This window comes from Novosphingobium sp. BW1, from assembly GCF_008107685.1.
Lineage (GTDB): Bacteria > Pseudomonadota > Alphaproteobacteria > Sphingomonadales > Sphingomonadaceae > Novosphingobium.
The window spans coordinates 1-115343 of sequence record NZ_VIRF01000058.1 but is presented as its reverse complement, the minus strand read 5'-3'; the positions used below and the strand labels follow the sequence as shown (position 1 = coordinate 115343).

Below are 115343 nucleotides of genomic sequence, written 5' to 3'. Positions count from 1 at the left end.
GTAGATGGTCCACGCGCTGCGGGCGTTGAACAGGCTCATGCACCCTCTCCCGTGTCGGACTGGTTTTCGAGGAGGTTCACGAAAATCTCCTCCAGATTGGATTCGCGGATGTCGATGGCAGTGTAATCGACCTTGTGGGCAATCAGCGCCTTGGTGAGCGCGGCAACCTCGGATTTGCCCTGGCCGGTGCCATCGCCGCCACGGTAGACAAGCGCGCCGCCATCCTCGGCGAGGCTCAGCGAATGGCCGGAAAGCCCCTCGGGGATGGCGCTGATCGGCGCTGCCAGCGTGAACACCGCTTCAGTGCGGCCGAGCCGGGCCATCATCGCGCGGGTCTCCTCGACCATGCGGATACGGCCCTTCTGGATGATGCCCACACGGTCGGCCATTTCCTCGGCCTCCTCTATGTAGTGGGTGGTGAGGATGATCGTGGTGCCCTGCTCGCGCAGCGCCGCAATGTGCGTCCACATGTCGCGGCGCAGTTCCACGTCCACGCCCGCGGTCGGCTCATCGAGGAACAGCAATTCAGGATCGTGGGCGAGCGCCTTGGCGATAAGGACGCGGCGCTTCATGCCGCCTGAAAGAGCGCTGAGTGATTCTTCGCGCTTGTCCCACAGGCTGAGCGTGCGCAAGATTTGCTCCACCCGCGCCGCATCCGGCGCAAGGCCGAACAGGCCCCGCGAATAGTTCACGGTGTGGAGCACCGTCTCGAACATATCGGTGGCCAGTTCCTGGGGGACGAGCCCGATGCGGCGGCGCAGGGTGCGCCAGTGGCGCCCCATGTCCTCACCAAAGGCCCGGATCGTGCCCGAGCTTGGCTGGACTAGGCCGCAGACCGCGCCAATCAGCGTGGTCTTGCCCGCCCCGTTGGGTCCCAGGAGCGCGAAGATCTCGCCCTTGCGAATGGTCAGGTCGACACCGTTCAGCGCGGTGAAGCCCCCGTCATAGGTCTTTGTCAGACCCTCGATTTCGAGAATGTCCTGCATGGCCGGGAACATGGGTGGAAGCCCCCGCGCTTCCAAGCCCCCAGGCCCCAATTGCCGGACAAAAAAGAGATCAGGCCTGCGCGCCCGGAATCAGGAGGCTGGAATCGCCGTAGCTGTAGAAGCGGTAGCCGTGCTCGATAGCGTGGGCATACACCGCCTGCATCTTCTCCAGCCCCATCAGCGCCGAAACCAGCATGAACAGCGTGGACTTGGGCAGGTGGAAGTTGGTCATCAGCCCGTCAATCGCCTTGAAGCGATAGCCCGGTGTAATGAAGATCGCGGTGTCACCCTCGAAGGGACGGATCACGCCATCCTCGCCGGTCGCGCTTTCCAGAAGCCGCAGGCTAGTCGTGCCAACAGCGATGATGCGCCCGCCCGCTGCGCGCGCGGCGTTGAGGCGATCGGCCGTCTCGGCATCGATCCGGCCCCATTCGGAATGCATCTGATGCTCGGCAGTGTCGTCTGCCTTGACCGGAAGAAAGGTGCCCGCCCCGACATGAAGCGTGAGCGTCTCACGCCCGATGCCCACGGCATCGAGTTTCGCGACCAATTCGGGCGTGAAGTGGAGCGCGGCCGTGGGTGCAGCGACAGCCCCCTTCTCGCGCGCGAACATGGTCTGGTAGTCGTTTTTGTCCGCCTCGTCGGTGTCGCGCTTACCCGCGATGTAGGGAGGAAGCGGCATGCGTCCCGCGCGCTCGAGCAGGATCTCGACCGGATCTTCGCCCTGGAAGGCGAGCGTCCAGCTACCATCGTCCCAACGCTCTTCGGCAACAGCCTCGACCTCGGAGGGAAATTCGATGCGGTCGCCCGCCTTCAGCCGCTTGCCGTTGCGCACGAAGGCCTGCCACCGGCGCAGGTCGAGCCGTTTGTGCAGGGTCGCGCCGATGCGGGCCTCACCGCGGCGGCCTTCAAGTTGGGCGGGAATGACGCGGGTATCATTGAAAACCAGGATATCGCCCGGGGCGAGGACCTCAGGAAGCTCGCGCACGATACGGTCGGCGAGCGGTGCATCGCCATCAGCCACGAGAAAACGCGCCGCGTCGCGGGGCTTGGATGGGCGCAGCGCGATATTCTCCGTCGGGAGGTCGAAATCGAAAAGGTCTACTCGCATGACGGGCAGCCGCTAGACGCGAAACGCGCCTGCGGCAAGATGCAAGCTCCCTGCCCCTCCTACTGCGAGGTTGAGTTGTTGAGGTCGTCGAGCGTGACGGGCGTATCCTCGGTCACCGCCGGAGCGGGCGCCGCAGGCTTGGGCTTGTGCTCGGAGAAAAGCGAGGCCTGGACGATCTTCGTGGGATCCTCTGGCGGCTCGCCGCGGTGGATCGCATCAACGTAATTCATCCCCGCGATGACGCGGCCGAACACGGTGTACTTGTGATCGAGCGCGAAGCGCGGATAGAACACGATGAAGAACTGGCTGTTCGCGCTGTTGGGATCGTTGGTGCGCGCCATCGCAACCGAGCCGCGCACGTGCGGCATCGCATTGAATTCGGCTTCCAGGTCGGGAAGGTCAGAGCCGCCCTGCCCAGTGCCCGTCGGATCTCCGGTCTGCGCCATGAAGCCATCGATCACGCGGTGAAAGATCAAACCGTCGTAGAAGCCTTCACGGGCCAGCTTGCTCACGCGCTCAACATGGTGGGGCGCCCATTCCGGCACGAGACGGATGAGCACGCGCCCCCCGTTGCTGAGATCGAGGACGAGTACGTTCTGCGGATCGTGGCTCGGGTCCAGGTCGATCTTGGTGGGCAGCTTCGCCGGAGCCTCGGTGGCAGCGACGTCCTTGTCCTTGGCAAGCGCGGGCGGGCTGGCAAGCACGGTGGCACCCAGCATCAGCGCGGCAACGGTATGGCGAAATTTCATGGATTACTCACAAGCTCGAAAACCGATCCTTGGCTGGGGCGATAGAACCCTCTCGCTGTCGGAACAATGAATGATTTAGCGGGAAGCCCCGCGCTCAGTAGTCGCCGAGGCGCCCTCGCGCGTCGATCCGGGCGATCACGTCCTCGCGGACAGCCGGGCTCACGAACTTGGTGATGTCGCCTCCGAACAGCGCGATTTCCTTGACCAGCTTGGAGGCGATCGGCTGCAGGCTGACATCAGCCATCAGGAACACGGTCTCGATGTCGGGATCGAGCTGCTGGTTCATGCCGGCCATTTGGTACTCGTACTCAAAGTCCGCGACGGCGCGCAGGCCTCTGAGGATGATCGTAGCGTTCTGCTTGCGCGCGAACTTCATCAGAAGCGCATTGAAGGCGACCACCGTGACGTTCTCGACGCCCAGATGCTTTACCTCGCGTTCGACCATCGCCATGCGCTCTTCAGGCGTGAACATCGGGTTCTTCGACGGATTGGTCGTCACCCCGATGATCAAGCGATCCACGAGTTTCGCGCCGCGCCGGATGATGTCGGCATGGCCCAGCGTGATCGGATCGAACGTGCCGGGATAGACGCCCACGCGCTCCGCAGTCCGGGTCTCAGTCATTTCGGCTTCCTCCATGCGGCTCGCGGGCCGCGGCTTCCTGCCTTGATGCGCGCTGCGTTGCGCGAGAAAATCAGTGGTCGCGCTCGACGATATAGCGCGCAACGCAGCGCAGAAGATCGGCTTCCTCGCCATGCCCCGAAAGGTGCCCGACGGCCTGTTCCACCAGCATGCGCGCCTGTTCGCGCGCGCGGTCCGCACCCATCAGCGAGACGAACGTGGCCTTGCCGGCATCGGCATCCTTGCCCACGGCCTTGCCCGCCACTTCGGCATCACCCTCGTGATCGATGAGGTCGTCCGCAATCTGGAAGGCCAGCCCGATGTCGCGGGCATAGCTGCGCAGGTGCGTACGTCCCTCGGGCGGAACATGTCCCAGGATCGCCCCCATCTCCACCGCCGCGCCAAGCAGGGCTCCGGTCTTGAGTTGCTGCAGGCGCGTGATCGTGTGCAGGTCGAATTCGGAAGTTTCGGCCACCAGATCCATCATCTGACCGCCCGCCATGCCTTCTGCACCGCTGGAGGTCGCCAGCACGCGCACCAGTTCGATGCGGGTGAAGGGATCGGCGCTCGTAGCCGGATCGGACAGCACCTCGAAGGCAAAGTCGTGCAGGGAATCGCCGGCCAGCACAGCAGCCGATTCGTCGAAGGCCAGGTGCAGGGTCGGCTTGCCGTGGCGCAGGGCATCATCGTCCATGCACGGCAGATCATCATGGATCAGCGAGTAGACGTGGATCGATTCGAGCGCGATGGCTGCACGGATCGCCGCCTCACGCTGAACACCGTACATGCCCGCGACCGCCGTCAGCAGCAGCGGACGCAGTCGCTTGCCCCCGCCTATCGCGGCATAGCGCATCGCCTCGTAGAGACGCGCACGCGCGTCGTCGGAAACTGGCAGCAGCGCATCGAAGGCGCCGTCCACTTCGCCCGCAATCGCGACCAGCGCCTCTTTCAGCAGCGAATCGCCCAAAGCCCCATCTCCCACGTCTCAGCGCTCCGGCGTGTCGAAAGGCTGGGTCGAGGCGGGCGCACCGTCGGCCCCGGTCACGATCTTCTCGATCCGGGCCTGGGCGGCATCGAGCCGCTTCTGGCAGTGCTGACGCAGCTTCTCACCCTTTTCATAGAGCGAGATCGAATCCTCCAGCGGCACTTCACCGCTTTCCAGCTGGCGCACAATGGTTTCCAGTTCGCGCAGCGCGTCTTCGAAGCTGAGCGTGTCGAGTTCGGGTGTCTGGGCATCCATGCGCCAAGCAATGGCGCTGCCCGGCACGAGGGTCAAGGTCACACAGCCCTCTTCCGACAGGCAACTCGTGCATCAAAGGGCGGCTGCGCGATATTGGAGACTAGCAAGCGCGTACCGACATGGCTAAGGGCCGTGCGCATGAGCGAAATCACCCCTGACGTCGTCGAGGCGCATGGCCTCAGCCCCGAAGAGTACGAGCGTGTCGTGAACGCGATGGGCCGCGTGCCCAATCTCCTTGAACTCGGCATCTTCTCGGTCATGTGGTCCGAGCACTGCTCGTACAAGTCGAGCCGCTTCCATTTAAAGCAACTCCCGACCGAGGCTCCCTGGGTCATCTGCGGCCCGGGCGAGAACGCGGGCGTGATCGACATCGGCGATGGGCAGGCCGCCATCTTCAAGATGGAAAGCCACAACCACCCCTCGTACATCGAACCCTACCAGGGCGCGGCGACGGGCGTCGGCGGCATCCTGCGCGACGTCTTCACAATGGGCGCACGCCCGGTCGCGAACATGAACGCGCTGCGCTTCGGCCGCCCCGAACACCCCAAGATGAAGCACCTCGTGCAGGGCGTGGTCTCGGGCATCGGTGGCTACGGCAACTGCGTAGGCGTCCCGACAGTTGGCGGCGAGACCAACTTCCACAAGGCCTACGACGGCAACATCCTCGTCAACGCGATGACCGTGGGCGTCGCAGACACCGACAAGATTTTCTACTGCGCCGCGACCGGCCTTGGTAACCCCATCGTCTATGTCGGCTCGAAGACCGGCCGCGACGGTATCCACGGTGCGACCATGGCCTCAGCCGACTTCGACGAGAAGTCCGAGGAAAAGCGCCCCACCGTGCAGGTTGGCGACCCTTTCACCGAGAAGCTGCTGATCGAGGCCTGCCTCGAGCTCATGGCGACCGACGCCATTGTCGCGATCCAGGACATGGGCGCGGCGGGCCTCACCTCGTCCTCGGTCGAGATGGCCAGCAAGGGCGGCGCAGGCATCCGCCTCGACATGAACATGGTGCCCTGCCGTGAAGAGGCGATGACGCCCTACGAGATGATGCTCAGCGAGAGCCAGGAGCGTATGCTCATGGTGCTCAAGCCCGGCAAGGAAGCCATGGCCGAAGCTATCTTCAAGAAATGGGAACTCGACTTCGCGGTCATCGGCGAAGTCACCGACACCGGCCACATGGTCCTCGAATTCGACGGCGACGTTGTCTGCGACATTCCGCTTGGGCCCCTGGCCGACGACGCGCCGGAATACCAGCGCCCCTATGCCTCGGCTGAGGACTACAAGACCTGGGCGGCGGTTCCCGCAATGGGCGACGTGCCCGCGACGACCGATCTGGGCGCAGACCTCACCACGCTCATCGGCTCGGCCGACCTCGCCTCGCGCGCGTGGATTTGGCAGCAATACGACAGCCAAGTCGGGGCCGACACGATCCAGAAGTCGGGCGGCGACGCTGCGGTCGTGCGCGTGCACGGCACGAAGAAGGCGCTCGCGATCAGCACCGACTGCAGCCCGCGCTACTGCTACGCCGACCCTTATGAAGGCGGCAAGCAAGCCGTTGCCGAGACCTACCGCAACATCTCGGCCGTAGGCGGCCTGCCGCTGGCGATCACCAATTGCCTCAACTTCGCGAACCCGCAGCGCCCGGAAATCATGGCGCAGATCGTGGGCTGCCTGAACGGCATGGGCGATGCCTGTCGCGCGCTCGACTACCCTATCGTGTCGGGCAACGTGTCGCTCTACAACGAATCGAAGGCCACCGGCGGCGGCTCGGCGATCCTGCCCACGCCCGCGATCGGCGGCGTCGGCCTCCTTTCCGACCACGACGCGATGGCCACCATTTCGTTCAAGAGCGAAGGCGATGCAATCTGGCTCGTCGGCGGCAAGGGCTCGCACCTTGGTCAGTCGCTCTGGCTCAAGACCATCGCGGGTAAGGAAGCGGGCGACGCACCCAGGGTCGACCTCAAGCTCGAGGCCGCGAATGGCGGCACCGTGCGCGGCCTGATCGCAGCAGGTACGGTCAACGCCGTCCACGACATCTCGGATGGCGGCCTTCTCGTCGCGCTGGCCGAAATGGCGCTGGCAAGCGGCCTTGGCTGCACAATCGAAGGGGAACTGACCACCGCAGAAGCCTTTGGTGAGGACCAGTCGCGCTATGTCGTGACAGCCCCCGCCGGCACCGAAATCCCGGGTGCCGAGAAAATCGGCAGCGTTGGCGGCTCCACCGTCGCGGGCGTCGAAGTCACCGAACTGCGCCGCGTCAACGAGGCCTTCTTCAAGAACTGGATGGAAGCCTGATCGGTTTTCCTTCAGGAAACATAGTTTACGGCCGCCCCCGCACCGCAAGGTTCGGGGGCGGTCTGCGTTTTGGCACTGCCAGAAGTTCAGAGCCCAGAAGTTCAGAGCATTGCTGGTCTCAGGCTTCTAGCAAAAACGGCCAGTAGATCCGGATCGAAGTTGCCACGTGTGCGGCACATCTCGTCCAGAGCCATGGCGCTTGACCAGACCGGTTTGTAGCTGCGGCTTGAGATCAGAGCGTCGTAAACATCGCAGATCGGGGCGGCCCGAACCGGTTCGGCAATGTGCTTCGTGACCAGCCCCACCGGATATCCGCTGCCATCCAGCTTTTCGTAGTGATGGCGACTGGCCGCAACCACCATCGAACTCGCAAGGCCCCAGCGCTCCAGAAGCTGATCGCCACTTTCGGCATGGCCACGCATGATCTGCGCCTGAACCGCATCAAGACGCCCTGGCTTGTCGAGAATTTCCGCCGGGATCGTCAGCTTACCGATGTTGTGGAGGAGACCCGCAAGCCCCATTTCCAAGACGTAATCGCGCGTGTGTCCGGCGTGATGTGCGAAATTCATCATCAAGCATGCCACCGCGAGCGCATACGAACGCACGCCCTGCCAACCGCAATGGTCGTGCACAGAGACCAGGATGTCCTGGCGGTTTTCGCGCAGCCAGCGCTCGATCTGCTCGACAACATGACGCGCTTCAGCAAGGCCGGAGGGCTGGGCGTTCAGGATATCCCGGGCGATCACGCCGACGCGCTTGCGCACGTCGACACGGATCTCCATTTCGGTCTCGGGCCGCCAGGATATGGAATCTAGCCAGTCCTTTCGTGGCCCATGTCCGCTTTCTGCAATCCAACCGCCACCAAAGGGCATAAATTCCGCGCGTCCCGTGCCTTGACCGTCAAGGTGCGGTCCAACCACCATAGCTGCGTTTGCAAGCGATTAATCCCCCGCAGGCGCAGGAAAAACGTCACATCTGCGCGACATGTGCAGGCACGGGCCCGGCGGACGTCCTCCTTCGGGGGCGCCTTGAAAACTCAGCCGTGGACCCAGTCCTGCTCGTCAATGCCCAGAAGGCGCAGGACATCGGTGAGGTCGCCGCGGTCGATCCAACCGTTGGCCGCTAGGCGCGCCTTGGGCTTGGCGTGGTAGGCGATACCATAGGTGGAGGCTTCAAGCATCGGAATGTCATTGGCGCCATCGCCCGTCGCGAGGCTGGGCACGAAGTCGCCGCCTTCGCCCGCAACAGCCGCGAGTTCAGCCAGCAAAGTAGCCTTCTTGACCGAACTGTCGACCACGGGCCCGTCCAGTTCGCCGGTCAGCTTGCCATCGGCAACCGCGAGACGGTTACCCACCACATGCTCGAACCCCAGCATCGCCGCAATGGGATCGGCGAAGTGGTGGAAGCCACCGGTGACGAGCACGGTGCGACAGCCAAACTTCTTGAGTGTCTCGACCAGCGTCTTGGCGCCCGGCATCGGACGAATGCGCTCGGCAAGGCAATCGTCGACCGCATTCTCGCGCAGACCCGCAAGAAGGCCCACGCGCTCGCGCAGCGCCGATTCGAAATCAAGCTCACCCTGCATGGCGCGCTCGGTGATGTCCGCAATCCGCTCCTTGAGACCGGCGAAGTCGCCCAGCTCGTCGATGCATTCCTGGCCGATCATCGTCGAATCCATATCCGAGATGAAGACCTTGGGCAGGAGCGGCTCGTGGTCGGTTACCAAGCCATCGCTCGCGCCGAAATGCGCATCGAGCGCACCGCGCAGGACATCCGCACCATCGTCGGGCGAGGCAATCTGGAGCGTCTTGTCACAGAAGTCGAGCATCGCCGCCGAGGCAAGGCGCACCCCGCCCTTCTCTATCTCGGCACGCACGGTGTCGATTTTTGCCGATAGATTTTCTGCGTCTGCTATCAGCCGGGCGATGAGCACTGCCAAATTCCTTGATGCGAAATATGATTCCAAGGCCGGGGACCGGCCGCCGCTGGCGCTCATTGCAGGGCCGACGGCCAGCGGCAAGAGCGATTGTGCGGTGGCACTGGCCCGGGAGCTGGAGAAACGCGGCCGCACAGCCGTTGTCCTCAACGCCGATGCCTCGCAAGTCTACGCCGATATCCCGATCCTGAGTGCCTGTCCGACCGAGGAAGAGCGCGGCGGGATCACGCACCGCCTGTTTGGCACCTGGGACGCGGCCACGGCCTGCTCCGCCGCCGACTGGGCCAAGGCCGCCCGCACGGAAATTACCGAGGCCCATGAACGCGGTGCCGTCCCGATCCTCGTCGGCGGCACCGGCCTTTATATACGCACCCTGCTTGACGGCATCGCCCCCATCCCGGCCATCGCCCCCGCCGTGCGCGAGGCGGTGCGCGCCCTCCACGTCGCCGAAGCGCACACCGCGCTTTCGCGCGAAGACCCGGAGCGCGCCGCGCAACTCGCCCCGGCAGACACCACCCGCGTAGCGCGCTCCCTCGAAGTCGTGCGCTCGACCGGCCGGCCCCTTGCCCATTGGCAGGAACGCAAGGAAGGCGGGATCGCCGATCAGATTACTCTCTTCCCGGCCATCCTCATGCCCGAACGACCATGGCTCTACGAACGCTGCGATCTGCGCTTCGAGCGTATGGTAGAGGCGGGCGCCCTCGCCGAGGTCGAAGCTCTCCTGGCACGCGAGCTTGATCCTGACCTGCCCGCAATGCGCGCAATCGGCGTCCCCGATCTGGCTACCCACCTGCGCGGCGAAATCACGCGCAAGGAGGCTATCGCGCGCGGCGCACAGGCAACCCGCCGCTACGCCAAGCGCCAGTTCACCTGGCTACGCCACCAGCCTCCGGAAGACTGGCCGCGGATTGAATCTGAAAATTACACCCTAAAGTCCATTTGCGATATTTTATTTCGACGTTTTGGGTTGACGTGATATTTCGCAATGCCTAAAGGCTGCCTCGTCAAGCCCTCGGAAGTTGGGCTCGGAGGAGAGGATGACCCGGCGCGGCAATTGCCGTGCCGGGTCCGCTTCTTTGGAGGAAAACCCTCCTGACTTATCCATCTCGCGGCCCCCGGATTTTTGGGGCCCTGAGGCAAAAAGGAACGTGTTGTGAGTGACGAGCGCAGCGGCGCGAACATCCTGGTCGAAAGCCTGGTCCGGCAGGGCGTCGAATTCGTATTCGGCTATCCCGGCGGTGCGGTTCTACCGATCTACGATGCCCTATTCGGCGATGAACGCCTGCGTCATATCCTTGTGCGGCACGAAGCCGGCGCGGCCCACGCAGCCGAAGGCTATGCCCGTTCGACCGGCAAGCCCGGCGTTGTGCTGGTTACCTCGGGCCCCGGCGCGACGAACGCCATCACCGGCATTGCCGACGCGTACATGGATTCGATCCCGCTTGTCGTCATCTCGGGCCAGGTCGCGACCAACCTGATCGGCTCGGACGGCTTCCAGGAAGCCGACACGGTCGGCATCTCGCGCCACTGCACCAAGCACAACTACCTCGTGAAGGACCCGGCCGATCTTGCCGCGGTCATCGACGAGGCGTTCCAGATCGCGACGACCGGCCGCCCCGGCCCGGTCCTCATCGACATTCCCAAGAACGTTCAGGTTGCCACCGCCACCTGGAGCGACGCGCCCGTCCAGCGCCGCGATCGTTACGTGCCCCGCCTACGCGCGGACACCAACGAGATCGCCGAAGCGATCGAGATGATCGCCTCAGCCCGCGCGCCCGTGCTCTACACCGGCGGCGGCGTCATCAACTCGGGCCCGCACGCCACTGCGCTGCTGCGCGAGTTGCAGGCCAAGACCGGCGCGCCCGTCACCTCTACCCTGATGGGCCTGGGCGCATTCCCGGCCGGCCACGCAGACTGGCTCGGCATGCTGGGCATGCACGGCACCTACGAGGCCAACCTGGCAATGAACCAGGCCGACCTCATTGTCTGTGTCGGCGCGCGCTTCGATGACCGCGTGACCGGGCGTCTCGACGCCTTCGCGCCCAACTCGAAGAAAATCCACATCGACATCGACCGTGCGTCGATCAACAAGATCGTGCCCGTCGACTTGCCGCTCGTCGGCGACTGCGGCGAGATCCTGAGCCAACTTCTCGAGGCCTGGGGAACCCGCACGCCGCAGGACCTTTCGGGCTGGAAGGCCCGGATCGACACCTGGCGCGAACGCAACAGTCTGGCCTATCCCGGCAACACCGCCGCGATCATGCCCCAGCACGCGGTCGAGCGCCTGTTCGAGCTGACCAAGGCGAAGGACCCGATCATTGCCACGGAAGTCGGCCAGCACCAGATGTGGGCGGCGCAGTACTTTCACTTCTTCGGCCCCAACAAGTGGCTGACCTCGGGAGGCCTTGGCACCATGGGCTACGGCCTGCCGGCCGCCATCGGCGCGCAGCTCGGCAACCCGGACAGCCTTGTCATCGACATCGCGGGCGACGCCTCTATCCAGATGAACATCCAGGAAATGGGCACGGCCAGCCAGTACCGCTTGCCGGTCAAGGTGTTCATTCTCAACAACGAATGGATGGGCATGGTGCGTCAGTGGCAAGAGCTCACGTATGAGAGCCGCTACTCGAATTCCTATTCGAGCAGCCTGCCCGACTTCGTGACGCTGGCCGAAGCCTACGGCTGGAAGGGTATCCGCATCGAGAACGAAAGCCAGCTCGACGCTGGCATCGAGGAAATGATCGCCTATCAGGGCCCGGTCATCGTCGATTGCCGCGTGGCCAAGGAATCGAACTGCTTCCCGATGATACCCTCGGGCGCGGCGCATACCGAGATGATCCTTTACGGCGACGCCGTTGCCGGCACCCTTGACGATGCCGCCAAGGCGCTCGTCTGAGCCGGCCGCGAACCCAGGAATACGGACAATGATGCAGATTAAGCAAGAGGCTGAGGAGCGGCACGTCCTGACCGTCATGGTCGACAACGAAGCCGGTATCCTTGCCAAGATCGCGGGCCTGTTCACGGCGCGCGGCTACAACATCGACAGCCTGACCGTGGCCGACATCACCGAGAACCACTCGGTCAGCCGGATCACCATCGTCACCCACGGCCCGCCAAGCCAGATCGACCAGATCCACGCGCAGCTCGAACGCCTCGTGCCCGTGCACAAGGTGGTCGACCTCACCGAAGCGGGTCCGCATGTCCAGCGCGAACTCGCGCTCATCAAGGTGGCGGGCGTGGGCGAGAAGCGCGTCGAGGCGCTGCGCGTCGCCGACGTGTTCCGCGCCAAGGCGGTGGACACCACCACCTCCAGCTTCGTCTTCGAGCTGACCGGCAGCCCGGAGAAAATCGACAGCTTCATCGCCATCATGCGCGAACTGGGCCTTGTCGAAGTGGGCCGCACCGGCATCGTCGCGATGATGCGCGGCGCCGAGGAAGCCTGACCACTTAATCCCAACTTCGCGTCGCACCGCACTTGATTGCGGGCAGGCGGTCGATAAACCGCGACGCAGGATCGAAAAGCGAGCTGGCCGTCCCATCCGCACAGGACGCGCCCGAGCACCAGAAGGAAAGCCAGATGAAAGTCTATTACGACGCCGATTGCGACATTAACCTGATCACCTCCAAGAAGGTCGCGATCCTGGGTTACGGCAGCCAGGGCCACGCCCACGCGCAGAACCTGCGCGACAGCGGCGTCAAGGACGTGGCCATCGCGCTGCGCCCGGGTTCGGCTTCGGCCGCCAAGGCCGAAGGCGCCGGCTTCAAGGTCATGGCCAACGCCGAAGCGGCCGCCTGGGCCGACGTGCTCATGATCCTCGCACCCGACGAGCACCAGGCCGCCATCTATGCAGATGACCTGCACGCCAACCTGAAGCCGGGCGCCGCGCTCGCCTTCGCCCACGGCCTCAACGTCCACTTCGGCCTGATCGAGCCGCGCAAGGACATTGACGTCATCATGATCGCGCCCAAGGGCCCGGGCCACACTGTGCGCGGTGAATACCAGCGTGGCGGCGGCGTGCCCTGCCTCGTCGCCGTCGACCAGGACGTCTCGGGCAACGCCCACGACATCGCGCTGGCCTATGCTTCGGGTGTCGGTGGCGGCCGTTCGGGGATCATCGAGACCAATTTCCGCGAAGAGTGCGAAACCGACCTCTTCGGTGAGCAGGCCGTGCTCTGCGGCGGCACCACCGCCCTCGTCCAGGCCGGTTTCGAAACCCTGGTCGAAGCTGGCTACGCGCCGGAAATGGCCTACTTCGAGTGCCTTCACGAGCTCAAGCTGATCGTCGACCTGATGTATGAGGGCGGCATCGCCAACATGCGCTACTCGATCTCGAACACCGCCGAATACGGCGATATCAAGACCGGCCCGCGTCTCATCACCGAAGAGACCAAGAAGGAAATGAAGCGCGTGCTGGAAGACATCCAGTCGGGCCGCTTCGTGAAGGACTTCGTCCTCGACAACCGCGCCGGCCAGCCCGAGCTGAAGGCTTCGCGCAAGACCGCGCAGCGCCACCAGATCGAGGAAACCGGTGCCAAGCTGCGCGCCATGATGCCCTGGATCGGCGCCAACGCCCTGGTCGACAAGACCAAGAACTGATCGCGCTGCGTCCCACCGGACGCCGCATCGCGACACTTGCAGACCCGATCCTGTTCGCGCAGGGTCGGGTTTGTGCTTTCTCGGGTTCTGCAGAGACGCAGCCAGCGTCCGTTCAGCAGCCCCTTGCGAAGGAACGCGAATGACACGCAACACCCGCCGCCTCCCCGCCCTAGTGGCCGCTCTTGCCATTCCCCTGATGGCCCTTCCCGCCTGCTCGGCCTCGTCGCAAAGAGGCCCCGACATGTCGGCACCCCCCACCGATCCGACACCGGCTGCATCCCGCGACCCCTCACCCATCGGCCCCGAGCCGGAAGCGCTGTGCGGTGTCGAGCTGTTCGAACGTCACGTCGGCGAAGACGCCACCGAAGCGCTTCTCGCCTCGATTCGGGAAGCGCGCGGCAAGAAGCCCATGCGCGTTCTTCCGCCGGGCTCAGTCATGACCATGGACTTTCGCCAGGACCGCCTCAATGTTCTGACCGACGAGGACAATATCATCACCACCATGCGCTGCGGCTGATCTTCACGCGCGCGCTTCTGCTGCCACGCGAACGGATGCAAGGCACGCTGCACGGCGTGCGAATTTGGCGCAAGCAGACCCTTTACATTGCGCGCAGCAGTGCCCATAGGCTTTGGCATGACTCGTCGTCTTGGCCTTCTCCTGCGACTTACGCGCCCTTGGGCGTGAGCTTGCGTGCTGCCCTAACAGCGCGCACGGCGCTCAAGGGGACCTGAAGAAGACGCGCGCAGGACGCCAGATCCGCGCTGCGTGAGGCCAGCAAGACAAATTCCGAACGAGACACACCCATGACAATGCTGAACGACCCTTCGGTCAAGTATCGCCCCTTCCCGCAGATCGACCTGCCCAACCGCCAGTGGCCGTCGCGGACGATCACCAAGGCGCCGCGCTGGCTTTCCACGGACCTGCGCGATGGCAACCAGGCCCTCATCGATCCGATGGGCGCGGAGAAGAAGACCCGCTTCTTCGACCTGCTCGTCAAGGTCGGCCTGAAGGAGATCGAGGTTGGCTTCCCCAGCGCGGGTGCGACCGAGTTCAATTTCATCCGCGGTCTCGTCGATTCGGGCCGTATCCCCGAGGACGTGCTCGTTCAGGTCCTGACTCAGTCGCGCCAGGACCTGATCGAGAAGTCTTTCGAGAGCCTTGCAGGCGTCCACGAGGCGATCGTCCACGTCTACAACGCGGTTTCGCCACTGTGGCGCAACGTGGTCTTCAACATGGACCGCAAGGACGTGCGCGGCATTGCCGTCAACGGCGCGCAGATCATCCGCGACCAGATCGCCAAGTACCCTGAGACCAAGTGGAACGTGGAGTACAGCCCCGAGACCTTCTCGTCCGCTGAACTCGATTTCTCGATCGAGTGCTGCGAAGCGGTGATGGAAGTCCTCCGGCCCACGCCCGAGAACCCCATTATCCTCAACCTGCCGGCAACGGTCGAGGCGGCAACGCCCAACATCTACGCCGACCAGATCGAATACTTCTGCCGTAACCTGCCCAACCGTGAAAGCGCGGTCATCTCGCTGCACACCCACAACGACCGTGGCACCGGCGTTGCCGCGGCGGAACTGGGCCTAATGGCGGGTGCGGACCGTGTTGAGGGCTGTCTGTTCGGCAACGGCGAGCGCACGGGCAACTGCTGCCTGGTGACGGTTGCGATGAACATGTACACGCAAGGCGTCAGCCCCGAACTGGACTTCTCGGACATCGACGAGGTGATCCGGACGGTTGAGTACTGCAACCAGCTCAAGGTCCCCGAGCGTCACCCCTACGGCGGCGAACTGGTCTTTACCGCGTTCTCGGGCTCCCACCAGGACGCGATCAAAAAGGGCTTTGCAGCCAAGGAATCGCGCAACGACGAAGTCTGGGCGGTGCCTTACCTGCCGATCGATCCGGCGGACTTGGGCCGCGACTACGAGGCGGTCATCCGCGTCAACTCGCAGTCGGGCAAGGGGGGCTTTGCCTGGGTGATCGAGCAGGACCAGGGCCTCAAGCTGCCCAAGCGAATGCAGGCGCACTTCTCCAAGCACGTGCAGAACCTGGCCGACGAACTCGGCCGTGAACTGCAGGCGGGCGACATCTGGGACGTGTTCCGCCAGGCCTATCGCCTCGATGCACCCCAGCGCTTCCAGCTCATCGACTGGGACGAGGCGCGCGGAAGCGACGGCACCCGCGTCTTTGCCGGCAAGATCGGCGTCGATGGCCAGGAACAGTCGGTCTCGGGCCGTGGCAAGGGCCTGATTTCCTCGATCGTGGCCACGCTTGATGAGGGCTTCGGCGTCAAGCTCGACGTGCGCGACTACGCCGAGCATTCGATGGGCAAGGATTCCAACGCCCGCGCCGCCGCTTACGTGGAATGCGTAACGCCCGAGGGCCAGGTCATCTGGGGCGTGGGCATCGACGAGGACGTCGCCACCGCCAGCGTACGCGCGGTGCTGAGCGCAGCCAACGCGGTCGACGCCTGATCCTCCCCACAGACACACTGCAGAAGGGCTGAAAGAGCGTTTGCTTTTCTGGCCCTTCTTGTATGTCGCGCCGACAATTTTACTTTCCCTTTACGTAAAGCAATCTCGACAGTCCGCTCCCGCCCGACTATCCTCTCGGACAAAGCATACGTTCTGGAAGAGAGATTGCCCGTGACTGGACCTGACAGTGGCGCCACCGCGCGCCTTCGCGCCAAGCTGCGCCTGCCCGTAATTGCTGCTCCGATGTTCCTGGTTTCCGGCCCGGAGCTCGTGATCGCGCAGATTCGTGCTGGCGTTGTCGGCAGCTTCCCCTCGCTCAACGCGCGGCCCGTCAGCCAGCTCGACGAGTGGCTTCATCAGATTACCGAGGAAACTGCGGGCTGCGAGGCTCCCTTCGCGGTGAACATGATCGTCCACAAGTCGAACGCACGACTGGATGAAGACCTTGCCGTGCTTGAAAAGTGGAAGGTGCCACTCGTCATCACCTCGCTCGGCGCCAATGCCGAGCTGAACCAGGCGGTTCACGACTGGGGTGGGATGGTCCTCCATGACGTGATCGACGACCGTTTCGCCCGCAAGGCCGTCGACAAGGGCGCGGATGGCCTCATTGCGGTCGCGGCAGGGGCCGGTGGACATGCCGGGCGACTCTCCCCCTTTGCACTGGTCCAGGAGATTCGCAGCTGGTTCAACGGCCCACTTGCCCTTTCCGGCTCGATTGCCAATGGTCCCGCGATCCTCGCCGCCCAGGCCCTTGGCGCCGATTTCGCCTATATCGGCACCCCCTGGATTGCGACCGAAGAAGCCCGGGCCGTGCAGGGCTACAAGGACGCCATCGTGGCGGGTTCTGCTTCCGACATCGTCTATTCCAGCCTGTTCACCGGCGTTCATGGTAACTATCTGCGCCCCTCCATCGTGGCGGCCGGGCTCGATCCCGACAACCTGCCAGAAGGTGACACAAGCCAGATGAACTTCGGCTCGGGAGGAAATACCGCCGCCAAGGCCTGGAAGGACATATGGGGCGCCGGGCAAGGGATCGGTGCCGTCCAGGCCGTGGAAAGCGTCGCCGCGCGCACCGAGCGCCTCGAGCACGAATATCAGGATGCCCTGGCCCGCCTGCGCGGGCGCACCGGCATGGCCTGAACCGCCGTTACCGTTGACATTGCTGGCACAGGCGTTGCCGCCCAGAGGGCTTCTGCCACTTCATCGAGCTCGGAGAAGTCGCGCGTGGCCGGATCATAGCGGTTCAGCAGCGGACGCTGGACCCGCGTGTCCAGCAGGAAGCGTCGCAAGGCTCGCTGTAGAAGCACCAGGCGCATCTGCGCCTGGCGTGCCGCGTGGGCGGGATCGCGGCTCCGCTGCCGCGCCCAGTCCGCCTCGATCTGCCCCACCCGCAACGTGACGAGTTCGCTATAACGCCGATGCGGCCCTCGATGGAGCGGCAGCCCAAGCCGCAGCGCCGCCACCTCGCGGCAAGGCAGGAGAAGGCCGTTTTCCCTAAAGTCCTCGAAACGAGCATGACCATCGCCGATTTCGCGAAACATGCGGTCAAAGCTGGTGCGAGCAAGCAATTGGCGCGGCAGAAGATGGTGGCGCTGAAGAGCGGGATCGTATCCCGGCGCGTTCTGCCGGTTGACCGATCGGAACGCGAGGAAGTTACGTCGACCACCCTCGCGCGGGGTCATTCAGCGCGCCACGCCCAGATCTTGCGCCCCTGCCCGGCCGGTTCGAGGACTAGCTGCTCGGCGCCGATAGAGATCTCCAGCTCGCCTGGAGGCACTCCGTTTGCAACAAGGTAATCGACCAATCGCACCGCCAGCTTGATGTCCGCCACAGGATCGCCGCTGGCCCCGCTTTCGAGCTGCATTTCCGCGCCGGTAAAAAAAGCAAGCCCCTGACTCGCCACGCTGCCATCGGGTGCGCGTGCCAGTGAAGTCAGCCCCAACGCGGGAAAAACCCCGCCCGAGAGCCAGTTAAGAACAAGACGCGCAAAATAGGCCGGTTCCATCGCGCTGCGGGCCGGAGGCCAGAGGACTTCGCGGAGTGGCAGATGCAGCGCCAGGTTTGCGGCCAGTCCGGCCATGGTGCGAATGACCGGCGCCAGTCCCGCTCCAGCGGCGATGTGGCCCGCGGGCACCAGGATCACGGCTTCGTCCGATGCTGTCGGGGCTTCCTCACCCGCCAGGGCAAAGCCATATCTCTGGGAAGACGCCGGTAGCGGTTCGGCCTCGGCGGGAGCAAGCCCGCGCAAGTCAAACGTCAGGCCACTTGCCAGGATTTCCACCCAGCCTTCCTCGGCCGGGGGCTCATGGCTCAGCCGCGCGACAAGGCCGTCGTTGCCGCCCTCCTCGACAATGCGGCGTATGGCGGCAAGATCCGGGCGCGTACCGGACGCAAAAACGAGCACGAAGGCCTCGTCCGCGACGGGCCAGGCCCTGGTTGAAACGCTCGCTTCCACCGCTCTTGCCGTCCTCCCGGGCACCTGAACCGGATTGGCACGCAGCCACCCCACACGGCCCAATAGGCCACAACTGGCCCCCGTTCGTCGAGTCTCTTGCGTACCTTCGTTTCAGGACGGGTCAGAAGACGCCCATGGCGAGCCCGGTGGTGAGCGCTTCGCCCATCTCCCGGGCTGCCGCAAGCGAGGCCTGCGGCACCGTCTTTAGCGCCAGGATTTCCTCGGACGTCTGGGCCCCCAGGTTGACGATCATTCTCTCTGCCACACGCTTCAGCCTCCAGCCCGTGGCGATCCGCTCGATCTGGGCCTGCGCCCCATGACCATCCGAGCCGGCCGCGATCACTGTCGCATAGCCCCGCCCCTCAATGCGGCCCAGCACCGGATAGTAGGCCTGGTCAAACATCTCCTTCATCTCGCCCGTCATGCCGGCAAGGTTCTCCGGGCACACGAAGACATAGGCCCCCGCCTCCAGGATATCTTCCGCCGTCACGTCCCGCGCCCGGATACGGCGCACACCGCCCTCCTCACCGGCACGCAGCGCGCCCTCTTCCAGCGCCTCCGACAGCGCGCGCGCGGCCCCTGTACGGCTGTGCCAGATGATCGCCAGATGGCTCATTTCAGGGTGTACTCCTCATGCTAGGGTATTGGCGGCGTGAACGCTCTTTACCGTTGCCACGCGGTACGTGTAACCGCAGCGCCATGGCTTCGCGACCTTCAACCGTTTTCGGCATCGAGCGCTCCCTCACCGGCAAGTCCTGGCTCTGGCGGGGGGGAAACATGGACATCTCACAAGGCTTCGGAAGCCCCGGCGGGCTGGAGGACGACATCGTTACCCAGCTCCTTCTTTCACGCGGTGTCGATCGCAGCGATCTTGACCGCCACCGCAATCCCTCGCTGCGCGCCTTCCTGCCCGACCCTTCCGAGTTCCAGGACATGGACGTGGCCGCCGCGCGCCTGGCCGATGCCGTCGAAAAGCGCGAGGCGATCACCGTCTACGGCGACTACGACGTCGATGGCGCAACCAGCGCGGCGCTGCTGATCCTGCTGCTGCGCCGCTTGGGAATCGAGGCGCGGTACTACATCCCCGACCGCCTGCTCGAAGGCTACGGCCCTTCGGGCGAGGCGCTGGTGCGTCTGGGCAAGGAAGGCTCCGATCTCGTCGTCACGGTCGACTGCGGGGCCATGGCGCACGAGGCGCTGGCGATGGCGAAGGAGGCCGGGCTCGATGTCGTCGTGGTCGACCACCACAAGTGCTCGCCCGAGCTTCCCAGAACGGTGGCTCTGGTCAATCCCAACCGGCTGGACGAAAGCGACCTTGCCGCATCGCACGGCAATCTGGCTGCGGTGGGCGTCGCCTTCCTCCTGGCCATCGCAACCGTGCGCACGCTGCGCGCACGCGGCTATTTCAAGGAGAGGCGCGAACCCGATCTCTTCGCCCTGCTCGATCTCGTCGCCCTGGGGACCGTGGCGGACGTTGCCTCGCTCCACGGCCTCAACCGCGCGCTCGTCGCCCAAGGGCTCAAGGTCATGGCCAAGCGCGAGCACGTCGGCATGTCCGCGCTGATCGACGCCAGCCGCCTCAGCCGCGCGCCCACCTGCTCGGACCTCGGCTTTGCGTTGGGGCCGCGCATCAACGCCGGGGGACGCGTGGGCGAATCGACGCTGGGCGTGCGCCTTCTCACCACCACCGACCCGCACGAGGCCGAGCAGATCGCGGCCCAGCTCTCGCACCTCAACGACGAGCGCCGCGCGATCGAGCAGGCCGTGCAGGAGGCTGCCGAGGAGCAGTTGGCCCGCCAGGACAACCGCTCGGTCCTCGTCCTGGCCGGCGCAGGCTGGCACCCAGGTGTCATCGGCATCGTCGCTGGACGCATCAAGGAGAAGACCGGCAAGCCTGCCCTTGTCATCGCTCTCGAGGCCGACGAAGCGGGCAATGGCAAGGGGTCGGGCCGCTCGATCGCGGGCGTGGACCTGGGCGCTGCGATCATTGCGGCGCGGGAGGCGGGCCTATTGGTGGCGGGCGGCGGCCACGCGATGGCCTGCGGTCTCACCATTGCGCCTGACAAGCTGGATGCCCTGTCCGACTGGCTCGACGACAGGCTGGCCGGCGATGTCGCGCGCGCCGGCGCCAGCCAGGCGATTCGCCTCGACCTGGCGCTTTCGCCGGGCGGGCTTACGCCCGACCTGGTCGAAACACTTGACGGCGCAGGCCCTTACGGGATGGGTTGGCCGGGTCCGCGCGTGGCCGTGGGGCCGGTGCGCGTGTTCAAGGCCGACATTGTTGGCAAGGACCACGTGCGCCTGATCGTGGGCGGCCAGGATGGTGGGCGTTTCAAGGCCATGGCCTTCCGCGCCGCCGAGACCGACATGGGCCAAGCCCTCCTCCACGGCAGCGAGGGACGCCGCCTGTGGCTCGCCGGACGGACCAAGATCGACGACTGGGGCCCCCGCCCCCAGGCCGAACTGCACATCGAAGACGCCGCCTTTGCCGACTGAGTTTCAAGAATTTTTGCAGGAATTTCATTTTTCGCCAACGATAGGGGTTGACCGTTCATGGGACCCCCGCTAGAGGCGCGGTCCTGCCACCGGCGCAGCACGGTTTGGCCCCTTCGTCTAGCGGTCTAGGACGCGGCCCTTTCACGGCTGAAACACGGGTTCGAGTCCCGTAGGGGTCACCATTTCGGTGCTGGGCCAGGCAGGTTTCAAAATGGCTTAACGGCCCCTTCGTCTAGCGGTCTAGGACGCGGCCCTCTCACGGCTGAAACACGGGTTCGAGTCCCGTAGGGGTCACCAAGCTTTTTGAAACGCCTTACATGGCCTTCGTGGCCCCTTCGTCTAGCGGTCTAGGACGCGGCCCTTTCACGGCTGAAACACGGGTTCGAGTCCCGTAGGGGTCACCACTTCTTCCGGCCAGAGAGCCGGTCCGGGTGCGCAAGAGCACCCTCCCCACCACATCGCAGGCACCGCCTCCTAACGGCAGGCCGTGTACCCCATCGTGCGCGGCGCCTGGTCGAGATGCAGGTGATTGGCGTGCGCGGCGTTGTAGTCGGGTGACAGCACGGTCGAGAAAGGCCCGCAGGCGGCATCGCGCACGGCGTGGAGGAAAGCGCCCTTGCCAGCATCCCCGTTCCAGTCGTTAAGCACGCTGACGCGCGTACCGTCCTCCAGCACGAAGCCCGCGATGTCGATGGCATTTCCGGTGGCGTGCTCGCTCCAGTTCCCCTCCTCGCCGCCGCCGATCCTGCGGCAGTTGTACGTGCCCAGGTGCTCGATCCGGGCAACACCCTGCCCCAGGTGCGTGCGCGCCGCCGGCTCGATGCCATGGCGCAGCCAGCGCGCAAAGGCCGCATCCACCGCGCAGGTCGTCTGCGCTGTGGAGGGGCTCAGGCCAAAGCCTAAAGCAGACGCCGAGGCGAGTTGCTGACGATCCTCGCGCCGACACGCGCCATCGCCGGTTGCAGGCAAGATTTCAGGACTGATGGCGCTGCGCTCCAGAAAGACGGCACATGTCTTGGGGTCGTCACGCAGCGCCGCGAGCTTGAGTCCGGTGGCCCAACCCTCGGGCTGGTCAAGCGTCAGCGGCGAGCGTGGATCGTGTTCGGGGTGATCGGCAAGCCAGGTCAGCCCGGCCGCCACAAGGCACACCAGCGCCAGGAGAACTAGGGCAATCCGGTCAAGAGGCAGGCGGCCAAGAAATGAGAGCATGGCCCTTACAAGCCTTGTCGCGCCGCTTTGCTCCCACCCACGGCCCCGTTGGGCGGCTCTCTCAGTCGGTCAGCATGGCGACTAGGAACCAGCACAAGCCGGTCGCCACGAAGAACAGCGGCCAGGACCAGAAGAAGACATGGCCGTCGATCAACGCGCGCTCGAGCAGGAGCACGCCGCCGCGCATGCCCTGCGAGCCCCGGATACCGGCCACGCCCCAGGTCAGCAGTGAGGCCGGAAAGAACGCCTTGATCAGCGCCACGTCGCAATCTCCTCCTTCAGTTTCCTGGCTAGACATGCGACCAAGTGGTCAACGTCAGCAAATACATAGAGAATGATAGAGAAATTCAATGAAAGTCGCGTGACTTGGGAATCACGCGAACATCGCGCGGGTGGCTGCGATGGTAGCCGCAATCGCGATTGCCCGGCCCCGGTGCCCGCCAGGGTTCGACCGGCGCGAAGGCCTCCCCCTCCTCGCCGCCCCGAGCTCCGGCATCGCTCATCTGCTCGGCGCGGCTCGGCAGCGGGTTGGTCACGTGATCGGCGCGCGCCGGAGAGGCCGGCAGAAGGTCCTCGGACAATCGGTGCAGGTCCTGCGTGGCGTCGGTGAGATGCGCGCCAATCACGTGGATCACCTCATCGTCGTATTCCACCCGCCCGCGCACTTCCATGACGCGCGCGCCCATGATCACGCGGCGCTGCTTCTCCATGAGGTCAGGCCAGACCACGATATTGGCCACGCCCGTCTCGTCCTCGAGTGTGATGAAGCACACGCCCTTGGCGCTTCCCGGACGCTGGCGGATGAGGACCACGCCCGCGACCTTGACCATCGCGCGGAACTTACGCGCGCGCAGGTCTGCGCAGCGCACGAAACCGCGTTCGGCCAGGGAAGCCCTCAGGAAAGCCATGGGATGCGCTTTCAAGCTCAGGCGCTGGGTCTGGTAGTCGGCGACCACTTCCTCGCTGAGAGGCATGCCCGGGAGGCGTGTGGGCGATGTCTCGGCCCCCTCGTCACGGGCATCCGCCGCCGCGAAGAGCGGAAGGTCAGGCGCTGCGATCAGGCTGCGCGCCTCCCACAAGGCCTGGCGGCGCGGCAGGGACAGCGAGGAAAAGGCATCCGCCGAGGCCAGCTTTTCGACCAGGGCTGGCCCGAGATGCGCCCGCTCGCGCAGAGCTGCAACGTCGGCGAAGGCCCCGCCCGCCGAGCGCGCGGCCACCAGCTTGGCTGCGGCGTGTTCGGGAAAACCATCGATCTGCCGCAACCCCAGCCGCAGCGCGACACGTCCACCGTCCCTCGGAGAGCCCTCCAGCGTGCAGTCCCAGTGCGAGTGGTTCACATCGACGGTACGCACCTCCACCCCGTGCTCACGCGCATCGCGCACGATCTGCGCGGGCGCGTAGAAGCCCATGGGCTGCGAATTAAGGAGCGCGGCAGCAAAGGCGGCCGGGAAATGGCACTTGAGCCAACTCGACACATAGACAAGGTGCGCAAAGCTCGCCGCATGGCTTTCGGGAAAACCATATTCGCCAAAGCCCTTGATCTGGTTGAAGCAGCGCTCGGCGAAGTCGGGATCGTAGCCGCGCGCGATCATCCGCCCGACCATCATGTCCTGCAATTCATCGACCATCCCGCGCGAGCGGAAGGTCGCCATCGCCTTGCGCAAGCGGTTCGCCTCGGCGCTGGAAAACTTTGCGGCATCAAGCGCGATCTTCATGGCCTGCTCCTGGAAGATCGGCACGCCGAGCGTACGCGCAAGAATACTGGTCAACTCGTCCGGGGGGCCATGCTCCGGCGCGGGCGCGGGGATCGCCACCGCCTCCTCGCCGCGTCGCCGCTTGAGGTAGGGGTGAACCATGTCGCCCTGGATGGGGCCGGGGCGTACGATGGCCACCTGGATGACAAGATCGTAGAATTCGCGCGGGCGCAGGCGCGGGAGCATATTCATCTGCGCGCGGCTCTCTACCTGGAACACGCCCAGCGAATCTCCCTTGCGCAGCATCGCATAGGTCTCCGGGTCCTCGCGCGGGACCGTGGCCAGCGTCAGGTTACGGCCATGGTGCGCCCCCAGCAGATCGAGGCACTTGCGGATGCAGGTCAGCATACCGAGCGCCAGGACATCCACCTTGAGAATGCCCAGCGCGTCGATGTCGTCCTTGTCCCACTCGATGAAGGAACGGTCCGCCATGGCCCCGTTGCCGATCGGCACGGTTTCGCTCAGCGCCCCCTGGGTGAGAATGAACCCGCCGACATGCTGAGACAAATGCCTTGGTATACCAATCATTTGCTCCGTCAACTTGATAACACGACGCAAGTGTGGATCGGTGAGGTCCATGCCCGTCTCATTAACGTGTTTTTCGCCTATCTCCTTGCCGTAGCCACCCCAAACAGTGCGCGCGAGCGCGCTTGTCACGTCCTCGGTGAGGCCCATCGCCTTGCCCACCTCGCGGATCGCCATGCGCGGGCGGTAGTGGATGACCGTGGCGCACAGCCCCGCGCGATGGCGGCCGTAGCGTTTGTAGATGTACTGGATCACCTCCTCGCGCCGCTCGTGCTCGAAGTCGACGTCGATGTCGGGCGGCTCCTTGCGCTCCTCGGAGATGAAACGGTCAAAGAGCAGCGCGTGCTTGGCCGGATCGACCGCGGTGATCTCGAGACAATAGCAGACCGCCGAATTGGCCGCCGAGCCACGCCCCTGGCATAGGATCGGCGGGACCTGCCCGCGTGCGAAGTCGACGATGTCCTTGATCGTCAGGAAATAGCGCGCCAGCCCCATCTTGCCGATCAACGCAAGCTCGCGGTGCAACGTGGCCTCGACCGCCTCGGGCGTGCCTTCGGGGTAGCGCCGCGCCGCGCCTTCCCAGGTCAGAAGCTCAAGCTGCGCCTGCGGATCGCGCCCGCCAGGGCAGATCTCTTCGGGATACTCGTACTGCAGTTCCTCCAGGCTGAAGGTGCAGGCATCGGCCAGTTCGCGCGCGGCATGGATCGCGTGGGGCCAGCGCGCGAAGAGCCGCTCCATCTCGGCCGGAGACTTCAGGTGCCGCTCGCCATTGGGCTCCAGCGCTAATCCGGCGCGCGCCACGGTGGTCCTGTGGCGGATCGCCGTCATCACGTCGTGGAGCGGACGGCGGTCCGGCGCATGGTAGAGCACGTCGTTGGTGGCGAGCAGCGAAAGCCCAGCCCCTCGCGCCATCGCATCAAGCTGCGTAATCCGTGCCACATCATCGCCGACATGGAGATAGCACGCGGCGATATGGCCTAGCCCGGGAAGACGGGCGGCAAGGTCGGGCAGCAGCTGGGAAAGCGTGCCTGTCCGTTCGTGGACGACAGGTGCCGCCTCGCCCTCCCCCGCGAAGGCAACCACGTTACTCTCCACGGTGATTGTGAAGCGCTCGTCCAGATCGCGCGGCGGGACCAGCACGAGGTGGACACCCTCCCCCCGTGCAGCCAGCATCGCCAGCGAAATCTCGCACACGTCCTTGTCCTGCCATTCCCCATCCAGCGTCCCCATGCGCCCTGCCGAAATCAGCGCGCAGAGCTGTCCGTAGGCCACGCGGTCCTGCGGATAGGCGAGGAAAGTCAGCCCCTCGACGGTCTCGATCCGGCACCCGATGACGGGGCGCAGCTTGAGCACGTACGCCTCGGCGTGGATGCGCACCACGCCCGCCATCGAGTTCACGTCGGCGATGCCGATGGCATCGTAGCCCAGCTCATACGCCGTCTCGACCAGGCTCACCGCATCCGAAGCCCCGCGCAGGAACGAGAAGCAGCTCACCAGCCCCAGCTCCACAAAGGAACTGCGCGCAGGCGGCTCCACGCTATCAGGGTCGACAGTCACACGGCGGCGATCAGGCGTCAGCGAAGCTTCGGGCATGGCGAACAAAGGGAATCACGAAAGGAACAAATGTTCCTTATATGTTCTCTTTTACCCGCGCGCCAGCCCTGAGCCTAGGAATAGGTTGCAATCGTCGCGGCCATGTCATCGAAACGCACCCAGGCGGCCACCACCACCGCCGCTGTAAGCAGGCAGGTCACGCAAATGGCCAGAGTTCCGCGCGAAAGCGGCTGCGGACGTAAAGGAAGCAAGGTCATCACCGCCACCCCCAGCGGCAGTGCCACCGTGCCGGGCATATCCGGCCCCACGCCCTGCATCAGCAGGAAGCCCAGCGTCAGGCCGTATCCCAGGCTCACGGCCGCCACCACGCCGTCCACCACCAGCCCAAGGCCAGCAGGGACGAAACGCCGCAGGCCGGCCGCGAGCCCCGTCAGCATGAGCGGGATCGTCAGGGGATAGGCCGCCACCGGCACGAGCACCTGTGCCACGCATCCCAGCAGCAGGATCGGCATCATTGCACCGATCTCCCCGCTCACGCCTCGGGGCTTGCGACCAAATGTCGCCACGGCCAGCGCCACGGCGGCCAAGCCGACCATGGCCTGAAGGCGGGAAATCGCGGCCAGTCTGTCATAATAGTTCGCCCCCTCGCCCGAAACCGAGAGCATGTTGAGGCCGGTGAAAACCAGCGCCGATCCGACTAACAGCACCAGCATCCGCACCAGACCGCTCAGCGCCGCGCGCCCCTCGACCCGCCCCGCAAGCGCCAGCCCGCCGCCTGCCACAGCAAGGGCCAGCATGACCCAGCCCCACACTGGCGCATAGTCGAGCACGAAGAGGCCAAAGACATCGAAGAAAACCCGGCCGGGTGCAGCCCTGGGCAAAGCTTCCGGCCCCAGCAGCGCCCGCGTCAGGCCCAGCGTCTGGTCGCCCATCTGCTGGAGCGCGCCCCGGTCCAGATTGGCCGGTGTGGCCTGGGGCGAATGGTAGAGCTCAGGCCGCCCGATGAAGGCGAAGTTCCAGGCCGCGTAGTCGCGCTCGAGAGCAAGCGTAAGATCGGTGTCGTTGGGCAAGAAGGCATAGATGAATGTGGACAGGGAATCTCCGCCCGGGTGCCTTGCACTCTGCCCCCAGAGACGCGCCACTTCGCCGTTGTCCCGCGAGGTCTGGAACATGCGGGTAACGCCCCCGCCTCCGCGCGCCTCAAGGTTGATGATCGCACCGATCCGCTCGGCCTCGGGCGCGGCTTCAAAGAACATCCTGGCTCCGCGAAGCCCGGCCTCTTCACCATCGGTGAGAAGAACGTAAAGGGCACGCGCTGGAACAGGCCCTGCCTTCAGAGCTCGCACGGTTTCAAGGATCGTGGCCACCCCGGCCCCGTCATCCGCCGCGCCGGGCGAGCCTTCAACGCTGTCGTAATGCGCCATCAATGCCACCCCCGGCAGCGAGGGATCGCGCCCGGGAAGCTGCGCGATGACATTGACGAGCGGGATTTCTGCTCTCTCCAGTCCCCCCCTCGCGTTGAGATGTTTGCGCCCCAGATCGTCAAACGCGCCTGCCTGTTTACGCACGGCTAGCCCCTGAGCGCGCAGCTGCGCGCTCAGCCAGCCACGCACCTGCGCGATTTCGGCGGAACCGCTGGGGTGCGGCCTGCGGGCGATCCGATCGACATGCGCCATGGCCCTCTCGGCCGAGAAAGCTTCGGCGGGCGTATCCCGTCCGCGCGGTGATGGAGGCGTAGTCCCCATGATCGCCAGGATCAGGGCGCACAGGACTGCGCTGCATAACACCAGAACATGCTTCAACGGCGCACTCCCCTCAGGTACGCAGCTTGTCCCGCTTCGGGGGCAAGACTGTCAAGAGCATGCCCCCCATTGCCAGGCGCCCTCAGGGAATGAGGCGATCCGCGCGCAGCTTGGTAAAGAGATCGAAGAACGCCTCGTCGGTCGCCTGATAACCGGCAAAGCCCAGCTTGCGGCTCTTGCCCATGTCGGTGACGACCTCGATGGGCCGCCCCAAGTCGGCATCGGTGTGCCAGGGGGACGCGAGGCGCGTAAGATCGCTTTCGGCAAGGCCATGGCGCGCTGCGATCTCGGTCCAGATGGCTGCATCGTCCTTCATCTGTTCCTCCAGCGGGCGCACGGTGCCATCGAACGGCGCGGCCTCGATGCCGAACCACTGCGCGATCCGCTGCCACATCCAGCTCCAACGGAAGACATCGCCGTTGACGATGTTGAAGGCCTCGTTCGCCGCCTCGGGTGTGGTTGCGGCCCAGACCAGCTGGCGGGCCAGCTGGCGCGAGTCGGTCATGTCGGTGAGGCCGTTCCACTGCATGGCCGACCCAGGGAAAATGAAGGGACGCCCCGTCTCGCGGCAGATCGTGGCGTAGACAGCGAGTGTGGCGCCCATATTCATGGCGTTACCCACGGCCTTGCCGATCACCGTGTGCGGGCGGTGCACCGACCAGGTGAAGCCATCCCGCTTGGCCCCGGCGAAGAGTTCGTCTTCTTGCGCGTAGTAAAAATTTTCAACGTCCAGCCGCCCCTGATCCTCGCGGAAGGGGGTCTTGGGCAGGTTGCCCTTGCCATAGGCCTCGAAGGGCCCAAGGTAGTGCTTGAGCCCGGTCACGAGCGCCACGTGCCGCGGGCCGCGGGCAGGAGGCAGCGCACCCAGCAGGTTGCGCACCATCGCGCCGTTCACGCGAATGTTCTCCGCCTCGCTATCCTTGCGCAGCCAGGTGGTGAGGAATACGGCGTCGGGATGGATGCCCGACAGGGCCGCCTTCGTCGCTTGCGGATCGAGCAGATCAGCCGAAACGGGCGCCACGCCGTCCTGATCCTGCGGGCGGCGGGCAAGGCCATAGACCTGCCAGCCTTCGGTCACGAGCTGGCGCGCCACGACGCTGCCGGTAATGCCAGTTACGCCCACCACGAGTGCAGTGCGGGTCATGAAATTCTCCGTGTCTCAACTTCGAGGGTTTACCTTGGTGCTCGATATAGGCAGGAACGCGCGAACCTTCCAGAAGGCACCATTTCGGGACATAGGCACCAGGAGGTAACCACCCATGCAGCCGGGTACGTCCGAGGACCAGTGGCGCGAGGACTGCGCGCCACGACGGGTTCTCGAACTCTTCGCGACCAAGTGGACCAGCATGGTCCTACACACGCTCCACGTCCGCCACGAAGGGGCGGCGCGCACCGGAGTGCTCTTGCGCAGCCTTCCTGGAATTTCCAAAAAGATGCTTACGCAAACCCTTAGAGAAATGGAATATTCCGGCCTCATATCGCGTCACGTCCAGGGTACGATCCCGCCCGCCGTCGAGTATCGCCTGACACCGCTTGGCATGCGCTTCGTGGAGCCTGTCGAACTGCTCTACGGCTGGGGGCGCGACAACGCCGACGCCCTTGATGAATTGAAACAAAGGCCGACCTCGCGCCGTTGAGCGCAGGTCCGCTGCCACCTACGAAAGACCTCCCCATGCGCCAGGTTCTCCGCCAGCACCCCGCGCTTCGCGACGATATCGGCGACCTCACCACGCGCCGTCCGCTGCCGAGCCGCGATCTGCCCCAGCTCGATCCGTTCCTGTTCCTCAACCACCATGGCCCGCAGGTCTACGCCCCCGGCAACCATGGCCTTCCCTTCGGCCCGCACCCCCACCGCGGTTTCGAGACGGTCAGCTTCATCCTCAGGGGCGAGATGGCGCATCTCGACAGCGGCGGGCACGAAAGCGTGATCGGGGCAGGCGGGGTCCAGTGGATGACGGCGGGCTCGGGGCTCGTCCACGCCGAGATCAGCCCGGAAAGCTTCAAACAGAGCGGCGGCCCGCTCGAGATCCTGCAATTGTGGGTAAACCTGCCCGCCCGCCTCAAGATGACGCAGCCCTCCTATACCGGCCTGCAGCGTGCGGACATTCCGGCTATCGCGGTGCCGGGCGGAACGGTGAACCTGATCTCCGGCGACTTCGAGGGGCAGTCTGGCCCCTATGTCTCGCTCAACGGCGTCGCTATGATGACGGTGGAACTGGAGGCCCGGGCCAGGCTGACCCTGCCAGCCCCTTCAGCGCGCACGGTGTTCCTCTATGTCGTTGCGGGCGAGCCGTTCGTTGGCGGGACCTCGTGCCGCGAAGCGCATCTCATCGAACTCGATCAGGGCGGTGACGAGGTGGAGATCACCACGCAAGCTCCCGTAACTCTGCTCTACGGGCACGCAGTTCCCATTGGCGAACCCGTTGTCGCACACGGCCCCTTCGTCATGAACACCCGCGAGGAAATCCACGCCGCGATCGAGGACTATCAGGCGGGCAAGTTCGGGGCGATTGCCGGGTAATTTACCGGCGTACTTTCAGCGCAGATGCCGCCTGTCGAGCGCGATCCCGGCGAGGTTCTGCCCTCGCCGGACCCAGCGCACGCGCAGCGAGGGGCCTTTTGCGACGAGTTCGCGCAAGCGCGTGGCGTAAGGCTCCCGCCCCGAACCACCGACCAGCACGGCCTGCGCCTCGTTCACCACGGCCAGCGCATCGCCGAGCAGGACCACGTCCTCAAGACCGATCCGACAGGCAAGTTCGAGCGCCTCCAGCAGCGCCATCCACTCGGCATCGAAGCTGCCGCCCTCTCCCATGCCATCGAATAGATGCGCCTCGCCGCGCACGACGACCGCCGCTTCCATGCGGCCCGGGTTGGGACGACAACCGCCGTCGAAATAGATCTTGGTCCTGCTACCTGCCATGGCGCTCTCTACCGCGCTGATAGCGCGCATGCGAGCCCCTCTTTCAAGGGCGCCGAAATGCAGATCGGGGCGGGTGGGAAGCCCGAGGGCGATGGCTCTCGGAAAATTACTTAGTGACTTGAATTACAAAATTCAAATTTCTGAAAAATAGAGGTTTATACCCTAACCAAAAACCCCCTGAAGAAACCACGCCGGGACGCCCCCGCGCCCGTCTCCGACAACCCCGCAGCGGTAGATCCAGTAGCGACGCCCTGTGGCGTCCTCGATCCGGTAATAGTCGCGCAGGCGCACGGCGCCACGTTCGCGCCACCATTCCGGAGCAATGCGTTCGGGCCCTTCGGAGCGAAGCACATCGTGCGTTGCACCCCGCCAGCGAAAGCGCCGAGGCAGGCCATCAGGGGTCTCGTAGATCACCGATATCGGTTCTGGCTTGTCCAGCATTTTCAAAGGTCTGATTTTAAAATCAGATGTGACTTGCGAAGTTTTGAGAGGGGCTAGCGGCTCCTGCCAGCGCTGCGCGCGCTCGGGCATGTGGCTGGCAAAGGGAACCGGGCGACGCACCGCCTCGGCCCCAAGGCGCACGGTCAGCCGATCAACACAGGCGGCAAGGCTGGTTCCGCGCGCCTCACCCTCCTCGCCTGCATGTTCGAGATCGCCCTGGGCCAGATCGAGTGGCTCGCACCATGGCGCACGTAGGCGCACCATTTCGATCCCGAAGCCAGCATCGACATCCTCGATCCGCCGCGCGAAGAGCCCGGCCAGATGCGCGGCCGCGCGCGAGGGCGCCGCCATCTCGACCTTGCGTACGACGAGTTCGCCATCGACTTTCCAGAGCCCCAGTTCGAGCCGCCGTGCCCCTTCCCCACGACCTTCAAGCACGCGCTCCATGTCCGCCGAGAGATCCCGCACCACCTGCTCCAAGAGGGCCAGATGGCGGATCGGTTCAAGCAGGCGGCGCTGGACAAGTGGAGCGTGGGCGACAAGGACAGGCAGGAGCGGCTCAGGCACACGGCCCAGAAGCTGGTCCATGCGCATGAGCGGGTTGCCGCTGGCCGAACGGCGGTTGCGAAAGCGCCGCACCAGCGCGTCGCGCGCCACGGCGTCGAGATCCCCCAGCCGCTTGAGCCCCAGCCGCCGCAGCACGGTCAGAACATCTCCATCGAGCCGGAGCGCGGCCACAGGAAGGCTGGAAAGGCGTTGGACCGGATCGTCCCCTTCACGCAGGATCGCCCCGTCCGGGCCATGATGCGCAAGCGCCCAGGCCGCCCCGGCGGTGGGCGCGATTGCCATGCGGTTCGCCAGCCGGCGGCGTGCAAAGGCCCTGCGCGCATCGGCCAGCAGCGCCGCCTCCCCCCCGAACAGGTGCGCAACACCGGTCACATCGACCAGCAGGCCATCGGGGGGGTCGAGCGCCGACCAGGGACCCCAGCGTAGTGCCCAGCCCGCAAGCTTTTCCAGAAACGCCAAGTCTCCTGCCGGGTCGGACGGGACCACGGTGAGGTCAGGACAGAGCGTGCGCGCATCGGCCAGCATCATGCCCTCCTGCGCGCCCGCAGTGAGCCCCGCTGCGTTGGCTGCGGCAATGCGCGGGCCGTGCGCGGTCTCGGCGATCAGCGCGAGCGGGTGGGCATCGGCCCCCTCCCCTTCGGCGAGGCCTTCGCCCAACCGCCAGCGGTCGAGCGCCAGAACGCGCAGCCAGATGCCGAGGATACGGCGGGAGGAGGCTCCTTCCAGCATGGCGCGTCAGGCCCCGCCGCCTTCCTTGGCATGCGCCAGGGTGTTCTGCAGTTCGGGAGCCGCACCGCCGGTTTCGGCCACCAGCCGTCCATCCCCGCGCAAAAGCCACTGGCCCGGAGGATGGCGCCGCGCGCGAAAGAGCTGCGCCTGCCAACTGGGCGCGCCGGGCGCCTGCACATTCCAACGCGGCGCAAGAGAGGGTGCGGAGGCGACTTCCCAGCGCATCCGCGCCGAGGAAAGATCGCGCCGGGCATCGAGCCGTACGAGCCAGAACGGCACGCCGTGGCGCTCCGCGGCAAGACCAAGACGGCGCGAGGCGGTCATGTCGAGCGCACGCGGGTTGCCCGAAATCTCGCCGATAACGAAGGCAAGGTCGCGGCAGCGCAGCCCTTCCTCAAGCGCGAAGAGCGCATCCTCCGGGCTCTTCACCGCAACGTGGATCAGACGGTCGCGCAAGCTCTCGGGAAGCCCGGCACGGTAAGGGCGTCCGCTGCGGGCCAGGGCCTTGCGGTCCTGCACCCAGAGCCACATGCGCATATCGGGCGTGTCGGCCAGCGGATCGGGCGCACGGGCCTGCTGGCGATCAAGCGCAAGGGCAAGGGCCAGCGCGGCGCCCGCGCCCTCATCGCCCGAGGCGAATATCTCACCGTGCGCGGTAGTTTCCCCTGCCTGTCCCGGCGCCCATCGCGCGCCCTGCTGCTCGCCAAGACGGGTGGCGCCAAGCTCGGCGGCGGTCGGCAGGGAAAGGGACGGATGCGAAGTCATGGCAGAACACCGTTACAAGAACAATGTTCTTATTATGTTCTCACCGAGGTGCGTTTGCAATCGCCTTGCTGTGCGCAAGGATGTGGAGATTTATGTGGACAACCTGTGCGCGCACTGAGGATATCGTCACCGCGATTTCCGTCCCCGCACGAAAAAAGGGGGCCCCGAGACGCCCCCCTTTCCTGTTTCGAAGCCTGATGCGCAGGCTCAGTCGATCGGCGGAACCGGCTGCGGCGGCGCGTCGGCGTCGCTCTCATGCACCTCGACGAGGCCGCGTCCGACGTGGCTCTTGCGGTAGCCGTAGGCGAAGTAGACGATGAGCCCGATGCCGCCCCAGACCGGCAGAACCATCTTCGATTCAAACGGCAGGTTGAGAAACAGGCCGAAGCAGCCAGCGGCCGCCAGCGGGGCGACCACCCACACCAGCGGTGTGCGGAACGGACGCGGACGGTCGGGCTGGGTGCGGCGCAGGATCAGCACGGCCAGCGCCACCATGAAGAAGGCGAACAGCGTGCCCGAGTTCGAGATGTCGGCCAACTGGCCCACCGGCAGGAACGCGGCAAAGAACGAGACCGCAACGCCGGTGATCATAGTCACGATGTGCGGGGTCTTCCACTTGGGGTGGATCGAGGCCAGCTTCTCGGGGAGAAGGCCGTCGCGCGCCATCACGAAGAAGATGCGGGTCTGGCCAAAGAGCATGATCAGGATGACCGAGGGCAGCGCCAAGAAGGCGGCCACGCCGATGAGGTCGCCCACGCGCTCCCAACCCACCGCGCGCAGCACGTGCGCCAGCGCCTCGCGCGAGCAGACGAGCGGCTCGGTGCCGGCGGCGACAAGGCTCTTGCACTGGTCGGCCAGCATCGAGGTGCCGGGCGCCAGAATCTCTCCGTTGGGCCCCGAAACCGGCTGCGCACCGATCGCGCCGATTGCGCCTGCGGCAACCAGCAGGTAGAAAACGGTACAGATCGCCAGGCTGCCGATCAGGCCGATGGGCACGTTTTTCTGGGGGTTCTTGGTCTCCTCGGCGGCGGTTGAGACCGCATCGAAGCCAACATAGGCGAAGAAAATCGAGGCCGCCGCGCCCACCGCGCCGAGGCCCGCGCCCTGGCCGTTGCCGAACCAGCCGTTGGGCATGAAGGGTTCGAAGTTCTCACCCTTGATGACGGGCAGCGTGAGGACGATGAAGACGGTAAGCGCGGTCACCTTGATCGCCACGAGCACGGCGTTGACGCGCGCGCTCTCGGTGGTGCCGACCATCAGCAGTGCCGTCACCAGCAGCGCGATCAGGAGCGCGGGCAGGTTCACGATACCGCCCGCATAGGGCCCGACCGAGATCGCATGAGGCAACGTGATGCCCCAACTGTTGAGCAGGCCCACGAAGTAACCCGACCAGCCGACCGAAACGGCGCTGGCGGCAACCGCATATTCAAGGATGAGCGCCCAGCCCACCATCCAGGCCAGCAGTTCGCCCATGACCGCGTAGGTATAGGTGTAGGCCGAGCCCGAAACCGGCACCATCGAGGCGATCTCGGAGTAGCACAGGGCCGCCACGCCGCAAACGACAGCGGCGATAACGAAGGCCCACATCATGCCCGGCCCCGCCTTCTGCGCGGCCTCGGACGTGAGAACGAAGATACCGGTGCCAATGATCGCGCCGACGCCCAGAAGCGTCAGTTGGATGGCCCCGAGCGACCGATGTAGTGATTTCTTTTCCGCCGTCGCCAAAATGGCGTCGAGCGGCTTGACGCGTCCAAACATGCGTGGATCCCTGAATTCGCTGATGGGCGCAAGCTAGTCCAAGGCGCGCGCAAGGCAATAGCTGCAAACGGCATATGGACCGCCTTTAAACAGGAATCCGCGCAAAACATGCCATTTGCCCCAAGTTTCACCTCCCGCTAGGAGGCGCAGCACATAACGGGCACACCAAAGGAGAGGCCATGTCCACGACGTTCCAACTCGACACGGCGACCAGCCGTGCCCATCCCACGCCCGCGCCGATGAAGCGGCTGACGATCCCGGCCATCCGCGCCCGCAAGGATGATGGCGTCACGACAGAGCCCATCGTCATGCTCACCGCGTACACCGCACGCCAGGCGCAGCTTCTCGATGCTCACTGCGACCTCCTGCTCGTGGGCGACAGCCTAGGCCAGGTGATCTACGGCTTGTCCTCCAGTGTGCCCGTCACGCTGGAGATGATGATCAACCATGGCGCCGCCGTCGTGCGCGGCAGCTACCACGCCGCGGTTGTCGTCGACATGCCCTTTGGCACCTACGAGCAGTCGCCCGAGCAGGCCTTTGCCAACGCGGCCCGCCTGCTGAAGGAGACCGGTTGCGCCGCGGTCAAGCTGGAGGGCGGTGAGGCCATGGCCGAAACCGTCGCCTTCCTGACGCAGCGCGGCATCCCGGTTATGGGCCACGTCGGCCTCACCCCCCAGGCGGTGAACGTGCTGGGGGGCTACAATGCGCGCGGGCGCTCGGACGCCGAGGCACAGAAGATCGTGGCAGATGCCAGGGCGCTCGACGCGGCCGGGGCCTTCGCGGTCGTGATCGAGGGCGTGGTCGAGCCCATCGCGATTGCCGCCACCAAGGCGATTGCCTGTCCGACCATCGGCATCGGCGGCTCGGCGCAGTGCGACGGGCAGGTGCTCGTCACCGAGGACATGTGTGGCCTGTTCGAGCGCGTGCCCCGCTTCGTGAAGCGCTATGCCAACCTTGCCCAGGAGATCGAGACCGCTGCGGCAACTTACGCGGGCGAAGTGCGCGCGCGCAGTTTTCCCGGACCCGAGCAGACCTACCAGCCCCGGAAGGACTGAACGCCCCTCACCCGGCATTCGGCGCGTCGTCCAGCAGCGCTTCGCCTTCGGCGATGAGCGGGGTCTCTCCGATCATGCTACGCGCCTTGGCGAGAAGCGCGCGGGCGGTGCCGGGTGCCTCCTCCGAGGTGGCCAGCGCAAAGCCGAGCGCCTGCGCGGCGTCCGGGCTGGAGCGCTGGAGGCGGTAGGCCGCCTGTGCAGCCTCGCGCGCCTCCTGCATGTTGCCCAGCCCCGTCTCGACGAGGGCCAGGTCGCAGAGCAGGCGCACATCACGCGCACTGCCGTTGTCGCGCAGCCAGGTCAGGATCGAGTGCGCGCGCAGATAGTCCCCGCTGGCCATCGCCAGCCCGGCCGCTGCGCGCAGGGCAACGCGGCTCTGCGGATTCTGATCGAGATAGCCCTGCACCAGGCCTTGCGCGCCCTTGAGATCGCCTGCGAGAAGAAAAGCCTCCACGCGGCGGCGGAACAGGCCGGGGGGCATGCGCACCCTTGTCGCAAGGGTATAGCGCTCCTGCGCGGCAGCGGGATTGCCGAGTGCCAGCTGGACATCGCCGGCGAGCGCCTGACTGTCGAAGAACCCGGGTCTCTCGCGGCGCATCGCCTCGGCGGCCTGTTCGGCCGCACGCCCCTGCCCTTCGGCCAGCAGCCGACCGATTGGCCCGCCCCGCCCGACGACACGCAGCTGCGCCTGTGCCGGGCGCGCGGCGCGATCCAGCAGTTCGCCAGCCTTCTGGCGATTTCCCAGAACCTCGTAAGCCCGGGCGACCTGGATAAGCAGGTAGGGCGAAGCCTCGTCGCGGGCAATATCCGGCCCGAAACGCATCGTTGCAAAACGGACCTGCCCGGCCTCATAGATCGCGCGGGCCAGCAGCTCCTTGGTGCGGCGACTGTCGGGCCGCTGGCGCAGCACCGCCTCGAAGGCCTCGATCGCGGTCTGCGGATTGCCGAGCGCGAGTTCGGCCATGCCGCGAAGCTGTTGGACACCGGGCACCGCATCGAGCTGGCCTTCCGTCTCCGCAAGCAGGCTGCGGGCCAACTCGAAATTTCCAGCGCGCGCGGCAATCACCGCCTGAAGGTAATAGGCCTGCGGATTTCCGGGCATCAGTTCAAGCACGCGCCGCGTGACCGTTACCGCCTGCCCGGCGCGTCCCAGGTCGCCCAGCGTGGCCGCGTAGTCGAGCAGGAGCGAAGCATCCGAAGGCGCAGCCATGATGCCCTTCTCGAACCACGGCAAGGCGCCGGCAAGACCATAGCGATCGCGCACAAGCTGCCCCTTGAACTGCAAGGCCCGGGCGTTGTGCGGTCCCAGTTCGAGCGCATGGTCCGCCGCAGCGATGGCGTCCATGTGGGCCCCGCGCACGTAATCCAGCCTCCCCATCTCGACCCATAGCTCCGGGTCGTCCGGGGTTAGCGCGCGTGCCTTCATGAAGGCCATGTGTCCGGCCTCGTAGTGGCCCGAAAGTTGTTCCAGGCGGGCCAGCGCGCGCCAGCCGCGCGCGGCGCTGTCGGGGGCAAACCCGCCCTCCTTCAACCATGTCCGCGCCTTGGCGAGCTGCCCTTGCGCGAGGTAGGCCTCGCCCATCCAGGCCGCGACCTCACCGCGCGCTGCCCCTTTGCCAAGCGCGGCGCGCAGTTTCATTTCGGCCGCGATGCCATCTCCGCGCGTAAGCGCCGCGCGCGCCTCGCCGATGAGGGCGGACGGGGCTACCGGCTCCTGCCCGCGCCCCTCTCCGCTGCCGGGTAGCGGAGACAGCGCCAGCAGCACCGAAACCAGCGCGGCACGCCCCCACGGCACTCTTCCCACTGTCATCGGCGCATCAGGGCTGCAGGTCGTATTGCTTGAGAAGATCATAGAGCGTGGGACGGCTGATCCCGAGCATCTTGGCCGTGCTGGAGATATTGCCTTCGCTGCGCGCCAGGGCATGGCGGATCACCTTTCGGTCGGCCTGCTCGCGCGCGGTCTTGAGGTTGAGCGCATTGATAACCTGCTCGTCGGGATCGGCGAGGTCGAGGTCGCTGGCCGAGACGAGCTTCTCGTCGGCCATGATCACCGCGCGCTTCACCCGGTTCTCCAGCTCGCGCACGTTGCCTTGCCACGGCCAGGCGTCGATCGCGGCCAGAGCATCGCTGGCAAAGCCGCGTACCTTGGGATTCATCTCGACCGCGTAGCGCGCGAGAAACGTCTTGGCGAGCAGCGTTGCATCGCCGGGGCGCTCGGCCAGGCTGGGAATGCGCACGACGATCTCGGCCAGGCGATAGTACAGATCCTCGCGGAAGCGGCCATCGGCGATCATCGCATCGAGATCCTGGTGGGTGGCGCACACGATCCGCGTGTCAACCGGAATCGATTCGCGCGAGCCGACCCGCTCGATCACGCGCTCCTGCAGGAAGCGCAGCAGCTTGACCTGGAGCTGGAGCTGGATGTCGCCTACCTCGTCGAGGAACAGAGTCCCGCCCCCTGCCTGCTCGATCTTGCCCGGCGTCGTCTTGACCGCGCCGGTGAAGGCGCCCTTCTCGTGCCCGAACAGCTCGCTTTCCAGGAGGTTCTCGGGGATCGCGGCGCAGTTGATGGCGACGAACTCGCCGCGTGCACGGTCGCTCGCATCGTGCAGACCGCGCGCAAGCAGTTCCTTGCCGGTCCCACTCGCCCCCAGCAGCATGACCGAGACATTGGTGTTGGCGACGCGTTCGATGGTGCGCGCGACCTTGAGCATCTCGGGTGCGGCGGTAATCATCCGCCCCAGAACCTTTTCCTCCTTCTCAACCTTGGAGGACAGGCGGCGGTTCTCTTCCTCCAGCCTGTGGAGCTGGAGCGCACGGCGGACGATAAGACCCAGCGCATCGATGTCGACGGGCTTCTGGTAGAAATCGTACGCCCCGCGCGCGATGGCCATGAGAGCGCTTTCGCGTGCGCCATGGCCGCTGGCGACGACCACCTTGGTGTCGGGCTTGAGCGCCATGATCTCGTCGAGAACGGCGAACCCCTCGCTCGTGCCATCGGGATCGGGCGGCAGCCCCAGGTCGAGCGTCACCACGTCGGGCGCCTCGGCGCGCAGGAGGGCAAGCGCCGAGGGACGGTCACCGGCAACGATGACCTCGAAGTCCTCGTAGGCCCACTTGAGCTGCGCCTGGAGACCGGCATCGTCCTCGACAATGAGGAGCTTGGGCAGCGACTTTGCGGCAGTATCACTCATCACGCGACTTTCTGATCATGCTTCGTGAGGTTCTGATAGAGATTGGTCGCCTCGCTAAGCGGGATCCGCACGACGAAGCGCGAACCCAACCCCTCGCGCGATTCCACGTCGAGCCGGCCGCGCATCGCACGCACCAGTTCACGCGCCTCGTACGCGCCGATCCCGAAGCCTCCGCTTTTGGTTGACACGAAAGGCTTGAACAGACCGTTGCGCACAAACTCGGCAGACATGCCACAGCCGGAATCGAGCACCTCGAAACGGGCATGGAGACCATCGGCAACGACCGAAAGGAAGACCGGGCTGTGCGGGGTGCTTGCATCGATCCCGTTCTGGACGAGATGGACCAGCACCTGTTCAAGCGAATGGCGATTGGCGGTGATCTCCAGGTCGGGCGAATCCACCGCCACGAACTGCGCGCTGTTCTGGAAACTGGTCCCGACCGAGGCCAGTATGTCGCGGGTGCGAATGTTCTCCAGCTTCTCGACCGCGCCAGTGCCGTAACGTCCGAGGCGGGCAATCAGCGCGTTCAGCTTCTCCGAGGAATTGCGCAATGTCACCAGCATGTCGGCGCGGAAAGCTGGCTTGTCGGCGTGCAATTCGGCGTTGCGGGCGAGCAGGCTGAACTGGCTCGCGAGGTTCTTGATATCGTGCATCACGAAGGCGATGCGGCGATGGAATTCATCGAACCGGTTGGCCTCGGCCAGCGCAGTCTGGCTGGCATTTTCCGCGAGGTAGCTTGCCACCTGCTGGCTGATGACTCGCAGGAGATCGAGGTCCTCCCAGTCAAAGGTGCGCGCGAACTGCGGCCGGGCAAGCACCACAAGGCCGACCAGGCGCTCGAAGTGGACGAGCGGAATGATCGCCCAACTGCGCGCATCCGTACGGAGCCATTCCGGGATCTCGAATGCCCTGTGCACCTCCGGGGCTGCGCTGCGGCCGCGCATCTCGTCGAGATCGACAATATAGCCGGTCCGTTCAAGGTACGACTGGCTCTGCAGCGACATCGCGACCCCCGGCACTTCGATCTCGGGCCAGTTCCAGCGCGCCGCAAGCGTCATCTCGCCCTGCTCACCGGGTGCAAGGAGAAGTCCGGAAGGGCTCTCGAAGAGGTCCGCCACCGACTTGACCACGCGTTCACCCAGCGGCGCGGCATTCTCGCCCCCGCTGCCGATGGTCCGGGTAAAGCGCAGCCATTCCTCACGGTAATCGTAGCGGTGCTGGAAGAAGTGCTTGGCCAGCGTAACCTTGAGCCAGCTGCGCAGCTTGCGCGAAGGCAGGACCACCAGCGCAATTGCGCTGGCCAGAGTGAGAAAGGCAAGTTCAAGCAGACGCGCGAAGTTGCCGCCCGCATAGGACAGCCACTGCGCTACGGCGACCATCCCCACCAGATAAGCTCCGATCACCAGCAGCGAGAAGGTCTGGAATGTGACCGCACGTGAAGGACGGATTTTCAGTTCGTCCCGGTTGGCCGCGACCGACAGACCGATGAACATCGCCAGGATCACCGTCGCCACTGCACGCAGGGCCGCCACTTCGCGCGGCCAGGCCCCGGCAAGGTACGAGATCGTGTAGAGATTGAGATCGAACGCCCACAGCACGGCCAGGCCAATCGTGGGCCAGCGAAGTGCCGGGCGCGCATCGTGCGAACAGCCCGCGTAGAGATTGTGGACCAGGACCAGACCGCCCACCGTCACCAGGAGCCGAAACAGGACATTGAATTCAAACGCGAGGCCTCGCAATTCGAGAGGCAGCGGCAAAGTCATCACGACATAGTCGATGCCCAGGTGCAGTACCTCGACAAAGCACAGCGCCATGACGACGGGACGGATCGGTGCAAGCGAGGTGTCACGTCCATCGCCGCTGAACAGGCGAAAGACGACATAAAGCCACCCCATGTTGCGCGCGGTCTCGCAGAGCGAGGCCAGGAACGGCGGCACCGTACCCACCGCGACAGCCGCGACCGACAGGCTCCACAAGGAGGTCAGGAACAGGGCGAAGAGCGCGGCGCCGCCCGCACCGGCGAGCCGGTGACGCCGTGGCCACAGCGAGAGGCCGACTGCCGCCGTCGCAATGGCGCCCGTCAGGTCCAGCGCGATCGTCATCGTCGTCCAGATATCGGGGCTGTTCCAGGCCATCATCGAGCTCCCTCGCTCCAGATCACGACCCGCAAGGTCTGCAACAGGATCAGGAGGTCGAGGAAGGGCGTGTAATTCTTCGCGTAATAAAGATCGTATTCCAGCTTGTTACGTGAATCTTCGACCGACGCGCCATAAGGATAGTTGATTTGCGCCCACCCGGTAATTCCGGGTTTGACCATATGGCGCTCGGCAAAAAAGGGAATGTGCGCTTCCAGATCGGCCACGAACTCGGGTCGCTCCGGGCGGGGCCCGACGAAGCTCATCTCCCCTTTGAGGACCGTCCATGCCTGCGGCAGTTCATCGATCCGCAGCTTGCGCAGAAACCGGCCAAGCCGTGTGATGCGGGGATCGTCCTTGGTCGCCCATTGCGCCCCCGCCACTTCTGCATCGCTGCGCATCGAACGCAATTTGATGACATCGAAAGGAACACCGAACAGGCCGACACGGGCCTGGCGGTAGAAGGCCGGCCCCTTGCTGTCGAGTTTGACGAGAAGCGCGAAGACAAGGACCACCGGGCCGGTCAGGAGCAGGACGCACGAACTTGCAACGATGTCGAAGAGACGTTTGACCGCGCCGGAAACGGCCCGCCCCGACGAAAAGCCATCCGAAAAGATCAGCCAGCTGGGATTAACCGTGTCGAGATCAATCCGGCCGGTCTCGCGCTCGACAAGGCTGGAGAAATCGTTGACGTGGACGCCAGCGGTCTTGATCCGCAGCAGGTCCTTGACCGGCATCGCGTTGCGCCGCTCCTGCAGCGCCAGCACAACCTCGCTGATCCCCAGGTTTTCGACAAAGCGGGTGAGGTTCTCGATCTCGCCGCGCGGGATCGCCCCCTCCACGAACGGAGGCCCCTCGTTCATATCGACGAAACCGACGACAGCGAAGCCGCTTTCCGGACGCTTGGAGAGTCCTTCAATGCGCCGCGCACGCGCGCCCGAACCCAGCACCAGGACGCGGCGCCGGAACACGGCCGATCCGAAGGCGGCGTGGAAGAAGAGCCGGTTGCCCATCAACAGCACGATTGCCAGGCCCATCGAATAGACAAGGGTGGAGCGCCAGAACTGCTCGGCGGCGACAACAAAATCGACGAAGGCCAGCGCAATCACGCCCAGCGAGACCGCGACGAGCAGGCGCGCGGCAGCAAATCGCATGGAACGAAGCGCCTCCGACGCGTAGACGCCGACCGAAACCATCGCGAGGATCATCACGGCCCCGAAAGCGCCGTGTGCGGCCATACGCGCCAGGAGCGAGCCCATGTCCATACCAATCTGCAGCGCCCGCAAGCGCCAGGACAGCTCGTTCGCCAGTACGAGCAAGGCGAAGTCGACGATACACAGCAGGATCACCGCGTAGGGGATGTAGTGTTTGAAAAGCCGAACCATCGCCTCGGGTCGCTATCCTTGCGCACGTTAACACTTGTGACCTCAGCTTAACCTCAAGGCGTAAACTGTCGGTAAAACTAACACACCACTACCCGCCTGCCTGCTGGACGCAAGGCCGCAAATCCCGGATCAGGGCGCATTCAGACCTATGACACGTGCGAGATGTCGACGTATTTTACAGCGATACACAGCGCCCGCGAAGGCACCCGGCGCTTTTCCCGGATCAGCCATAAACCATATGCTAACCACGAGAGGAAACCATGGTGTTACGCGCCTCACGGTAAATGCCGCCCTGCCATGACAGGAATTCGCACCAGCCGCGCATCAGCCGGCAAACTCTCGCTCAAGCAGATGTCGGTACACTTCGCGGCCATTACGCTCGTCGCCACGGGCTTACTGGCCGTGTTTGCCGACGGCGAGCGTAGCAAGGCGGCGCTCGCCGCCGCGGCTGCGCATGAGGCCGACGCAGAGGATGCGATCGGCAAGGCCGCCAAAGGCGCGGCCAAGAACCTCATCACGATACGCCCCCGGCGCGATACGGCCGGACAGTTCAGCCCGGATCCGGTGCGGCGCCCCATCCCATCGGGCGAGATGTCTTATGCCCGGGCCCATGAGGTGCGCCATGAGCCCGGCTACGAACCAGGCCCGGACCTCCTGCCCACATCCCCCCTCGCGCAGACCGCGTCTCCAGCCAATCTCCCAGCGGGTATGACCCTCGAAGAATGGCTGGCCCTAAACGAAGAGGAACGCGGCGACTTGCCTGCCATCCGCCTTGGCCCCGATGATCTGCGAGCGATAGGCGCCCTGCCCTCATCCGGCCAGCCCGCTGGCTGACCGAACAAGAGCCACAGGCGCGCCTACTTCTTGCCCAGGATATCAAGCGCGGTGAGCGTCAACGTCTCCGCGCCCGAGCCAATGACCTTGTCCGCTTCGGGCGCCCAGAACGCACTGTGGAGCGAGGGTAAGGGCGGGCCGCCGTCCTGCGCAGCCTTGTAGGCAGCCTCTGGCACACCGCCGACCCAGAAGATGATCGACTTGATGTTCTCCTCATCGGCGCGGCGGTATTCGCCAAAATCCTCCCCACCCATCACGGACGAAAGTTCGCCGACGTTGTCGGCCCCCATCTTCGCCTGGAGCCGCCCCAGCGTTTCTTCCGTAAATTCCGGCGAGTTCCAGGTCGCACGGGTATAGAGCTCCTTCCAGCTCACCTCGGGCAGGTCCTCTTCGGGAACGCCGGCGGCAAGCGCTTCGCCGCGCGCAATCCGCTGGATACCCTCCAGCAGCTTGGCTCGCGTTTCATCCGAGTAGCTGCGCACAGTCAGCTCCAGCTTGGCGCTGGAGGAAATGACATTGTGCTTGGTGCCTGCGTGGAACGAGCCGACAGTCACCACGACCGACTCCTTGGGATCGATCTCACGGGACGCGAGGGTTTGCAGCTTCATGACGATCGAACTGGCCAGCACGATCGGGTCGATCGTGGTGTGGGGATAGGCCCCGTGCCCACCGCGCCCCTTGACAAGAATGTCCACGCTGTCGACATTCGCCAGTGCCCAGCCCACGGCCGCACCGACCTTGCCCGCTTCCATACCTGCCGAATCGTGAAAGGCCAACGCATAGTCCGGCTTGGGAAAGCGTGAATAAAGACCGTCCGCCAGCATCGCCCGGGCACCGGTCCCCATTTCCTCGGCAGGCTGGCCGACCATAACCAGCGTGCCCGACCATGCCTCGCGCCGGGCCGAGAGCAGCCGCGCCGTCTCGATCCAGGCGGTCATGTGGGTGTCATGGCCGCAGGCGTGCATGATGCCGCTTTCCACCCCGGCAGTGGACACGCCCTTCATCTTCGAAGCGAAAGGAAGGCCGGTCTGCTCGGTCACGGGAAGGCCGTCCATGTCGGCGCGGATGAGGACCGTGGGACCTTCGCCGTTGCGCATGACAGCGACGATGCCCGTGCCGCCCACGCCCTCGGTCACTTCGAACCCGGCCTCACGCGCGGCGCGGCCCATGATCCCGGCGCTGCGCGTCTCCTGCATCGAGAGCTCCGGGTGCGCATGCAGATCTCGGTAGATCTCCATGAGCGCAGGCATATCGGACGAAATCGCCTGCGCGACCGCGTTGTCCCCCTGCGCCGCCACAGGTGAGGAGGTAAAGCCCAGCGCCGTTCCGGCGGCCAGGGCCAAGCGAAGCATGTCAAGATGTCCCATGCGTGCAAGGCTATGGAATGCCCTGTAAAAGGCAAGTGCTCATACCATCATGGAAGAGAGCCGAGCCACAGCGCGTGGCGGCATGGTGCCCCTGGCCCGACTCGAACGGGCACGTCTTTCGACAAACGATTTTGAGTCGTTCGCGTCTACCATTCCGCCACAGGGGCACGGGATGAAGGCCAGACGCTTAGCGGCAGCTATCGGCGCATTCAAGAGGCCAATGTGCGAATACCCACCGAGACGGACATTTGCACCGGTGCAGGTCTTTTATCAGAATTCCCAATCGAGTGCGACGTGGAGCAATTGGCGCTTCATCGCCCCCTTGCGCGATCCGAACGAACCGATCTCGAAACGCGGCCCATCCTCACCGGCCGCGTACTGCCAGCGCAGCTTGATCTTTTCGGTGTCCGCTTCGGGAGCCGGGCCAAGTGCGACACGCTCGCTACGCCCTCGAGTATTGAAGGGCTTTGCGGAAAGGGTAAATCCACGAAAGTCGAGACCTGCGTCCGGCGACAGGGCGCGTGCCGAAGAGGCGGCGAGCGCCAGCGGAACCACTCCCTTCGCGACAGGCTCTCCTGCATGAACAGCGGCGGCCGGGACACATGCCCCGAGACCAAGACCCAAGCAAAGGACGTTCCTGATCGCCATTCCATCTCCCCGGACCAGCGCTACGTAAGTACCACATAGAAACAGCGTCGGGAACAGAACAGTTCCCCGCACGACCGGGCAAAGCCTGCAAATACACCCTAAAAAGAGATAGTAAGGCTACTTTTCCAATGCGTTGGCACATCCGAAAAATCCATGTGCCAACACGAAAAAGGGCGGCTAAAGCCGCCCTTTCCCGATCCGGATCATGCGCGGGGCTCAGCCCTTGAGCGAGTTCGCGAGGATCTTGTGAATGCGCGAATGCAGCACGTCGTTGCCTGCCAGGATCTGGTTGTCGCAATAGGGAAGCGAGCGGCCCTTCCAGTCCGATACGAAACCGCCAGCCTCGCGCACGAGAAGGCAGCCTGCTGCCGTGTCCCAGGGCTTCAGATCGGCTTCCCAGAATCCCTCGTAACGGCCCGCCGCGACCCAGGCGAGATCAAGCGCGGCCGAACCGAAGCGACGGATGCCGGCCACCTGCGGTGCAAGCGCCTGATAAATGCGCGACCATTCCGCTACGTTGCCATGCCTCTGAAAGGGAATGCCCGTCGCGATCACGCTCTCATCGAGGTGGCGACGCGAGGAGACGCGCAGACGCGCATCGTGGAGCCAGGCGCCCCGGCTCTTTTCGGCCCAGAAGCTCTCGTCGGTGATCGGCTGATAGATCAGCCCTGCGGTCACCTCACCCCAGCCGCCATTGATCGACTTGTTGCCGTCAAGGCGCGGTTCCTGCACCGCGATCGAGATCGCGAAGTGCGGAATACCGTGAAGGAAGTTCGTGGTGCCGTCGAGGGGATCGACGATGAAGCGCGGCTTGTCGGGATCGCCCTCGATCGAGCCGCCTTCCTCGAACAGGAAACCCCAGTCCGGACGGGCTGCGCGCAGTTCGTCCCAGATGGTGCGCTCGGCGGCCTGGTCAGCCTTGGAGACGAAGTCGGACGGCCCCTTGCGCGAGACCTGGAGATGTTCGACTTCACCGAAGTCACGGCGAAGTCGGCCACCAGCCTTGCGGGCGGCCTTTTCCATGACGCGGATGAGACCGGAAATTGCGGCCATAACCTTTACTCTGCTCCTACTGCCGGCCGGGCCGGCACATCAATTTTCAAACGCGCCGACCTCACCCGAACGATCGGGTGGTCAGCGCCCGTTGCCCGCGCTCGTGCCTTCGGGCTGATAGCCGCAAACCAGGGCAATGGCTTGCAGCAACTCGCCGGGCTTGTCACGGTGAACCTTGTCGGCATTCTTGGCGATAAGGCCATCCACCGACGTGCCGATCTTGCCCAGCGAGTTGTTGTAGAGACAGCCCACCAGCGCATTCTTGACCGGCTCCTCTACCTGCTCGGAGCGCACGGCAGAGACCATCACGTTGAGATAGAGGAGCGCGTTCTGCACGTCCTCGGCCTTGGGCTGGGCCGGAGCGGCGTCCTGCGCTGCCACGCCGACCGGCAGGGCCAGGAAGGACAGGGCAGCGCCGAGCGCCAGCTTGTGGAAGTTGGAACGCAGCTTCATGATCAGTCCGCCTTTCGCACGTAGGCCTTTTCATAAACGTCAACGACGATGCGCGTACCGCTTTCGATGTGCGGCGGCACCATCACGCGAACGCCGTTGTCGAGGACAGCCGGCTTGTAGCTCGACGAGGCGGTCTGCCCCTTCACCACGGCGTCGGCCTCGACAATGACCGCCTCGACCTGCTCGGGCAGTTGCACCGAGATCGGGCGTTCTTCCCACAGCTCAAGGGCGACCTGCATGCCGTCCTGGAGGAAAGCCGCGGCATCGCCGAGAAGATCGGCGGGAAGCTGGATCTGGTCGTAGGTCTCGGTGTCCATGAACACCAGCATGTCGCCCTCGGCGTAGAGGTACTGGAAGTCCTTGGTGTCGAGACGCACCTTCTCGATGGTGTCGGCGCTGCGGAAGCGCACATTGGTCTTGCGGCCATCGACGAGGTTCTTCATCTCGACCTGCATGTACGCACCACCCTTGCCGGGCTGGGTATGCTGCGTCTTGGCCACCTTCCAGATGCCCTTTTCGTATTCGAGAATGTTGCCGGGACGAATGTCGACGCCGCTGATCTTCATGGAAACCTGCCTTCGATGGGAAAGAGCTGAGCGAAACGGTTCCGGACCTCTACAGGAGAGACACAGGGTTTCGCAAATCCCGCGCCCCTTAGCCGAGGCAGACGGGCATGGCAATTGCCTCGCTGCGGTGCTAGCGCGGCTGTCATGAACCGAGCCGCCCTCTCCCGCCGCCTTTCGCCGGCGATCCTGTGCCTTGCTACTTCCCTGGCCCTTGCCGCGCCGCTCAGTTCGGCGGGCGCCGACAGCCCGGAACCGCCGCCGGTTCCGGGGGGCAAGATTGGCACGCTCAAGATGGGGCGCTATGCCTGCGAACTGCCCGGCGATGCGGGGGGCCTGATCGGCGAGCCAGTTCCCGAATACGACTTCACCATCGTCAATGCGTCCAGCTATCTCGCCAAAGGCGTGCGCGGAAGCTACCTGCATACAGGTTCCGAGGTGGTGATGACGGGCGGCGTCTTCCGCAACCGCCGCTTTACGCGCATCAGTGCGGGTTTCCTCGAAGAAACGGCCCCCGGCCCCGAGCCTGAGGCCGGCGCGATGCGCTGCATTCTGGCGCCCCGGCGCTGAGCGCGACCTTCCTGCTCCTGCCCCTTGGAGACCTGACGGCAAAAGCGCACAGGCTCGTGCAGCCTTTTGTGCGTCGAACCATTTCCTCCCCCAAGGCGATGCGGCCCCGGCTCCTCCGGCCCCGCCAGACAAAGGGGATCGGGAATGACCGACAGGATCAGGATCGGAGTGCTCAACGACGCAGCGGACCTGCGGGTGGACGAGAACGACGATTCGCCCGCCTACCGCGACATCGCCTTCTGGCTTGATCGCGAAATCGCGGCGCTGCGCAGCACCGGCTGCGCACTCCCCGAAGTGGAGATCGTGCACGCCTATGCGCTGGGCCTGCCCGGCGGCACCGGAGCCGCGGTCGAGGAAGCCTGCCATCGCCTGATCGATGATGGCGTGGCCCTGATCGTGGGGCCCTTTGTCAGCGACAACGCCGTTGTCGCTGCGCGCGTCTACGAAGATCGGCGCGTTCCCGCCGTGATTTGCTCCCACGACGAGCATGCGCGCACGCGCCATACATTCCAGCTCCAGTCAGGCGGTGCCGTCGAAGAGGCCGCGCGGCTTGTCCGGCACCTGATCGCCAGTGGATGCGCTCGCCCGGTGGTCGTCTACGAGACGTCCCGCCTGGGGGAACGTCTGGCCAAGGCATTCCAGGAAGAGGCTGCGATCGCAGGCCTGGCTGCGAGCGCGAGCATAGCTTTACCAACGCTGGCCGGAGCGGACGAAGTTCCGGATACTCTTGTCTGGGCTCTTAACGAAGATGAGGCGCGCCCTGATGCCCTAATCTATCTGGGGCGATCAGCGCCGCCACGCGAACTGTGCGATGCGATTGGCCAGTCGGGCTATGACGGTATCTGCCTGCTAAATCTCCTCGCGGCCCGAAACGCCACGACGCCACACGCCCCTGCAAGCCCCGAAGATCTCGAGGGTTGGCTGCACCTGTCATTTGCAACCGAGCGCAATCCGCACTTCAGGGCGCTTAAGGACGAATTTCCCGATGCCAGCGCCCACCATGCCGCGATGGCCCGCGATCACGATCTGGCTCGCTTGGTTGCCCACGCGCTTGCACGCGCGCCATCGCTTACCCCTTCGGGCCTGCGACTTGCTCTGGAGCAGGTCCGCCTTCTTCCCGCAGCACAGGGGGAGGATGGTACGATGCTGGGCTTTGGTCCGCTTGTGCGCGCTGCCCTGCAGGGCCCCTACCTGACGATCCGGCAATGGAAGGCGGGTGACAGCGTGGCGATAGCCAAAACCTGAACTAGCCGATGCCCTCGCCTGAGGCCCCGAGAACCCGGGAATCGGCGAGGACAGGCTCCGAGCGCTTGGCGGCATTGCGGATCGGCAGGATCGAGCCCCGGAAGGGACGCACACAGTTCCGGCCTGCGCTCTTCGCATGATAGAGCATCTGATCCGCCCGTGCCATGGCGGTCACAACCCCGCAGGGCGAGGTCCTGTCCACTTCCGTCACACCGACACTCAACGTGATGCTGAGCGCCTTGCCAGCAGCCATGAACGGCTCTCCTGCCACGGTCTCGCGTACTCGGTCAGCCACATCGATGGCGCCCGCGAGGGACGTCTCGGGAAGCAGGATGGCGAATTCCTCACCTCCAATTCGCCCGACCAAGTCTTCACGGCGCCCCTGCATGTCGAGAATCTGGGCAACCCCGCAGAGCACCTCGTCACCCGCAAGGTGGCCATGGAAATCGTTGACCTGCTTGAAGCGATCAACGTCCAGGAGGAGCAGCGACATCGGCCGGTCGTGGCGACGCGCGCGCTGGATTTCGGCCTCGGCCAGCGCGGTGAACGCCCGGCGATTGAGCACTCCGGTAAGATAGTCGTGGTCGGCCAGATCCAGGAGTTGGCCCACGTACTCGGAAATGCGCCGCACCATCGGCCGAAAGATAAAGAGAACCTCGAACGCCAGGGTCAGAAGCACGATCGCAAGGATCCCCCACTGGATTCGCTCCATCTGCTGGGCGCGCACCTCGCTGACCGACTGGTGGATCGCGACCACCTCCTCAAGACCGGCGAGCAAGGGTCCGCGCGAGAGAATCGACAGATTGCGCAGGTTCCCGATCTCGTCGGCGGCCGCGGGTCCATGACCTTCCTGCGGAAGGGCGACCTCCGCCTCGGCCGCATCCAGAAAACGCCGAGCGAGGCGGTCTATTTCGCCAGGTCCGTAATAGATGTCGTACAAACGACGCTCGGCAACCGTGGCACCTTCCTGCCTCGAAGCGAGGCCGGCCAGTACGCGATGCGCATCGGCAAATTGGCGCACAGCCGTCACGAGGGGTTCGCGTACCTCCTCATCGCCCCGGTGGAGATCATCCGCAAGTGCGCTGATGCGCTGCGAAAGCATACGCTGACGCCCGCTCATGTTGATGATCGCTGCGCCGCCTTCGTTCGCCCGCAACGTCTCGGTCAGGACGAAGTGCGAAACGATGCTGAGGAGTGCGATCAGTCCCAGCGCCACGACATAGCGTAACGTGAGACTGCGCGGTGTAACCTGCGACATCTGCAACCAACCCCCGTTCGGAATCCCCGGGGACAGTGCCCATGAAGGCTTAATAACAAGTAATAATACTTGGGATTGAATTGTATGTGCAATTTACACACACATATGACCTCGCAGGCATATCCCTGAACGACGCGCTAGGCCCGGGGAACCCGGTGCCCTTTCACTTCGCCCAAAGTCCGCCAGGATTTCCCCGCTGGCTCTGATCAGTAGATGCCGCCCTGCTCCTCGGCGAAGTTTTCGGCCACGCCCTGGGCAGCTTTCGCCGCCGCCGCCCGCGCCTTGCGCGCGCCATCGATCTCGGCAATCAACGCATCGCGCCGCTTGGTAAACTCGTCCTCGGCGGTGTACTGGCGCGGTTCGGTGTCGGGCTTGAAGGCTTCCCAGATGACGGAAGCCTTGGGTTCGTCCGAAGGCTCCACGCCCATGACCTGCTTGCCAGTCACGCGGTCGATGCGCACCATGCGCACGCCCGACGGCGCGACGAAGGGCCGGTCGCTCCAGCGCGCGCGCGTGGCCTCGATCACATCCCTGAAGATCGGTGCGGCAATCCGCCCACCCTGGGCATAGCCCCCCAGCGAGCGGGGATTGTCGTAGCCCACGTAGACACCGCCCACGTAGTCCTGCGAGCCGCCCATAAACCACACGTCGGTCGGACCGTTGGTGGTGCCGGTCTTGCCGAAAAGCGGCAGGTTCAAGCTGCGCAGACGCACCGCGGTACCGCGCGTGACAACACCTTCGAGCATGTGGATGGTCTGGTAGGCGGTGTCCGCGTTCATCACCTGCTTGCCACGGCGCGCAATGCGCGGCATCGGCTTGCCATCCCATTCGGCCATGTTGCAGCCATCGCAGTTGCGCTTGTCGGCCTTCCAGATGACCTTGCCACTGCGATCCTGCACGTAGTCGATGACCGAGGCGTCATACTGCACGCCGTTGTTGGCGAGCGCGGAGTAGGCGTTGGCCATGCGCGCCACAGTCGTCTCGCCTGCGCCAAGCGCAAAGGAGAGGTAGGGCTTGTACTCGCCGATACCCATGGTCTTGAAGGTCTTGACCACCTTGCCCATGCCAATGTCATTGGCGATACGCACGGTCATCAGGTTGCGCGACTGTTCGAGCCCCCAGCGCATGGTGCGCGAACCGGCACCGCCCTCGTTGCCGAAGTTGCGGAAGCACTTCTGCCCAAGGTTGCCGCCCTGGTAGACACAGAAAGTGCCGTCGAGCACCTGCGTCGCGGGCGTCATGCCGTTGTCGAGTCCGGTCGCATAGACGAAGGGCTTGATCGTCGAACCGGGCTGGCGCTCGGCCTGGACCGCGCGGTTGAACGAGCCCAAACCGGAATCAAAGCCGCCCTGGAGGGCCAGAAGACGGCCCGAATAGGGCTGCTCCATGACCATGCCGCCCGAGACCTCGGGCACGGTGCGTACCGCGTAGGTCCCGGCCGAGACCGGGGCCGCAGCGAGGAAATCTCCGACCTTGGCGCGGTCCGGGACATTCGTGAGCGCGGCGATCTCGCCATCGGAAAAGCCGATGCGCCCTTCCCCGTTCGCGGCATCGAGCACAACCCCGACGCGCCAGTCCTGGTAGTCGATGGTCTTGTTCGAGACGATGAGCTGGGTCTGCCAGTTCTCCATGTCGTTGATGTGCGCGATCGGCCCCGCCCAGCCACGACGGCCGTGGTAGTTCAGAAGCCCCTTGCGCAGCGCGGCGCGTACCGCGCCCTGCAGCTCGGGATCGAGCGAGGTGCGCACCCACAGACCGCCTGCATAGACACTGTTGGGGCCATCCTCGGCTTTTTCACCATAGCGGTCGATCAGGCGGCGGCGCACTTCCTCGATGAAGTAGCCGTTGGCGGGATCGTAGTCGGGGCCGCGCTGCGTAACGAGACCGAGCGGCTGCGCCTTTGCCTGGGCGGCATCCGCTTCGCTGACCCATTCGTTGCGCACCATCTGATCGAGCACCCAGTTGCGACGTTCAAGCGCGCGGGCTTCGTGCTTCTTGCGCCCGTAGACCTCGGGCGCGCGGGGCAGGATGGCGAGAAAGGCGGCTTCGCTCAGCTTCAACTCGTCCACGTCCTTGTCAAAATAGGCGCGTGCGGCGGCCTGGACACCGAACGAGCGGCGGCCAAGCGGGATCTCGTTGAGATAGAGCTCGAGGATCTGCTCCTTCGAAAGCACCCCCTCGATGCGATACGCGAGAACCATCTCCTTCAGCTTGCGGGTCACCGAATACTCATCGCCAATCAAGATGTTCTTGGCGACCTGCTGGGTGATCGTCGAGCCACCCTTGGCGCGCTGACCCGAACCGTACTTGGAGACATAGTCGACCACGGCCCCCGCAAACCCCCCGATATCGACGCCGCCATGCGACCAAAACGTGCGGTCCTCGGCTGAAAGGAATGCGTTGACCAGCGGGCGTGGCAAATCGACATAGCGCAGCTGCACGCGGCGTTCGCGCGCATAGCTATAGGCAATATCGCCATTGATATCGCGCACCATGGTCGGCAGCGGCGGTTGGTAGGCAAGCAGCGACTTGGCATCTGGCATGTCGCGCATGAGCACGACCCACAAACCAATCAGGCCGATGATCCCGGCCACACACAGGTACACAAATCCGCGCAGGATCCGGCTTGATCGCCAGATCCGTGCGATTCGACCCTGGCCACGTTCGCGGCGGGGGCTGGTGCTTGCGTCTTCCGGCGTATCCTGGGCCGCGCCGGGGCCGGTGTCAGAGCTCGTGTCGGTCATCGTGCAAGCCCTCTAGCACGCCCTTTTTGCGCAAGGCCAGCAGGAGATCGGGCAAGTCGCGGATAACACGGCGAAGCGAGACACATATCAACGCCACCACATCCGCCAGGGATGACCTCCCCTCGCGCCTACTGGAAATCGGCGCGCCGCGCGAAATAGCGCCGGATTGCGCGCGCCGCCGCGCCTGCAACCACGCCCCGCCCCTCGCGCGACTGGAGGAAAGCGGCATCCTTGGCATTGTTGATATATCCGGTCTCGAACAGGACCGAGGGCATGTCCGGCGCTTTCAGGACGGCGAGCGCAGCGGTTTCGACGTGATGCCGGTGAAGACGCACATCTGCATCGGAGAGCTCCTCGATAAGGAAGGAGGCAACTTGCGCGGAGGCTTCCTGCGCGCCGCGCTGTGAGAGGTCGAGCAGGATCGCCCCCACCGCATCATTCGCGGCATCGAGGACGATACCGTTCACACGGCGCGCACTCGCGGCATCGCTCTCGGCAGCGCTGGCCGCAAATCTGCGTGCAGCTTCGCTGCTCCCCTTTTCCGAAAGGACATACGCGCTGGCGCCGCGCGCGAGGTCGCTCTGTGCGCTATCGGCGTGGATCGAAAGGAACAGGTCGGCCCCCAAGCGCCGGGCTATATCGGGGCGATCGGCAAGCGCGATGAAGCGGTCGGCATCACGCGTCAGAGCAACCCGGACATCACCGTGGGCGAGTAGGTCGGCCCGGATCGCGCGCGCAATATGCAGGGCGATCTGCTTCTCCTTGACCCGGCCATGGACAGCACCCGGATCGAACCCGCCGTGCCCGGCATCGATCACGACCAGTGGCTGGCGAGCATCGCGCGGCCCTTCGACCGGCGGCAGATCGGCCGGCATGCCGATCTCCGGCAGCTTCATGCGCACGACGTATTCGCGCCCCCCGCTGGCCTGTGCGAACGTGCGGTTAATCACGAAAACGCAGCCAAGCAGCGCAAGCGGAGCCAGCAACAGCAGGAATATCTGGACCAGGCGCACCATAATCGGTGCCTCGTTAAGGCCTCACCGCAAGCCCCGCAATCCTCTTGCGCCCATCTTTACGGATCACCCTGGAAGACGGCGCAATTCAGCGAGTGTACCCGCCGCGGCGGCGATGTTTGAACCACTTGGGACGGCATGCCTCACCAAGCAACTTGCCGTGGCTTACGTGTAGTGCTAGGCAGTTCAAATCCGCGACTGTTCACCCCGGACAGGTTGGCAAGTTATCTTCCTGAAAAGGACTTGCAATCTGCCATCAGGGCCGAAAGCCTGCGCGGAGAGAATTGAACCGGCCGCTTTCCGGCCCGGCTCCAACAGGTTGATGCGAGAGATGAGAAGCCAATTGCCGCCTTGCCAGCCCAAGCCCTTCGGGGCTGTGGCGGCGTGGCCGCAACTTTCGGCGTGTTGGGTTTCGCCACGCGAACTTCCGCTCGCAGACGCAATCGCTGCCGCACCGGCAGTGGAATTTGATACGACACTCGGAGCGATGGATTGCTCCGACCCCATCTACAATCCGGTCCGCTACGGAGCAGAGGCCTCCCGTCCTTACGGCGCCCTCCCGTCCTCCTGCGGCCTTCACGACAATCGACGCGCGCCACTGGCTGATCCGGCCGGAAGGCAGCGCGTCCGGAGACTTACCAATGGCAACGCGCATGCTCATCGATGCGCGCCACCCGGAAGAAACGCGGGTGGCGGTACTCAAGGGAAATCGCATTGAAGAGTTCGATTTCGAATCGACCGAACGCAAGCAGATAAAAGGTAACATCTACCTCGCGAAGGTGACGCGCGTGGAGCCTTCGCTCCAGGCCGCCTTCGTCGATTTCGGTGGCAACCGTCACGGCTTCCTTGCCTTCAGCGAAATCCATCCGGACTACTACCAGATCCCCAAGGAAGACCGCGACGCGCTCCTCGCCGAGGAAGCCGCGCACGCGGAGGAAGAAGCGGCCCTGCGCGCAAGCGAAGTGGACGATGAGGACGAGGACGAAGAGAACGACACCGACGGGGAGGACTTCGATGACGGTGGCCTGACCGAGGTCGACACCTCCGAGAAGGACGACGTCGCCACGATCGAGGACGGCAACGTCGAGAGGGGCTTCGAGGACAGCGAAGACAGCGAAGACAGCGAAGACGAGAACCAGGGCCGCTCGCGCCGTGGTCGTGGTCGTGGCCGCCGCCAGGGCAAGGCCCGCTCGAAGGAAGCGGAAGAGCTGCGCTCGAAGCGCCTGGCACTGCGTCGCCGCTACAAGATCCAGGACGTCATCCACCGTCGTCAGGTCCTGCTCGTGCAGGTCGTCAAGGAAGAACGTGGCAACAAGGGCGCAGCTCTCACCACCTACCTCAGCCTTGCCGGTCGCTACTGCGTGCTCATGCCCAATTCGAGCCACGGCGGCGGCATCAGCCGCAAGATCAGCTCGGCCTCGGACCGCAAACGCCTGAAATCGATCATCGCAGAGATGAACCTGCCGCGTTCGATGGGCTGCATCGTGCGCACGGCCGGCCTTCAGCGCACCAAGACCGAAATCAAGCGCGACTTCGACTACCTTGCCCGCCTCTGGGACGAACTGCGTGAAAAGACGCTGCACTCGGCGGCGCCCTCACTGATCCACTCGGACAGCGATCTGGTGAAGCGCGCCATCCGCGACATCTACAACCGCGAGATCGAGGAAGTCGTCGTCGAGGGCGAGGAAGGCTACCGCGCGGCCAAGGACTTCATGAAGCTCCTGATGCCCAGCCACGCGCGCCGGGTTAGACCCTACTCCGACCCCGTGCCGCTGTTCCAGCGCTACGGTGCCGAGGACCAGTTGACGGCGATGTACGACCCGGTTGTGCAGCTGAAGTCGGGTGGCTACATCGTCATCAACCCGACCGAGGCGCTGGTCTCGATCGACATCAACTCGGGCCGCGCCACCAAGGAACACGGCATCGAGCAGACGGCGGTTGCCACCAACCTTGAAGCCGCGCGCGAGATCGCCCGCCAACTGCGCCTGCGTGACATGGCCGGCCTCGTCGTGATCGATTTCATCGACATGGAATACGGCTCGAACGTCCGCAAGGTCGAGAAGGCCATGAAGGACGCGCTCAAAAACGACCGCGCCCGCATCCAGGTCGGTCGTATCTCGAGCTTCGGCCTCATGGAGATGAGCCGCCAGCGCCTGCGCACCGGCGTGCTCGAGGCGACCACCCGCTCGTGCCCGCATTGCGACGGCACCGGCCTCGTGCGTACCGCCAGTTCGGCCGGCCTTTCGGCCCTGCGCCTGATCGAGGACGAAGCGGCCAAGGGCAAGGGCGTGATCGTCTCGCTCTTCGCCAGCACCGAAGCGGCCGTCTACATGCTCAACGCCAAGCGCGCGGACCTCGCAGACATCGAGGAACGCTACGGCGTGACCGTGGAAGTCATCCCCGAAGGTGAGAACGAGGGCGCCAAGATGCGCGTTGCCTCGTCCGGCCCGCGCAACGACTTCGTACCCCGCTTCGACCCGATCGCGGCCGAGGTCGAGGACGACGGCCTCTACGAGGACGAGGAAGACGAGACCTTCGAGGCCGAGGAAGCCGGTTCGAACGACGAGGACGAAGGCGGTTCGCGCCGCAAGCGTCGCAAGCGCCGCCGTGGTCGTGGTGGTCGTGAGCGCCGCGAGGACGGCCAGGATGCGGGCGAAGCCCAGGCCGAGGCTGACGAGGACAGCGAAAGTGCCGAAGCCAGCGGCGCCGAAGCCAGCGACGAACATGACGACGAAGCGGAGGCTCCGCGCAAGCGCCGTCGCCGTGGCGGTCGCCGCCGCCGCGGTCGTCGTAATGCCGAGGGCGAAGGCTTTGGCAACGAAGGTGACGAAGGCTCTTCGGACGAGAGCCCCGCGCCCGAAGCTGAACCCGAAACCCCTTCCGAGCCTGCCGTGAGCGCACCTGAACCGGCTCCGGAACCCGAAGCCGCCGTCGCCGCTGAAATGGCGCCCGAGCCGCTCGAGGTTGCGGAAGTCTTGGCCGAGGAAGAACCCGCTCCCAAGCCGAAGCGCACGCGCACGCGCCGCAAGAAGGTTGAGCCTGCCGCCGAGGAAGCCGCCCTCGAACCGGCTGCGGAAGCTCCGGCCGAGGCTGCGACTGCCGAAGTGGAAGCCGAGGAAAAGCCCAAGCCCAAGCGTGCCCCGCGTCGCAAGAAGGTCGAGCCCGCCGCAGAAGACGCGGCTGCCACGACCGAAGCGGCCGAGGAAAAGCCCAAGCCCAAGCGCGCCCCGCGTCGCAAGAAGGTCGAGCCCGTCGCAGAAGACGCGGCTGCCACGACCGAAGCGGCCGAAGAAAAGCCCAAGCCCAAGCGCGCCCCGCGTCGCAAGAAGGTCGAGCCCGTCGCAGATGAGGTCGCCGCCGAGGCTGCCCCCGAAGCCGCGGCGATCAAGCCTGCAAGCGAGGAAACCCCGACCAAGGTTGAAGCCGAGGCCGAGGAAGCCCCCAAGACCGAGGGTCCGCGCCGCGGTTGGTGGCAGCGCACCTTCGGCGAATAGTCGCCGCGACCGCGCAAGAATAAAAAAATGGCTCCCTGCTCTTCGGACACAGGGAGCCATTTTTGCATGGGCCGTCGCAAACTGTGCCGGCTTCCCCAGCCAGGAAAACAGTCTCGAACCCGGCCGCCGCGCGCCGTGAGAATGCCGCCAGCACAACCCCTGGATCTGAAAAATTATCGATTTTCGGCGACTTACAGAACACAGCCGTCGTTACGGATCGCGGATCACGAGGACGTCATGTCGCTGACCGATTCAGCCGAAGATGCGCAATTTGCATGTAAAAAAGCGATGTTAGAGGGCCGGAATGCCCATCTGTTCGCACTCCCCCCTTGCCCCGCGCGACTGAATCGCTAGAGGGGAACCACCGAGGCGGTTATGCCGCAATGCAAGAAAACGGGGATTCGTTCATGGCGCAGTTCACCCTTCCGGCCAACAGCAAGATCAAGAAGCAGGGCAACGTCCACAAGGCCGAAGGTGCGACCCGCGTCAAGAAATTCACCGTCTACCGCTACGACCCGGATTCCGGCGAGAATCCGCGCTACGACACATTCGAAATTGACCTCGACAACTGCGGCCCGATGGTTCTCGACGCCCTCATCAAGATGAAGAGCGAGCAGGACCCCACCCTCACCTTCCGGCGTTCGTGCCGCGAAGGCATTTGCGGTTCGTGCGCCATGAACATCAATGGCGCCAACGGCCTTGCCTGCACGACCGCGATCGAGGACCTCAAGGGCAACATTCGCATCACGCCGCTGCCGCACATGGACGTGGTCAAGGACCTGGTTCCCGACTTCACGCACTTCTACGCGCAATACGCGTCGATCCGCCCCTGGCTGCAGACTGTCTCCACCACCCCGTCGGGCAAGGAACGCCTGCAGACCCCCGACCAGCGTGAGAAGCTCGACGGCCTCTACGAGTGCATCCTGTGCGCCTGCTGCTCGACTTCCTGCCCGAGCTACTGGTGGAACTCCGACAAGTTCCTGGGCCCGGCCATCCTGCTCCAGGCCTACCGCTGGTTGGCCGACAGCCGCGACGAAATGACCGGTGAGCGCCTCGACGAGCTGGAAGATCCCTTCCGCCTCTACCGCTGCCACACAATCATGAACTGCTCGAACGTGTGCCCCAAGGGCCTCTCGCCCGCACGCGCGATTGCCGAAATCAAGAAGATGCAGGCCGAACGCCAGATCTGATCGGCGCACCCCGGCGTTTCATCGATGTCAGTCGTGATGCATTGCGCGCTCCCCGTCGGGGGCCCTCGCCTGCGTAATATCAATCGGGAGCGCGCGGCATGACCGCCATGCTCGGTCGCTACGAGGCCCTGGTCGCCACCGGGGAGTTGCGCTCGGACCCCGAGCAAGCCGCCGTTGCCGAGCGCCTCGACCATTTACAGCGCGCCTTCTACAAGGCCCGCAATTCCACAGGTCTTTTTGGCAAGCTTCTGGGTAAGAAGGCCCCCTCGCCGCGCGGTGTCTACATGTGGGGTGGCGTCGGCCGCGGTAAGTCGATGCTGATGGACCTGTTCCACCAGACGCTCGACATCCCGGCCAAGCGCCGGGTTCATTTCCACGCGTTCATGCTCGAGGTACATGCACTCCTCAACGAAGAGCGCAAGAAGGAAAGCGGGGACCCGATCCCCCCTGTTGCGGCAACGATCGCGCGCAACGTGCAGTGCCTCGCCTTCGACGAGATGGTAGTGAACAACTCCGCCGACGCAATGATCATGAGCCGCCTGTTCACGCAGCTCATCGAGCACGAAGGCGTCACCATCGTGACGACGTCAAACCGGGCACCGTCCGAACTCTACAAGGACGGCCTCAACCGCGAGCACTTCCTGCCCTTCATCGACCTCATCGAGCGTGAGCTTGACGTCTACACGCTGAACGGCCCGACCGACTATCGCCTCCAGCGCCTTGGCGGCATGGCAACCTGGCACACCCCCTTGGGCGAAGAGGCGACCGAGCAGACCCGCGAGGCTTTCTATCGCCTGACAGACTATCCTCCCGAGGACGCCGAGCACGTTCCCCCGGCCGATATCGATGTTGGCGGCGGACGGCTGCTCCATGTTCCCAAGAGCCTCAAGGGTGTAGGCGTCTTCAGCTTCAAGCGCCTGTGCGCCGAAGCGCGCGGCGCCTCCGATTACCTTGCAATTGCGCGCGCCTACCACACGGTCATTGTCGTCGGCATTCCCCGTATGGGGCCGGATCGCCGCAACGAAGCGGCACGTTTCGTGACCCTGATCGACGCTCTCTACGAAAACAAGGTCAAGCTCATCGCAGCCGCCGATGCCTCTCCAGAAGAGCTTTACGAAGCCGGATCCGGTCGCTTCGAGTTCGAGCGGACCGTCAGCCGTCTGAACGAGATGCAGAGCGCAGACTACTTGGCGAAGGGCCACGGTGAAGATTAGAGCGCTCCCCGATGCACTAGGCCGGATCAACCGCTCCAGGCTAGTATCGGTTCGCCGCGTTTTCTGAACCATCAGGAGCAGTCATCCCACGGGATGGCTGACTGGTGTCGCCCCCAACACGTTTCGGTGTGTCTGAAGTGCCCCGGGTTTTCCGGAGGCAGTTTGGTTTGACTCAGGCGACCATATCGAGGGTTTCCAGGGCCGCATAGTAGTTCGCTTCGGCCTCGGCGGGTGGGATGTAGCCGATAGGACCGAAGAGGCGGTGGTTGTTGAACCAATCCACCCAGCGCAACGTCGCCATTTCCACTGTGGACACGCTGGGCCAAGAGCGCTGGCGTCCGATGACGTCGGCCTTGTAGAGGCCGTTGATCGTCTCGGCCAAGGCGTTGTCATAGGAGTCGCCCACGCTCCCGAGCGAGGGGACGAGGTTGGCTTCGGCGAGACGCTGTGTGTAGTTCATGGCAAGATACTGAACGCCCCTATCGCTATGATGGATCAGACCATCGTCCGGGCCGGGCCTGCGGGCATGGATAGCCTGCTCCACAGCAATGAAAACGAAGCCGGCCGTGGCCGACGTGCTGACTTTCCAGCACACGATCCGTCGCGCATAAGCATCGATCACGAAGGCGGCATAGACGAAGCCGCCCCAGGTGTGGACGTATGTAAAATCGACCACCCACAAGGCATTGGGCCACGAGACTCGGAACTCCCGATTGACCTTGTCCAGTGGGCAAGGCGCCTTGCGATCGCTGACGGTGGTCACTGTCTTCTTGCCTCGCCGCATGCCGGCAAGCCCCATGCTTCGCATGCGGCACTCGACGATGCACTTGGCAACTGCGATGCCTTCGCGGCAGAGCTGATGCCAGACCTTGCGCGCTGCGTAGAGGCTGTGGCTGCCCTCGTAGACGCGCTTGATCTGACGACAGATTTCTTCCTCGCGACGCGCACGCTCGGGTCGCTTGGGCGGATCAATCAGGCGTGCTGCAAGTTCGTGATGGGAGGACGGGGCGACTGCCAGCTCTCGGCAGATCGGCTCGATACCCAAGTCCTGGCGATAGGCTTCTGTGAACGCCATCATCATTTCTCGCGGCGGTCGAGCTCCGCCATCGCAAAATAGGCAGACGCCTTGCGGAGGATCTCGTTAGCCCGGCCGAGTTCCTTCACTTCACGTTCGAGAGCCTTGATCTTGGCCTTCTTATCGGCGCCCAGCGCCTCCGCCGTGCAGCCAATATTGGCGGCAATCGAAGACGTCGCCTTCCACTCCAAACCGTAGTTCACCAACCATACGCACCGCACGATCACGGATCTCAGGTGAAAACTTGTTCCGGGTTCTGCTCATAACGAAAGCTCCTTCGCATAAATCGGAGCCTTCGGAGAAACCGGGGCGCTTCATACCGCTGATCCGATGCGTCCGGGGTCTCGGCTGCACACCCCGGAATTGAGGTGCCTAACCGCGACTCACATATTGCTCAGTTAACCTTTGAAACTAACTCAGCAGGAAAGTCGTCAGCGGTTCGCACCTCGTAGATTCGGCTTACAGTGAAGACTTCATACTACCTAAATCACGACAAAGGTGCATATCAGTAAACCTAGAAAATGACTCTCAAATAAAAACCCCTTGGAAATTCATATAGATTTCCAAGGGGTTTTTTAAATTGGGCTATAAAGGGCCTGAAGCCCTTCATATCAGTCACGAATCAGTGACCGAACGAGCCCCACCAGTAACCAGAAAGCATTGTATTTCCCCATGTGAACCGTCGCTATTGCTGCGACAGACACATGATTAACCGTTAGCTAACTAGATCTCAAGACTTTTTTAACCATGCAGCTTCAGCTGCCCCGCGGCAATCATAAGGGATAGGTCAGCGAAGGGTACGGGCCGCCCAATGTGGTAGCCCTGAACAATGTCACATCCCTGCTGTTTGAGAATATCGAGACCGACCGACGTCTCTACACCTTCTGCGACCACGGTGCGGTCGAGCGAATGCGCCATCTCGATGATGGACTGGACAAGCACCAGATCGTCCTTGTTGGTTTCCATGGTGGATACGAACGAACGATCGATCTTCACCTCGCTGGCCGGGAGGTAGCGCAGATAATCGAGAGTTGCGTTACCCGTTCCAAAATCATCAATCGAAAGACGCAAGCCCGACTGCACGAGCCGCTGCAGCATCTGATAGGTTCGCGAACTGCGGTCCAGCCTGTCCGTTTCTGTGATCTCAAGGATCAGCCGATCGGCCGGTAAGCCATGCAGCGTCAGGATATCGGAGATCATCGTTGGCAGGACCGGATTTCGCAGCAGCTGTGCGGAAATGTTGACCGACATCGAGATGTCGAGCCCTTCGCGCATCATCTCGACGGCGCAGCGCACGGCATCGTCGACCACAAACCGCGTAATGCGCTCGATCCGATGAAATTCCTCAGCAATGCGAATGAACTTTTCGGGCGAGATCGGTCCACGCTCCGGATGGGTCCAGCGCACGAGCGCTTCGGCGCCACAGATCCGGTTGGATCGCAAGTCGAATTTGGGCTGGTAGGCGACCCACACCTCACCGTTGTCAATTGCGCGATCAAGCGAGGTCAGCAGCGAGATTTCCCACTGCGCTTCATGCTTGCGACTGTCATGCTGGTAGACCAATTCGTCATTGCGAATGGCCTCTTCCGCCGACTGCATGGCTCCGGCAACACGGGTCGACATGGCGCGATCAAATTCGGAATCCACGCCGCAGTTAAACGAGAGGTCAATATCCAGACCGCCGACCTGGATGCCGTTCTGGACGATACGGTGCAGGCCCTCCAGGTTCTCGAAAAGATCGAAGGCATTCCGGATAGACGAGAGCCACATGAACATGCCACCCTCGTGGTAGACGGTCGCAGTGTCATCACTGATGCGAATGCGTCGGACGATCTCCCGTGCGACATTGGCCTCCACGTGCTCGGCAAAACTACCGATGATCGCACCATAGTTGCGGATCTTGAGCGCAACGAGAATACGATTGGACTTTTCAGCCGAGTTGCGCAGTGCCTGAACGCTGGGAAGGCCTGATCCTGCATTGGTTTCACTCGCGACTTCGACCCGATCGAGGCTGCGCATGCGCAGAACGGCAATGAGCGCGACCACGAAGGCTGGGGCCACTTCCATGCTGACACCGACGTATTCGAGCATGAGGGGGATCGCGACAATCACTGCCAACAACGCCCCCGACCGCTTCCAGTCGAGCACCCGGCCCCGGCCAGTCCCGGTCACGATGATCGCCACAACCACGATCAAGGGGATCAACCAACCTGCCCGGCGTGGCAATCCGCGCTGGAGAGTTTCGCCTGCCAGTGCTTGAATGTAGCCCCCGGGGATCGTGCCCTGCTGTCCCGGCACCTTGTGGATGTCGTTGTAGCTCGGCGCAGAGGGAGCAACGATCACATCCTTGCCCCGAATTGCATTCGCCAGAAAATCCCCGCGGATGATATCGATATAGCTGAGTGAAGGGATCGTGCGCACATCGATCGACATATCCGGAGTAAAGAGTTGGTCTTCTCCTCCTTCCACACCTGCAAGCGCAGCCGCCATCGACGGAATTCGGCCTTCTGGACTGCCCGAGGCGTAGGGCATTTCAAAACCGAGATTGAAAGGATGGTGCAATGTCAGCAGAGACACCACCTCAGAATACCGCGCATAGTCCCCCTTGGGGACATGCCCGGCGTAGTTGCCAAGCTGCTGCTCGCTGCTGGGCACCGCCCCACTGAACACCTTTCCAGGATGCGCTTTCAACTGCGTCACGAACGCAGCGCGATCAGCGGGACTGGCCTGATCGGGCAACAGACGGCCAAAGAAGACTCGTTTCGCTCCCGCACCAAAGAGCGTTTCGAGCAAGCGGGCATCGTCCCCACGTGACACATCGAGACTGCCCAGAGCCCCCAGCGTACGATCGTCCATCAGGACCAGCACCGTCTGGCCGTTGGATGGGTGCAGCCGCAGCGGCACGCGCACGTTGCGCAAGACGTCCTCAATCGGCACACTAAGGCCACTCACGCCGAGCAGAAGCCCGGTGAACGTGGCCCAGAACACGATCCGGAACCGGGCACTCTTCCAGTACTGGCGAAGCCGCGCGATCATGTCACGCGAAGTCCCCACTCAGGCGCCCTGAGGCAACAAGTGCGCAGGCATAGCCCACGGCTACGCCGCGTTCGCGCCAAGACACCTCGGATTTGCAACCAAAATTCGTCATCTACGTCCCATCTGTGACGTTTCGTCCTACCGTGTTAAGCGCAACTTCCTAAGAATATGTGTAGTTAATCTTAACTTTGTTGCACACCTTTGCAGAAAGCCGGAAATGCCTGAATTCAAGCCATTTCAGACCAATCCCAACGTGGTAAACGAGCGCTCAAGCATAAGCAGTTGCCAGAGCAATCGCGCGTGGTCGCTTCGGCCGGACACATGCTCTTCCACCAGATGACCGAGGTAGCGCTGGTCAAACCAGCCTATGGCGGCGAGCCCCTTGCCATGTGCAATTTCCCGTGCCGCTTCCTGGAGTGGCCCTCGGAACCATTGCGCAATAGGCGTTACGAAACCCTGTTTGGGGCGATACAGGATGTCCTCGGGAAGATGGCGCTGCATCGCGTGCTTCATCAGCCACTTGCCCTGGCGTCCACGCACCCTGAAGGATTCTGGCAAGCAGGCGGCGAACTCGACGAGGCGATGATCGAGCAGCGGTTCGCGCGCCTCGAGGCCCACCGCCATGCTCGTCCGGTCGATCTTGGTCAGGATATCGCCCGGTAGCCAGAATTTAAGATCGGCGTACTGGGCGCGGTCCAACCCCGAGCGCGCCGGCGCCTTGCGCATCAGCGCTTCGAGCGGTTGCTCCGCGCGGTAGTCACCGCGCAGTCGCTGGAATTCAGGGGAATACAGGGCCTCGCGCACTTCCGGCGTGGCGTAGGCCAAGGCCCGTGCATAGCCTTGCGCACTGTCGCCTGCCAGAGCCAGCAGGGTCGACTTCGCCCGCAAGGGACGCGGCGCCCAATCGGCCTTGGGATAGAGCGCGCCGAGCCTGCCGAACACCGCGGCCCGCATGGACGCAGGAAGCGTACTGCGTACCCGATCTTCTGCGCGCTGAAAGACATGGCGGCGATATCCCGCCAGAGCTTCGTCCGCTCCATCGCCCGACAGCGCCACCGTGACATGCTCACGGGCGAGTTGGCAGACCCGCCAGGTCGGAAGCGCCGAGGCATCGGCGAAGGGTTCATCGAACATGTCCGCCAAAGCTTCGACGGCCTCGAAATCATCGGGTGAGACGCGCCGCGTGACATGGCTGGTTCCAAAACGCTGCGCGATCTTCTGCGCGTAGGCAGTCTCGTCGAGGCCCGCGACATCAAAGCCTATGGAGCAGGTGCGCACGGGCTGCGCGCTTGCCTTAGCCATGAATGCCACCACGCTCGAACTGTCGACGCCGCCGGACAGGAACGCTCCCAGAGGCACGTCGGCCATCATGCGCGAGCGGACCGCCTCCTGCAAAAGCGTATGAAGTTCATCTTCCAGCGCCGCACGGCGTCCGGAGCGACGCCCGGCAAAGCTTACGTCCCACCACTCGCTCGGCTCGGGCAGCGGCTTGCCGTGACGCAGGAGGAGGAAATGGCCCGCCGCCAGCTTGTGCACGTGCTTCAGGATCGCGCGGTGATCGGGCACGTAGCCCCAGGTCATGTAGTCTTCGACCGCCAGCGGATCCGGCTCGCGCCGCAACAGCGGATGGGCCAGCAAGGCTTTGAGTTCCGACCCGAAGATGACACTGCCATCGCTCAAAGTGCTGTAGAACAATGGTTTGACGCCCAACCGGTCACGCGCGAGGAACAGGCTGCGCGCCTCCAGGTCGTAAATCGCAAAGGCGAACATGCCCTGCAGATGCTGCAGGCAGTCCTTGCCCCAACGCTGCCAGGCCGCAAGGATCACCTCGCTGTCGCCATCGGTGCGAAAATGCACGCCGCCAGCCGCCAGTTCGCGGCGCAGCTCGCGAAAATTGTATATTTCGCCATTGAACACCAGAACCGCGCGGCCATCGCTCGACGCCATGGGCTGAGAGGAACCGGCGAGGTCAATAATGGAAAGGCGGCGATGCCCAAGCCCCACGCCCGGCGCCGTCCAGACACCTTCGCCATCGGGGCCACGATGCGCCAGAGCATCGCACATGGCCGCTACCCGGGACGGATCGACCGGTTTGGGTGTATCCAAATGATATATGCCCACAATTCCACACATGGCGGATGTGCTCTATCTCAGGCCGGCCACGGCGTCCATCCAAAGGGACAGATCGCCGGTTGCCTCCAAGAAATGACCGATCCTGTGCTGGGCCCGTTCGCCCTCTCCCTCTTCGGCGGAGAGGATGAGCGTGAGCGTTGGCTGCGCCCTCAGGACGAGCTGATTCTCGATGACCGCAAGCTTGAGCCGGACATTACTGCCCGAAAGGAGATCCCCATTGCGGTACCAGGTCATCGCCAGGCGTTTGAACTGGCCATGCGCGACCAGACGTTCGCCGTGACCGCCTTGCAGAGCCGTCGCCGGAGCCGCCCAGGCCCAGGGGCTATCGGGCATCACCGCGCCTTGCCCAAAGCCACCGGCCTCGCGGCCGTCGCCCTGGCCTGAGTAGAGGGCCAGGAAAACGTCGACGGTCCCGCCCTTCCCGTCCGCATAACGTCCGAGCAGGCGGTGGTCCGCCCCTTGCGCGCGCGGTTCCCACCAGACTTCGGGGTTATAAGGAACCCGGTGCCAGCCCGGGACTTCGGGCATGGCGATCTGGACTGGCAAGGGCGCGACCAGCCGGTCACCGCTCCAGGCCCAGGCTTTCACGCCCATGAGCAGAATACACAAGGCCGCTAGAGCCATGACGCTCCTGCCACGTCCGATTGCTTCCAGCCTCGTCAGGACAGGACTGCGCGCGAGTTGTTGGAGGTCGACCATAGGGGCATCCAATGGCCGATCGAAGAAGCGCCAGGCCCCGGCAATGACCAGCCCCAGAACCACCGCAAAGAAGATCCAGCCATAGACAATGTGATCGAAGCCGGCGGCGACTTCTATCCCTGCGTGCTGGGCGGCGTAGATCGTTCCCCATGCGCGAAGCCCGTTGGCCAGGATCGGCACGACAACGCAGGCGGCCAGCAAGGCAACGCGTCGCCTCCAGTCTACAAAGCAGACATTGGCGGCAAGAACGCCAAAAGCTACCATCGCGATCAGGAACTTCACGCCCGAACAGGCTTCGGCAACCTTGAATAGGCCAGCGGGTGTGTCGATGAAAACCCCCTCGATCACGGCGGGAATACCGCTCGCGCGGGTCAGGGCGATGGTGATCTCGGCCGTGACCATCTGCAGCGGCTTCACCAGTTCCTCCCCGAAAGGCACCATGAACACGAGATAGAAGAGTGGAAAGCACAGGGCCATGGCCACGCGCGGCCCAAGCAGCAGGGGTACGCAGGCTCCCAGCATGGCGACAACGCCCGCCTGGCGCGCGAGGTCCAGCCCTGAGACGCCGCCCAGCAACCACACGAAGGCCGCGCCAGCCATCAGGACCAGGCCCGGCCACCAGGCGGCCGGAGCGAGGCGCGCCAGCTGGTGGCGGCGCTGCCAGACAAGCCACATCTCGACCAGCGGGATAAGCAGCATGTGGTTGTAGCTCGAGATGTCCCACCACTGCCGGGTCATGGCCCCCCAATCGCTTGCAAATCCGACCAGCAACACAAGCCAGGCGGCGAGCAGTGTCATAAGCGGTGTGCGCCAAGGCCCCGGAGTCCGCGCGGGCCAATCACGCAAGGCCCCGGGAAATGCGGAGTTAGACATCGCAGCCCCCTTCGCACAGCCCCGCAAGACCGGAAAGTGCGGCTTCCCAGCTGGCACGCTGGCAGACCCAGGCGCGCGCCGCCATGCCCATCTCCCGCCGGATGTCTGCATGAGTAGCGAGGTGGACGATGGCCTCGGCGAGATCCTCGTCGGCGTCCCCCACGCGGAAATCCACGCCGTCGTGCGCGGCGATGCCGGTAGCCGCACCCGATGTCAGGACCACCGGGCATGCCATCGCCATCGCTTCCAGCACCTTGTTCTGAACGCCGCGCGCGATCGACAGCGGCACGAGCGCCATGTCTGACGCTGCCAGGAAGGGGCGTACGTCGGGAACGCGCCCCCAGACCGTAACACCCTCTAGCCGCCCCAGCGCCTGCACCTCGCGCGTAGGATTACGGCCCACGATGTGGAGACTTGCCTCCGGGAAATGCTCATGCGCTCGCGGCAGGATCTGGCGCGCGGCGCGCTCGACCGCGGCGATGTTGGGGGCGTAATCCATCTGCCCGGTAAACACGAGACGCGGGAAGCCCGCTGCACGCATCCGGGGCTCGGGTTCGACCGTGCCCGGCGCGAAGGTCTGTGCATCAATCCCATTACCCATGGCGGCCACGCGCGAGGATGGCTGCGGCAAGCGTGCCTGCAGAAGGTCGGCCTCGGCTTTGCTTACTAGCAGCGAGGCATCGCTGCACGCGGCAATTCGCGCCTCTTCGGCCGCGAGGAGGCGGGCCTCGCGCCTTTCCATCCATCGGCGCAGCCCCTTGTGATCCTGCGCATAGGCTTCGAACTTGGCCGAATCGACATCGACAAGATCGGTCACCACGCGTCCGGCAAACCCATCCGGAACATATTGTGCCATCTGTCCGGAGAAGACGAAGATGACCGCAATGTTCGCGTGGGCCAGGACGCGATCGACATAGGCGGCCAGGCGCGGATCGTGAAACGCGCGCAAACTGACCGGAACGCCAAGCACCAAAGCTTCCAGCGCCGCACGCGGCAAGCTCTTGGCACGGGGCAGAAGGCAATGGCTCGCCGCAAGCGCGGCCAGTTCCTTCTCATGATCCCAATCGGCCGGATCGTCGGCAAAGGTAGCAACATGAACGGGGGCGAGCCGCGCCAGTGCCTTCAGCACATGGTGCGAACGGATCTTGTCCCCGCGGTCGGGCGGAAACGGCAGGCGATGGGACAGGAAAAGGATCTCCCCGCGCATGGCGCCTATCCGATCCCGCGCGCGATCAGAGGCCCGAGGCGATTGGCAATGCGCAGCGGCAGGCGCTGCCACAGCCTCACCTGCAGCGCCCGCTTCGCGCTTTGCGGGTTCATATCGCGCATCGCGGCCCCCGGTGCAGTCCAGCTGGCGTACGTCAACGCGCACGGTTCGAACCCCCAGTTGCGCTTGTAGTGGTAGGCGCCGCTTCCGGTCTTGGAACGACCGAAGTCGAAGCTGTGCATGCCCCGGCGCCGGGCATGGAGCATGAGCGCGAAATACATGCGCTCGTTCGCCCGCAGCCGCCGTGCCGCCCAGGTCCCGCCGCCCCAATAGGGCATGACCGTGCCCTTGTGATAGAGGCTCAGCACACTGGCGACTGCCTGCCCTTCATGGCGCACAGTCAGGATGTCGGCATCGTCTCCAAAGGCGTGGAACACGCCTCCCAGCAAAGCGCGCGGGAAGACTGGCGTACCCAGGTTTCGATAACTTTCGCAAAAAACGCGGTAATGCTCGTCAAGCGCGTCCTCGCTGCGTCCTACTTGGACCTCCAGCTCGGCCGAGAGGCTCTTGCGCACCTCGGCGCGCTGCTTGCGCGGGATCGCCATCAACTCACTCTCGTCGTCCCCGGCGAGACGGCGCGCGAAGGTGCAGTGGGAGCCGTCCTGGATCGCCCAACCCTCTCCCACTTCGGGAAGCAGTCCTCCGCGCAGTTCCACCGCTGGACAGGATCTGCGTCCGGCCAGTTCGCATACGGCGTCGAAGAACGCCTGCGGATCTACCCCATCGTGAACCAGAAGCCCGCCGTCCACCGCGAAACCGCTCGATGCGAGCACCCGCCCGAAGATCGGCGAGGAGATGCAATCGAGTGGAAGAAGACCCGAAAGCGCGCCCGCCCGTTCGGCGACCAGAGCAAGCGCTGCATTGCCCGTCGCCTCGGCCACGGAGCAGAACCAGGCCGGACGATGAAAGGGTGTGCCTTGCGGATGGGCCAGCACGAAGTCGTCGATGCGAGCGCATTCGTCCCGGTCGGACAGGTCCGCCAGACGCACCTGTGTGCAGGTCGGGGCAAAGGGCGCGTTCACGCCGCCGGTCTCACGGCACGCCTTCGCTCGGCATCGGCCAGAACGTCCATCCGGCCCCAGCGAAATTCAGCCGTCAGCCGCTGCAACTTGCCTGCCATGCGGCGGAGGTTCGTATAGTGGCGCACCCGCGAGCGCAGCGGTGCCCCTTCGACGCGGGGCTGGTCGGGATCGATCTCCCAGGGATGAAAATAGAAGACCGCCGGGCGTCCTTCCGCGTTGACCTGGCGGATCGCCCAACGCGTAAACGCATAGGGAAGAACACGAAAGAACCCGCCTCCACCGGCCGCAAGACGCCGCGCACCGACCTCGGCCGTAGTGACCGGGATCTCGAGAAGGTCGCTTCCAGCCAGTGGGTAAAAGGCAAAACGCGGCGCTTCGCGCCAACCATAGTGATCGTGCACCACGGGCGCGACGCTGGAACTGTAGGCATATCCGGCCTCGGCCAAGACCTCGTAGGCCCAGGGGGTCCGCGCATCGATGGAGAAGCTGGGCGCACGGTATCCCCGCACAGCCGCCCCGCTCACATCCTCCAGGACCTTGCGACTGCGCGCCAGATCTTCGCGGAAAGCCTTGCGACCCAGACGGAACACGCGTTCGTGCGCCCAGCCGTGGCTGGCCATCTCATGCCCGGCTTCGGCGATACGGCGCATTAGCGTGGGCGCCCGCTCGGCGATCCAGCCCAGCGTGAAGAAGGTTCCGGTCACGCCTGCCTGGGCAAACAGGTCGAGCACCGCGTCGCAGTTGCGTTCCACCCGCATGGGCAGGTGATCCCAATCGCCGCGTGCGAGCACGTTCTCGAATGCGCCAACCTGGAACCAGTCCTCCACGTCGACCGAGAGGCCGTTGACGATGGCCATTGGTCTCTCCGCGCTCATGCCGCGCTGCGCTGATCTCCGCCGCCCTCGACCCATTCGATCAGCATGGTCAGGACATGACGCAAGGTCCGCTCCTGTTCGTTGAGCCGGGCTTCCAGCGCCGCCATTCGCTCATGCGCTTCGGCCAGCTGCGCCTCGAGATGGCCGACGCGTTCTGCGGAAGGATCCTCCGCTTCAAGAGCCTGTGCCTCATGGGCCTCAGCCTTGTTGGCGAGTTCGACAACAGCCTGCTGAAGCTCGCAGATCTGGGCGTCGCGATCCGCCAGCGCACTTTCAATCAGGGCGATAGCGGCGGGCGCGTCGATAGCCGCATGGCTCGCCCTTGCCGCACTCCTGCCCTCCTCTTCCGACGCAAAGGCAGTATCGTGCGCAATCGCAACCGAGGCAGGTACCCCGTTGTCGAGCGAATAGTCGGGATGATGGTGCGCCGTTCGGGCATCTTCGCCCTCGTGGCTATGGCCGATGGTGCCATCGTGCTTCATCTCGTCCAGCACCTGCGTGAGCATGGCGCTGTCGATCCGCGTGCGCTGCTCGACCGAGCCGAGCAGCAGAAGGCGGTTGGCCACCTGGTTGATCCGGCGCGGAACACCCCCGGTTGCCTCGTAGATGCCGGAAAAGACCCGTTGATCGAAGCTGGGATTGCCGTCCCACCCCACGCAGGTCAGGCGATGCTCGATATAGGACTGAACTTCCTTGGGCTGCATCGCGGTCAGGTGGTGCGTTGCAATCACGCGCTGGCGCAGCTGCTCTAGCCGGTCGCTTTCCATCAACGTGGTCCGAAATTCGGGCTGGCCCAGAAGCAGCGTCTGGAGCAGCGGGTGTGACCCCAGCTGGAAGTTCGAGAGCATACGCAGCTCTTCGAGCGCGGTGATCGACAGGTTCTGCGCCTCATCCACGATCAGCAGCGAACGGCGCCCCGCACGCGCTTCCTCGTGAAGGAAAGCCTCGATCGCACCAAGCGCAGAGGCCTTGTCGTGCCCGTCAACCTCGACTCCGAAGGCGCGCGCGACAACATGAACGATCTCTTCGCCATCCAGCGCGCTGGTCACCACGTTGGCCGCAGTCATCCGACCCGGATCAATGGTGGCCATGAGGTAGGCGACCAGTGTCGACTTGCCCGAACCGACCTCGCCGGTGATGGCCACGAAGCCCTCCCCTTGCGCAAGGCCATATCCCAGATAGGAGAGCGCCTTGCGATGCGTCACGCTCTCGAAATAGAATGCCGGGTCGGGCGTCAGCTGAAAGGGTCTGGCTTCGAGCCCGTAGAAATCATCGAACATCGTGAACTCCTCCCTCGAAGTCAGAAGTTGTAGCGCAGGCCGGCAAGGCCTGTCAGCGACCAGTAGTCGCGCACCGTGTCGAGGTCGTAGCTCGAACCATCGACCGACACGGCGAGGGTGCCGCGCAGGCGCGGCGTGATCATGTGGTAATAGGACGCGGCCAGACCATAGGTCGTGACATCGCCGAAGGTGGTGTCGGTCGACGTGATCCAGTTGACATAGCCGTTGGTCGACCAGCCCGCGTTGCGACCCAATGGCCCCGACAGGTAGAGCGAGGCCCAGGTGTTCTCGTCGACCATGCCATTGGCGCTGGCAAGAATGGTCCCTTGCGCGGCGATGTACTTGCGCCGGTCATAGCCAAGCCCGATCCCTGCGCTCAGGCGGCCAATCTGCATCGTGTAGCTGGCCGCGATGCCGCGCGCGCGGAAGGCCGAAGCGCGCAGCGAGCCCAGGACGCCGGGAAGGCAGTTGCCGCCTTCCAGCGAATTGACGCAGCCCACCAGGTCGCCCGTCACCGGATCGCGCACCGCCTCGAAATCGGTCGGTAGGTCGTTGAGCGCGCGGTTGATCTGCCCTCCGAAGCCAGCCAGGTTGTCGTAGACCGAGACGCTGAGCGTCTTGCGGTCATCGGGCGAGTAGGCAAGTTGGCCTCCGAAGGTTGTGGAGCCGTAACGGCGCCCCACATGCGCCGAGAACGACGTGCGCCGGCTCGGCCGCCACATAACGGCGACGTCCCACAGGATGCCCGAGACATCGTAGGAAAGCTGACGGGGCGAGCTTGTGTCAGTCACATACTGCCCGTCGCGCCCGATCAAGGGGCGATCCTCGGCATCGGTGGACACGTCGCGGTTCGAAATCTCGACATCCTCATACCCGATGGCACCAACGACCTGGACGGTTCGGCTCACCGGCAAGGTTACCATCGCGCGCGCCTGCATGTCGCGCACGCGCTGGTCGAGAACGGAGATATCCTCCTGATAGGCGCTCCCGGCCACGGCAAGGCCGACGGGAAGCACCGTGCCCGGCTTGACGCCCGCCTGAAGCTCGACCGACTGCACCAAGCTGTCCTCGCTGCGCGTGACGCGCTCGCCGTCCGGAGCCGGCAAGAAGGCGTTGCCCTGCTCTACGCTCGAATACCCCGCACGGTAGCTGCCCTGAAGATCCACGGCGCCTGCGCGCGTGGCGAGGGTTGGTCCGGCGTAGACCGAGTAGACCGTCCGCCGGTCGTCTCCGCCCAGATAGCGCGCCGATCCGCCCGAGAAGCTGGATTGCGTAGCAAGGCCGCCCGCCTCCAGCGTGAGGCCCGGCGTCACGGTCGCATAGCCGCGCGCGACACCGCTCAGGACATCGCTGTTCCGCCCATCGCCCCAACCGATCTGGCGGGCATAGCGCGCCGAAAGCGACAGGCCGGTGCGCCGCCCTTGAAGCCCGGCGTCGACGCCGACCGCAGCCTGGGTATAAGTCAGGACGTCGCTGCCCGGTGAAAGCTGGGCGCTGACGATCTGATCAAGTTCGATATAGGGGCGGATTTCCACGCGGCGTCCGACCGTGGCCTTCTCGCCCTGCCCGCCGCCCGAAGATCCGTTGCCCGAAGTTCCGTTACCCGATGCAGCACCGGGACCGACTGCGTCCTCACCGCCAAGCCCGCCATAGCCCATGGTCTGCGCGGCGGCGCTGCCGGAATAAAACCCGGACACGCAGGCAAGAGCGAGCACCACGCCTGCGTACGTCAGAAGGAAATGGCCGCGCATCAGTCCTTGTACCCATAATAGGACCCGAAGCGACGGCCACTCGGGCTGAATTGCGCGCCGTTCAGAAGGAGCTGCACGTTGGGGCAGCCATCCAGCAGCTTGATCGCATCGTCAAGAGCCCCCTGCCCGGTACGGTCTGCCCGCACGATGACAATGGCCTGACCGACATGCTTGGCCAGTTCGGCGGCAGGCGAGGCGGCCAGCGCGGGCGGCGAATCGAAGATGACAATGCGCTGCGGGGCGCCTTGCGTCAGTCGATCAAGCACACGGGTCGTGCGCGAGCTCGACAGGTACTCGCTATCGGTATTGGTGTCCTCGCCTGCAGGCAGGACCCACAGGCCCGGAATGTCGGTGCCGAGCACGCAGTCGGCCACATCGAGCGTCTCATCCATCAGCGCGTCCATCAGGCCGCGCCCACCGGGCAGGCCCAGCACCGAGAGGACCGAGGGCTTGGCGAAATCAGCGTCGACGAGGAGCACCTCGCTCTCTTTCTCCGCCGCGATGGAAAGCGCGAGGTTGAGAGCGCAATAGGTCTTGCCCTCGCCCGGGTGCGGTGAACTGATGAGCACGCGCTGCGCGGCGGGTCCCGCCTTCTTGCGGCGCAGCTCGGCGGCCTGGGGCAGCACCTGCCGCTTGACGATACGGAACTCTTCCAGAAGCGCCGTCACCGCCCCTTCGGGCACGATCAAGCCATGCTCGGCCAGGCGATCGCGGTCGATAGGATGGCGCGTCCCGGAAAAGACCACCGGCTCCCCGACGAGAGCCGGAACCGGCTCCACCGATGCTGCCGTAACGGGCGCGGGATCTGAGGGTGCAGGTGCAAAGTCACTCGCCCGGCGGCGGGGATGGGGCGAAGCGCTCGCGGGCTGCAAATCGGCCTTTTCAGGCTCTCCGGCGGGCTTTGCCGCGTTGTCGTTGCGCACGATCCGGCGCGCCTTGCCACTCGCTGCAGCCTTCGCCGCAACATCGGCGGGAAGCGGATCGGGACGCGCGATGAAGCTGCCGAAATCGAAGCGGCGCGCGGCGCGCTCGATCAGAGAGGGGCTCTCACTTTCAGAATTGTCCGACACCTGCGCCGCGCCGTCCACAGACGCCTCCGATGCCGTGTTCGCGCCCTGCGGCGTCGTATCGTGGGAGGGCGGCTTGCCCGGTTCGCTCATCTTGCCTTCCCCGCTCATGCGACCATGCCCCGCTGGACGAACTCAACCACGAGCAGCACGACAAGAAGACCGCCGAGCGCCGCCGTCGCGCCGTAAAAATACTTGAGCCTGCGCCGCCGCAGCGCACGCGCGCCCTCGGTCAGGTTCTGCGAGATCGCGCCCAGTACGGGAAGCCCCATTGCGCGTTCCAGACCGGCGGTGGTCGCGAAGACCGAGCGCACCTTACTCAGCGCGAAGGCCGCCGCGCAGCCCCCGCCGACACCTACGATCAGCACGCCGATCAGCAGCACCGGACGGTTGGGCGCAACGGGTGCACGCGGGGTCGTCGGCGGATCGACGACCTCGAACTTCACCGCCTCGCGTTCGGTCTTCACCTCCCCGCGAATCCGCAGTTCCTCGCGGTCCTGCAGGAGCTTGTCATATTGCTGGCGCAGCACGTCGTAGTCACGCGCGATGCGGTTGGCCTCCGCCGCAAGTTCGGGGTTGGCAATGGCGTTCGCGGTCATCGTGGCCACGTCGGACTGCAACGCGGCCTTACGCGCGACCAGCGCCTGGACATTGGCCATGCGTTCGGCGCGGATCGAGACCAGCGAAGCGTAAGCCGGGTTCGGCATGCCCCCGCCACTGTCGCTCTCGGCAGCCGCGGCGCTCTTCAGGGCATTGACCTGATTGCGCGCGGCAATGACGTCGGGATGGTTCTCAGTAAGGCCGCGCCCACGCATCGAAGCCAGGTCGGATTGGGCTTTCGCCAAAGCGGCGCTGGCCGACCCCGCGCTGCCGCCCGGCATCGTGCGCGGCGTGCTCGCGATCTGGCCATTGATCGCCGCAAGCGCGCTCTGCGCAGCGGCAAGATCGGCCTCGACCCCGCGCAGCTGCGAACGCGCCGCCTCGAGCCGCTGGTTGTTGAGGGCGCCACCCTGCGCCAGTTCGGGATGCCGCGCCTCGAACGCGGAGCGCTTGTTCTCGGCCGATTCCAGCTCGCTCTCGCGCTGCTTGAGCTGCTGGTTCAGGAACTGGAGGCTTTCGGCCATCTCGCCGCGATTTCCCGAAAGGTTTTCCTCGCGGAAGATGTCAATCAGCTTCTGCGCGACATTCTGGGCCAGCTTCGCGTTCTCGGCATCGGAGAATGACCCATTGCTCGCCGTCGCCCGGATCTCGAAGAGGTTGTCCTGCTGTGCGACGACCGAGACGTTCTTGCCCAGCGCCAGGACCGCCGCCTCCATCGCCTTGGGATCTTCGATGGTGTCGCCCAGGCGCGTCGCCCGCACCACTTTTTCCAGGTTCACCGCGCTCGTCAGCGTCTGGCGGATGCGCTCGATATCCCGCTTTTTGTCGGCAACGCCGATGCCCACCTGTTCGGCCAGGGCATCGTCGAGCTGGATGAAGATACGCGCATGCGATTCGTAGGCGTTGGGGATCAGCGCCACGGCCAGCCACCCCATCAGGCAGATCGCCCAGGCGCAGGCCAGCGCGATCCAGCGCCGGTGCCAGACGCTGTGCATCGCTGCGAGCAGTTCTTCATACAGCGTGTTCATGGCTGCGCCCTGACCTTCAGAACATGCTCTCGGGGATGATGATGACATCGCCCGGCGAGAGCATCACGTTGGCCTTGCTGTCCCCCTCCTTGAGGAGGTCGGAGAGGCGCAGCTTGTACTCCTTCTGCTTGCCGCTGGTCTTGTCGAAGCGGATCAGGCGCGCGCGGTTGCCCGCCGCGTACTCCGACAGTCCGCCCACCGCGATCATCGCGTCGAGCAGCGTCATGTTCGCGCGGTAGGGGATCGAGGCGGGCTTTTCGGTCGCACCAACCACCCGGATCTGCTGGCTGAAAGTTCCCGAGAAGCTGTTTACGATTACCGAGACGAGCGGGTCCTCGATGTACTGAGAAAGCTGCAGGCGGATGTCCTCGGCCAGCATCGCGGGGGTCTTGCCCACGGCGGGCATGTCGGTAATGAGGGGCGTTGTGATGCGCCCGTCCGGCCGCACCTGGACCTTTGCGCCGAGTTCAGGATTGCGCCACACGAAGACGGTCAGATCGTCGAGCGGGCCGATGATGTACTCCTCGCCCGGCCCCTCCTGCATCGCCACGAAGGTCGCCGGCGGGAGTTCGGGCGCACTGGTCGTGGCGCAGCCCGACAGCGCAAGGCTGGCCAGTGCGCATCCAGACACGAGTGTGGCAAGGCGATCAAACCGCATGTCTTCTTCCCTCTGATCCCGTTCGTCCCGCCCGCGCATCACGTTCGCGCACAGGTTAAGGCTCGGGTAAATTCCATTTCGCCCTATGGGCAAAAAGGGTGAACATTGCGTTAGCCTTACGCACTAACTCTAGCCCCAGTCCCGAAATGGCACAATGGACAGTCACTTTCTCCAATCGTTATCAGACAAGCCGCTCCAGGGCGGGCCCCTGCCCCAGAAACAAAGCCGGGCTGGCGCTTGCACCATAGGCGCCCGCGCAGAAGACCGCGACGAGATCGCCAACGTCAGCGCACGGGAAACCGGCCTTTTCAGCCAGCTTGTCGAGCGGCGTGCAGAGACACCCGACGATCGAGGCCTCTTCCTCGACCGGCTCGCCAAAGCGCGTGGCAATGGCGACCGGGTAGTTACGCCGGACCACCGTCCCGAAGTTGCCCGACGCCGCCAACTGGTGGTGCAGCCCACCGTCCGTCACAAGAAAAGTTTCACCATGGCTCGTTTTTCTGTCGAGGACCTGGGTGAGATAGACCCCAGCCTCGCCCACCAGGTAGCGACCAAGCTCCATGCAGAAGCGCGTCTCCTGAAGGATATCGGGAAGCTGGTCGAAACGCTGCGCCAGCGCCGCACCGACAGCCTCCAGGTCCACCGGGCGATCCGGACCGAAATAGGGAATACCAAGGCCGCCGCCCAAGTTGCAGTGGGGGGGCGCCTCCCCCACCTCCTCGGCCAGCCGCGCGGCAAGTTCGAGCGTTTGCCCCTGCGTTTCGGCAATCGCGTTGGCATCAAGCGCCTGGCTGCCCGCAAATATGTGGAAGCCGCGCCAGTCCGCGTCGGCGTCCAGCAGGCGGCGCACGAGGGCCGGAATGCGCTCCGCATCCATGCCGAAGGGCTTGGCTCCGCCCCCCATCTTCATCCCTGAGCCCTTCAGGTCGAAGTCGGGGTTGACACGCACAGCAAGACGCGGGCGCAGGCCCAACTTTTGGCCAAGGGCGAGCGCGCGGTCCGCCTCGCCCTCGGACTCGAGGTTGAGCGTGACACCGTGGACGATGGCCGCCTCCAGCTCGCGGTCACGCTTGCCCGGCCCTGCAAAACTTATCTCTGCCCCCGAAACGCCGCAGGCAAGGAGTTCGCGCAGTTCACCGCCCGAGGCGATGTCGAAACCATCGACCAGCCCGTGCATCAGCGAAAGTACAGGGCCGAACGGGTTGGCCTTGACCGCGTAGTGCAGCGCAAGACGTTCGGGCATGGCCGCGCGCAGCTGCGCGATCCGCGCGCGGATCCGCTCTGCGCTGTAAAGGAAAAGCGGTGTCCCCCCGGCTTGCTCAACCCAATGCGTCACGGGTTTTCCGGCTACGGCCAGCACACCGTCGATAGCCTCGAACCCTGAAGGAATGGGGCCCAGCGGCTTCATGCGGACACCTCGCCGGTCAGGCGCGCCCGGATCTCGGCAGTAAGACCTGCCCGGTCGATCTTGCCATTGGGCCCCGTTGGCAGTGCGCTGCGCCAGTGAATGACCTTGGGCTGCATGAAATTCGGGAGTTCCTTCATCAGTTCACGCGTAAGGCGTTCCTGTGCCTCGGGCGCGTCCATGGCGGCCCGGACGACAAGGTGGACCGCCTGCCCCAGCCGCGCATCGGGAATGCCCAGCGCGACCGCCTCGGCCACAAGACCGCTGGCGAGCGCCGCATCCTCGACTTCCTGCGGGCTGATGCGGTTGCCCGCACTCTTGATCATCGCATCGCGCCTTCCGACGAAATAGAGAAAGCCCTGCGCATCGCGCTGCACCCGGTCCCCGGACCACACCGCGACGCCTCCGTATTGCGAGGCCGATGGAGCCGGACGGTAGCGCTCGGCCGTGCGTGCGGGATCCTGCCAATAGCCCTGCCCGACCAGCGGACCGCAATGGACCAGCTCGCCCTCCTCGCCGTCCGCCGCGATCTCACCGGCGTCGTTGATGACAAGGATTTCGGCGTGGGGGACCGACTTGCCCATCGAGGTCGGACGCTCCTCGATCAACGCCGGATCGAGGTAGGTCGAACGGAACGCCTCTGTCAGGCCGTACATCGCGTACAGGCGTGCCTGCGGGAAAAGCGTGCGAAGCCGTGTCACCAGGTCCGGGGTCAGCGCGCCGCCGCTGTTGGTCAGGCGGCGCAGATGCGCAGCGGTATCGGCGGGCCAGTCAAGCTCGCACACCTGCACCCAGAGCGGAGGCACGGCGGCCAGCGTTGTGATCTGGTAGCGCCCCACAGCCTTCACCAGATCGCGCGGGAGAAGATAATCGAGCGGGACCACGCAGCCCCCGGCCAACCAGGTCGCGAAAAGCTGGTTCTGGCCGTAGTCGAAAGCGAGCGGGAGGACGGCCAGTGTGCGATCCTGCGCACCGAGCTCTGTGTACTGCGCAACGCTCTCCGCGCCCAGCCACAGGTTCGCGTGGCTCAGCATCACACCCTTGGGCCGGCCGGTCGAGCCACTGGTGTAGAGAATCGCGGCCAGATCGGCCGGGTCGGCGTCCGAGGGAGGCAGAGGTTCATCCATCAGGGCGACCTGCGCCAGCGCGTCGGCCTCTTCAATGCAGCGACAGCCTTCGGACACGTCGCCTTCCTGAAGGGTTGCCAGACGGCTCGGCGTGGCCAGCAGCAATGCGGCACCACTGTCAGCGAGAATATGCGCCACCTGTGCGTGCTTCAAAAGCGGGTTCATTGGCACATGGACGAGCCCGGCCCGCGCGGCGGCAAGCGGCATGAGGCAGGCCAGTTCGCCCTTCGCCGCCCAGGTTGCGACCCGCGCGCCCGGCTCGGACACCTCGCGCGCAAGCCAAGCGGCCAGACGCCCCACACGCAATCTTAAGGTCTTGTAGTCCAGCACCGTTTCGCGCAGCACAAGGCCCGGAGCGGACTCCTCCCCCATCTCGATGACATGGTCAACAGGGCGCGCCGGGACCGGCAACGGGGGTGAGAAGGTGGGACGCATGGCGATGGAATTGACCCGCAAATCATGAACATTTCGGTTAGCACCTCGATCTACCACCAGCCGCTGCGCGAAGTCCAACCTGGCACACGCCTCGATACCCTGCTTTGTGAGTACGCACGCGCGCCCTTCGACCGGCTGTGGTGGTGGCAGGCGCTCGAGCGCCATTGTGGCTTTTCCGGAACCCTTCACGGCGCCCGCAGCGAGGCTGGCGAGGCGCTGCTGGCCCTGCATGAGGCCGCGCCGGGCCATCTCGTCGCGCTCGCCAACTGGTACACCTTCCGCTTTCGCCCTATCGTGCGCGGCGACCCGGCGCTGCTGGAGCTGCTTGCCAAGGCGCTTAGATCCCGTGGCCGGCGCATCACGCTTGACAAGGTACCGGAGGAGGACGGGAGCTCCCGCGCCCTGGTCCTCGCCTTCCGCGCAGCCGGATGGTGGGTGTTCTGCGAGCCGTGCGACACCAACCACGTCCTCGAAGTTCGCGGGCGCGATTTCACAGCCTGTCGCGCCGCCCTCCCCGGCCCCTTGCGCACGACCCTCAAGCGCAAGAGCGGCAAGGTGCGCACCCAGGTCCTCACGCATTTTGACCCCGAAGCCTGGGCGCAATACGAATCTGTCTACGCGCAAAGCTGGAAGGGCGAGGAAGGCGCGCCTGCCTTCCTGCGCGCATTTGCCGAGGCGGAAGGCGCGGCCGGGCGCCTTCGCCTTGGCCTTGCCCATGACGCCGCCGACCCGACGGGGCCCGCCATCGCGGCACAGATGTGGAGCGTCGAAGGCAACACCGCCTTCATCCACAAGCTTGCCCATCGTGAGAGTGCCCGCTCCCTGTCGCCGGGCTCCGTGCTCACCGCTGCGCTTCTGCGCCACACGCTCGACACCGACCAGGTCGCGCTCGTTGATTTCGGGACCGGCGATGATGCCTACAAGTGCGACTGGATGAACGCTGTACGCCCACGCTATCGCGTCGAGGCATACCGCCCCGGTTCACTTGTCAACCTGCCCCAGTTGGTGCGCCGCCTTGCCGCGCGTCACCTTGCCGCATACCTCAAGCGCGGCTAGAGGCGCGCGTGAGATAGATATGCCTGTTTACGAGAGGGCCATGGCAGACACCACCGACCAGACCTTGCGCGCGATCCTCACCGACGTGCTCGGCCTCGCACCCGAACAGACCGCCACCTTCGAGGCCGACACCGGCCTTTTCGGGCACCTTCCCGAACTCGATTCGATGGCCGTCGCGGGCCTCCTCACCGAAATCGAGGACCGCTTCGACATCCTGATCGAGGATGAGGACATCGACGGCGAGATGCTGGAAACCTACGGCGCTCTTCGTGCCTTCGTCTCTGCCAAGACTGCGCAAGGCTGAAAGGATCGGGCGGGCGCACATGGATTATATCGCCTGGCCCGATCCGACATTTCCAAGAGAGCCCGCCCACGCGCTCGCCTTCGACGGCGCGGGGCCCTGTCGCCTGCTAATCGTCCCGGCACTTTTCGATGAGGGCAACCGCCTGCGCCGCCTGACGGTCGAGGTCCTGCGCCGAATTGCGGGGCGCCACACCATCGCTAGCGTGCTGCCTGACCTTCCCGGCTGCAACGAAAGCCTGGCTCAGCTGGAGACGCAGGACCTTGCTAGCTGGCGCGGCGCCATGGAAGCATGCGCGGCGCACTTTGGCGTAACGCATGTCCTTGGCTTTCGCGGCGGCGGGTTGGTTACGCCCAGCCACCTTCCTGCACTCCACTACGCCCCCGTCTCGGGCGCTGCGGTCCTGCGCCAGATGCTGCGCGCACGCCTTTTGTCCGCGCGTGAGGCTGGCCGCACGGAGACGCGTGCCGCCCTGGAGGAGCTTGCCCGCGCCGAGGGCCTTGACCTCAACGGCTATCGCATCGGCGCGCCCCTTTTCACCGACCTTGAACGGGCCGAGCCGCGTGGCGATGCGCAAGACCTCCCCCAATCGCAGGTGGGCGGTGCGGGCCTCTGGCTGCGCGCCGAGCCCGGCGAGAGCCCGGAGCAGGCCGACACGCTCGCGCGCGCCGTCGCCGAGTGGGTGGAACGGAGCGCCCGGCCATGAGACGACGGCCCATCCTGTTCCCATGTGCAGACCAGCACCTTGCCGGAACGCTCGACATTGCGGACGGCGCCACCGCGCTCCTGATCGTGAGCGGCGGCAACGAGACGCGCGCCGGGGCCTGGGATGGGCAGGCCGCGCTCGCCGCCCGGATTGCCCAGGCCGGATATCCCGTCCTGCGCTTCGACCGGCGCGGCGTAGGCGATAGCGAGGGAGCCAACAGCGGGTTTCGCACGAGTGGCCCGGACATCACCGCCGCACACCAGGAGCTGCGACGGCAGTGCCCGCAGGTGGCTCGCATCGTCGCCTTCGGCAATTGCGATGGCGCGTCCGCCCTCATGCTAATGCGCGGGCAAGGGTGTGCCGCACTCGTCCTCTCCAACCCCTGGACCATCGAGGGTGAAGAGGAGGCAGCGCCCACGCCCGAGGCGACCCGGGCGCACTACCGCCAGCGCCTGACCGATCCCGCCGCAATCCGGCGCCTGCTGTCAGGCAAGGTCCGCCTGGGAGCACTTGTCCAAAGCCTCATCGCCGCGCTTCGACCTGCGCCTGCCGCCAGGGGCCTTGTGGGTGAACTTGCGGCCGGGATTGCGACCTTTCACGGGCCGATCCGCGTCCTCATCGCCGAGCGCGACCGAACCGGACAGACGTTCCTGGCCCGCTGGAACAAGGCTGACCCGCGCATCCATCGTTGCCCGGGGGCCTCGCACAGTTACGTCGAGCCCGATGCGCAGGATTGGCTTTTTGCGCAGATCTTGGAGGTCTTACGCGAAACGGACCGAAACGCAGGATAATCCTGTGCATTCCAGCCCGCTTTGAGATCGTTATTGCGAGGGCGCGCAGTGGCGCCCGGCTGATCAGCCCTGAACGGTCTCGGTCATGTTCGCGAATTCCTTCTCGGCGAGGTAACGCTCGGCGTCGAGCGCAGCCTGGCAGCCCATGCCCGCCGCCGTGATGGCCTGGCGGTAGGTGTGGTCGCAGACGTCACCGGCGGCAAAGACACCCGCAACGTCGGTCTTGGGCGTACCGGGAGTAACGAGCAGGTAACCAGTGTCGTCCATCGCCAGCTTGCCCTTGAACAGTTCGGTCGCTGGCGCGTGGCCGATGGCGACGAACGCGCCGTCGGCCTCGAATTCGATGGCATCGCCGCTCACTGTGTCGGTGAGCGCGAGCGCGCGAAGTTCGCCGTTGTCCCCGGCAAGGAACTGGTCAACCTTCTTGTTCCACAGGACCGAAACCTTGGGATTCGCTTCGAGGCGATCCTGCAGGATCTTCTCGCTGCGCAGCGAATCGCGGCGGTGGATCAAGGTGACGTTGTCCGAATGGTTGGTGAGGTAGAGCGCCTCTTCCACGGCCGTGTTACCGCCGCCGATCACCACGACCTTCTTCCCGCGATAGAAGAACCCGTCGCAGGTCGCACAGGCCGAGACGCCCTTGCCCGAGAGTTCCTGCTCGCCCGGAACGCCCAGCCACTTGGCCTGCGCGCCGGTGCAGATCACCAGCGTGTCACCCTCGTAGGTGTCACCGCCGTCGCCGGTCGCGACGAATGTCGGGCCGGAGAGGTCCACGTCGGTGATCGTGTCCCACATCATGCGCGTACCCACATGCTCGGCCTGGGCCTGCATTTCCTGCATGAGCCAGGGGCCCTGGATCACTTCGCGAAAGCCCGGGTAGTTTTCCACATCGGTGGTGATGGTGAGCTGGCCGCCGGGCTGCAGGCCCTGCACCACGATCGGCTCCATGCCCGCGCGCGCGCCATAGATCGCGGCGGAGAGGCCAGCAGGCCCCGAACCGATAATGAGCATGCGGGTCTTGTGATTGGTTGCCATCGGGCGGTCTCCGGAGAAATGCAGGAATCGGGCGAATATCGAGCGGGGGAAATAGGAACTTTCCGGCCCCTTTGCCAAGTCGGGCGGGGAAAGGATTTCGTGGCCTGTCTAAATCGATGCTTGCCCGCCCCTTCAAGACGCGAAGGCGGGCGTGAGGGAGTTGACCTTCCAGCAGGGTCGGGCCACCTCTCCTTCATGGACTCCCAACTTGGCCCTACTTCCAACCGTTTCGTCTCGCAGCGCCTGCGTCTGAATTACGTGGAATGGGGCAACCCCGACGCACCCCCGTTGATCCTGCAGCACGGCGGGCGCGACCATTGCCGCAGCTGGGACTGGGTGGCCGAGGAACTGCGCCGGGACTGGCATGTGATCTGCGCGGACATGGCGACAGCGACTGGTCGCGCGAGGGGCATTACGGGATGGACGCCTTCGTCTTCGACATGGCGCAACTTGTCCACACGCTGGGTCATCCGCAGGTCAGTATCGTGGGCCATTCACTGGGCGGTGCCATCGCGACGCGTTTTGCCGCGCTCTATCCCGAGCGCGTTGCAAAACTCGTCACCATCGAAGGCCTGCGTCCTGTTGAGGGGGCCTGCCGCGACCGGGAGCGGCAATCGCCCGCTGACAGGCTGCGCACCTGGATTTCCAGCAAGCGTCAGGCTGCCGGGCACCCGGCACGCCGCTACACGACCCGCCGCGCGGCCTTCGAACGCATGCTGGCCGCCAACCCGTTCCTGAGCGAAACGCAGGCGCGTCACCTCAGCATCCATGGCGCCAGCCGCAACGAAGACGGCAGCTGGAGCTGGAAGTTCGATCCCTACATCCGGATTTCGCAAACCATTGATGTCACCACGCCCGAACTTCACGCCCTGTGGGGTGAGATCACATGTCCGGTGCTGCTGATGGCAGGCCTCAAAAGCTTTGCGCAAAGCCCCGCCAAGGACGAGCGTATGGGCCTGTTTCGCGATGCTCGGCTGATCGAGTACGAAGACGCCGGGCACTGGGTCCATCACGATCAGCTCGGCCGCTTCGTCGAGGATGTGCGGGCATTCCTGCAAGGCTGACAACCGGCGGTCCGGGATAGTGCCTGTAAGGAGGCCGTACCTTCAATCCCGCGTAGGCACGCGGCCAGGCATTTGGGCATCCCGCATTTGGTGGCCCTCAGGCCTAATTTCCGGAAGCTTGCGGCGAAGCGTCCGCACCGTCGGCATTCCCGGCCACAGCCGAGCCGCCAAACGGCAGCGCGAAGGCGGCGATCGCCATGCCGAGCCCGAACAGCACCGCCGGAATGACGGCTGCGGCCGCACGCGAACGCGGCAGCTCATCCTCGCGCGCCTTGTCCCGCGCGCGAACGGAGGTTTCGGACAAGTGGGTGCGATCAATGGCCATGGTGCAGCAACGCGCAGGCAACCCCGCGCGTTCCCGCCCGAGAAGGTCCCGATCAGTGGAGAAGGTAGAAGCCCAAGGCAGCCCAGCACGCCAGACTGAGCATGAAGCCCGCGATCAGCCCGCGCGGATCGTGCTCACCGGCACGGTTTTCCAGACGCTGCATGGCATAGACCTGCCGCGGACCGGGATCGGACATGATGCTTTTCTTGCTTGCGACCTGCACGGTGACATCCTCAAATAGGGGTCGGCATCTTGCGTTTTGCAAAGCCAGCCTTGTTTTACTCCAAACATCCGGGTGCACTTCTTAGTGTCATCCCGAATGGCCCTTCGACGCTTTGATGTATAACAAGATTACCACATTTTTGCCAGATTGATTGTGCAGCAAACTAAAAACACCACAATATGGCTATTTTATGGAATATTAATTCGCATTCCTAAAATTTGCTGACATGGAAATGCAACAATGTCCAGTTGTCCAATATGCATGTTCGCACTGCAGCAGGGCTTAAGCCGACGCAATTTCGGACCATTGCCGATGCGAAGTGGCCAACCTCGCGGCAGGGCACAATTTGGGCTGATTTTCGTGCCGCAGAGCAGCAAATACGGCGAAAAAAGATAGTACAAGGCTCGCCGAAACCCAAACAGCCGCGATCCCGAGACGCGCGCGTCAAATGATTCGCAAGGTCCTGACCGGAACAGACACGTCGTGATGCCGCTCCGGTCAAACCAGCGCGCGCGGCCTCCTGCTCAGGCCGAGAGGTGCGCGGCGTGCCAAGCGACGTGTTCCCCGAGGAACGTCGAAATGAAGTAATAGGAGTGGTCGTACCCCTCCTGCATGCGGATCGTGGCCGACATACCCGCAGCCTCGCAGGCCTCGACAAGAAGCAGGGTTTTGAGCTGCTCCTCAAGGAATCCGTCGGCCGTGCCCTGGTCGACCAGCAGATGCGGCGCACGCGCGCCATCGGCGATGAGGGCGCAGGCGTCGTATTCACGCCAGTCCCCCCGGTCCCCGCCGATGTACCCGGTCAGGGCCTTCTCGCCCCAGGGACACGCCAGCGGCGAGACGATCGGCGAGAACGCGCTGATCGAGCGGAAACGCTCAGGGTTGCGAAGGCCGATGGTCAAGGCGCCGTGGCCGCCCATCGAATGCCCGGTGATAGCCTGGCGTGCCATGTCGGCGGGGAACGCCTCCCCGATTAATGCGGGCAGTTCGGTCTCGATATAGGAACGCATCCGGAAATTGGCCTTCCAGGGTTCCCGCGTTGCATCGACGTAGAACCCGGCGCCCTTGCCGAAGTCGTAGGTGTCCTCGTCAGGCACGTCCTCGCCCCGGGGCGAGGTGTCGGGCGCGACGAAGATGATTCCGTGCCGGGCACAGGCTTCGCGAAACTCCCCCTTTTCGGTAACGTTCGCGTGGGTGCAGGTGAGCCCCGAGAGGTACCACAGGACCGGCAGCTTCGCGCCCTCGGCGTGGTCGGGCACGAAGACCGAAAAGGTCATGTCGGTGCCGGTCTCGGCCGAGCGATGCGTGTAGACGCCCTGGGTGCCGCCATGGCTGGCGTTGGTCGATACCTTCTCGAGGCTCATTTTCTGCGGTTCCTTACGCTGCCACGTGCCAGAGGCAGATCTTGTTGTTGTCCGGGTCGCGCAGGTATGCGCCATAGCTGCCCGGGAACGCGGCGCGCGGCCCCGGTTCGCCATCGCAGGTGCCTCCGGCTGCAAGACCGGCCTTGTAGGCCGCGTCCACCGCCTCGGGGCTGATGGCCTTGAAGCCGATCGTGCCGCCGTTGGCGAACGTCGCGGGCTCACCGTTGGCGGGCACGCCGACGATGAAGTTGGCCGTTCCGTCGGAGTACACGTACGCCGCGCCGTCCTTGATCCCGAAGCCTTCCTTGAGGCCATAGGCCCCGAAGACGGCGTCGTAGAAGGTCTTGGCAGCCGCGGCATCGTTGGTGCCGACGAAAATGTGGCTGAACATTGTAAAGGGTCTCCTCAGTAAACCACGACAGAGCGAATGGATTCGCCCGCGTGCATCAGATCAAACGCCTTGTTGATGTCTTCAAGACCCATGACGTGGGTAATCATCGGATCGATCTGGATTTTCCCGTCCATGTACCAATCGACGATCTTGGGTACGTCGGTCCGGCCCTTGGCGCCGCCGAAGGCCGAGCCCTTCCACACGCGGCCCGTAACGAGCTGGAACGGACGGGTGGAAATTTCCTTGCCCGCCTCGGCCACGCCGATGACGATGCTCTCGCCCCAGCCGCGGTGGCAGCATTCGAGCGCGGTGCGCATGACTTCGGTGTTGCCGGTGCAGTCGAAGGTGTAGTCCGCGCCGCCGTCGGTCATCTGCAAAACCTTGGCGATCACGTCCTCGCGCTTCATGCCCTTGGTGTTGAGAAAGTCGGTCATGCCGAACTTGCGGCCCCATTCCTCACGATCGGAGTTAAGGTCGATACCTATGATCTTGTTGGCACCGGCGAGCTTGGCACCCTGGATCACGTTGAGACCGATACCGCCCAGGCCGAAGACGACGACATTGTCGCCGACCTGCACCTTGGCAGTGTTGACAACCGCGCCCACGCCCGTGGTCACGCCGCAGCCGATGTAGCATGAGGTCTGGAACGGCGCGTCCTTGCGTATCTTGGCCAGCGCGATCTCGGGCAGGACGGTGAAGTTCGAGAAGGTCGAGCAGCCCATGTAGTGGTAGAGCTTCTGACCCTTGTACGAAAAGCGGCTGGTGCCGTCGGGCATCAGGCCTTGGCCTTGGGTTGAACGGATCGACGTGCACAGGTTTGACTTGCCCGAGGTGCAGGTCTTACACTGGCGGCATTCGGGCGTGTAGAGCGGAATCACGTGGTCATCGACCGCGACCGAGGTTACCCCCGCGCCCACTTCGCGCACGATCCCTGCGCCTTCATGGCCCAGGATCGAGGGGAACAGGCCTTCGGAATCGAGGCCGTCGAGAGTGTAGGCGTCGGTGTGGCAGATGCCGGTCGCCATGATCTCGACGAGGACCTCGCCCTCCTTGGGGCCTTCGAGATCCACTTCGACGATTTCCAGCGGCTTCTTGGCTTCAAACGCAACGGCTGCGCGAGTCTTCATGGGCGGTATCTCCTAGTCTGCCGAATGGCGTTGACGGGCCTTCTAGCGCGTTGCCGGATTGGCGTGAATGGGGTTGTTTTGCAAAGCATTATAACCATACAGGAACAATCTTTGCAGGAGAACATCCATGAGGCCAAAGCCATGAGGCCTGAGACATGAGCGGGGCCTGGGACGGCATTGAGGAATTCGTGAGTGTGGCGCGCGCGAGCAGCTTCACGGGTGCGGCGCGCAGTTTCGGTGCGTCGGTCACGCACATGAGCCGCTCGGTCAGCCGCCTCGAGGCAAGGCTGGGCAGCCAGCTCTTCCACCGCACCACCCGCTCGCTCAGCCTGACCGAAGCGGGGCGGCACTTCTTCGAGACCGGCAGCCGCCTCATTGCCGAGCGCGACGATGCCATTGCCGCCATGACAGCGAGCAGTTCGCCGCGCGGCCACCTTCGGATCACGTGTTCTTACACTTTGGGCGAACAGTTCATCGGCCCAATCCTGCGCGGCTATGCGCAGGAGTATCCCGAGATCGCCATCACGTGCGACCTCGACAACGATGTCGTCGACCTCATCCGCGACGGCTATGATCTGGCGATCCGCACCGGCCACCTCGAAGACTCGCGCCTGGTCGCCACTCGCGTCGCCTCGCGCGCGATGGCGACGGTGGCCTCCCCAGCCTACCTCGCAGAGCACGGCGTGCCCCTGCGCATTGGCGACCTTAAGGCGCATGCCTGCCTGATGGGTTCGAACAGCTTGTGGCAGTTCGCGCGCGGTGAGACCTTCCGCCCCGAAGGACGCTGGAAGGCGAACAGCGGGATCATGGTGCTGGAAGCCGCGCTGGAAGGCATGGGGCTGTGCCAGCTCCCGCGCTTCTACGCCGCCCCACATCTGCGCAGCGGTGCCTTGCGCGAAGTGCTGAGCGCCGAATGCCCCGAGGACGAACCGATCTGGGCCGTCTATCCGCGGCCCAAACACCTTTCCCCAAAAGTCAGCACGCTGGTCGAGCGCCTGCGTTCCGAATTGCAGGGACGCCTTAACGGCGAGGACCTCCCCTCCTCGCCCCTTACGGGGTGAAGCGGTAGGGACTTTCTTCGGCAAGCCGCGCTTCCAGCACACTCACGTCAAGAGCCCGATCGAAATAGAAGCCCTGCGCGTACTCGACGCCGAGCGCGCGCAGCATTTGGACCTGCGCCTCAGTCTCTGCGCCTTCCCCGATGACCTGCAGGTGCAGGTCCTTGGCGATCTCGATCACCCGCTCGGTCACATGGCTGGTCGCGGTATTTGCGCCCAACGCGTGCACGAAGAGCTTGTCGACCTTGAGATAGTCGAGATCAAGCTGGGCAAGGAAGCTCAGGCTGGAATAGCCCGTTCCGAAATCGTCAATGGCAATACGGGCGCCCATCGCCCGCAGCGCGCGGATCGCATCGCCCGCGCGCTCGACATCGATGAAAGCCCGCTCGGTCGCTTCGAACACGAAGTTGCGAGGCTCCAGGCCCGCCTCGGCCATCAGGTGCCCGACGCGCTCGGACAGGTTCGGATCGTGAAGATCGTTGGCCGAGAGGTTTATACCGATGTGCAGATCGGGACGCAGAACCAGAAGGCGTGGAGCATCGCGCATGATCAGTTCGAACAGACGCAGGGTCAGTGCGTGGATCAAACCGGATTCCTCGGCGACCGGGATGAACTCATCCGGACCGATCTCGCGATCCCCGTCGCATTGCCAGCGCAGCAGAGCCTCGATGCCCGCGATCTGCCCCGTCTCAAGGTCAATGACCGGCTGGTATTCGACGAAGAACTGGTCGCGCATCAGGCCACTGCGAATGAGCGCCGCACTGGACGTACGGTGGCGCATGATGCTGATAAGCATGGCGGCCAGCAGCAGCCCGATGAGGATGCCGATCGGCACCAACATGACCAGGGTCTGGGAAAAGAACTGGCGGACCAGGAACCCCGGCACCGCCGCGCCCACGGCGAGATCGTAGCGGCTGTTCTTGGCCAGGTATACGACATGATCGCCCGACCAGAAGGCCTTGTCCAACCCGGCGCGCCCCGCGAACGGAGCGAAATCGAACGCCCCCTTGGACATGACCACGCGTCGGCTGCTCCAGGAAATCGCGGCGACCGCGGTCCCTTTCTGCATCTCCACGAAGCTGAGCAGGAGGTCCTTGTGGACGACCGCAACATAAGGACCTCTGCCAATGACGAAGTAGCCAGGTCCCTCGGGTTCGAACCGGACATTCAACCAGACTTCGACGCCGGTGTTCGAACGGATCGAGGGTTCTCCAAGCTCGATCCGCGCATCGCGGTCTATCGATGAGCACACGATGGCATTGTCCCGTGTATAGCCCACCGCCTGAAGCAGGGTGGACCCCAGATCGATGCTGCGCATTCTTGCCAGTGCGACATCGGAACAGGGCGTGACGCCTTTCAGGTCCAGGGCAAGGCGATTGGCCGACATGACCTGATCGGCCGCGACGACCACCTTGCCCAGAACGACCTCGGCCATTTCCTTGGCCGCTTCGCCGGCACGGGCCTCGGCATGCTTCCAGGCGACCAGCCCGACGAGGCCTACAGGCATGAGGACGAGGAAACATGCCGCAGCCAGTATCAGGGGAGAAAAAAGTCTCCGATTGGCCGACGCTGGGGTCACCCGCTCACTCCAGGCAAGAAAAAAACACCGGCGTCACTCCTTACCCGATGCAGGTCGGGTCTATCAGTGGCCGGAGACAACTTCAATCTGGGTGGACGGGCGTACACATATTGTATGCAATTGAGGACGAACGGCGAAGTTGCAGGGAACCTCGCCAATCGCCCAGCGCTGGTTATCCCGCCCCGATCAGTTCCCGGCCGATCAGCATACGCCGGATTTCGTTGGTTCCCGCCCCGATATCGAGAAGCTTGGCATCGCGCAGGTAGCGCTCAACCGGCCAGTCGGTGGTATAGCCCGCCCCACCCAGCGCCTGCACCGCCTCGCCCGCCACGCGAAACGCGCTCTCACTCGCCAGCAGGATTGCTCCGGCCGCATCGAAGCGCGTGGTGTTGCCCGCATCGCACGCCCGCGCCACGGCGTATACGTACGCCCGCGCCGATTGCAGCGCGACATACATGTCCGCGACCTTGGCCTGCATGAGCTGGAACGTGCCGATGGGCGCACCGAACTGGCGCCGCTCGCGCACATAGGGAATGACGGTATCGAGGCAGGCCTGCATGATACCTAGCTGCAAGCCAGCCAGCACCACGCGCTCGTAGTCGAGGCCGCTCATCAACACCTTAACTCCGCCCCCGACCGGGCCGAGCACATTCGCCTCGGGCACGAAGCAATCGGCGAAGACGAGCTCGCACGTGGGCGAGCCGCGCATACCAAGCTTGTCGATCTTCTGGCCGATAGAAAAGCCTTCCCTGCCCTTTTCGACCAAGAACGCAGTGATCCCGCGCGAACCCGCTTCAGCATCGGTACGCCCGTACACAACCAGGGTATCGGCATAAGTCCCGTTGGTGATCCAGAACTTCGTGCCATCGAGACGCCAGCCGCCAGGGACCGCCTCGGCGCGCAGCTTCATGCCCACGACGTCCGAACCCGCCCCCGCCTCGGACATGGCGAGGCTGCCGACATGTTCGCCGCTGATGAGCGGGGCGAGGTACTTCTCCTTCTGCGCATCACTGCCCCAGCGGCGGATCTGGTTGACGCACAAGTTCGAATGCGCGCCATAGGACAAGCCGACCGAGGCCGAGGCGCGGCTGACTTCCTCGACCGCCACGACATGTTCGAGATAGCCAAGACCGATCCCGCCCCACTCTTCCTCCACCGTGATACCGTGGAGACCGAGCGCGCCCATCTCGGGCCAGAGTTCGCGAGGGAACCGGTCCTCGCGGTCAATCTGAGCTGCAATCGGCGCTATGCGCTCGGACGCGAAGCGCGCCACACTCTCGCGGATCATCTGCGCGCTTTCGCCCAGACCGAAATCGAAATCGGGGGTCGCTGTCATCTCTCTCCTCTTCCCGCCACCATGAACGGCGGCGCATCCTTCCGACTTTGCGGGTGTTGTCCCCGGTATGTCCTGTTGTAGGCTGTCCCTGCATCCGGGACTTTGCGGTGCAGGTCAAGCAACACCTGACACCCAAGACACTGCACTCGTAACCAAGGTGTGAAATTATCGTGCCAAAGCAGGATCCGATCGCAAAGCCATCGAGCCCCCGCAACGCGCAGCCCAGCAAGACCGTCATGGGTACCAACGCACCGCCGCGCGTGCAGGTCCTGGTGACCTACCTTTTCCTGGCGATCATGGGCATCGAGCTGGTCACGCTGGTGATCTCGGCGCGCTGGGCCCACGTGTTCCTCGTCACCGGCCTCATGATCGTCATCGCCATTCCGGTGACCGTGCACCGGCGCCTCATCGCCAACGTGCCGGTCGAAATCCAGATATTCGCGGTCATCTTCGTCTTCGCGACCTTGTTCCTGGGCGAAGTGGGAGACTTCTACGAGAAGTTCTGGTGGTGGGACATCGCACTCCACACCTGTTCGGGCGTGATGCTGGGACTGCTCGGCTTTCTCACGCTCTACATGCTCAACGAAACAGAGACGGTGAGCCTGCACATGCGCCCCTCGTTCCTGGCCTTCTTCGCCTTCTTCTTCAGCGTCGGGCTTGGCGCGATCTGGGAAATCTTCGAGTTCACGATGGACCAGCTCTTCGGGCTCAACATGCAAAAGCCGATGCTGAACGACCCTTCGGGCCTCACCGACACAATGTGGGACCTCATCGTCGATACACTGGGCGCGCTCACCGCTAGCCTGATCGGCCTTGTCTACATGCTCCAGGCTCGCAAGGAGGGACGGCGCGACTGGCTGCAGCGCTTCGTCGACCGTTACCCCCGCTTCTTCAACCACACCTGAAGGCGGCGGGCCCTCACGACCCGATGAAGTGTGCCGGGCGCCGTTCGAAGACCGAGGCGACACCCTCGGCGTAGTCCGCCGTCGCGCGCAAAGCCGACTGCTCGGCATGTTCGCGCCGCATCGCCGCCACCGCCGCGTTGGCTGTACCGTCCATCAGCGTGCGTCGCACGGCCAAGAGCGCCAATGGGGCATTGCCTGCAATCTCGTGTGCCATGGCAAGCGTCTCTTCGGCCACGTTGCCCTCGTCCACCATGCGGTCGACAAGCCCCCAATCGAGCGCGGTCTTACCCTTCACGCGCTCCGAGGAAAGCATCATCCAGCTCGCCCGCTGAGGGCCAAGGAGCCGCGGCAGGGTGTAGGTCAGCGCGAAACCAGGGTGAAAGCCAAGCCGGGTAAAATTGGCCGAGAGCCGCGTGGTCGGATCCGCGACCCGGAAATCGGCGGCCATGGCAAGGCCCAGCCCCGCACCTATGGCCGCGCCCTGCACCCCGGCGATGATCGGTTTGCGGCGGCGGAATATGCGCTCGGCCTGGTTGTAGAGCTTGGAGATTGCGGCCATGCCGCTGCTGCCCGCGATCGCGGTGTCCCCGGCAAGATCCGCGCCTGCACAGAACGAGCGCCCTTGCGAGGTCAGGACCGAACAGCGCAGAGCCGGATCACTGTCCACCTTGTAAAGCGCATCGGCAATCTGGCGCATCAGGTCGGGACAGGCGAAGTTGTGGGGCGGCTTGGAAAAATGGATCTTCGCAACGTGGTGGTCACGCTCGAGGGTCACATGGATACTCATCTGCGGTAGGTCTCCTGCCTGACGGCTTTTTTCATGCCTTTCCCGACTTATTCCAGAAAGGTTCGCGGCAGTTCAAGCACGTTCGCGCTTATGAGCCAGCGCATCTCTATTCCGTGTCTGCCACGCATTTGCTGCATTGCCGAAATTTAAGGGCTCGCCTGTGCGCGATTACTGCGACATACTCGCTCGCCATGCACAGACGTGACACTCCGCCTGGCCTTGCAATTTCGCCCATGCCCCGCGTTCCGGGGGAGCCCATCGCCCGCCTGTCCGCGCACCTGCGCCGCAGCGCGGCATGATGGCGGACGTCTGGACCTGGCCCCTTCCGCTCGCGCTCATGCTGGGTGCGGGCCTCGCCTCGGGTTTTGCCGCCGGGCTTTTCGGAATCGGCGGCGGCTTCGTGGTCGTGCCGGTGCTTTTCATCATGCTTCCGCTACTGGGAGGGACGCCCGAGAGCCTCGCCCATGTCGCCATCGGCACTTCGCTCGCCACGATCCTCGTCACCTCGCTGCGCTCGGTTCAAGCCCATGCCCGGCGCGGGGCGGTCGACTTCGCGCTGCTCAAGGCCTGGGCGCCCTGGATCGTCCTTGGCGTGGCCGCCGGCGTGCTGCTTGCTGCACGGGTCAGCGGGGCCATGCTCGCGCTCATCTTCGGGGCGGGCGTTCTCGTCATGGCCCTTCATTTCCTCTTTCCCGTCCTTGCCAAACGCCACCTACGTGACGAACTTCCCAGCGGCCTCGCCCGGGTCGGAATCGCAGGGGGCATCGGCGCCTTTTCCTCTCTGCTGGGTATCGGAGGCGGCACCATCGCGATCATCGTCATGACGCTGTGCGGCAAGGACATCCACCGCGCCATTGCGACGGCATCGGGCGTCGGTTTCCTGATCGCGGTGCCGGGCACTCTGGGCTTCATCGCCATCGGTCTTGGCGCGCCCGACCTGCCGAGCGGATCGCTGGGCTACATCAACCTTCCGGCCACGCTCGCCATCGTCAGCACCTCGATCATCTCGGCCCCCTGGGGCGCGGCAACCGCGCACCGCCTGCCCGCCGCGGTGCTGCGCCCGATCTTCGGTCTTTATCTGCTCTTCGTCGCCTTCACCATGGTCCGCAACGGACTTGGAGGCTGATCCCCGCAAGGACTTTCCGAGACCCGAACCACCCGCCAATCCCGTAAGGAGGAAACGCCCGATGTCCCATGCCTTCACCCGCCGCGCCCTGATCGGCAGCGCGACCGCCGGAACGGCGCTGGGCCTTGCCGCAACGGGCGCTTCGCGCCCGGCGCTGGCTGCTTCGCCGGTTCCGCCGCCAAGCACGGTCGGCGACCTGTTCGGACCGCCTTCGGGGCTTGCCCAGCTCAGCCGAAACGAGAACCCCTTCGGCCCCTCGCCCAAGGCGCTCCAGGCCCTCACGCAGGCCTCTGGCCACGGCGCCTACTACGCCGACCGAGGCGTTGCCTACCTTACCGACATGATCGCCGAGCGCTTTGGCCTTGCCCCGGATCACGTCATCGTGAGTTCGGGCTCCACCGAGGTCCTGTGCTGCGCCTCCATGGCGCTGGCCAAGCAAGGCGCCATCCTGTGCCCGGACCTGTTCTGGGACACCACCGTCACGTATGCCGAAAAAAAGGGTGCAAAGCTGAAGCGCGTTCCGCTCGCCCCCGACATGGGGATCGACCTTGCCGCGATGAAGGCCGCGATCACCCCGGACATCGGCCTCATCCATATCTGCAATCCCAACAATCCGACCGCCATGTCGCTTGACGGCGATACCTTGCGCGCCTTCATCCGCGGGGTCGATCCGGCGATCACCGTCCTTGTCGACGAAGCCTACATGGAGCTGACCGCGCGGCCCGAATACACCTCGATGGTTGATCTCCTGGCTGAGCGCGAAAACCTCATCATCTGCCGCACCTTCTCCAAGATCTACGGCATGGCAGGGCTGCGTCTGGGCTATGCGCTCACCTCGCCCGCGATGGTGGAGAAGCTGCGCGGCTATCTGATGAGCTTTGGGGGTAACAGCGCCGGGCTTGCCGCCGGAATCGCCTCCTGCCAGGACGAGGCCTTCCTTTCCTATTCCAAGGCCCGCATCCTCGAAGCGCGTGAGGCCATCATGGACGCGGTCGGCACTGCGGGGCTCACCGCCCTGCCCTCCGACGCCAGCTTCGTCTACGTACAGGTCCCCGATGCCGATGCCCTGAAGGTCGAAATGGCCAAGGCCCAGGTCGCTATCCGCCCCGCCTACGGAACCTGGACGCAATACTCGCGCGTCAGCACGGGCCGCATGGAGGACGTGGCCCGTTATGCCGACGTTCTGCGCCGGACCTATAAGGCCTGAGGCAGCGCCGCGTCCTCGCGGAACTTCTCGCGGATCAGCTGGTGCACCGCTGCGATCCGCGGTTCCCGCAGGACCTTTGGCAGCCAGATCAGGAAGTAGCGGTTGACGGGCATCTCGACCGGCGGCTCGATCTCGATGAGTTCGCCGCTCGCGATGTGCCGCTCGCACAAGTAGCTGGGCAGGACGCACCAGCCAAAGCCGTCCATGACCATCCGTTGGAGGCACCTGAGGTCTTGACCCATGACGGCGGGCGGAAGTGCATGGCGTGCCAAGCCATTGGCGCCCAGCCAGGTCGAAATGAGCTGCTGCTTGATGTTGAAGGCCAGTACCGGCTCATCGTGAAGCGCTTGGCCCAGGTCGGGCGCAGCCATGATCCGCGCGGCTACCGCAGGCGAGGCGACCGCGTGCAGACGTTCCTCGTGCACCATCTCGCTACGCACGTTGCCGTCAAGAACCGGGTAGCCCGACAGAGCCAGATCGCAGTCGTCTTCCAGCACGCCAGCCGCCATCTGCGCATGGTCCGCTGCCGCGAAACGGATTTGCATGCCCGCACGCACCAGCGAAACGAGCCGGGGCACCACCATTTCGGCGAGGAAATCGGCCTGGCCCATGATCCGCACGATCCCGGTCTGGTCGCGCGAACGGGCGCGGGTGCGCGCCAGGACGGCCTCGGCCATGTCGAGGGTATCGCCCAGCCCTGCGGCCATTTCGTCAGCGATAACGGTGGGGCGCACCCCCTTGGCGTAGCGCACGAAGAGCGCATGGCCGATTGCGACCTCAAGCGCGGCGATATGCTGCGAGATTGCAGGCTGGGTCAGGCCCAAGCTGCGTGCGGCACCGCTAAGCGATTGTTGCCGGTAGACTTCCACGAAACTGCGCAGTTGTGTCAGGGCCATGACCCCATATAACGCAGCTTATGGATAATCCCAAATCATCTAATATCCCTTAGGAGCAAAAACCGCATATAGGGCACCTCGCCCATCGCGGACGGATGATTGATCCCCCCTCCCCCACGTTCATCTGATCGCGATGGGCATTCCCGCCTGACCCTCGCACGCCCGCCCGACCGAACCACCCCATCGCTCCTGCCGGACACCGTCGCCTCCCTGTTGGACCTCGCCCGATGACCTCGCCCCGCTGGCAGGCTAGCTATTTTGCCCTGAAGACCACTCTGGCCGCGATGATGGCGCTGTGGATCACGCTGTGGGTCGGGCTGGAGCGTCCGTTCTGGGCCATCACGACCGCCTACATCGTCTCCAGCCCGCTTTCCGGCGCGACACGCTCCAAGGCGATCTACCGCGTGCTCGGCACGTTCGTGGGCGCAACCGTGACCGTCGCGCTCGTCCCCGCGCTTGTCGACTGGCCGCCGCTCCTGTGCCTCGCCTTCGCGCTGTGGGTCGGGGGGACGCTGGCGATCTCGCTGCTCGACCGTTCGCCGCGCGCCTACACGATGATGCTGATGGGCTACACCGCGCTTATCGTCGGTTTTCCGGCGGTGGACCAGCCTGAGGCCGTGTTTGAGATCGCGACGGCCCGCGTCACCGAGATCGTGCTCGGCATCACCTGCGCCACGCTCACGCACAGCCTGCTCTGGCCCCAGTCGGTGGGTAAGACGATGGGCCTCAAACTCTCGGTCTGGTGCCGCGATGCCCGCAGCTGGCGCGCCGAGATCCTCTCCTCGGACGGATATGGAGACCCGCACAAAGGGCGCCGCAGGCTGGCCAAGGACGCGATGGACTGCGTCATCATGGCCACCCACATCCCCTTCGACACCTCGCACTGGCGCGACGCCAGCAGTTCGGTCCAGGCGATGCTGCGCCGTATCCTGCTTCTGCTGCCCGCGCTTTCCGGCCTCGCGGATCGCCAACGCGCGCTTGACGAGCTTGCTACCCGGCCCGACGCGAGCCCGGAATGGCGCGACCTCCTGCGCCACAGCCATGCCCTGCGCGAAGGCCAGACCGCGAAGCTCCTTGACGAATGCGAAGCGATACTTGCCCACGTCGAAGACCGCCGAAAACCCAAGCCAATCGACAAGCTGGAGAATCGTGCGGTTATCGCGCTGCATGCCGACTGGGGCTTTGCCATGCTGGCCGGGCTCGCCGCGGCAATCTCGATCCTCATCTGTTGTGCGATCTGGATTGGCACGGGGTGGGCCGACGGCGGGGTTTCGGCGATGATGGCGGGCATCTTCTGCTGCCTCTTTGGGGCTCTCGACAACCCGGTGAAGATGATCCTGAGCTTTGGTGGTGCAATCATCGTCTCGCTGATCCCGGCTGCCTTCTACCTTTTCGCGCTGATGCCGCCAGTCGACGGGTTCATTCCGCTCGCGATCCTGCTCTTTCCGGTACTGTTCGCAGCGGCCTGGATCATCCCCCACCCGCGCTATGGACTGATGGGCGGCGCGTTCATGCTGGGCTTTGCCAATGCGCTGGCGCTGCAGGAAAGCTACCACGCCGACTTTGCGCGCTTCCTCAACGGCAATGCCGGGCAGGTGCTGGGCGTGCTCGTCGCCGCGATCGCGACGGCGGGGCTGCGTTCGGCGGGCGTAGACCGGATCGTGCGGCGCCTGCGCCACAATCTTCACCGCGATCTGGTCAGCCTCGCCTCGGCTCGCGTCGCGCCCAACCCGATGGCCGCCCTTGGCCGCACCACCGACCGCATGGCGCTCATCACCGAGCGGCTGGACGATGCCACCGACGAAGCCACCGCGACCTTGCGCGAGGTACGCATCGCCGAAAACATCGTGACCATCCAGCAGGTGCGAGTGAGCGCCGAGCGCCAGCTCTCGCTCGCCCTTGCGCGGGTGCTACGCGACGTAGCGCGGACCTACCAGGAGCCCGCGCGCCCAACGCCCCCACGCCTGCTTGGTCGGATCGATGCCGCCATGCGCCTGATGCTCGCCAAGGGGCCGCCGGTCGCGCATCGCCAAGATGCCCTTCCCGACCGCACCGATGGCCTGGGCGCGCTGGTCGCTCTTCGCCGCAACCTCTTCCCTGAAGCTGCCGATTATCGAAGGGATGCCCTGACGTGACGCCGGACTATCTGCTGGGCGTTATTTACGTTGCCGCCGCCCCGGTCGAGGCCTGCATCGCGCTCGTCCTCACTTTCCTCTTGCACCGCCTGCTCTCCGCGCTGCGCCTCTACCGCTGGATCTGGCACGCAGTGCTTTTCGACACCGCTCTCTTCGTCATCGTCTGGGCCGCCCTGGTCCTTGTCCTTCCCACGCAGTTCGCCGGATCCCACCCATGAGCCCGTCATCAACCGAACGTCGCCGCAAGGTCATTTCCACGGCCATCACGGGTTCGCTCGTACTTGTCTCGATCTGGGCGGGCATTTCGCTGTTCCGTTACTACCAGGACGATCCCTGGACCCGCGACGGGCGCATTCGGGCCGACATCGTGCAGATCGCCCCTGACGTTGGCGGGCTCGTCACGAAGGTCTATTTCGACCACGACGATCCGGTGAAGCGCGGCGACATTCTCTTCGAGATCGACCCGGCCCGCTACACTCTGGCCGTGACCGAGGCCAAAGTCGCGGTGCGCCAGGTCGAGGCCGACCTCAACGCGGCCCACTCCGCCGCGCAAAGTGTCGAGGCGAGCCTGGCCGAAGCGCGCCGCGAGGAAAAGCGCGACACCAGCCTGTCCGACCTCCTCCCCAGCGAGACGACCGAGCAGACCCAGACTCGCGCCCGCGAACTAACCGCGCGCGCCGCGCAGGCCCGTGCCGCGATCGCGCAGGCCGCTGCCCGCCTCGCTGCCGCGCGCAACGCGCTGGATCTCGCCGAACTGAACCTCAAGCGCACTCGCGTGGTCGCGCCGGTGAGCGGCTACATGTCGGACTTTGCCCTGCGCGTGGGCAATTACGTCCGCGCGGGGGATCCGGTACTCGCGCTCGTCGACACTTCCACCTTGCGCGTCGAAGGGTATTTCGAGGAGACCAAGCTTTCCCATATCCACCGGGGTCAGAAGGCGCTGATCCGGCCCATGGGCACCGACAAGCCTATGCACGGGCACGTCTTTTCAATCGCGGCGGGCATCAAGGACCATGACCGCACCGACAGCGAGGACCTCCTGCCCGCGATCAATCCCTCCTTCAGCTGGGTGCGCCTGCCCCAGCGCATCCCGGTGCGCATCCACATCGACGATGCGCCCAAGGACCTTGCGCTGATCTCGGGCCGCACGGTATCGGTCAGTCTTGAACTGGACGACAAGCAGTGAAACGCCTGCACTTTCGCGCACTAGGCGCTCTCGCCAACATCACCGCGCTGGCCGCTTGCACCGTGGGGCCCGATTACCACCTGCCCGAGAACGCCGCCATCGCGCGGCCCGAGGCCAAGGCGCCGCTCACCTCGGGCGCGCTGACCGTAACGGATGAACTGCCGCCGCGCTGGTGGTCGCTCTACGACGATCCTGTCCTCGACGCGCTGGAAGAGCAAGCGCTCGCTGCCAACACCGAACTGCGTTCAGCCGGCGCCAACCTCGCGCGTTCGGCCGCGATGGTGCGCGCCACCAAGGGCCTGCATGATCCCCAGGTCGCGCTCGATGCCGAGGTCCAGCGCGCGCGCCTTTCGGGCGAGAGCTTCCTGCGCTTCGAGACGATCCCGATGAACAACCTGGGCATCGGCGAGGCCAACGTCTCCTACCAGCTTGACCTCTTTGGCCAGATCCGCCGCCGGGTCGAGCAGGCCGAGACCGAGCACGAGGCCACCGAAGCCCTGCTCGAAGCAGTGCAGATCACTGTCGCGGCCGAAGTCGCGCACGCCTATGTCGAGGTGTGCGGTGAGAACGAGGCCGTGGAACTGGCGCAAGAGGCCGTCGAGACACGCGAGCACATGCTCGATGTCCTCAAACGGCTTTACGCCGCCGGCAAGATCGGCCCCCCCGAGGTCACCCGCGCCGAGCAGATACTCGCGCAAGCCCGCTCGCAGCTTCCCGAGCACCGCGCTCGCGTGCGCGCCGGGCTCTATCGCCTCGCCTATCTCATCGGAAAAACCCCGGCCGGATACCCGCGCGAGGTGGAAAGCTGCATAGCCCTGCCCAAGCTCGACCGACCGCTCCCAATCGGCGACGGCGCCTCGCTGCTGGCGCGCCGCCCGGACGTGCGCGCGGCTGAACGCACGCTCGCCTCGGCCATGGCCGGGATTGGGGTCGCCGAGGCCGACCTCTATCCGCACATCGCGATCGGTGGCGGCGGAGGCACCTTTGGTCTCCTCGCCGACGTGGGTAAAGCGATGGCGGGCCACTGGTCGATTGGCTCGATGATGAGCTGGGTGTTCCCCACTCGACAGCAGCACGCGCGAGTAACATTGGCCAAGGCCGGCGCGGACAAGGCGCTTGCCGACTTCGACAGTGCCGTCCTTGGCGCTCTGCGTGAGTCCGAAACCGCGCTCTCCTCCTACCGCGAGGCGCACAATCGTGCGGTCGATCTGGAAGAGGCGCTGGAGAATGCCAGAACACTCGACGCGCAGAGCAAGCGCCTTTTCGGTGCGGGCAAGACCGGGCTTCGCGACGACCTGACTAGCAAAGCCTCACTGATTGCCGCGCGTGACGCCGAGCGCGAGGCCAACGACGCAGTCGCGCAGGCGCAGATCAACCTGTTTCTGGCGTTGGGCGGGGGCTGGACAGATCAGAAAGCGAGCCCGAACATCTCCGAAGAGGGAAGCGAACTACCACCCGCAGCGGGGGACTGACCTCGCCCAGCCAATTCGCCGTTACTTCGGCGCGCTGAGGACCGCGCAGGCAACGCGGCTGCCCGCCGCGCCCGAAGGCTGGCTGGTGTAGTCATCCGCACCCTCGTGGATGACGAGCGCCGAACCGTCGCCATCATGGATCGAGGTTTCACCCGCCATCAGGGTCACGCCGGTGTTGAGCACCTGGGTCTGGAGATGCCCGTCTGCGCCCACGGTCTGATTGGGCATGTCGCCGCCGTGGGGGCCTCCCTCGACCATCAGGCCGTGACTATTGGCCCCCGGCGCGAAATGGCCGCCTGCACTCTTAAAGCCGTCCGCCGGATCGCAGGTGCCGGTCTCATGGATGTGAAAGCCGTGCGCACCGGGGGTAAGGCCGGTCACGTCCGCCTTGATGAGGACGCCCGCCGGGGTCTGTTCAAGGTCGACCTGGCCCACATTGGCCCCTGAGGTGTCAATGACAGCGGCGCTCACCTTTCCATCGTGATGCTCAGCCAGCGCGCCCGTCGCTGCGAGCGGCGAAAGGCTTACGGCCAGCAGGGCCAATGCGGTCATGCGGGGGGATGTGAACATGAAGAGGCTCCTTTGCTCAGTCATTCAAGGCCCCCACCCCAGCTACGTGCCTAAATCTACGCGTGAGCCTTCGCGCCGGTTCCCGTGTTTAGTTGACCGGCTGACCAAGTTTAGGAAATGGGGCCTTCTTCACCGTGCCGCAGTTGGCGAGAAGCAGGCCGCCTGCATGCCCCACTGCCCGATGTAGAGGCCGCCCTGCCCGGCGAGCTCAGCGCTCGCACGAGGATCGACGCCGACTTTCGCGCCATGGGGCGCATAGTCCTCCAGCTTCTCCGGGCTCGGCAGGTCGAGCCCGATGCGCGTGAACATGAACAGCATGAACCGCGCCGGGAGGCTGCTAAGACCGCGCCACTTTTCTTCGCGGTCCGAGGTGCGGTTGGATGCCTTGAGGCTGTAACGATCGTCGGGGAACAGGTGCCTCTCGGTGTGCGCGGGGCTGGTGTAAAGAGCTGTGATGACGCCGGTTTCCGTGTCCAGCTTAACCATCTCGTCGTCGAGCACGTCGCCCTTCTCGAAGCCGCGTCCTTCTGCCCGCCAAGATGGCAGGTCAGGCAGCGAACCTTGCCTGTCGCGGGATCGAGGTCATGCCGGGCGCATTGCGGCTTTCGCCTCGGTGCGGGCGATTTTCGTACCGTCGGGAGACCGGTCCGGCCGCGTACCCCAGTCGAGCACCCTCTTCGCCGAAAACGGCGCGCGCATATAGTCTGGATGCATGGAGGAGGGGTCCTGCGCGGCGACGGTGATTGGAAGGACGGCGGCCCGGATCAGGCCACGGGTCGGGTCTGGCATGGTAGGCGGGTCTTCTGGACGGTTACATTGCAGGCGCTGCGCCAAGGTAAGCCGCACTCTTGGCCAGCGAGGTGAGGCGGTCGGTGGTGAACGGAGGCTCCTGTTCTACATAGAACTGGCGCACGCCTGCCGCGTGGGCCACAGGCAGGAGACGCGCCCAGTCAAGACTGCCGGCCCCCACTTCGGCCGGGTCCTGGAGAAACGCGAAGTTGGGTTTCGTGGTGGCGTGGACGTCCTTTACGTGAACCTGGCGCACCCGGCCCGCGTAACGGGTGACGAATTCGACCGGGTCAATCCCCGCCGCCGCGACCCAGCCAAAGTCGATCTCGAGCCCGACGAGTTCGGGATCAGTGCGCTCCATCAGGACCTCCCAGCCGGTCTGGCCGGTGTCGTCGACCGAGCCGAATTCGACATTGTGATTGTGGTAAGCGAGCTTCACCCCGTGCCGTGCCAGCGACGCCGCGCGCTCGTTGAGGAGATCGGCGGTGCGCTCCCACACGTCCGCACCCTGGCTGTGCACGGCACGGTAGAGGTAGTCGCCAAAGGGCTCATCCTCGTCCCGGATCACATCACGAGGGAAGATGAACATGGGCAGGACAACGTCGCGAACGCCAAGAACGCCGAGATCCTCGACGAGCTTTTCAGTGTCGGCCTCGGTTCGACCGATCAGTACATTCCCTAGATGGATGCTGGTGATGGCAATGCCTGCCTCATCCGCCGACGCGCGTAGGTCTTGCGGGGTACGGCCGTGCAGGCCCGCGAGCTCGAGCGAGCGGAAACCGATTTCGGAGAGCTTCTGCAAGGTTCCCCGGATGTCCTCACGCGCCATCGCATCAACGGTATAGAGCTGCACGCCAAGCGGTAGACTGCGGTCAGAGAGGAAGTGGCGCATATCGGCAGGTTCCCTGGCGAGCAGACGGCCGGGAATGGCCCGCACCATAGCTCCGATGGCCATGCTGCCCGCCCGCCCCGGCGCCGTGGCTACGCCAAGGGCACCGCCAAGCCCGAGGCGATCCTGCGCGGCGTGATCGACCTCATGACGCGTGAGGGGTACACACGGCAGTCACTGCGCGACATCGGCGAGGCATTGGGCATAGTGCCCGCCCTCATCCTCTACTATTTCGCCAACCGCGAGGATCCGCTGCAAAGCCTGGTCGAGCTGTGGGACAGCGATTCGATCCCGGCGTTGCGTGAAACCGTCGCGCGCGCGGCTCTGCCCAGCCTGGAGCTTTTCGTGACGGCCGTGGGCCGAAATGTCGGCATCCCTGGTATGGCCCGCCTGTTCCTGGCCTTAGCCGCCGAAGCGGTGGATCCGGCGCACAGCGCACACGCCTTCTTAAACCGGCGCGTGAACCGCGTTCAGCGCGATCTTGGCCAAGGCCATGACGGAAAGGCAGGCTCGCTGCGATCTGCGGGCCGATCTAGATCCCGAGCAGAGCGTGCGCCACCTCATGGCACTGGCCGACGGGCTCCAGCTCCTGGCCCTTTTGCAGGATCGCGGCGCCGTTATCGCGGACCTGCGCGCCGCGATAACGGCTCTCGCCGCCTGACATGGACATCGGGCGTCGGCGCGCCGCTGCTCAGGGATGTTCACAAGCTGGCGCGCACGGTTGCAGCGCCGCAGCATGCCACTTATGCCCCTGCCCCTTCACACCGGCGTCCTTTCCATCCCGGAGCGGGCGCCCAGATGGGACTTAGATGCAGACCGAGAGCAACGAACATCGGGAGAAAGGCACGCGCGATGCCCTGTTCGGGCATTTGCCTCCCAGCCTCTTTGCCGTTCTCGCCTCCCCCGCCCGGCGCGACTACGCGCGGCTGATTCTGTGGGTCTACCGGGCCTTCTTCGGCGAGCACTACACGAACCCCGTGCGCAAGGACGACCTCGTCGCCTTCATCGCGACGCAGATTGACCGCCTCTCCGACATCGCCGACGACTTCGCCTCCGACGCGGCGAATGCGGACGCCAGCCAGAACCCGCTCAAGGTCTACCTCAAGCTGCGCCAGGCCGGATGGCTGGTCGAGCATTCGCGCGGCTATGTCGAAATGGTCGATCTCGACGCGTCGGTTTCGATGCTGCTCGAAACGCTGAGCGCCATCGAGGAAGGCGAGGCGGTCCATTTCGGCGGCACCATCGCCGCGCTCGAAAGCGTGATCGAGCGGCTTGGCGATGATCCCTTCGACAAGGCCTCCTCGCTCGCCGATGCGGCGCTGCGCGCGCGGCGTTTCCAGCAGCACCTTTCCGCCATCATCGGCAACCTGCGCGCCCATGAGCAGCGCATCGTCGCCGATCCGCAGCCCACTCAGATCCTCGCTCGCTTCTTCGACTTCGTCGAGGACGTGCTGATCGCTGACTACCGGGTCATCAAGACCACCAACAACCCCTTCCGCCACCGCAACCGGATCATCCAGATGATCTCGGACTACGAGCACGACGCCGAGGTTGTGGCCGCCTTTGCGCAGGGGTATCAGGCGCAAGGCTTGGCGACCAACCCGGAGACCGCGACCTCGCGCGTGCGTCAGCACCTCGACCAGGTGAAGCGCATCTTCGATGCCGCCGAGGAGCGCCTCGACGATATCGACGCCTTCCGCAGCCGCCTCGAACAGCGTATCGCGCGAACCGTCAGCTACATGAACGAGATCGACGGCTCGAGCCTGCTGCGTGTCACGCACCTTCTGCGCGATGCCTCGGCCCTGCCGCTCGAATGGGACGATGCCGTCGAGGTTCCGTCCGAACTGACCGATCCTGTGCGCCACTGGGGCCCGGACAGCCTTGCGGCGCCGACCCCGCGCCGTATCGTCGCCCCGCCCAGCCCCGTACGCACCTCCAGTATCGATCCCGCGATGGTGGCCTACGACCATTCGCAGAAGGCCTACCTCCTGCGCCTTGCGGTGACGCCGCAGAAGATTGCCGACTACGTCGAGCGCAACCTCGGCAAGCGCGACGCGCTCGATGCCGAAGCCTTCGGCATCGAAACCCCGGAGGAAGCGCTGTTGCTGCAAGGCGCGCGCCAGCTCGACATGTACGCGAGCAGGGACCTCTCGCGCCGGTTTCGCGTGGTCCATGATCCGGGCCGCGTGGTTGAGACCGACTGGTCCGCCTTCACCGCCTTTCGCATCGAACGTCTTTCCCCCGAACCCGCGAGCAACGAGCAATGAACGGCCCCACGCTGTACGATCTTGAAGAGCTGCTTGAGCATCCTCAGAACCGAGACCTCTCCAAGGAGATGATGGTGCGCGCGGCCGACCGCCTGCTCTACCAGCAGTGCCTGTTCCGCGACGACCACAACGCGGCCGGGACCTACGACCTCCTCGTGCGCCACCGGGTCTACTTCGCAGGGCTCTTCGACGCGCTGGGCCGTGATCTGGTGGTCCGCCCGGACGAGATGATGGTGGAGCTGCGCCCGCAGGAGAGCCTGACCCGAACGATCCTTTCACTCGACGAGACGATCCTGCTGCTGGCCCTGCGCGCCACGTTCGAAAACGGTGTCCTCACCATGAACCAGGAAGAGTTCGGCCACGTCGAGACGACCTCGATGGAGGTCATGGAGCGCTACGACCAGTGGGTTGCGCGCACCCGTCCGCCGTGGTCGCGCGTGCGCCGGATCCTCGACAGCTTCCGCCGCCGCCGTTTCATCGACCTGGGCGACGAGATCCCGCAGGAAAACGGCATCGCCATCACCATCCGCCCCTCGATCCGCAGCGTGACCGGCGATGCCTGGCAGACCCGCATCGAGGAATGGATCGAAGCCACCCGCGCCCGCCTCGAGGCCGAGGCCGCGCAGGACGAGCCCGAACCTGAGGTCGACGCCGCGGACGTCGCCGCGCACAAGGACGCCGAGGCACAGGCGCCCGACGCCGCTCCGGAAACCGACGCCACCCAATCCGAAGACGGGGACGACACCTCGCAGGAGACCACCTCGTGATCACGCTCAGTCGCATCAACCTCATCAATTGGTACACCTTCGAGCGCCTTTCGGTGGACCTGCGCGGCAGCACTTCGCTGATCGGGCCCAACGGCGCGGGCAAGTCCTCGATCCTCGATGCGATCCAGGTCGTGCTCACCGGGAACAACCGCAACTACTTCCAGCTCAACGCCAGCGCCAACGTCACCGCCGGCCAGACCCGCAAGGTGGGCGAGAACCGATCGGTCTTCGACTACTGCCTGGGCCGCGTTGCGGGCGAGACGCTGCGCTCCAATTGCCTCAGCTACGTCAGCCTCGTGTTCGAGCGCGAGACGGACGGCTACTGCTGGACCGTGGGCATCGCCATGAGCGCGGTCGAGGGCGAGCAGTCCGAAACCGTGCTCGGCGCCTTCATCGCGCAAGGCCAGTCGCTGCGCGACGCCGACTTCATCGAAGAGAGCGAGGACGGCGCCTCCTACGTCCTGCCTTATGCCGACCTCGTCACACGCCTGCGCACGCAGGAAGGCTTTGAGAATTTCGGGCACCGCCCCACCCACTTCACCCGCCGCGTGCTCTCGGTGCTGGGCGGCAAAGGCCACCATGCCGACCCGGAGAAGTTCCTCAAGGCCCTGCGCAACGGCCTGCGCATCCGCGAGATGAAGTCCGCGACCGAGTTCGTACGCGAATTCCTGCTCGATCCGGCCGGGCTCGATGTCGATGGCCTGCGCAAGTCGGTCGCCACCTGGCGCGGCCTGCTCAAGAAAATCGACGACCTCGAAATCCAGAAGAAACAGGTCACCGAGGCCATCGCGGCCTACCGGGAACTGGACGAGAAGGTCTCCGAGGACACCCGTATGCGCTGGATTGCCAGCAAGGCCGAGCGCGACCGCCTCGAAGAGCACCTGCGCGTCGTCACCGGCCAGCACGAGGCCAAGCTTGCCGAACAGGACCTCATCGACCGCCGCGTCGTGCGCACCCGTGAAACGGTGGGACGCCTGCGCGAGGAAATCCGCGACATCTCGCGCGCGCTCGACAACGACACCCGCGAACAGGCAATCCGCGAATTCCGCGATCTCAACCTGCCTATCGCCGAGCGCGCCTTCACCGAGGCGGACGGCCAGTACCAGGCCTACTTCGCCGCCATCGGCGCGGTCGCCGGGCTCGCCGACCGGATCGTGCGTACCTATGCGGGCGAGGAATACCGCCACGCCAGCGAAGCGCTCGAAGCGCTCAAGGCCCGCATCGCCGATGGCGCGGCGCTGTCGGCGCGCGACATCGACCAGATCGTCGCCCAGCTCCTGCCCCCGCTCGAACGCTACGTGACGAGCGCGCAGGACGCGCGCGAAGCGCACCTGGCCAGCCTTGCCAGCCTGCGCCAGCAGCTGCGCGAGAACCGCGAGCAACTCCAAGGCCTGGAGCGCGGCGGCGCACTGATCGAAGGGCCGACCGCGCGCCTCATCGACTACCTCGACGAAAACGGCATCACCGCCCGCCCCATCTGCGAACTTGTCGAAGTCATCGATGAGCGTTGGGTGGAGGCCGCCGAGACCCTGCTGGGCGCCGCACGCGACGCGCTGGTCGTCGATCCGGCTGACGCGCAACAGGCCATCGGTCTGCTGCGCAAACGCCGCCGCGACTTTCCCGGCACCCAGATCGTCAACACCACCAAGACGCGTGGCGACTGGAAGGAGCCCGACGCGACGAGCCTGGCCGCGATTATCGCCACCGATGACATCCACGCCCGCGCCTTCGTCAACCGCCGCCTCAACACTGTGCGCCGTGTCGAAACCGAACGTGAACTGCTCCAGTATGACCGCGCCGTCACCGAGGACTGCCTCTACTCCTCGGGCGGCTCGATCGAGAATCGCCGGCCCGCGCAGGTCCATCGCCTGGGCAAGGAAGCCAGCCGCAAGAACCTGCCGATGCTGGAAGAGCGCGTCGCCGAACAGGAACGTACGCTCGAGCAGACCAGCACGCAGGCCAACCGCCTCAAGGACCTCATCGCCGATATCCAGCGCTTCCTAGAGATTGCCGCAGGGCGCAGCCTGGCCGACCTCGAACGCGCGCGGCAGGATGCAGGGGAAGGCGTCGCCCAGATCCAGGACAACATCCGCACCCTCGAAGGCGAACGACCGGTCGAGATCCGCGAGCGCCTCGAGGCGCTCAAGGTTGACCTGGCCGCCTATGAGGAAGAACTGGAGGAAGACGAGCGCAACCAGCGCGTGACAGGCCACCACGTCGGCAGCGCCAGCGAAAAGCTGGCCGTCGCGCAGGAGGAATTCGCCAAGGCGGAGGCCTCGTTTGCGGAGCGCGACACGCTGGCCGAACTCGCCCGCGAAGATGCCCTGCGCGATTTCGCCTACCTCATGGAGGAGCACCGCAAGGTCGTTCCTGCCGTGCGCAACGCCGCGCAGGAACAGGCTGCGCGGGCCCGCGCCCGCGTCACCCAACTCCTTGGTCAGGCCCCGCAGAAGGCCTATGCCTACGCCCACGATGCGGGCATCGTCGAGCAGTTCGACAAGGAGGCTCCCCACGAGGTCCAGCTTGCCTGGCTGGAAAAGCAGCTCGGCGCGATCATCACCAATACGCTGGGCGAATACCGCGAACAGGCCGAAGAGGCCCGCGCCTCCATTGAGACCTCCTTGAAGACCGACATGCTGGTAAAACTGCATGACCGTCTCGAAGGCGCCAAGCGGCAGATCCGTAACATCAACCGCAGCCTGCAGATGCGCCCCTTCCACGGCGAACTCTACCGTTTCGAGGTGAAGCCCGACCGCTTCTTCGCTGAGATCGTCGAGATCGCCCGCCTCGTCCAGCTCAACAGCATCGATGTCAGCACCCTCTTCGACGAGGGCGCGAGCGAGATCGAGCCGAGCCTGATGAAGGGCGTCGAGCGCATCAAGCGCATGATCGACGAGGGCGAGAACGTCGAGCAGATCAGCGACTACCGCAATTACCTGCAGTTCGAGCTACTCACCACCACGCTCGACGGTGAGCGGGTCACCTCGGACTACGCCAAGCGTCAGGGCAGCGGCTCGGGCGGCGAGAAGCAGGTGCCCTTCTACATCGCCATGGCCTGCGCGATGGCCAACGTGTGCCATGGCGCCGAGGACAACCGCGACCGGCTGGGCTTTGGCATCATCCTCTTCGACGAGGCCTTCAACGCGCTCGACGGCGGCAACGTCAACAGCTGCCTGGCGCTGCTGCGCGAGTTTAATCTGCAGGTCCTGGCCTGCGCCCCGATCGAGAAGCTGGGTGTGTTCATGGAGCAGATGGACACCGTGCTCTCGATCCGCCGCGTGGGCACGACCACCATGCTCTACGCAGACTACCTGAAGGACGAAGGCCGCCGCAAGTTCCGCGAAGCCAACCCCGCGAATGAGCCCTTCGACCTGTTCAAGGAGCGTTTCGCGAAGGACGATGCCCTCCCGCAATCCTGAGCACCTGGGAGCGCCAGGCAGCTTCTGTCCGGCGCTCCCAGGTGCTCACCGCGTTAATGTTCCTTGCCGATTCGTAGGCGGCCGTACCTCCCGAATACTTCGGGACAGCGGTGAAATCCGGACCTTTCACAAGCTCCGCGCGCCCAGAGCGCGAACCCTTCCCCCAATATGTGTGCCCTTCCCGGACCCATCCACATGCCGTCTCGGCCCCTGGCTCCTTTATTATTGCAACTAATTATCAATCACGTTAGTGCGCCAGCTTATTGAGATCAATTTGCAAAAGGGCCTAGCATGAAACTCGTCCGGTCGCTCGCCATGTGCGGCGCTGCGCATTTCGCCATTCTCCAGCCGTCGCTTGCCATGGCCGAGGACGCCGCCGCGGACACCCCCGCGAACGAGGATAGCATCATCGTGACAGCTGGCGTCGCGGGCACGAAGACCGAGACTCCGCTGGTCGAGGTTCCCCAACCGCTGACCGTCATTCCTTCGGAGCGTTACGTCGAACAGGGCGCGATCAACATCAGTGACACGGTGAAGTACGCTGCAGGCGTGCTCGCCAATCCCTACGGGCGCGACACCCGCGTCGATGGCTTCACCATCCGCGGCCTCAACGCCCTCCAGTTCCGCGACGGCATGCGCGACATCTTCAGCTACTACGCGAGCATCACCTCCGACCCGTACAACTTCTCGCGCGTGGAAATCGTGCGCGGCCCCGCCTCGGTGCTGTTCGGACAAGGCTCGATCGGCGGTCTCGTCAACCTTGTCTCCAAGACGCCCGAGTTCCGCACGCAGGGTGAAGCCAGCCTCGTCTACGGCAGCTACGACCGCAAGGAGGCCATGGCCGACCTCAATCTGCAGCTGGCCGACAACCTCGCTATTCGCGGCGTAGGCCGCGTGCGCGATGCCGACACCTATGTCGACCACGTACCTGACGACCGGGTCATGTTCGCACCCTCGATCCGGTGGCAGCCGACGCCTGACACTGACATCGTCCTCCACGGTCTCTATCAGGAGGACGATACCGGCTCGACCTCGCAGTTCCTGCCGATCGCGGTCACCATGGGCGCGGATCAGGAAAGCACCGCCAACCGCCTCGATCCCTTCACCTTCATCGGCAAACCTGGGTGGGACCGCTACGACGGTCGTTCGCTCCAGGGCGGCGGCGCCCTCACCCACCGCTTCTCGGACACGGTGCAGCTGAGCCTGAAGGCGCGCTACATAGACAGCGACCTCACCTACTACTCGCGCTACGCCGACAGCTACACCAACCCCACCAATCCGTTTCTTCCCTACGGCAACGACGGGCACACGATCGGGGTTTCGATCGGTGCCAGCAAGGCGCGCATGAACGTCTTCTCGACGGACAACAACCTGCGCTTCGATTTCAGCACGGGTGCCAATATCGAGCACCAGCTCCTCGTCGGGGTCGACTACAGCTGGAACAAGGTCGGACGTATCGATGTCTATGAAAGCGAAATGATCGACCTATACGACATCGACTACGAGGCCATGCGCGAGGTCGAGGCCACCGGCTCCTTCTCCGACACCAGCCAGAAACAGCTGGGTATCTATGTGCAGGACCAGATCCGCTTCTTCGACCGCGTCTCGGCCGTCATCGGCGCACGGCGTGACCGGGTAACCTCCTCAAACGGCAACACCGACCACGCGACGACCTTCCGCGCGGGCCTTATCGGTGAACTCGCGGGCGGTATCTCGCCTTTCTTCAGCTACACAGAGAGCTTCCTGCCGGTCGCAGGGCGCATCAACAATGCAGATGGCACCTACGGCGATCCCTACGCACCGCAGACCGGTCGCCAGTTCGAAGCCGGTCTCAAGTGGCAGCCCGTGCCCGGTACTCTCGTTACCGTCACCGCTTTCCATATCAAGGAGCGCAACCGCGTCCTTTACCTCGCCAACGGCGCAACCAGCCAGTCGGGCGAACTGACCACGAAGGGCGTCGAGTTCGAAGCCAGTCACACCCTGCCGGGAAATTTCGAACTCCTCGTAAATTACGGCTATAACGAACTGGATTCCGAGACAAATAGCAGCCTCAACTACATGCCCCGCCACACCGCGTCGGCGTGGTCGACAAAGACGTTCAAGGTCGATGACGAAGCCGCCCTGAAGCTGGGAGCCGGCGTCGTCTACACCGGGAAGAGCCGCTCCACGGGGCCCCTCGATCCCTATGGGCTCAACCCGGAAATCCCGGCTGGAACGCTCTACACCGTGGTGACGCCCTCGCGCACGACCGTCGACGCCATGGCCGAGATCGACTGGCGCAACTGGCGCTTTGCCCTCAACGCGACAAACCTGCTTAACAAGACGTTCTATGCCTCGTGCCTCGCGCGCGGCGACTGCTTCGTGGGCGCACCGCGCAATGTCATGGCAACAGTCGGCTACCGCTTCTGACAATGCCTCGGGAGGAAGAGGCGAAGGCACCCGCCTCTCCTCCCCACTCGCTTCACCATAACGACGGCCCCGGGGACGAAAGCTCCCATCAGTAAATCCAGTTAATCAAAGACGGTGATGAGCAAACCGCCCTCCGCACGCCAGGTCGCGTTGACAAGAGGAATTTCCAGCCCTGCGAAATTGATTCATATGTGGCCGCCTCCTTGGCAAGGGCTACCGAGACGAGCCGGAAGAGCTTTTTCTCGGAAAGCTTCCTGATCCAGTTCGCCATCGGCGTGGGCTTATCCTTGACATGGCGCATGACTGTGGTGGCCCCACCGGCTGGCAATCGGCGTAGGTATCGATCGCCCTGCTTGGAGATGCCGCCAAGTCTGGTTCTGCCGCCAGTCGAATGCTGCCGTGGTATCAGCCCCGGCCATGCTGCGAAGTCTTGTCGATCTTGGTCTGAACGACGACTGGCAGCACATGATCGACAGCGAGGCGCCCGATTACGGCGGTGGCGATGCGGGCCACTGACGCGTACCTGATCGCGATCCGGGACCGCCTCCAGCTACCTTCCCCGGCGACGCCTCGGGCGGTCGACTTGCCGTGCCTTCCCAAGGAAAGACAACATTCGCTCAGCGGCTGCGCGAACTCAAGGCAATGACCCCGTCTGGGACTTTCCTGACATTCTGGCGCAGCGTGTTAATTGTTTTTCCTTTCCCATCGAGCCGGCTCGCACCGCCTTGATCAACCGAAAACCGCCATACCTTCAATAAAGAAGCGGTATCCCGCCTAGTAGGCCAGCATAGAGGTGGCCTGGAGAATCTGCACACTGAGATAATTGGATTTTCTGCCTGAAGGCAGCCAGAAAGGCTGCGAGACAGGAGCAGAGAATGAGCAGACGACCCCGGCGCAACCACAGCCCGGCATTCAAGGCGAAGGTGGCGCTTGCCGCGATCAAGGGTGAGAAGACGCTGGCAGAGCTGGCGCACGACTATGATCTGCATCCCAACCAGATCACGACGTGGCGCACGCAGTTGCTCGAAGGGGCGGCGGGCGTGTTCGGCTCGGAGAAGGCATCTGACGAACCGGCCGTCGACGTGAAGACGCTTCACGCCAAGATCGGCGAGCTGACGTTGGCCAATGATTTTTTGGAAGGCACGCTCGGCAAGGCAGGTCTGTTGCCGAGCGCAAGGCGATGATCGACCGCTCGCATACCTTGCCCGTGAAGCGCCAAGCGAAGGAACTGGGGATCAGCCGGGGTAGTGTCTATTATCTGCCGCGGCCGGTTTCGTCCGAAGATCTTGCGATCATGCGTTGCATCGACGCGCTGCATCTGGAGTTTCCGTTCGCAGGCAGCCGGATGATGCGCGACTTTCTTCGTCAGGAGGGCATCACGATCGGCCGCTGCCATGTCGCGAGCCTGATGAAGAAGATGGCGATCGA

Annotated in this window: 95 protein-coding genes, 4 tRNA genes, 4 pseudogenes and 1 other annotated feature (1 of these 104 running past the window's edge); of the genes and pseudogenes, 41 read left to right on the top strand and 62 right to left on the bottom strand. The window is 64.6% G+C overall.

Features of this window, described 5'->3' with window-relative positions:
* From FMM79_RS05575 to FMM79_RS05545, 7 genes are all read right to left on the bottom strand, one after another.
* A protein-coding gene (locus FMM79_RS05575) for an ABC transporter permease (protein WP_148626542.1) crosses the window boundary here: on the bottom strand, positions 1 to 39 show its beginning. The gene continues 735 nt to the left of window position 1, outside the view; 39 of the gene's 774 nt are visible here — the first part of the coding sequence; its start codon is at positions 37 to 39; its stop codon lies beyond the left edge, outside the window.
* A complete protein-coding gene (locus FMM79_RS05570) occupies positions 36 to 998 on the bottom strand; it encodes an ABC transporter ATP-binding protein (protein WP_371710866.1) in 963 nt (320 codons plus the stop codon). The genes FMM79_RS05575 and FMM79_RS05570 overlap by 4 nt, the downstream gene beginning before the upstream one ends.
* Before the next feature lie 58 nt (positions 999 to 1056).
* Positions 1057 to 2097 (bottom strand): tRNA preQ1(34) S-adenosylmethionine ribosyltransferase-isomerase QueA, encoded by a 1041-nt coding sequence (gene queA / locus FMM79_RS05565; protein ID WP_148626540.1) that lies wholly within the window; start codon positions 2095 to 2097, stop codon positions 1057 to 1059.
* Positions 2098 to 2156: 59 nt separating this feature from the next.
* On the bottom strand, positions 2157 to 2846 hold the full coding sequence (locus FMM79_RS05560; protein WP_148626539.1) for a peptidylprolyl isomerase: 690 nt from the start codon (positions 2844 to 2846) through the stop codon (positions 2157 to 2159).
* A 94-nt stretch (positions 2847 to 2940) separates the two neighbouring features.
* Positions 2941 to 3468 carry a pantetheine-phosphate adenylyltransferase gene (coaD, locus tag FMM79_RS05555; RefSeq protein ID WP_148626538.1) on the bottom strand — a complete coding sequence of 176 codons (528 nt, stop codon included), beginning with the start codon at positions 3466 to 3468 and terminating at the stop codon, positions 2941 to 2943.
* Between the two features lie 70 nt (positions 3469 to 3538).
* Positions 3539 to 4432, bottom strand: coding sequence for a polyprenyl synthetase family protein (locus FMM79_RS05550; protein ID WP_371710865.1), 894 nt, complete (start codon positions 4430 to 4432; stop codon positions 3539 to 3541).
* An 18-nt stretch (positions 4433 to 4450) separates the two neighbouring features.
* Entirely contained in the window at positions 4451 to 4705 is a 255-nt protein-coding gene (locus tag FMM79_RS05545; RefSeq protein WP_148626793.1) for an exodeoxyribonuclease VII small subunit, read from the bottom strand.
* A 138-nt stretch (positions 4706 to 4843) separates the two neighbouring features.
* Here FMM79_RS05545 and purL point away from each other — a divergent pair, with 138 nt between their 5' ends.
* A complete protein-coding gene (gene purL / locus FMM79_RS05540) occupies positions 4844 to 7003 on the top strand; it encodes a phosphoribosylformylglycinamidine synthase subunit PurL (protein WP_148626536.1) in 2160 nt (719 codons plus the stop codon).
* Between the two features lie 101 nt (positions 7004 to 7104).
* Here the strand turns inward: purL and FMM79_RS05535 are convergent, their stop codons facing one another.
* Both FMM79_RS05535 and serB read right to left on the bottom strand, forming a co-directional pair.
* Positions 7105 to 7785, bottom strand: coding sequence for an HD-GYP domain-containing protein (locus FMM79_RS05535; RefSeq protein WP_162528448.1), 681 nt, complete (start codon positions 7783 to 7785; stop codon positions 7105 to 7107).
* Between the two features lie 254 nt (positions 7786 to 8039).
* Entirely contained in the window at positions 8040 to 8936 is an 897-nt protein-coding gene (gene serB, locus FMM79_RS05530) for a phosphoserine phosphatase SerB (protein WP_148626534.1), read from the bottom strand.
* Here serB and miaA point away from each other — a divergent pair.
* From miaA to FMM79_RS05495, 7 genes are all read left to right on the top strand, one after another.
* Positions 8929 to 9915 carry a tRNA (adenosine(37)-N6)-dimethylallyltransferase MiaA gene (gene miaA / locus FMM79_RS05525; protein ID WP_148626533.1) on the top strand — a complete coding sequence of 329 codons (987 nt, stop codon included), beginning with the start codon at positions 8929 to 8931 and terminating at the stop codon, positions 9913 to 9915. The genes serB and miaA overlap by 8 nt on opposite strands.
* Positions 9916 to 10092: 177 nt before the next feature.
* A complete protein-coding gene (ilvB, locus tag FMM79_RS05520) occupies positions 10093 to 11835 on the top strand; it encodes a biosynthetic-type acetolactate synthase large subunit (RefSeq protein WP_148626532.1) in 1743 nt (580 codons plus the stop codon).
* Between the two features lie 28 nt (positions 11836 to 11863).
* Positions 11864 to 12382, top strand: coding sequence for an acetolactate synthase small subunit (gene ilvN, locus FMM79_RS05515; RefSeq protein WP_371710864.1), 519 nt, complete (start codon positions 11864 to 11866; stop codon positions 12380 to 12382).
* 83 nt (positions 12383 to 12465) lie between these two features.
* Entirely contained in the window at positions 12466 to 13536 is a 1071-nt protein-coding gene (gene ilvC / locus FMM79_RS05510) for a ketol-acid reductoisomerase (RefSeq protein WP_256376782.1), read from the top strand.
* A gap of 139 nt (positions 13537 to 13675) precedes the next feature.
* Positions 13676 to 14053 carry an I78 family peptidase inhibitor gene (locus FMM79_RS05505; RefSeq protein WP_148626530.1) on the top strand — a complete coding sequence of 126 codons (378 nt, stop codon included), beginning with the start codon at positions 13676 to 13678 and terminating at the stop codon, positions 14051 to 14053.
* A gap of 287 nt (positions 14054 to 14340) precedes the next feature.
* Positions 14341 to 16014, top strand: a complete 1674-nt coding sequence (leuA, locus tag FMM79_RS05500) for a 2-isopropylmalate synthase (RefSeq protein ID WP_148626529.1) — start codon at positions 14341 to 14343, stop codon at positions 16012 to 16014.
* Between the two features lie 243 nt (positions 16015 to 16257).
* Positions 16258 to 17154 (top strand): nitronate monooxygenase family protein, encoded by an 897-nt coding sequence (locus FMM79_RS05495; protein WP_148626791.1) that lies wholly within the window; start codon positions 16258 to 16260, stop codon positions 17152 to 17154.
* On the opposite strand, the gene FMM79_RS05490 is transcribed toward FMM79_RS05495, so the two are convergent.
* From FMM79_RS05490 to FMM79_RS05480, 3 genes are all read right to left on the bottom strand, one after another.
* Positions 17109 to 17696 (bottom strand): AHH domain-containing protein, encoded by a 588-nt coding sequence (locus tag FMM79_RS05490; protein ID WP_148626528.1) that lies wholly within the window; start codon positions 17694 to 17696, stop codon positions 17109 to 17111. The genes FMM79_RS05495 and FMM79_RS05490 overlap by 46 nt on opposite strands.
* Positions 17693 to 18469: a hypothetical protein gene (locus FMM79_RS05485; RefSeq protein ID WP_240339002.1), complete on the bottom strand. Its 777-nt coding sequence runs from the start codon at positions 18467 to 18469 to the stop codon at positions 17693 to 17695. Before FMM79_RS05485 ends, FMM79_RS05490 begins: the two co-directional genes overlap by 4 nt.
* A 121-nt stretch (positions 18470 to 18590) precedes the next feature.
* Positions 18591 to 19085 carry a flavodoxin family protein gene (locus FMM79_RS05480; protein ID WP_148626527.1) on the bottom strand — a complete coding sequence of 165 codons (495 nt, stop codon included), beginning with the start codon at positions 19083 to 19085 and terminating at the stop codon, positions 18591 to 18593.
* An 83-nt stretch (positions 19086 to 19168) separates the two neighbouring features.
* Here FMM79_RS05480 and recJ point away from each other — a divergent pair, with 83 nt between their 5' ends.
* From recJ to FMM79_RS05460, 4 genes are all read left to right on the top strand, one after another.
* Positions 19169 to 20965: a single-stranded-DNA-specific exonuclease RecJ gene (gene recJ / locus FMM79_RS05475; RefSeq protein WP_148626526.1), complete on the top strand. Its 1797-nt coding sequence runs from the start codon at positions 19169 to 19171 to the stop codon at positions 20963 to 20965.
* A 106-nt stretch (positions 20966 to 21071) separates the two neighbouring features.
* Positions 21072 to 21147, top strand: a tRNA-Glu gene (locus tag FMM79_RS05470).
* Between the two features lie 39 nt (positions 21148 to 21186).
* Positions 21187 to 21262, top strand: a tRNA-Glu gene (locus tag FMM79_RS05465).
* 31 nt (positions 21263 to 21293) lie between these two features.
* Positions 21294 to 21369, top strand: a tRNA-Glu gene (locus tag FMM79_RS05460).
* Positions 21370 to 21439: 70 nt separating this feature from the next.
* On the opposite strand, the gene FMM79_RS05455 is transcribed toward FMM79_RS05460, so the two are convergent.
* The 5 genes from FMM79_RS05455 to FMM79_RS05435 form a co-directional block, all read right to left on the bottom strand.
* Positions 21440 to 22174: an extensin family protein gene (locus tag FMM79_RS05455; RefSeq protein ID WP_148626525.1), complete on the bottom strand. Its 735-nt coding sequence runs from the start codon at positions 22172 to 22174 to the stop codon at positions 21440 to 21442.
* Positions 22175 to 22235: 61 nt separating this feature from the next.
* A complete protein-coding gene (locus FMM79_RS05450; RefSeq protein WP_148626524.1) occupies positions 22236 to 22436 on the bottom strand; it encodes a hypothetical protein in 201 nt (66 codons plus the stop codon).
* Between the two features lie 85 nt (positions 22437 to 22521).
* Complete coding sequence (locus tag FMM79_RS05445) at positions 22522 to 26046, bottom strand: error-prone DNA polymerase (RefSeq protein ID WP_148626523.1); 3525 nt, start codon at positions 26044 to 26046, stop codon at positions 22522 to 22524.
* A gap of 74 nt (positions 26047 to 26120) precedes the next feature.
* A complete protein-coding gene (locus FMM79_RS05440) occupies positions 26121 to 27794 on the bottom strand; it encodes a M20/M25/M40 family metallo-hydrolase (protein ID WP_162528447.1) in 1674 nt (557 codons plus the stop codon).
* 97 nt (positions 27795 to 27891) lie between these two features.
* Positions 27892 to 28953 carry an SDR family oxidoreductase gene (locus FMM79_RS05435; RefSeq protein ID WP_148626521.1) on the bottom strand — a complete coding sequence of 354 codons (1062 nt, stop codon included), beginning with the start codon at positions 28951 to 28953 and terminating at the stop codon, positions 27892 to 27894.
* A gap of 115 nt (positions 28954 to 29068) precedes the next feature.
* Here FMM79_RS05435 and FMM79_RS05430 point away from each other — a divergent pair, with 115 nt between their 5' ends.
* Together FMM79_RS05430 and FMM79_RS05425 are read left to right on the top strand one after the other, a co-directional pair.
* Complete coding sequence (locus FMM79_RS05430; RefSeq protein ID WP_148626520.1) at positions 29069 to 29446, top strand: helix-turn-helix domain-containing protein; 378 nt, start codon at positions 29069 to 29071, stop codon at positions 29444 to 29446.
* Positions 29447 to 29481: 35 nt separating this feature from the next.
* Positions 29482 to 30330 carry a pirin family protein gene (locus tag FMM79_RS05425; protein WP_148626519.1) on the top strand — a complete coding sequence of 283 codons (849 nt, stop codon included), beginning with the start codon at positions 29482 to 29484 and terminating at the stop codon, positions 30328 to 30330.
* 15 nt (positions 30331 to 30345) lie between these two features.
* Here FMM79_RS05425 and FMM79_RS05420 read toward each other — a convergent pair whose 3' ends face one another.
* The 4 genes from FMM79_RS05420 to FMM79_RS05405 all read right to left on the bottom strand — a co-directional run bounded on the left by FMM79_RS05420 (position 30346) and on the right by FMM79_RS05405 (position 34989).
* Positions 30346 to 30759 carry a reverse transcriptase-like protein gene (locus FMM79_RS05420; RefSeq protein ID WP_240339001.1) on the bottom strand — a complete coding sequence of 138 codons (414 nt, stop codon included), beginning with the start codon at positions 30757 to 30759 and terminating at the stop codon, positions 30346 to 30348.
* Between the two features lie 132 nt (positions 30760 to 30891).
* Positions 30892 to 32466 carry a DNA polymerase Y family protein gene (locus FMM79_RS05415; RefSeq protein ID WP_148626518.1) on the bottom strand — a complete coding sequence of 525 codons (1575 nt, stop codon included), beginning with the start codon at positions 32464 to 32466 and terminating at the stop codon, positions 30892 to 30894.
* Positions 32467 to 32472: 6 nt separating this feature from the next.
* Positions 32473 to 33231 (bottom strand): hypothetical protein, encoded by a 759-nt coding sequence (locus FMM79_RS21820; protein WP_240339000.1) that lies wholly within the window; start codon positions 33229 to 33231, stop codon positions 32473 to 32475.
* A gap of 207 nt (positions 33232 to 33438) precedes the next feature.
* A complete protein-coding gene (locus tag FMM79_RS05405; RefSeq protein ID WP_148626517.1) occupies positions 33439 to 34989 on the bottom strand; it encodes an amino acid permease in 1551 nt (516 codons plus the stop codon).
* A gap of 179 nt (positions 34990 to 35168) precedes the next feature.
* On the opposite strand from FMM79_RS05405, the gene panB reads away from it, so the two are divergent.
* Complete coding sequence (panB, locus tag FMM79_RS05400; RefSeq protein ID WP_148626516.1) at positions 35169 to 36044, top strand: 3-methyl-2-oxobutanoate hydroxymethyltransferase; 876 nt, start codon at positions 35169 to 35171, stop codon at positions 36042 to 36044.
* 7 nt (positions 36045 to 36051) lie between these two features.
* Here the strand turns inward: panB and FMM79_RS05395 are convergent, their stop codons facing one another.
* From FMM79_RS05395 to FMM79_RS05380, 4 genes are read right to left on the bottom strand one after another with little or no spacing between them, the layout of a single operon-like run.
* A complete protein-coding gene (locus tag FMM79_RS05395) occupies positions 36052 to 37854 on the bottom strand; it encodes a tetratricopeptide repeat protein (protein WP_148626515.1) in 1803 nt (600 codons plus the stop codon).
* A 7-nt stretch (positions 37855 to 37861) separates the two neighbouring features.
* Positions 37862 to 39238, bottom strand: a complete 1377-nt coding sequence (gene prsR, locus FMM79_RS05390; protein WP_148626514.1) for a PEP-CTERM-box response regulator transcription factor — start codon at positions 39236 to 39238, stop codon at positions 37862 to 37864.
* Positions 39238 to 41373, bottom strand: coding sequence for an XrtA/PEP-CTERM system histidine kinase PrsK (gene prsK, locus FMM79_RS05385; protein ID WP_148626788.1), 2136 nt, complete (start codon positions 41371 to 41373; stop codon positions 39238 to 39240). Before prsK ends, prsR begins: the two co-directional genes overlap by 1 nt.
* Positions 41373 to 42758 carry a TIGR03013 family XrtA/PEP-CTERM system glycosyltransferase gene (locus FMM79_RS05380; RefSeq protein WP_148626513.1) on the bottom strand — a complete coding sequence of 462 codons (1386 nt, stop codon included), beginning with the start codon at positions 42756 to 42758 and terminating at the stop codon, positions 41373 to 41375. The genes prsK and FMM79_RS05380 overlap by 1 nt, the downstream gene beginning before the upstream one ends.
* Positions 42759 to 43055: 297 nt before the next feature.
* Between FMM79_RS05380 and FMM79_RS05375 the strand changes: the two genes are divergently transcribed.
* Positions 43056 to 43592 (top strand): hypothetical protein, encoded by a 537-nt coding sequence (locus FMM79_RS05375; protein ID WP_148626512.1) that lies wholly within the window; start codon positions 43056 to 43058, stop codon positions 43590 to 43592.
* A gap of 23 nt (positions 43593 to 43615) precedes the next feature.
* On the opposite strand, the gene FMM79_RS05370 is transcribed toward FMM79_RS05375, so the two are convergent.
* The 6 genes from FMM79_RS05370 to efp form a co-directional block, all read right to left on the bottom strand.
* Positions 43616 to 44944, bottom strand: a complete 1329-nt coding sequence (locus FMM79_RS05370) for an amidohydrolase (protein WP_148626511.1) — start codon at positions 44942 to 44944, stop codon at positions 43616 to 43618.
* Between the two features lie 98 nt (positions 44945 to 45042).
* Positions 45043 to 45126, bottom strand: a tRNA-Leu gene (locus FMM79_RS05365).
* A gap of 103 nt (positions 45127 to 45229) precedes the next feature.
* Entirely contained in the window at positions 45230 to 45583 is a 354-nt protein-coding gene (locus FMM79_RS05360; protein WP_148626510.1) for a hypothetical protein, read from the bottom strand.
* A 240-nt stretch (positions 45584 to 45823) separates the two neighbouring features.
* Positions 45824 to 46660 carry an inositol monophosphatase family protein gene (locus tag FMM79_RS05355; protein ID WP_148626509.1) on the bottom strand — a complete coding sequence of 279 codons (837 nt, stop codon included), beginning with the start codon at positions 46658 to 46660 and terminating at the stop codon, positions 45824 to 45826.
* 81 nt (positions 46661 to 46741) lie between these two features.
* Positions 46742 to 47113, bottom strand: coding sequence for a hypothetical protein (locus FMM79_RS05350; RefSeq protein ID WP_148626508.1), 372 nt, complete (start codon positions 47111 to 47113; stop codon positions 46742 to 46744).
* A gap of 2 nt (positions 47114 to 47115) precedes the next feature.
* Positions 47116 to 47679, bottom strand: a complete 564-nt coding sequence (gene efp / locus FMM79_RS05345; RefSeq protein ID WP_148626507.1) for an elongation factor P — start codon at positions 47677 to 47679, stop codon at positions 47116 to 47118.
* A gap of 144 nt (positions 47680 to 47823) precedes the next feature.
* On the opposite strand from efp, the gene FMM79_RS21585 reads away from it, so the two are divergent.
* Entirely contained in the window at positions 47824 to 48246 is a 423-nt protein-coding gene (locus FMM79_RS21585) for a hypothetical protein (protein WP_205466504.1), read from the top strand.
* A gap of 144 nt (positions 48247 to 48390) precedes the next feature.
* On the top strand, positions 48391 to 49491 hold the full coding sequence (locus FMM79_RS05335; protein WP_148626506.1) for an ABC transporter substrate-binding protein: 1101 nt from the start codon (positions 48391 to 48393) through the stop codon (positions 49489 to 49491).
* Position 49492: 1 nt separating this feature from the next.
* Here the strand turns inward: FMM79_RS05335 and FMM79_RS05330 are convergent, their stop codons facing one another.
* The 3 genes from FMM79_RS05330 to FMM79_RS05320 all read right to left on the bottom strand — a co-directional run bounded on the left by FMM79_RS05330 (position 49493) and on the right by FMM79_RS05320 (position 54509).
* On the bottom strand, positions 49493 to 50749 hold the full coding sequence (locus FMM79_RS05330) for a diguanylate cyclase (RefSeq protein WP_148626505.1): 1257 nt from the start codon (positions 50747 to 50749) through the stop codon (positions 49493 to 49495).
* 206 nt (positions 50750 to 50955) lie between these two features.
* Positions 50956 to 53493: a penicillin-binding protein 1A gene (locus tag FMM79_RS05325; protein WP_148626504.1), complete on the bottom strand. Its 2538-nt coding sequence runs from the start codon at positions 53491 to 53493 to the stop codon at positions 50956 to 50958.
* A 128-nt stretch (positions 53494 to 53621) separates the two neighbouring features.
* A complete protein-coding gene (locus tag FMM79_RS05320) occupies positions 53622 to 54509 on the bottom strand; it encodes an N-acetylmuramoyl-L-alanine amidase (RefSeq protein ID WP_148626503.1) in 888 nt (295 codons plus the stop codon).
* A 638-nt stretch (positions 54510 to 55147) separates the two neighbouring features.
* Between FMM79_RS05320 and FMM79_RS05315 the strand changes: the two genes are divergently transcribed.
* The 3 genes from FMM79_RS05315 (at position 55148) to zapE (ending at position 60404) form a co-directional block, all read left to right on the top strand.
* A complete protein-coding gene (locus FMM79_RS05315; RefSeq protein ID WP_148626502.1) occupies positions 55148 to 58000 on the top strand; it encodes a ribonuclease E/G in 2853 nt (950 codons plus the stop codon).
* A 407-nt stretch (positions 58001 to 58407) separates the two neighbouring features.
* Positions 58408 to 59190, top strand: coding sequence for a succinate dehydrogenase iron-sulfur subunit (locus tag FMM79_RS05310; RefSeq protein WP_148626501.1), 783 nt, complete (start codon positions 58408 to 58410; stop codon positions 59188 to 59190).
* 98 nt (positions 59191 to 59288) lie between these two features.
* Complete coding sequence (zapE, locus tag FMM79_RS05305; protein ID WP_148626500.1) at positions 59289 to 60404, top strand: cell division protein ZapE; 1116 nt, start codon at positions 59289 to 59291, stop codon at positions 60402 to 60404.
* 172 nt (positions 60405 to 60576) lie between these two features.
* Here the strand turns inward: zapE and FMM79_RS05300 are convergent.
* The 14 genes and pseudogenes from FMM79_RS05300 to FMM79_RS05235 all read right to left on the bottom strand — a co-directional run bounded on the left by FMM79_RS05300 (position 60577) and on the right by FMM79_RS05235 (position 80672).
* A pseudogene (locus tag FMM79_RS05300) lies at positions 60577 to 61743 on the bottom strand (IS3 family transposase).
* Positions 61410 to 61524: a sequence feature (AL1L pseudoknot), on the bottom strand. It overlaps the preceding pseudogene by 115 nt.
* 477 nt (positions 61744 to 62220) lie before the next feature.
* A complete protein-coding gene (locus tag FMM79_RS05295; protein WP_148626499.1) occupies positions 62221 to 64515 on the bottom strand; it encodes an EAL domain-containing protein in 2295 nt (764 codons plus the stop codon).
* A 237-nt stretch (positions 64516 to 64752) separates the two neighbouring features.
* A complete protein-coding gene (locus FMM79_RS05290) occupies positions 64753 to 66648 on the bottom strand; it encodes an XrtA/PEP-CTERM system amidotransferase (protein WP_148626498.1) in 1896 nt (631 codons plus the stop codon).
* 12 nt (positions 66649 to 66660) lie between these two features.
* On the bottom strand, positions 66661 to 68145 hold the full coding sequence (xrtA, locus tag FMM79_RS05285; RefSeq protein ID WP_240338999.1) for an exosortase A: 1485 nt from the start codon (positions 68143 to 68145) through the stop codon (positions 66661 to 66663).
* 67 nt (positions 68146 to 68212) lie between these two features.
* Positions 68213 to 69427 carry a TIGR03087 family PEP-CTERM/XrtA system glycosyltransferase gene (locus tag FMM79_RS05280; protein ID WP_148626496.1) on the bottom strand — a complete coding sequence of 405 codons (1215 nt, stop codon included), beginning with the start codon at positions 69425 to 69427 and terminating at the stop codon, positions 68213 to 68215.
* A 5-nt stretch (positions 69428 to 69432) separates the two neighbouring features.
* On the bottom strand, positions 69433 to 70509 hold the full coding sequence (locus FMM79_RS05275; protein ID WP_148626495.1) for a FemAB family XrtA/PEP-CTERM system-associated protein: 1077 nt from the start codon (positions 70507 to 70509) through the stop codon (positions 69433 to 69435).
* Complete coding sequence (locus tag FMM79_RS05270) at positions 70506 to 71366, bottom strand: XrtA system polysaccharide deacetylase (protein WP_148626494.1); 861 nt, start codon at positions 71364 to 71366, stop codon at positions 70506 to 70508. Before FMM79_RS05270 ends, FMM79_RS05275 begins: the two co-directional genes overlap by 4 nt.
* A 14-nt stretch (positions 71367 to 71380) precedes the next feature.
* Positions 71381 to 72664, bottom strand: coding sequence for an XrtA/PEP-CTERM system-associated ATPase (locus FMM79_RS05265; RefSeq protein ID WP_148626493.1), 1284 nt, complete (start codon positions 72662 to 72664; stop codon positions 71381 to 71383).
* Positions 72665 to 72684: 20 nt separating this feature from the next.
* Positions 72685 to 74415, bottom strand: a complete 1731-nt coding sequence (locus tag FMM79_RS05260; RefSeq protein WP_148626492.1) for a preprotein translocase subunit YajC — start codon at positions 74413 to 74415, stop codon at positions 72685 to 72687.
* Positions 74415 to 75593 carry an AAA family ATPase gene (locus FMM79_RS05255; RefSeq protein WP_240338998.1) on the bottom strand — a complete coding sequence of 393 codons (1179 nt, stop codon included), beginning with the start codon at positions 75591 to 75593 and terminating at the stop codon, positions 74415 to 74417. The genes FMM79_RS05260 and FMM79_RS05255 overlap by 1 nt, the downstream gene beginning before the upstream one ends.
* The gene (locus FMM79_RS05250; protein ID WP_148626491.1) at positions 75590 to 77110 is read right to left on the bottom strand and encodes an XrtA system polysaccharide chain length determinant; all 1521 of its coding nucleotides are present in this window, start codon (positions 77108 to 77110) and stop codon (positions 75590 to 75592) included. The genes FMM79_RS05255 and FMM79_RS05250 overlap by 4 nt, the downstream gene beginning before the upstream one ends.
* A 16-nt stretch (positions 77111 to 77126) precedes the next feature.
* Positions 77127 to 77768: an XrtA/PEP-CTERM system exopolysaccharide export protein gene (locus FMM79_RS05245; protein WP_148626490.1), complete on the bottom strand. Its 642-nt coding sequence runs from the start codon at positions 77766 to 77768 to the stop codon at positions 77127 to 77129.
* A 181-nt stretch (positions 77769 to 77949) separates the two neighbouring features.
* Entirely contained in the window at positions 77950 to 79176 is a 1227-nt protein-coding gene (locus FMM79_RS05240; RefSeq protein WP_148626489.1) for a pyridoxal-dependent decarboxylase, exosortase A system-associated, read from the bottom strand.
* Positions 79173 to 80672 carry an acyl-CoA ligase (AMP-forming), exosortase A system-associated gene (locus tag FMM79_RS05235; protein ID WP_371710872.1) on the bottom strand — a complete coding sequence of 500 codons (1500 nt, stop codon included), beginning with the start codon at positions 80670 to 80672 and terminating at the stop codon, positions 79173 to 79175. The genes FMM79_RS05240 and FMM79_RS05235 overlap by 4 nt, the downstream gene beginning before the upstream one ends.
* A gap of 87 nt (positions 80673 to 80759) precedes the next feature.
* Here FMM79_RS05235 and FMM79_RS05230 point away from each other — a divergent pair, with 87 nt between their 5' ends.
* The 4 genes from FMM79_RS05230 to FMM79_RS05215 are packed head-to-tail and all read left to right on the top strand — an operon-like array spanning position 80760 to position 83589.
* Positions 80760 to 81791 carry a GNAT family N-acetyltransferase gene (locus FMM79_RS05230; RefSeq protein WP_148626487.1) on the top strand — a complete coding sequence of 344 codons (1032 nt, stop codon included), beginning with the start codon at positions 80760 to 80762 and terminating at the stop codon, positions 81789 to 81791.
* A gap of 40 nt (positions 81792 to 81831) precedes the next feature.
* Positions 81832 to 82095 (top strand): acyl carrier protein, encoded by a 264-nt coding sequence (locus FMM79_RS05225; protein ID WP_148626486.1) that lies wholly within the window; start codon positions 81832 to 81834, stop codon positions 82093 to 82095.
* A 19-nt stretch (positions 82096 to 82114) separates the two neighbouring features.
* Positions 82115 to 82798, top strand: a complete 684-nt coding sequence (locus FMM79_RS05220; protein WP_148626485.1) for a hypothetical protein — start codon at positions 82115 to 82117, stop codon at positions 82796 to 82798.
* Positions 82795 to 83589 (top strand): hydrolase 1, exosortase A system-associated, encoded by a 795-nt coding sequence (locus tag FMM79_RS05215; protein WP_148626484.1) that lies wholly within the window; start codon positions 82795 to 82797, stop codon positions 83587 to 83589. The genes FMM79_RS05220 and FMM79_RS05215 overlap by 4 nt, the downstream gene beginning before the upstream one ends.
* 63 nt (positions 83590 to 83652) lie before the next feature.
* Here the strand turns inward: FMM79_RS05215 and trxB are convergent, their stop codons facing one another.
* Complete coding sequence (gene trxB, locus FMM79_RS05210; protein WP_148626483.1) at positions 83653 to 84624, bottom strand: thioredoxin-disulfide reductase; 972 nt, start codon at positions 84622 to 84624, stop codon at positions 83653 to 83655.
* Between the two features lie 317 nt (positions 84625 to 84941).
* Between trxB and FMM79_RS05205 the strand changes: the two genes are divergently transcribed.
* Entirely contained in the window at positions 84942 to 85688 is a 747-nt protein-coding gene (locus tag FMM79_RS05205) for an alpha/beta fold hydrolase (protein WP_371710862.1), read from the top strand.
* A gap of 103 nt (positions 85689 to 85791) precedes the next feature.
* Here the strand turns inward: FMM79_RS05205 and FMM79_RS05200 are convergent, their stop codons facing one another.
* The 5 genes from FMM79_RS05200 to FMM79_RS05185 form a co-directional block, all read right to left on the bottom strand.
* Positions 85792 to 86013 (bottom strand): hypothetical protein, encoded by a 222-nt coding sequence (locus FMM79_RS05200; RefSeq protein WP_148626482.1) that lies wholly within the window; start codon positions 86011 to 86013, stop codon positions 85792 to 85794.
* Between the two features lie 52 nt (positions 86014 to 86065).
* A complete protein-coding gene (locus FMM79_RS21175; RefSeq protein ID WP_153269313.1) occupies positions 86066 to 86209 on the bottom strand; it encodes a hypothetical protein in 144 nt (47 codons plus the stop codon).
* A 551-nt stretch (positions 86210 to 86760) separates the two neighbouring features.
* Positions 86761 to 87600, bottom strand: coding sequence for an S-formylglutathione hydrolase (gene fghA / locus FMM79_RS05195; RefSeq protein WP_148626481.1), 840 nt, complete (start codon positions 87598 to 87600; stop codon positions 86761 to 86763).
* Between the two features lie 13 nt (positions 87601 to 87613).
* Positions 87614 to 87991, bottom strand: coding sequence for a VOC family protein (locus FMM79_RS05190; protein WP_148626480.1), 378 nt, complete (start codon positions 87989 to 87991; stop codon positions 87614 to 87616).
* A gap of 14 nt (positions 87992 to 88005) precedes the next feature.
* Positions 88006 to 89118 carry an S-(hydroxymethyl)glutathione dehydrogenase/class III alcohol dehydrogenase gene (locus FMM79_RS05185; protein ID WP_148626479.1) on the bottom strand — a complete coding sequence of 371 codons (1113 nt, stop codon included), beginning with the start codon at positions 89116 to 89118 and terminating at the stop codon, positions 88006 to 88008.
* Between the two features lie 155 nt (positions 89119 to 89273).
* On the opposite strand from FMM79_RS05185, the gene FMM79_RS05180 reads away from it, so the two are divergent.
* Entirely contained in the window at positions 89274 to 90179 is a 906-nt protein-coding gene (locus FMM79_RS05180; RefSeq protein ID WP_148626478.1) for a LysR family transcriptional regulator, read from the top strand.
* On the opposite strand, the gene FMM79_RS05175 is transcribed toward FMM79_RS05180, so the two are convergent.
* Both FMM79_RS05175 and FMM79_RS05170 read right to left on the bottom strand, forming a co-directional pair.
* Positions 90169 to 91683 carry an EAL domain-containing protein gene (locus FMM79_RS05175; RefSeq protein WP_148626477.1) on the bottom strand — a complete coding sequence of 505 codons (1515 nt, stop codon included), beginning with the start codon at positions 91681 to 91683 and terminating at the stop codon, positions 90169 to 90171. The two genes, FMM79_RS05180 and FMM79_RS05175, sit on opposite strands and share 11 nt — an antisense overlap.
* 244 nt (positions 91684 to 91927) lie before the next feature.
* Positions 91928 to 93091 carry an isovaleryl-CoA dehydrogenase gene (locus tag FMM79_RS05170; RefSeq protein WP_148626476.1) on the bottom strand — a complete coding sequence of 388 codons (1164 nt, stop codon included), beginning with the start codon at positions 93089 to 93091 and terminating at the stop codon, positions 91928 to 91930.
* Between the two features lie 170 nt (positions 93092 to 93261).
* Here FMM79_RS05170 and FMM79_RS05165 point away from each other — a divergent pair, with 170 nt between their 5' ends.
* A complete protein-coding gene (locus FMM79_RS05165) occupies positions 93262 to 93996 on the top strand; it encodes a hypothetical protein (protein ID WP_240338997.1) in 735 nt (244 codons plus the stop codon).
* 13 nt (positions 93997 to 94009) lie between these two features.
* Here the strand turns inward: FMM79_RS05165 and FMM79_RS05160 are convergent, their stop codons facing one another.
* Positions 94010 to 94783 (bottom strand): enoyl-CoA hydratase/isomerase family protein, encoded by a 774-nt coding sequence (locus tag FMM79_RS05160; RefSeq protein ID WP_148626475.1) that lies wholly within the window; start codon positions 94781 to 94783, stop codon positions 94010 to 94012.
* Positions 94784 to 95078: 295 nt separating this feature from the next.
* On the opposite strand from FMM79_RS05160, the gene FMM79_RS05155 reads away from it, so the two are divergent.
* Both FMM79_RS05155 and FMM79_RS05150 read left to right on the top strand, forming a co-directional pair.
* Positions 95079 to 95909 carry a sulfite exporter TauE/SafE family protein gene (locus FMM79_RS05155; RefSeq protein WP_148626474.1) on the top strand — a complete coding sequence of 277 codons (831 nt, stop codon included), beginning with the start codon at positions 95079 to 95081 and terminating at the stop codon, positions 95907 to 95909.
* Between the two features lie 61 nt (positions 95910 to 95970).
* Positions 95971 to 97116, top strand: a complete 1146-nt coding sequence (locus FMM79_RS05150; RefSeq protein WP_148626473.1) for a histidinol-phosphate transaminase — start codon at positions 95971 to 95973, stop codon at positions 97114 to 97116.
* Here FMM79_RS05150 and FMM79_RS05145 read toward each other — a convergent pair.
* On the bottom strand, positions 97104 to 98012 hold the full coding sequence (locus FMM79_RS05145; protein WP_148626472.1) for a LysR family transcriptional regulator: 909 nt from the start codon (positions 98010 to 98012) through the stop codon (positions 97104 to 97106). The genes FMM79_RS05150 and FMM79_RS05145 overlap by 13 nt on opposite strands.
* Positions 98013 to 98239: 227 nt before the next feature.
* On the opposite strand from FMM79_RS05145, the gene FMM79_RS05140 reads away from it, so the two are divergent.
* From FMM79_RS05140 to FMM79_RS05125, 4 genes are read left to right on the top strand one after another with little or no spacing between them, the layout of a single operon-like run.
* A complete protein-coding gene (locus tag FMM79_RS05140) occupies positions 98240 to 100147 on the top strand; it encodes an FUSC family protein (RefSeq protein ID WP_148626471.1) in 1908 nt (635 codons plus the stop codon).
* On the top strand, positions 100144 to 100365 hold the full coding sequence (locus FMM79_RS05135) for a DUF1656 domain-containing protein (RefSeq protein WP_148626470.1): 222 nt from the start codon (positions 100144 to 100146) through the stop codon (positions 100363 to 100365). Before FMM79_RS05140 ends, FMM79_RS05135 begins: the two co-directional genes overlap by 4 nt.
* On the top strand, positions 100362 to 101333 hold the full coding sequence (locus FMM79_RS05130; RefSeq protein WP_148626469.1) for an HlyD family secretion protein: 972 nt from the start codon (positions 100362 to 100364) through the stop codon (positions 101331 to 101333). Before FMM79_RS05135 ends, FMM79_RS05130 begins: the two co-directional genes overlap by 4 nt.
* Positions 101330 to 102805 (top strand): efflux transporter outer membrane subunit, encoded by a 1476-nt coding sequence (locus FMM79_RS05125; protein WP_148626468.1) that lies wholly within the window; start codon positions 101330 to 101332, stop codon positions 102803 to 102805. The genes FMM79_RS05130 and FMM79_RS05125 overlap by 4 nt, the downstream gene beginning before the upstream one ends.
* Before the next feature lie 21 nt (positions 102806 to 102826).
* Here FMM79_RS05125 and FMM79_RS05120 read toward each other — a convergent pair whose 3' ends face one another.
* From FMM79_RS05120 to FMM79_RS05110, 3 genes are all read right to left on the bottom strand, one after another.
* Positions 102827 to 103375 carry a superoxide dismutase family protein gene (locus FMM79_RS05120; RefSeq protein ID WP_148626467.1) on the bottom strand — a complete coding sequence of 183 codons (549 nt, stop codon included), beginning with the start codon at positions 103373 to 103375 and terminating at the stop codon, positions 102827 to 102829.
* 129 nt (positions 103376 to 103504) lie between these two features.
* On the bottom strand, positions 103505 to 103876 hold the full coding sequence (locus tag FMM79_RS05115; RefSeq protein ID WP_162528446.1) for a hypothetical protein: 372 nt from the start codon (positions 103874 to 103876) through the stop codon (positions 103505 to 103507).
* A gap of 310 nt (positions 103877 to 104186) precedes the next feature.
* Positions 104187 to 105119, bottom strand: a complete 933-nt coding sequence (locus FMM79_RS05110; RefSeq protein ID WP_148626465.1) for a sugar phosphate isomerase/epimerase — start codon at positions 105117 to 105119, stop codon at positions 104187 to 104189.
* Between FMM79_RS05110 and FMM79_RS22210 the strand changes: the two are divergent.
* From FMM79_RS22210 to FMM79_RS05090, 6 genes and pseudogenes are all read left to right on the top strand, one after another.
* A pseudogene (locus FMM79_RS22210) lies at positions 105048 to 105290 on the top strand (hypothetical protein); the annotation flags it as partial. The gene FMM79_RS05110 and the pseudogene FMM79_RS22210 overlap by 72 nt on opposite strands.
* 256 nt (positions 105291 to 105546) lie before the next feature.
* Complete coding sequence (locus FMM79_RS21815) at positions 105547 to 105714, top strand: hypothetical protein (RefSeq protein ID WP_240338996.1); 168 nt, start codon at positions 105547 to 105549, stop codon at positions 105712 to 105714.
* Positions 105715 to 105862: 148 nt separating this feature from the next.
* Positions 105863 to 107320 (top strand): Wadjet anti-phage system protein JetA family protein, encoded by a 1458-nt coding sequence (locus FMM79_RS21810; RefSeq protein ID WP_240338995.1) that lies wholly within the window; start codon positions 105863 to 105865, stop codon positions 107318 to 107320.
* Complete coding sequence (locus FMM79_RS05100; protein WP_148626463.1) at positions 107317 to 108087, top strand: DUF4194 domain-containing protein; 771 nt, start codon at positions 107317 to 107319, stop codon at positions 108085 to 108087. Before FMM79_RS21810 ends, FMM79_RS05100 begins: the two co-directional genes overlap by 4 nt.
* Positions 108084 to 111506: an SbcC/MukB-like Walker B domain-containing protein gene (locus FMM79_RS05095; RefSeq protein WP_148626462.1), complete on the top strand. Its 3423-nt coding sequence runs from the start codon at positions 108084 to 108086 to the stop codon at positions 111504 to 111506. Before FMM79_RS05100 ends, FMM79_RS05095 begins: the two co-directional genes overlap by 4 nt.
* Before the next feature lie 291 nt (positions 111507 to 111797).
* Entirely contained in the window at positions 111798 to 113915 is a 2118-nt protein-coding gene (locus tag FMM79_RS05090) for a TonB-dependent siderophore receptor (protein ID WP_148626461.1), read from the top strand.
* An 88-nt stretch (positions 113916 to 114003) separates the two neighbouring features.
* Here the strand turns inward: FMM79_RS05090 and FMM79_RS21805 are convergent.
* Positions 114004 to 114345: pseudogene (locus FMM79_RS21805) on the bottom strand (transposase); the annotation flags it as partial.
* A 445-nt stretch (positions 114346 to 114790) separates the two neighbouring features.
* Here FMM79_RS21805 and FMM79_RS05080 point away from each other — a divergent pair.
* A pseudogene (locus tag FMM79_RS05080) lies at positions 114791 to 115343 on the top strand (IS3 family transposase); the annotation flags it as partial.

Coding starts and splice junctions, on each gene's coding strand:
- FMM79_RS05570 (WP_371710866.1), bottom strand. CDS start 998: ATGTTCCCGGCCATGCAGGACATTCTCGAAATCGAGGGTCTGACAAAG.
- queA (WP_148626540.1), bottom strand. CDS start 2,097: ATGCGAGTAGACCTTTTCGATTTCGACCTCCCGACGGAGAATATCGCG.
- FMM79_RS05560 (WP_148626539.1), bottom strand. CDS start 2,846: ATGAAATTTCGCCATACCGTTGCCGCGCTGATGCTGGGTGCCACCGTG.
- coaD (WP_148626538.1), bottom strand. CDS start 3,468: ATGACTGAGACCCGGACTGCGGAGCGCGTGGGCGTCTATCCCGGCACG.
- FMM79_RS05545 (WP_148626793.1), bottom strand. CDS start 4,705: ATGGATGCCCAGACACCCGAACTCGACACGCTCAGCTTCGAAGACGCG.
- purL (WP_148626536.1), top strand. CDS start 4,844: ATGAGCGAAATCACCCCTGACGTCGTCGAGGCGCATGGCCTCAGCCCC.
- FMM79_RS05535 (WP_162528448.1), bottom strand. CDS start 7,785: ATGGAGATCCGTGTCGACGTGCGCAAGCGCGTCGGCGTGATCGCCCGG.
- miaA (WP_148626533.1), top strand. CDS start 8,929: ATGAGCACTGCCAAATTCCTTGATGCGAAATATGATTCCAAGGCCGGG.
- ilvN (WP_371710864.1), top strand. CDS start 11,864: ATGATGCAGATTAAGCAAGAGGCTGAGGAGCGGCACGTCCTGACCGTC.
- FMM79_RS05505 (WP_148626530.1), top strand. CDS start 13,676: ATGACACGCAACACCCGCCGCCTCCCCGCCCTAGTGGCCGCTCTTGCC.
- leuA (WP_148626529.1), top strand. CDS start 14,341: ATGACAATGCTGAACGACCCTTCGGTCAAGTATCGCCCCTTCCCGCAG.
- FMM79_RS05495 (WP_148626791.1), top strand. CDS start 16,258: ATGTTCCTGGTTTCCGGCCCGGAGCTCGTGATCGCGCAGATTCGTGCT.
- FMM79_RS05490 (WP_148626528.1), bottom strand. CDS start 17,696: ATGACCCCGCGCGAGGGTGGTCGACGTAACTTCCTCGCGTTCCGATCG.
- FMM79_RS05480 (WP_148626527.1), bottom strand. CDS start 19,085: ATGAGCCATCTGGCGATCATCTGGCACAGCCGTACAGGGGCCGCGCGC.
- recJ (WP_148626526.1), top strand. CDS start 19,169: ATGGCTTCGCGACCTTCAACCGTTTTCGGCATCGAGCGCTCCCTCACC.
- FMM79_RS05455 (WP_148626525.1), bottom strand. CDS start 22,174: ATGCTCTCATTTCTTGGCCGCCTGCCTCTTGACCGGATTGCCCTAGTT.
- FMM79_RS05445 (WP_148626523.1), bottom strand. CDS start 26,046: ATGCCCGAAGCTTCGCTGACGCCTGATCGCCGCCGTGTGACTGTCGAC.
- FMM79_RS05435 (WP_148626521.1), bottom strand. CDS start 28,953: ATGACCCGCACTGCACTCGTGGTGGGCGTAACTGGCATTACCGGCAGC.
- FMM79_RS05430 (WP_148626520.1), top strand. CDS start 29,069: ATGCAGCCGGGTACGTCCGAGGACCAGTGGCGCGAGGACTGCGCGCCA.
- FMM79_RS05425 (WP_148626519.1), top strand. CDS start 29,482: ATGCGCCAGGTTCTCCGCCAGCACCCCGCGCTTCGCGACGATATCGGC.
- FMM79_RS05420 (WP_240339001.1), bottom strand. CDS start 30,759: ATGCGCGCTATCAGCGCGGTAGAGAGCGCCATGGCAGGTAGCAGGACC.
- FMM79_RS05415 (WP_148626518.1), bottom strand. CDS start 32,466: ATGCTGGAAGGAGCCTCCTCCCGCCGTATCCTCGGCATCTGGCTGCGC.
- FMM79_RS21820 (WP_240339000.1), bottom strand. CDS start 33,231: ATGACTTCGCATCCGTCCCTTTCCCTGCCGACCGCCGCCGAGCTTGGC.
- FMM79_RS05405 (WP_148626517.1), bottom strand. CDS start 34,989: ATGTTTGGACGCGTCAAGCCGCTCGACGCCATTTTGGCGACGGCGGAA.
- panB (WP_148626516.1), top strand. CDS start 35,169: ATGTCCACGACGTTCCAACTCGACACGGCGACCAGCCGTGCCCATCCC.
- FMM79_RS05395 (WP_148626515.1), bottom strand. CDS start 37,854: ATGACAGTGGGAAGAGTGCCGTGGGGGCGTGCCGCGCTGGTTTCGGTG.
- prsR (WP_148626514.1), bottom strand. CDS start 39,238: ATGAGTGATACTGCCGCAAAGTCGCTGCCCAAGCTCCTCATTGTCGAG.
- prsK (WP_148626788.1), bottom strand. CDS start 41,373: ATGGCCTGGAACAGCCCCGATATCTGGACGACGATGACGATCGCGCTG.
- FMM79_RS05380 (WP_148626513.1), bottom strand. CDS start 42,758: ATGGTTCGGCTTTTCAAACACTACATCCCCTACGCGGTGATCCTGCTG.
- FMM79_RS05375 (WP_148626512.1), top strand. CDS start 43,056: ATGACAGGAATTCGCACCAGCCGCGCATCAGCCGGCAAACTCTCGCTC.
- FMM79_RS05370 (WP_148626511.1), bottom strand. CDS start 44,944: ATGCTTCGCTTGGCCCTGGCCGCCGGAACGGCGCTGGGCTTTACCTCC.
- FMM79_RS05355 (WP_148626509.1), bottom strand. CDS start 46,660: ATGGCCGCAATTTCCGGTCTCATCCGCGTCATGGAAAAGGCCGCCCGC.
- FMM79_RS05350 (WP_148626508.1), bottom strand. CDS start 47,113: ATGAAGCTGCGTTCCAACTTCCACAAGCTGGCGCTCGGCGCTGCCCTG.
- efp (WP_148626507.1), bottom strand. CDS start 47,679: ATGAAGATCAGCGGCGTCGACATTCGTCCCGGCAACATTCTCGAATAC.
- FMM79_RS21585 (WP_205466504.1), top strand. CDS start 47,824: ATGAACCGAGCCGCCCTCTCCCGCCGCCTTTCGCCGGCGATCCTGTGC.
- FMM79_RS05335 (WP_148626506.1), top strand. CDS start 48,391: ATGACCGACAGGATCAGGATCGGAGTGCTCAACGACGCAGCGGACCTG.
- FMM79_RS05330 (WP_148626505.1), bottom strand. CDS start 50,749: ATGTCGCAGGTTACACCGCGCAGTCTCACGTTACGCTATGTCGTGGCG.
- FMM79_RS05325 (WP_148626504.1), bottom strand. CDS start 53,493: ATGACCGACACGAGCTCTGACACCGGCCCCGGCGCGGCCCAGGATACG.
- FMM79_RS05320 (WP_148626503.1), bottom strand. CDS start 54,509: ATGGTGCGCCTGGTCCAGATATTCCTGCTGTTGCTGGCTCCGCTTGCG.
- FMM79_RS05315 (WP_148626502.1), top strand. CDS start 55,148: ATGGCAACGCGCATGCTCATCGATGCGCGCCACCCGGAAGAAACGCGG.
- FMM79_RS05310 (WP_148626501.1), top strand. CDS start 58,408: ATGGCGCAGTTCACCCTTCCGGCCAACAGCAAGATCAAGAAGCAGGGC.
- zapE (WP_148626500.1), top strand. CDS start 59,289: ATGACCGCCATGCTCGGTCGCTACGAGGCCCTGGTCGCCACCGGGGAG.
- FMM79_RS05295 (WP_148626499.1), bottom strand. CDS start 64,515: ATGATCGCGCGGCTTCGCCAGTACTGGAAGAGTGCCCGGTTCCGGATC.
- FMM79_RS05290 (WP_148626498.1), bottom strand. CDS start 66,648: ATGTGTGGAATTGTGGGCATATATCATTTGGATACACCCAAACCGGTC.
- xrtA (WP_240338999.1), bottom strand. CDS start 68,145: ATGACACTGCTCGCCGCCTGGCTTGTGTTGCTGGTCGGATTTGCAAGC.
- FMM79_RS05280 (WP_148626496.1), bottom strand. CDS start 69,427: ATGCGCGGGGAGATCCTTTTCCTGTCCCATCGCCTGCCGTTTCCGCCC.
- FMM79_RS05270 (WP_148626494.1), bottom strand. CDS start 71,366: ATGGCCATCGTCAACGGCCTCTCGGTCGACGTGGAGGACTGGTTCCAG.
- FMM79_RS05265 (WP_148626493.1), bottom strand. CDS start 72,664: ATGTTCGATGATTTCTACGGGCTCGAAGCCAGACCCTTTCAGCTGACG.
- FMM79_RS05260 (WP_148626492.1), bottom strand. CDS start 74,415: ATGCGCGGCCATTTCCTTCTGACGTACGCAGGCGTGGTGCTCGCTCTT.
- FMM79_RS05255 (WP_240338998.1), bottom strand. CDS start 75,593: ATGAGCGGGGAAGGCAAGATGAGCGAACCGGGCAAGCCGCCCTCCCAC.
- FMM79_RS05250 (WP_148626491.1), bottom strand. CDS start 77,110: ATGAACACGCTGTATGAAGAACTGCTCGCAGCGATGCACAGCGTCTGG.
- FMM79_RS05245 (WP_148626490.1), bottom strand. CDS start 77,768: ATGCGGTTTGATCGCCTTGCCACACTCGTGTCTGGATGCGCACTGGCC.
- FMM79_RS05240 (WP_148626489.1), bottom strand. CDS start 79,176: ATGAAGCCGCTGGGCCCCATTCCTTCAGGGTTCGAGGCTATCGACGGT.
- FMM79_RS05235 (WP_371710872.1), bottom strand. CDS start 80,672: ATGGGGGAGGAGTCCGCTCCGGGCCTTGTGCTGCGCGAAACGGTGCTG.
- FMM79_RS05230 (WP_148626487.1), top strand. CDS start 80,760: ATGAACATTTCGGTTAGCACCTCGATCTACCACCAGCCGCTGCGCGAA.
- FMM79_RS05225 (WP_148626486.1), top strand. CDS start 81,832: ATGGCAGACACCACCGACCAGACCTTGCGCGCGATCCTCACCGACGTG.
- FMM79_RS05220 (WP_148626485.1), top strand. CDS start 82,115: ATGGATTATATCGCCTGGCCCGATCCGACATTTCCAAGAGAGCCCGCC.
- FMM79_RS05215 (WP_148626484.1), top strand. CDS start 82,795: ATGAGACGACGGCCCATCCTGTTCCCATGTGCAGACCAGCACCTTGCC.
- trxB (WP_148626483.1), bottom strand. CDS start 84,624: ATGGCAACCAATCACAAGACCCGCATGCTCATTATCGGTTCGGGGCCT.
- FMM79_RS05200 (WP_148626482.1), bottom strand. CDS start 86,013: ATGGCCATTGATCGCACCCACTTGTCCGAAACCTCCGTTCGCGCGCGG.
- FMM79_RS21175 (WP_153269313.1), bottom strand. CDS start 86,209: ATGTCCGATCCCGGTCCGCGGCAGGTCTATGCCATGCAGCGTCTGGAA.
- fghA (WP_148626481.1), bottom strand. CDS start 87,600: ATGAGCCTCGAGAAGGTATCGACCAACGCCAGCCATGGCGGCACCCAG.
- FMM79_RS05190 (WP_148626480.1), bottom strand. CDS start 87,991: ATGTTCAGCCACATTTTCGTCGGCACCAACGATGCCGCGGCTGCCAAG.
- FMM79_RS05185 (WP_148626479.1), bottom strand. CDS start 89,118: ATGAAGACTCGCGCAGCCGTTGCGTTTGAAGCCAAGAAGCCGCTGGAA.
- FMM79_RS05180 (WP_148626478.1), top strand. CDS start 89,274: ATGAGCGGGGCCTGGGACGGCATTGAGGAATTCGTGAGTGTGGCGCGC.
- FMM79_RS05175 (WP_148626477.1), bottom strand. CDS start 91,683: ATGCCTGTAGGCCTCGTCGGGCTGGTCGCCTGGAAGCATGCCGAGGCC.
- FMM79_RS05170 (WP_148626476.1), bottom strand. CDS start 93,091: ATGACAGCGACCCCCGATTTCGATTTCGGTCTGGGCGAAAGCGCGCAG.
- FMM79_RS05160 (WP_148626475.1), bottom strand. CDS start 94,783: ATGAGTATCCATGTGACCCTCGAGCGTGACCACCACGTTGCGAAGATC.
- FMM79_RS05155 (WP_148626474.1), top strand. CDS start 95,079: ATGATGGCGGACGTCTGGACCTGGCCCCTTCCGCTCGCGCTCATGCTG.
- FMM79_RS05150 (WP_148626473.1), top strand. CDS start 95,971: ATGTCCCATGCCTTCACCCGCCGCGCCCTGATCGGCAGCGCGACCGCC.
- FMM79_RS05145 (WP_148626472.1), bottom strand. CDS start 98,012: ATGGCCCTGACACAACTGCGCAGTTTCGTGGAAGTCTACCGGCAACAA.
- FMM79_RS05140 (WP_148626471.1), top strand. CDS start 98,240: ATGACCTCGCCCCGCTGGCAGGCTAGCTATTTTGCCCTGAAGACCACT.
- FMM79_RS05130 (WP_148626469.1), top strand. CDS start 100,362: ATGAGCCCGTCATCAACCGAACGTCGCCGCAAGGTCATTTCCACGGCC.
- FMM79_RS05120 (WP_148626467.1), bottom strand. CDS start 103,375: ATGTTCACATCCCCCCGCATGACCGCATTGGCCCTGCTGGCCGTAAGC.
- FMM79_RS05110 (WP_148626465.1), bottom strand. CDS start 105,119: ATGGCCATCGGAGCTATGGTGCGGGCCATTCCCGGCCGTCTGCTCGCC.
- FMM79_RS21815 (WP_240338996.1), top strand. CDS start 105,547: ATGACGGAAAGGCAGGCTCGCTGCGATCTGCGGGCCGATCTAGATCCC.
- FMM79_RS21810 (WP_240338995.1), top strand. CDS start 105,863: ATGCAGACCGAGAGCAACGAACATCGGGAGAAAGGCACGCGCGATGCC.
- FMM79_RS05100 (WP_148626463.1), top strand. CDS start 107,317: ATGAACGGCCCCACGCTGTACGATCTTGAAGAGCTGCTTGAGCATCCT.
- FMM79_RS05090 (WP_148626461.1), top strand. CDS start 111,798: ATGAAACTCGTCCGGTCGCTCGCCATGTGCGGCGCTGCGCATTTCGCC.